The 115343-nt window shown below is 61.8% G+C and carries 100 protein-coding genes (2 of these 100 only partly in view); 45 read left to right on the top strand and 55 right to left on the bottom strand.

Annotated elements, in window-relative coordinates; genetic code table 11:
• Positions 1–986 carry the 3' portion of a divergent polysaccharide deacetylase family protein gene (locus ACU5AZ_RS10900; RefSeq protein WP_446822405.1) on the top strand. It extends 220 nt beyond the left edge of the window, so 986 of the gene's 1206 nt are visible here — the last part of the coding sequence; the start codon falls outside the window, past its left edge; it ends in the stop codon at positions 984–986.
• Between the two features lie 36 nt (positions 987–1022).
• Complete coding sequence (locus tag ACU5AZ_RS10895; protein WP_446822404.1) at positions 1023–1550, top strand: RNA pyrophosphohydrolase; 528 nt, start codon at positions 1023–1025, stop codon at positions 1548–1550.
• 77 nt (positions 1551–1627) lie between these two features.
• Here the strand turns inward: ACU5AZ_RS10895 and bfr are convergent, their stop codons facing one another.
• The 5 genes from bfr to ACU5AZ_RS10870 form a co-directional block, all read right to left on the bottom strand.
• The gene (bfr, locus tag ACU5AZ_RS10890) at positions 1628–2113 is read right to left on the bottom strand and encodes a bacterioferritin (protein WP_446822403.1); all 486 of its coding nucleotides are present in this window, start codon (positions 2111–2113) and stop codon (positions 1628–1630) included.
• Positions 2079–2390 carry a (2Fe-2S)-binding protein gene (locus ACU5AZ_RS10885; protein WP_446825985.1) on the bottom strand — a complete coding sequence of 104 codons (312 nt, stop codon included), beginning with the start codon at positions 2388–2390 and terminating at the stop codon, positions 2079–2081. Before ACU5AZ_RS10885 ends, bfr begins: the two co-directional genes overlap by 35 nt.
• Positions 2391–2535: 145 nt before the next feature.
• Positions 2536–5859 carry an error-prone DNA polymerase gene (locus ACU5AZ_RS10880; protein ID WP_446822402.1) on the bottom strand — a complete coding sequence of 1108 codons (3324 nt, stop codon included), beginning with the start codon at positions 5857–5859 and terminating at the stop codon, positions 2536–2538.
• Complete coding sequence (locus ACU5AZ_RS10875; protein ID WP_446825984.1) at positions 5856–7391, bottom strand: Y-family DNA polymerase; 1536 nt, start codon at positions 7389–7391, stop codon at positions 5856–5858. Before ACU5AZ_RS10875 ends, ACU5AZ_RS10880 begins: the two co-directional genes overlap by 4 nt.
• Positions 7315–8247, bottom strand: a complete 933-nt coding sequence (locus ACU5AZ_RS10870) for an ImuA family protein (protein ID WP_446822401.1) — start codon at positions 8245–8247, stop codon at positions 7315–7317. The genes ACU5AZ_RS10875 and ACU5AZ_RS10870 overlap by 77 nt, the downstream gene beginning before the upstream one ends.
• A 208-nt stretch (positions 8248–8455) precedes the next feature.
• Between ACU5AZ_RS10870 and ACU5AZ_RS10865 the strand changes: the two genes are divergently transcribed.
• Positions 8456–8890, top strand: a complete 435-nt coding sequence (locus tag ACU5AZ_RS10865; RefSeq protein WP_446822400.1) for a metallopeptidase family protein — start codon at positions 8456–8458, stop codon at positions 8888–8890.
• Positions 8891–8904: 14 nt separating this feature from the next.
• Here the strand turns inward: ACU5AZ_RS10865 and ACU5AZ_RS10860 are convergent, their stop codons facing one another.
• The gene (locus ACU5AZ_RS10860) at positions 8905–9111 is read right to left on the bottom strand and encodes a DUF1737 domain-containing protein (protein ID WP_446822399.1); all 207 of its coding nucleotides are present in this window, start codon (positions 9109–9111) and stop codon (positions 8905–8907) included.
• Between the two features lie 2 nt (positions 9112–9113).
• Entirely contained in the window at positions 9114–10019 is a 906-nt protein-coding gene (locus tag ACU5AZ_RS10855; RefSeq protein ID WP_446822398.1) for an HpcH/HpaI aldolase/citrate lyase family protein, read from the bottom strand.
• Between the two features lie 114 nt (positions 10020–10133).
• Here ACU5AZ_RS10855 and ACU5AZ_RS10850 point away from each other — a divergent pair, with 114 nt between their 5' ends.
• Both ACU5AZ_RS10850 and leuD read left to right on the top strand, forming a co-directional pair.
• The gene (locus ACU5AZ_RS10850; RefSeq protein ID WP_446822397.1) at positions 10134–10373 is read left to right on the top strand and encodes a hypothetical protein; all 240 of its coding nucleotides are present in this window, start codon (positions 10134–10136) and stop codon (positions 10371–10373) included.
• 117 nt (positions 10374–10490) lie between these two features.
• Positions 10491–11096 carry a 3-isopropylmalate dehydratase small subunit gene (gene leuD / locus ACU5AZ_RS10845; RefSeq protein WP_446822396.1) on the top strand — a complete coding sequence of 202 codons (606 nt, stop codon included), beginning with the start codon at positions 10491–10493 and terminating at the stop codon, positions 11094–11096.
• 53 nt (positions 11097–11149) lie between these two features.
• Here the strand turns inward: leuD and ACU5AZ_RS10840 are convergent, their stop codons facing one another.
• Entirely contained in the window at positions 11150–11890 is a 741-nt protein-coding gene (locus tag ACU5AZ_RS10840; protein ID WP_446822395.1) for an HAD-IIB family hydrolase, read from the bottom strand.
• Positions 11890–13227: a glycosyltransferase family 4 protein gene (locus tag ACU5AZ_RS10835; protein WP_446822394.1), complete on the bottom strand. Its 1338-nt coding sequence runs from the start codon at positions 13225–13227 to the stop codon at positions 11890–11892. The genes ACU5AZ_RS10840 and ACU5AZ_RS10835 overlap by 1 nt, the downstream gene beginning before the upstream one ends.
• A gap of 312 nt (positions 13228–13539) precedes the next feature.
• On the opposite strand from ACU5AZ_RS10835, the gene leuB reads away from it, so the two are divergent.
• The 4 genes from leuB to ACU5AZ_RS10815 all read left to right on the top strand — a co-directional run bounded on the left by leuB (position 13540) and on the right by ACU5AZ_RS10815 (position 17884).
• Entirely contained in the window at positions 13540–14652 is a 1113-nt protein-coding gene (gene leuB / locus ACU5AZ_RS10830; RefSeq protein WP_446822393.1) for a 3-isopropylmalate dehydrogenase, read from the top strand.
• A gap of 129 nt (positions 14653–14781) precedes the next feature.
• Positions 14782–15558: a lipid A 1-phosphatase LpxE gene (gene lpxE, locus ACU5AZ_RS10825; RefSeq protein WP_446822392.1), complete on the top strand. Its 777-nt coding sequence runs from the start codon at positions 14782–14784 to the stop codon at positions 15556–15558.
• Positions 15559–15829: 271 nt separating this feature from the next.
• Positions 15830–16864, top strand: coding sequence for an aspartate-semialdehyde dehydrogenase (locus tag ACU5AZ_RS10820; RefSeq protein ID WP_446822391.1), 1035 nt, complete (start codon positions 15830–15832; stop codon positions 16862–16864).
• A gap of 189 nt (positions 16865–17053) precedes the next feature.
• Positions 17054–17884 (top strand): lytic murein transglycosylase, encoded by an 831-nt coding sequence (locus ACU5AZ_RS10815; protein WP_446822390.1) that lies wholly within the window; start codon positions 17054–17056, stop codon positions 17882–17884.
• 54 nt (positions 17885–17938) lie between these two features.
• On the opposite strand, the gene ACU5AZ_RS10810 is transcribed toward ACU5AZ_RS10815, so the two are convergent.
• Together ACU5AZ_RS10810 and pdxY are read right to left on the bottom strand one after the other, a co-directional pair.
• Entirely contained in the window at positions 17939–18580 is a 642-nt protein-coding gene (locus ACU5AZ_RS10810) for a carbonic anhydrase (protein ID WP_446822389.1), read from the bottom strand.
• 38 nt (positions 18581–18618) lie between these two features.
• Complete coding sequence (pdxY, locus tag ACU5AZ_RS10805) at positions 18619–19485, bottom strand: pyridoxal kinase PdxY (protein WP_446822388.1); 867 nt, start codon at positions 19483–19485, stop codon at positions 18619–18621.
• Between the two features lie 245 nt (positions 19486–19730).
• Between pdxY and ACU5AZ_RS10800 the strand changes: the two genes are divergently transcribed.
• The gene (locus ACU5AZ_RS10800) at positions 19731–24518 is read left to right on the top strand and encodes an NAD-glutamate dehydrogenase (protein ID WP_446822387.1); all 4788 of its coding nucleotides are present in this window, start codon (positions 19731–19733) and stop codon (positions 24516–24518) included.
• A gap of 175 nt (positions 24519–24693) precedes the next feature.
• The gene (locus tag ACU5AZ_RS10795) at positions 24694–26028 is read left to right on the top strand and encodes an MFS transporter (protein ID WP_446825983.1); all 1335 of its coding nucleotides are present in this window, start codon (positions 24694–24696) and stop codon (positions 26026–26028) included.
• A 9-nt stretch (positions 26029–26037) separates the two neighbouring features.
• Here ACU5AZ_RS10795 and purH read toward each other — a convergent pair whose 3' ends face one another.
• The 4 genes from purH to htpX all read right to left on the bottom strand — a co-directional run bounded on the left by purH (position 26038) and on the right by htpX (position 31953).
• On the bottom strand, positions 26038–27654 hold the full coding sequence (gene purH / locus ACU5AZ_RS10790; protein WP_446822386.1) for a bifunctional phosphoribosylaminoimidazolecarboxamide formyltransferase/IMP cyclohydrolase: 1617 nt from the start codon (positions 27652–27654) through the stop codon (positions 26038–26040).
• 124 nt (positions 27655–27778) lie between these two features.
• Positions 27779–29455, bottom strand: a complete 1677-nt coding sequence (locus ACU5AZ_RS10785; RefSeq protein WP_446822385.1) for a heparinase II/III family protein — start codon at positions 29453–29455, stop codon at positions 27779–27781.
• Positions 29456–29593: 138 nt separating this feature from the next.
• Positions 29594–31000, bottom strand: coding sequence for an RsmB/NOP family class I SAM-dependent RNA methyltransferase (locus ACU5AZ_RS10780; RefSeq protein WP_446822384.1), 1407 nt, complete (start codon positions 30998–31000; stop codon positions 29594–29596).
• Positions 30991–31953, bottom strand: coding sequence for a zinc metalloprotease HtpX (gene htpX / locus ACU5AZ_RS10775; protein ID WP_446822383.1), 963 nt, complete (start codon positions 31951–31953; stop codon positions 30991–30993). The genes ACU5AZ_RS10780 and htpX overlap by 10 nt, the downstream gene beginning before the upstream one ends.
• Before the next feature lie 127 nt (positions 31954–32080).
• On the opposite strand from htpX, the gene ACU5AZ_RS10770 reads away from it, so the two are divergent.
• On the top strand, positions 32081–32302 hold the full coding sequence (locus ACU5AZ_RS10770; protein ID WP_446822382.1) for a DUF1674 domain-containing protein: 222 nt from the start codon (positions 32081–32083) through the stop codon (positions 32300–32302).
• 79 nt (positions 32303–32381) lie between these two features.
• On the opposite strand, the gene ACU5AZ_RS10765 is transcribed toward ACU5AZ_RS10770, so the two are convergent.
• On the bottom strand, positions 32382–34703 hold the full coding sequence (locus ACU5AZ_RS10765; RefSeq protein WP_446822381.1) for a methyl-accepting chemotaxis protein: 2322 nt from the start codon (positions 34701–34703) through the stop codon (positions 32382–32384).
• An 854-nt stretch (positions 34704–35557) separates the two neighbouring features.
• On the opposite strand from ACU5AZ_RS10765, the gene ACU5AZ_RS10760 reads away from it, so the two are divergent.
• Positions 35558–37072 (top strand): aldehyde dehydrogenase (NADP(+)), encoded by a 1515-nt coding sequence (locus ACU5AZ_RS10760; RefSeq protein WP_446822380.1) that lies wholly within the window; start codon positions 35558–35560, stop codon positions 37070–37072.
• Between the two features lie 87 nt (positions 37073–37159).
• On the opposite strand, the gene acs is transcribed toward ACU5AZ_RS10760, so the two are convergent.
• On the bottom strand, positions 37160–39118 hold the full coding sequence (acs, locus tag ACU5AZ_RS10755; protein ID WP_446822379.1) for an acetate--CoA ligase: 1959 nt from the start codon (positions 39116–39118) through the stop codon (positions 37160–37162).
• Positions 39119–39334: 216 nt separating this feature from the next.
• On the opposite strand from acs, the gene ACU5AZ_RS10750 reads away from it, so the two are divergent.
• Complete coding sequence (locus ACU5AZ_RS10750) at positions 39335–40036, top strand: DUF1013 domain-containing protein (RefSeq protein WP_446822378.1); 702 nt, start codon at positions 39335–39337, stop codon at positions 40034–40036.
• A gap of 57 nt (positions 40037–40093) precedes the next feature.
• Here the strand turns inward: ACU5AZ_RS10750 and ACU5AZ_RS10745 are convergent, their stop codons facing one another.
• Both ACU5AZ_RS10745 and ACU5AZ_RS10740 read right to left on the bottom strand, forming a co-directional pair.
• Positions 40094–42007, bottom strand: a complete 1914-nt coding sequence (locus ACU5AZ_RS10745) for a propionyl-CoA synthetase (protein WP_446822377.1) — start codon at positions 42005–42007, stop codon at positions 40094–40096.
• A 140-nt stretch (positions 42008–42147) separates the two neighbouring features.
• A complete protein-coding gene (locus ACU5AZ_RS10740; protein WP_446822376.1) occupies positions 42148–42807 on the bottom strand; it encodes a YggS family pyridoxal phosphate-dependent enzyme in 660 nt (219 codons plus the stop codon).
• Positions 42808–43000: 193 nt separating this feature from the next.
• Here ACU5AZ_RS10740 and leuS point away from each other — a divergent pair, with 193 nt between their 5' ends.
• Genes leuS through holA form a run of 3 tightly spaced genes read left to right on the top strand, consistent with a single transcriptional unit; the run spans position 43001 to position 47195 of the window.
• A complete protein-coding gene (gene leuS / locus ACU5AZ_RS10735) occupies positions 43001–45631 on the top strand; it encodes a leucine--tRNA ligase (protein WP_446822375.1) in 2631 nt (876 codons plus the stop codon).
• On the top strand, positions 45621–46151 hold the full coding sequence (lptE, locus tag ACU5AZ_RS10730) for an LPS assembly lipoprotein LptE (RefSeq protein ID WP_446822374.1): 531 nt from the start codon (positions 45621–45623) through the stop codon (positions 46149–46151). Before leuS ends, lptE begins: the two co-directional genes overlap by 11 nt.
• 3 nt (positions 46152–46154) lie before the next feature.
• Positions 46155–47195 carry a DNA polymerase III subunit delta gene (holA, locus tag ACU5AZ_RS10725; RefSeq protein WP_446822373.1) on the top strand — a complete coding sequence of 347 codons (1041 nt, stop codon included), beginning with the start codon at positions 46155–46157 and terminating at the stop codon, positions 47193–47195.
• Positions 47196–47208: 13 nt separating this feature from the next.
• Here the strand turns inward: holA and ACU5AZ_RS10720 are convergent, their stop codons facing one another.
• The 8 genes from ACU5AZ_RS10720 to hemE all read right to left on the bottom strand — a co-directional run bounded on the left by ACU5AZ_RS10720 (position 47209) and on the right by hemE (position 56247).
• Entirely contained in the window at positions 47209–48090 is an 882-nt protein-coding gene (locus ACU5AZ_RS10720) for a ParB/RepB/Spo0J family partition protein (protein WP_446822372.1), read from the bottom strand.
• A 32-nt stretch (positions 48091–48122) separates the two neighbouring features.
• On the bottom strand, positions 48123–48923 hold the full coding sequence (locus ACU5AZ_RS10715) for a ParA family protein (RefSeq protein WP_446822371.1): 801 nt from the start codon (positions 48921–48923) through the stop codon (positions 48123–48125).
• A 17-nt stretch (positions 48924–48940) separates the two neighbouring features.
• Positions 48941–49582 (bottom strand): 16S rRNA (guanine(527)-N(7))-methyltransferase RsmG, encoded by a 642-nt coding sequence (gene rsmG / locus ACU5AZ_RS10710; RefSeq protein ID WP_446822370.1) that lies wholly within the window; start codon positions 49580–49582, stop codon positions 48941–48943.
• Entirely contained in the window at positions 49579–51456 is a 1878-nt protein-coding gene (mnmG, locus tag ACU5AZ_RS10705; RefSeq protein WP_446822369.1) for a tRNA uridine-5-carboxymethylaminomethyl(34) synthesis enzyme MnmG, read from the bottom strand. The genes rsmG and mnmG overlap by 4 nt, the downstream gene beginning before the upstream one ends.
• Before the next feature lie 124 nt (positions 51457–51580).
• Positions 51581–52909, bottom strand: coding sequence for a tRNA uridine-5-carboxymethylaminomethyl(34) synthesis GTPase MnmE (gene mnmE, locus ACU5AZ_RS10700; protein ID WP_446822368.1), 1329 nt, complete (start codon positions 52907–52909; stop codon positions 51581–51583).
• A gap of 323 nt (positions 52910–53232) precedes the next feature.
• On the bottom strand, positions 53233–54498 hold the full coding sequence (rho, locus tag ACU5AZ_RS10695) for a transcription termination factor Rho (RefSeq protein ID WP_261928325.1): 1266 nt from the start codon (positions 54496–54498) through the stop codon (positions 53233–53235).
• Between the two features lie 191 nt (positions 54499–54689).
• A complete protein-coding gene (gene hemJ / locus ACU5AZ_RS10690) occupies positions 54690–55229 on the bottom strand; it encodes a protoporphyrinogen oxidase HemJ (protein WP_446822367.1) in 540 nt (179 codons plus the stop codon).
• 10 nt (positions 55230–55239) lie between these two features.
• The gene (hemE, locus tag ACU5AZ_RS10685) at positions 55240–56247 is read right to left on the bottom strand and encodes a uroporphyrinogen decarboxylase (protein ID WP_446825982.1); all 1008 of its coding nucleotides are present in this window, start codon (positions 56245–56247) and stop codon (positions 55240–55242) included.
• A 427-nt stretch (positions 56248–56674) separates the two neighbouring features.
• Here hemE and ACU5AZ_RS10680 point away from each other — a divergent pair, with 427 nt between their 5' ends.
• From ACU5AZ_RS10680 to dnaQ, 5 genes are read left to right on the top strand one after another with little or no spacing between them, the layout of a single operon-like run.
• Positions 56675–57496, top strand: a complete 822-nt coding sequence (locus ACU5AZ_RS10680) for a pyruvate, water dikinase regulatory protein (RefSeq protein ID WP_446825981.1) — start codon at positions 56675–56677, stop codon at positions 57494–57496.
• 28 nt (positions 57497–57524) lie between these two features.
• Positions 57525–58124: a Maf-like protein gene (locus ACU5AZ_RS10675; RefSeq protein ID WP_446822366.1), complete on the top strand. Its 600-nt coding sequence runs from the start codon at positions 57525–57527 to the stop codon at positions 58122–58124.
• Positions 58117–58980, top strand: coding sequence for a shikimate dehydrogenase (locus ACU5AZ_RS10670; RefSeq protein WP_446822365.1), 864 nt, complete (start codon positions 58117–58119; stop codon positions 58978–58980). Before ACU5AZ_RS10675 ends, ACU5AZ_RS10670 begins: the two co-directional genes overlap by 8 nt.
• Complete coding sequence (coaE, locus tag ACU5AZ_RS10665) at positions 58977–59573, top strand: dephospho-CoA kinase (RefSeq protein ID WP_446822364.1); 597 nt, start codon at positions 58977–58979, stop codon at positions 59571–59573. Before ACU5AZ_RS10670 ends, coaE begins: the two co-directional genes overlap by 4 nt.
• The gene (gene dnaQ / locus ACU5AZ_RS10660; RefSeq protein ID WP_446822363.1) at positions 59573–60280 is read left to right on the top strand and encodes a DNA polymerase III subunit epsilon; all 708 of its coding nucleotides are present in this window, start codon (positions 59573–59575) and stop codon (positions 60278–60280) included. The genes coaE and dnaQ overlap by 1 nt, the downstream gene beginning before the upstream one ends.
• Before the next feature lie 62 nt (positions 60281–60342).
• Here the strand turns inward: dnaQ and secB are convergent, their stop codons facing one another.
• Positions 60343–60825 carry a protein-export chaperone SecB gene (gene secB / locus ACU5AZ_RS10655; RefSeq protein ID WP_446822362.1) on the bottom strand — a complete coding sequence of 161 codons (483 nt, stop codon included), beginning with the start codon at positions 60823–60825 and terminating at the stop codon, positions 60343–60345.
• Positions 60826–60917: 92 nt separating this feature from the next.
• Positions 60918–61418, bottom strand: a complete 501-nt coding sequence (locus ACU5AZ_RS10650) for an FxsA family protein (protein WP_446822361.1) — start codon at positions 61416–61418, stop codon at positions 60918–60920.
• A 132-nt stretch (positions 61419–61550) separates the two neighbouring features.
• On the opposite strand from ACU5AZ_RS10650, the gene ACU5AZ_RS10645 reads away from it, so the two are divergent.
• From ACU5AZ_RS10645 to gyrB, 5 genes are all read left to right on the top strand, one after another.
• Positions 61551–62252 (top strand): Tim44/TimA family putative adaptor protein, encoded by a 702-nt coding sequence (locus ACU5AZ_RS10645; protein WP_446822360.1) that lies wholly within the window; start codon positions 61551–61553, stop codon positions 62250–62252.
• A gap of 4 nt (positions 62253–62256) precedes the next feature.
• Positions 62257–63372, top strand: a complete 1116-nt coding sequence (gene mltA / locus ACU5AZ_RS10640; RefSeq protein ID WP_446822359.1) for a murein transglycosylase A — start codon at positions 62257–62259, stop codon at positions 63370–63372.
• Positions 63372–63944, top strand: coding sequence for a Smr/MutS family protein (locus ACU5AZ_RS10635; protein ID WP_446822358.1), 573 nt, complete (start codon positions 63372–63374; stop codon positions 63942–63944). Before mltA ends, ACU5AZ_RS10635 begins: the two co-directional genes overlap by 1 nt.
• The gene (locus tag ACU5AZ_RS10630) at positions 63941–64306 is read left to right on the top strand and encodes a helix-turn-helix domain-containing protein (protein ID WP_446822357.1); all 366 of its coding nucleotides are present in this window, start codon (positions 63941–63943) and stop codon (positions 64304–64306) included. The genes ACU5AZ_RS10635 and ACU5AZ_RS10630 overlap by 4 nt, the downstream gene beginning before the upstream one ends.
• Positions 64307–64450: 144 nt before the next feature.
• The gene (gyrB, locus tag ACU5AZ_RS10625; RefSeq protein WP_446822356.1) at positions 64451–66886 is read left to right on the top strand and encodes a DNA topoisomerase (ATP-hydrolyzing) subunit B; all 2436 of its coding nucleotides are present in this window, start codon (positions 64451–64453) and stop codon (positions 66884–66886) included.
• 60 nt (positions 66887–66946) lie between these two features.
• Here the strand turns inward: gyrB and ACU5AZ_RS10620 are convergent, their stop codons facing one another.
• Entirely contained in the window at positions 66947–67612 is a 666-nt protein-coding gene (locus ACU5AZ_RS10620; protein ID WP_446822355.1) for a nitroreductase family protein, read from the bottom strand.
• Between the two features lie 422 nt (positions 67613–68034).
• Here ACU5AZ_RS10620 and ACU5AZ_RS10615 point away from each other — a divergent pair, with 422 nt between their 5' ends.
• The 8 genes from ACU5AZ_RS10615 (at position 68035) to ACU5AZ_RS10580 (ending at position 75942) form a co-directional block, all read left to right on the top strand.
• The gene (locus ACU5AZ_RS10615) at positions 68035–69309 is read left to right on the top strand and encodes a polyhydroxyalkanoate depolymerase (protein WP_446822354.1); all 1275 of its coding nucleotides are present in this window, start codon (positions 68035–68037) and stop codon (positions 69307–69309) included.
• 170 nt (positions 69310–69479) lie between these two features.
• Positions 69480–69926 (top strand): DUF2852 domain-containing protein, encoded by a 447-nt coding sequence (locus ACU5AZ_RS10610; RefSeq protein WP_446822353.1) that lies wholly within the window; start codon positions 69480–69482, stop codon positions 69924–69926.
• A 93-nt stretch (positions 69927–70019) separates the two neighbouring features.
• Positions 70020–70793, top strand: coding sequence for a M48 family metallopeptidase (locus ACU5AZ_RS10605; protein WP_446822352.1), 774 nt, complete (start codon positions 70020–70022; stop codon positions 70791–70793).
• 58 nt (positions 70794–70851) lie between these two features.
• Positions 70852–71526, top strand: coding sequence for a phosphoribosylanthranilate isomerase (locus tag ACU5AZ_RS10600; protein WP_446822351.1), 675 nt, complete (start codon positions 70852–70854; stop codon positions 71524–71526).
• Positions 71523–72743, top strand: a complete 1221-nt coding sequence (trpB, locus tag ACU5AZ_RS10595) for a tryptophan synthase subunit beta (RefSeq protein ID WP_446822350.1) — start codon at positions 71523–71525, stop codon at positions 72741–72743. Before ACU5AZ_RS10600 ends, trpB begins: the two co-directional genes overlap by 4 nt.
• A gap of 2 nt (positions 72744–72745) precedes the next feature.
• The gene (trpA, locus tag ACU5AZ_RS10590) at positions 72746–73585 is read left to right on the top strand and encodes a tryptophan synthase subunit alpha (RefSeq protein WP_446822349.1); all 840 of its coding nucleotides are present in this window, start codon (positions 72746–72748) and stop codon (positions 73583–73585) included.
• A gap of 44 nt (positions 73586–73629) precedes the next feature.
• Entirely contained in the window at positions 73630–74556 is a 927-nt protein-coding gene (gene accD / locus ACU5AZ_RS10585) for an acetyl-CoA carboxylase, carboxyltransferase subunit beta (protein ID WP_446822348.1), read from the top strand.
• 42 nt (positions 74557–74598) lie between these two features.
• The gene (locus ACU5AZ_RS10580) at positions 74599–75942 is read left to right on the top strand and encodes a bifunctional folylpolyglutamate synthase/dihydrofolate synthase (RefSeq protein ID WP_446822347.1); all 1344 of its coding nucleotides are present in this window, start codon (positions 74599–74601) and stop codon (positions 75940–75942) included.
• A 72-nt stretch (positions 75943–76014) separates the two neighbouring features.
• Here the strand turns inward: ACU5AZ_RS10580 and trxA are convergent, their stop codons facing one another.
• From trxA to ACU5AZ_RS10520, 12 genes are all read right to left on the bottom strand, one after another.
• Positions 76015–76335, bottom strand: coding sequence for a thioredoxin (gene trxA, locus ACU5AZ_RS10575; RefSeq protein WP_261928301.1), 321 nt, complete (start codon positions 76333–76335; stop codon positions 76015–76017).
• A gap of 75 nt (positions 76336–76410) precedes the next feature.
• Positions 76411–79962 carry a double-strand break repair helicase AddA gene (addA, locus tag ACU5AZ_RS10570; protein WP_446822346.1) on the bottom strand — a complete coding sequence of 1184 codons (3552 nt, stop codon included), beginning with the start codon at positions 79960–79962 and terminating at the stop codon, positions 76411–76413.
• Complete coding sequence (gene addB, locus ACU5AZ_RS10565; protein WP_446822345.1) at positions 79949–83143, bottom strand: double-strand break repair protein AddB; 3195 nt, start codon at positions 83141–83143, stop codon at positions 79949–79951. The genes addA and addB overlap by 14 nt, the downstream gene beginning before the upstream one ends.
• Before the next feature lie 4 nt (positions 83144–83147).
• Positions 83148–83891, bottom strand: a complete 744-nt coding sequence (locus ACU5AZ_RS10560) for a nucleotidyltransferase family protein (protein ID WP_446822344.1) — start codon at positions 83889–83891, stop codon at positions 83148–83150.
• Positions 83888–85396 (bottom strand): tRNA (adenosine(37)-N6)-threonylcarbamoyltransferase complex ATPase subunit type 1 TsaE, encoded by a 1509-nt coding sequence (tsaE, locus tag ACU5AZ_RS10555; protein ID WP_446822343.1) that lies wholly within the window; start codon positions 85394–85396, stop codon positions 83888–83890. Before tsaE ends, ACU5AZ_RS10560 begins: the two co-directional genes overlap by 4 nt.
• Positions 85383–88004, bottom strand: coding sequence for an ATP-binding protein (locus ACU5AZ_RS10550; protein ID WP_446822342.1), 2622 nt, complete (start codon positions 88002–88004; stop codon positions 85383–85385). Before ACU5AZ_RS10550 ends, tsaE begins: the two co-directional genes overlap by 14 nt.
• 142 nt (positions 88005–88146) lie before the next feature.
• Entirely contained in the window at positions 88147–89547 is a 1401-nt protein-coding gene (gene ahcY, locus ACU5AZ_RS10545; RefSeq protein WP_446822341.1) for an adenosylhomocysteinase, read from the bottom strand.
• A 163-nt stretch (positions 89548–89710) separates the two neighbouring features.
• On the bottom strand, positions 89711–89986 hold the full coding sequence (locus tag ACU5AZ_RS10540) for an HPr family phosphocarrier protein (protein WP_446822340.1): 276 nt from the start codon (positions 89984–89986) through the stop codon (positions 89711–89713).
• A gap of 21 nt (positions 89987–90007) precedes the next feature.
• On the bottom strand, positions 90008–90409 hold the full coding sequence (locus ACU5AZ_RS10535; protein ID WP_261928293.1) for a PTS sugar transporter subunit IIA: 402 nt from the start codon (positions 90407–90409) through the stop codon (positions 90008–90010).
• A 150-nt stretch (positions 90410–90559) separates the two neighbouring features.
• Positions 90560–91006, bottom strand: a complete 447-nt coding sequence (locus ACU5AZ_RS10530) for an HPr kinase/phosphorylase (protein WP_446822339.1) — start codon at positions 91004–91006, stop codon at positions 90560–90562.
• A complete protein-coding gene (locus ACU5AZ_RS10525; protein ID WP_446822338.1) occupies positions 90993–92861 on the bottom strand; it encodes a stimulus-sensing domain-containing protein in 1869 nt (622 codons plus the stop codon). The genes ACU5AZ_RS10530 and ACU5AZ_RS10525 overlap by 14 nt, the downstream gene beginning before the upstream one ends.
• A gap of 38 nt (positions 92862–92899) precedes the next feature.
• Positions 92900–93622 carry a response regulator transcription factor gene (locus tag ACU5AZ_RS10520; RefSeq protein WP_261931819.1) on the bottom strand — a complete coding sequence of 241 codons (723 nt, stop codon included), beginning with the start codon at positions 93620–93622 and terminating at the stop codon, positions 92900–92902.
• Positions 93623–93931: 309 nt separating this feature from the next.
• On the opposite strand from ACU5AZ_RS10520, the gene ACU5AZ_RS10515 reads away from it, so the two are divergent.
• From ACU5AZ_RS10515 to ACU5AZ_RS10500, 4 genes are all read left to right on the top strand, one after another.
• Complete coding sequence (locus ACU5AZ_RS10515) at positions 93932–95542, top strand: phosphoenolpyruvate carboxykinase (RefSeq protein ID WP_446822337.1); 1611 nt, start codon at positions 93932–93934, stop codon at positions 95540–95542.
• Positions 95543–95649: 107 nt separating this feature from the next.
• Positions 95650–96084 carry an alternative ribosome rescue aminoacyl-tRNA hydrolase ArfB gene (gene arfB, locus ACU5AZ_RS10510; RefSeq protein WP_446822336.1) on the top strand — a complete coding sequence of 145 codons (435 nt, stop codon included), beginning with the start codon at positions 95650–95652 and terminating at the stop codon, positions 96082–96084.
• Between the two features lie 72 nt (positions 96085–96156).
• Positions 96157–96609, top strand: a complete 453-nt coding sequence (lysM, locus tag ACU5AZ_RS10505) for a peptidoglycan-binding protein LysM (protein ID WP_446822335.1) — start codon at positions 96157–96159, stop codon at positions 96607–96609.
• A 29-nt stretch (positions 96610–96638) separates the two neighbouring features.
• Positions 96639–97250, top strand: coding sequence for an alpha-ketoglutarate-dependent dioxygenase AlkB family protein (locus ACU5AZ_RS10500; protein WP_446822334.1), 612 nt, complete (start codon positions 96639–96641; stop codon positions 97248–97250).
• 3 nt (positions 97251–97253) lie between these two features.
• Here ACU5AZ_RS10500 and coaA read toward each other — a convergent pair whose 3' ends face one another.
• The 7 genes from coaA to hisB are packed head-to-tail and all read right to left on the bottom strand — an operon-like array spanning position 97254 to position 101877.
• Positions 97254–98237 (bottom strand): type I pantothenate kinase, encoded by a 984-nt coding sequence (gene coaA / locus ACU5AZ_RS10495; protein ID WP_446822333.1) that lies wholly within the window; start codon positions 98235–98237, stop codon positions 97254–97256.
• Positions 98238–98250: 13 nt separating this feature from the next.
• Entirely contained in the window at positions 98251–98565 is a 315-nt protein-coding gene (locus ACU5AZ_RS10490) for a phosphoribosyl-ATP diphosphatase (RefSeq protein WP_446822332.1), read from the bottom strand.
• Between the two features lie 9 nt (positions 98566–98574).
• Complete coding sequence (gene hisF / locus ACU5AZ_RS10485) at positions 98575–99351, bottom strand: imidazole glycerol phosphate synthase subunit HisF (protein WP_446822331.1); 777 nt, start codon at positions 99349–99351, stop codon at positions 98575–98577.
• Complete coding sequence (gene hisA, locus ACU5AZ_RS10480; protein ID WP_446822330.1) at positions 99348–100091, bottom strand: 1-(5-phosphoribosyl)-5-[(5-phosphoribosylamino)methylideneamino]imidazole-4-carboxamide isomerase; 744 nt, start codon at positions 100089–100091, stop codon at positions 99348–99350. Before hisA ends, hisF begins: the two co-directional genes overlap by 4 nt.
• A gap of 17 nt (positions 100092–100108) precedes the next feature.
• Positions 100109–100759 (bottom strand): imidazole glycerol phosphate synthase subunit HisH, encoded by a 651-nt coding sequence (gene hisH, locus ACU5AZ_RS10475; protein WP_446822329.1) that lies wholly within the window; start codon positions 100757–100759, stop codon positions 100109–100111.
• Position 100760: 1 nt separating this feature from the next.
• A complete protein-coding gene (locus ACU5AZ_RS10470; protein WP_446825980.1) occupies positions 100761–101258 on the bottom strand; it encodes a DUF2628 domain-containing protein in 498 nt (165 codons plus the stop codon).
• Between the two features lie 16 nt (positions 101259–101274).
• On the bottom strand, positions 101275–101877 hold the full coding sequence (gene hisB / locus ACU5AZ_RS10465) for an imidazoleglycerol-phosphate dehydratase HisB (RefSeq protein ID WP_446822328.1): 603 nt from the start codon (positions 101875–101877) through the stop codon (positions 101275–101277).
• 214 nt (positions 101878–102091) lie between these two features.
• Here hisB and hslV point away from each other — a divergent pair, with 214 nt between their 5' ends.
• From hslV to ACU5AZ_RS10450, 3 genes are all read left to right on the top strand, one after another.
• The gene (gene hslV / locus ACU5AZ_RS10460) at positions 102092–102652 is read left to right on the top strand and encodes an ATP-dependent protease subunit HslV (RefSeq protein WP_261928279.1); all 561 of its coding nucleotides are present in this window, start codon (positions 102092–102094) and stop codon (positions 102650–102652) included.
• Positions 102653–102710: 58 nt separating this feature from the next.
• A complete protein-coding gene (hslU, locus tag ACU5AZ_RS10455; RefSeq protein WP_446822327.1) occupies positions 102711–104021 on the top strand; it encodes an ATP-dependent protease ATPase subunit HslU in 1311 nt (436 codons plus the stop codon).
• A gap of 213 nt (positions 104022–104234) precedes the next feature.
• Positions 104235–105179, top strand: a complete 945-nt coding sequence (locus ACU5AZ_RS10450) for a DUF1402 family protein (protein WP_446822326.1) — start codon at positions 104235–104237, stop codon at positions 105177–105179.
• On the opposite strand, the gene ACU5AZ_RS10445 is transcribed toward ACU5AZ_RS10450, so the two are convergent.
• Both ACU5AZ_RS10445 and ACU5AZ_RS10440 read right to left on the bottom strand, forming a co-directional pair.
• Positions 105176–105802, bottom strand: a complete 627-nt coding sequence (locus ACU5AZ_RS10445) for a TetR/AcrR family transcriptional regulator (RefSeq protein ID WP_446825979.1) — start codon at positions 105800–105802, stop codon at positions 105176–105178. The two genes, ACU5AZ_RS10450 and ACU5AZ_RS10445, sit on opposite strands and share 4 nt — an antisense overlap.
• A gap of 120 nt (positions 105803–105922) precedes the next feature.
• Positions 105923–107032 carry a serine/threonine-protein kinase gene (locus ACU5AZ_RS10440; RefSeq protein WP_446822325.1) on the bottom strand — a complete coding sequence of 370 codons (1110 nt, stop codon included), beginning with the start codon at positions 107030–107032 and terminating at the stop codon, positions 105923–105925.
• 216 nt (positions 107033–107248) lie between these two features.
• Here ACU5AZ_RS10440 and ACU5AZ_RS10435 point away from each other — a divergent pair, with 216 nt between their 5' ends.
• Together ACU5AZ_RS10435 and ACU5AZ_RS10430 are read left to right on the top strand one after the other, a co-directional pair.
• Positions 107249–108643, top strand: coding sequence for a cytochrome P450 (locus ACU5AZ_RS10435; RefSeq protein WP_446822324.1), 1395 nt, complete (start codon positions 107249–107251; stop codon positions 108641–108643).
• Positions 108644–108786: 143 nt separating this feature from the next.
• Positions 108787–110943, top strand: coding sequence for a malate synthase G (locus ACU5AZ_RS10430; RefSeq protein WP_446822323.1), 2157 nt, complete (start codon positions 108787–108789; stop codon positions 110941–110943).
• Between the two features lie 78 nt (positions 110944–111021).
• Here the strand turns inward: ACU5AZ_RS10430 and ACU5AZ_RS10425 are convergent, their stop codons facing one another.
• Positions 111022–111681 (bottom strand): L,D-transpeptidase, encoded by a 660-nt coding sequence (locus ACU5AZ_RS10425; protein WP_446822322.1) that lies wholly within the window; start codon positions 111679–111681, stop codon positions 111022–111024.
• A 194-nt stretch (positions 111682–111875) separates the two neighbouring features.
• Here ACU5AZ_RS10425 and ACU5AZ_RS10420 point away from each other — a divergent pair, with 194 nt between their 5' ends.
• Positions 111876–112364 carry an MmcB family DNA repair protein gene (locus ACU5AZ_RS10420; RefSeq protein WP_446822321.1) on the top strand — a complete coding sequence of 163 codons (489 nt, stop codon included), beginning with the start codon at positions 111876–111878 and terminating at the stop codon, positions 112362–112364.
• A gap of 2 nt (positions 112365–112366) precedes the next feature.
• Here the strand turns inward: ACU5AZ_RS10420 and ACU5AZ_RS10415 are convergent, their stop codons facing one another.
• The 3 genes from ACU5AZ_RS10415 to hrpB all read right to left on the bottom strand — a co-directional run.
• Entirely contained in the window at positions 112367–112948 is a 582-nt protein-coding gene (locus ACU5AZ_RS10415; RefSeq protein WP_446825978.1) for an ActR/PrrA/RegA family redox response regulator transcription factor, read from the bottom strand.
• 96 nt (positions 112949–113044) lie between these two features.
• Complete coding sequence (locus ACU5AZ_RS10410; RefSeq protein WP_446822320.1) at positions 113045–114376, bottom strand: ActS/PrrB/RegB family redox-sensitive histidine kinase; 1332 nt, start codon at positions 114374–114376, stop codon at positions 113045–113047.
• 6 nt (positions 114377–114382) lie between these two features.
• Positions 114383–115343, bottom strand: the end of a protein-coding gene (hrpB, locus tag ACU5AZ_RS10405) for an ATP-dependent helicase HrpB (protein ID WP_446822319.1). Its footprint extends 1505 nt past the window's final position; 961 of the gene's 2466 nt are visible here — the last part of the coding sequence; the start codon falls outside the window, past its right edge; the stop codon is at positions 114383–114385.

Here is a 115343-nt window from a genome sequence, read left to right as displayed (position 1 = left end):
CTGCGACACCGGGCGACGCCGCGAAGACGGTCACGCAGGGGCTGCCGCGTGCCGATGCGCGCTCCGGTGCACGGGTCGAGAGGACCGAGACCGACGATGGCAAGGTCGTCACCAAGTTTTCGCCCGGCTCGCGCGACGACAGCGGACCGGTGATCGTCAGCGCCCAGCAGGTCGGGCAGGACCCGCGCATGGCCGCGGTGCCGAACCCGGACCTGATCGAGGCGAGCCCCTATGGCGACCTGCCGAAGGTCGGCGACGGCGGCCTGCGGCCCGTCGACCAGTATGCGCGCCCATGGTCCGGCGCCTATGGCAACCGGATCGCGATCGTCGTCAGCGGCCTCGGCCTCAGCCAGACAGGCACGAAGCACGCCATCGACCGCCTGCCGCCGGAGGTGACCTTCGCCTTCGCCTCCAGCGGCAACAGCCTTCAGCGATGGATGCAGGAAGCCCGCCGCGGCGGCCATGAGATCCTGATCCAGGTGCCGTTCGAGCCCCTCTCCTATCCCGCCAACGACCTGTCGCGCGACATGCTGACCGTCGGCGAAAGCACCAGCGAAAACATCGAAAAGCTGCATCGCGCCATGGGGCAGATCACCAACTATACCGGCGTGATGAACTACCTCGGATCGCGCTTCCTGGCGGATTCGGACGCATTGGACCCGGTGATGCGGGACATCGCCTCGCGCGGCCTGCTGTTCCTGGACGACGGCTCTTCGGCCCGTTCGCTAACCGGAACATTCGCCAAGACGCTCGACATGCCCTATTCGGTGGGCGACGTTCTGCTCGACGGCGATCTGAACCGTGCCGCCATCATGGGCAAGCTCGACGAACTGGAGCGGATCGCCCAGCGCAAGGGGTCCGCGGTCGGCATCGCCTCGGCCTTCGACGAAAGCATTGCCGCCATTGCCCAATGGAGCAAGGACGCCGAGCGCCGCGGAATCGAGATCGTCGGAGTGTCCGCCCTGGCGACCGCCAATGATCAGTAAGCCATGAACGACATGGAATATGCACGAGGACAGTCAATGAACAAGAAGGCCGGCAAGGTGAAAGCGGAAGATCTTCCCTATCGTCCCTGTGTGGGCGTCATGGTGCTGAACGCCGGCGGCCTCGTCTGGGTCGGCCGACGGATCCCGGACGGTAACTCCGAATATGACGGCTCGCCGCAGCTCTGGCAGATGCCGCAGGGCGGGATCGACAAGGGCGAGGAGCCGCTGAAGGCGGCCTACCGGGAACTCTACGAAGAGACCGGAATGAAATCCGTCTCGCTTCTCGCCGAAAGCGACGGCTGGATCAACTACGACCTGCCGTCAGACCTCATCGGTATCGGTCTGAGAGGTAAGTATCGTGGTCAGACACAGAAATGGTACGCCTTCCGCCACGAAGGCGATGAGAGCGATATCGCCATCAATCCGCCCCCGGGTGGCCATGAGGCCGAATTCGACGCCTGGGACTGGAAGCCGATGAGCGACCTGCCGGGGCTGATCGTGCCGTTCAAGCGCAAGGTCTACGAGCAGGTGGTCGCACAGTTCGCGCATCTCGCCGGCGGCTGAGAAAGGCAGAATCTGTCGCCCAAAAGAAAACCCGGCCTTTCGAGCCGGGTTTCTGATTTTTGCAATCGCTTGTCCGTTTATTCCGCGGCGTCGGCGGAATCGGAATTGAGCTGACCGTATTTTTCTTCGCCGATCTTGCCGAGAAGCTCCAGCTGGGTTTCCAGAAAGTCGATGTGACCTTCCTCGTCCATCAGCAGCTCTTCGAAAAGTTTCATGGAGACATAGTCTCCGGCGTCATGACAGATGTCACGGGATTTCTTGTAGGCCTTGCGGGCGTCATATTCGCCGGCGAGATCGGCTTCAAGCACTTCCTTGACATTCTGGCCGATACGAAGCGGCGCGACTGTCTGCAGGTTCGGGTGGCCTTCGAGGAAGATGATGCGGTCGACCAGTCGGTCGGCGTGCTGCATCTCTTCGATCGATTCGGCGCGTTCCTTCTTGGCAAGCTTGGTGTAGCCCCAATCCTGCAGCAGCCGGTAGTGCAGCCAGTACTGATTGACAGCGCCGAGCTCCAGAAACAGGGCCTCGTTAAGCTGCTCGATGACTTTTTTGTCGCCTTTCAATGTCCGCTCTCCTTTGTTCTTCATGGAATCGTTTCAAGCGCGACATGAAATCGAACATTTCGGCTTCTGTCGAGGGGTGTTCCAGATGGTAACGCTCTGTCGTGCGAATGATGATGTCGACGACATTCGGGAAGCAGCCGCAACAGCGCCCACGCTTCGCCATCGCGTGATAGACTTTCGAAGGCACGATCAATTGCCAGCAATCCTCGTCGAGCAAGGCGACAATGGTGTCTTCGATTTCCTTGTCTGTGATGAAGTTGCAGCTACAAACGAGCATTTCCAAGCGACCCGTCAAACATGACATTTACTATCTGGTTATCTGCTAAACATGGGCTCGTTTGTCAAGAATTTTCTCCCCGCACGCTCTCCTGAAATATCGCCAAGGCGATCAGCATCAAGGCTTTTCCGACGCTGTGCGCTCGTCAGTGGAAGTTGCGCCCCTTCGGCATCAGCCCTTCCAGCGCACGTTGATCCTCGCCTTTGTCCTTGCCCAGAAGACCTGCGTAAGATTGCCGCGGCGTGCCGAATTGCCGGGACATCTGCGGCTTTCGAACCTCGTCGGCGCGGGCCAGGCAGTCGATGCCGGCCCCCTTTTCCTCCAATAGCGAAAGCAGGGGGCTCAGGTTCTCGATGCGGTTTGCCACCACGTGGATCACGCCGTCCGCCTTCTGCAACCGGCCCGTCACCTTGACCAGCCTCGAGCCCATGACCACCGGCCGATAGGTCTCGAAGACCTTCGGCCAGACAATGGTGTTGGCGACACCGGTTTCGTCTTCCAGCGTCATGAAGATGACCCCCTTGGCGGAACCCGGCCGTTGCCGCACGAGAACAAGGCCGGCGACCGACACCATGCGGCCGTTCGCTATCGTCTCAAGGTCCCGGTTGATCGTGATACGATCGGCATTGAAGACGCTGCGCAAGAAGGAGACCGGGTGCGCCTTCAATGACAGCGACAGGTAACGGTAGTCGTTCAGAACCTCTTCGCCGGGCGGCATGGTCGGCAGCCGCATCTCCGCCTCCTTCTGCAGGTCGCCGCCGCCAGCGTTTTCGAACAGCGGCAAGCGTTCGGCGGCACTCTGCCCGTCAAGCGCGCGCACGGCCCAAAGCGCCTCCCGCCGGCCGAGGCCGATGGAGCGGAAGCAATCGGCATCGGCCAGCCGCTCGATCACTGACTTCGACAATCCGGAACGCAGCCAGAGATCGCGGACGGAATCGTAACCCGTGCCGCGATTGGCAGCGAGCGCCGTCATGTCATCCTGCGAAAGCCCCTTGATCTGCCGGAAACCAAGGCGCAGCGCCTTGCGCGTGCGGATCGTCCCGCGCATCTCGGCATGCCGCCGCTCGATCCTCACCGGATCGAAAACGCCGTCTTCAAGGATCGAATCCCAGCAGGACCAGTTAATGTCCACCGGGCGGATATCCACGCCATGCTCGCGCGCATCGCGCACCAGCTGGGCCGGGGCATAGAACCCCATCGGCTGCGAATTCAGCATGGCCGCGCAGAAGACATCCGGATAATGCGCCTTCATCCAGCACGAGGCGTAGACCAGGAGCGCGAAGGAGGCCGCGTGGCTTTCGGGAAAGCCGTATTCGCCGAAGCCTTCGATCTGCTGGAAGCAGCGCTCGGCAAACTCCGCCTCGTAGCCCTTGGCGACCATTCCGTCGATCATCTTCTGGCGGAAGGTGTGAATGGTTCCGACCCGGCGGAACGTCGCCATGGCGCGGCGCAGCTTGTCGGCCTCGCCCGGCGTGAAGCCGGCCGCGACGATCGCGATCTTCATCGCCTGTTCCTGGAAGAGCGGCACGCCGAGCGTGCGGCCGAGGACCTCGCGCAGCTCCTCCTTGGGATAGGTCACCTTCTCCTTCTCTTGCCGGCGCCGAAGGTAGGGGTGCACCATGTTGCCCTGGATGGGACCCGGGCGGACGATCGCCACCTCGATCACCAGATCGTAGAAACAGCGGGGCTTGAGCCGCGGCAGCATGCTCATCTGTGCGCGGCTCTCGATCTGGAAGACGCCGAGCGTATCGGCCCGGCAGATCATGTCGTAAACCTGCTCCTCCTTTTGCGGAATGGTCGCAAGCGTCAGTTTCCGGTCGTAATGGAGTGCCAGCATGTCGAAGGCCTTGGCCATGCAGGTCAGCATGCCGAGCGCCAGGATATCGATCTTCAGGATGCCGAGCGCATCGAGATCGTCCTTGTCCCACTCGACCATGGTCCGCCCCTTCATCGCCGTGTTCATCAGCGGCACGACCTCGTCCAGCCGTGAACGGGTAATGACGAAGCCGCCGACATGCTGGGAAAGATGCCGCGGGAAGCTCATGAGGGCCGTCGCATAGCCGAGAACCCGTTGCGTGACCTTGTCCGCCATCGACAGCCCTGCGGCCTTCGCTTCCCGTTCGGTGAAATCGGACGACGACCAGCCCCATATGCTGCCGGAAAGCGCGGACTGCACATCCTCCGACAGGCCGAAGACCTTGGCGACCTCACGGCCAGCCGAGCGCATGCGGTAGCAGATCACGGTGGCCGCCAGCCCGGCCCGGTCCCGGCCGTATTTCGCGTAGATATACTGGATGACCTCCTCACGACGGGCGTGCTCGAAATCGACGTCGATATCCGGCGGCTCGCCGCGTTCCGGCGAGATGAAACGCTCGAACAGGAGATCCGTCAGGGTCGGATCGACTTCGGTGATCTTCAGGCAGAAGCAGATCGTCGAATTGGCTGCCGAGCCGCGCCCCTGGCAAAGAATGCCCTGGGAGCGGGCATAACGAACGATATCCCAAACCGTCAGGAAATAGGGCTCGTAGCGAAGCTCGCCCACCAGAGCGAGCTCATGCTCGATCTGCCGGTGCACCCGCTCCGGAAGACCATCCGGATAGCGTTCCGCCGCACCCTCATAGGTGAGGCGCCGCAAGGTCTCGGCCGGCGTTTCGCCCGCCACCGACTCATCCGGATATTCGTATTTCAATTCCTCCAGCGAGAATTGCAGCTTGCCGAAGAATTCAAGGCTGTTGGCGACCGCCTCGGGATAGTGCCGGAAAATCCGCGTCATCTCCTGCGGCCGCTTCAGATGCCGCTCGGCATTGGGCGACAGCAGGTGGCCGGCGGCGGCAACCGTCACATGCTCGCGGATTGCCGTCACCACGTCGGCAAGCGGTCGACGCTCGGGCTGGTGATAACAGGCATCATTGGTGGCGAGCAGCTTTAATCCGGCGGACTGGGCCAACCGGGCAAGGCCGGCAAAAATCTCGCGATCACGACCGTCATAATGGGGGACCAGCGCCAGATAGGCATCCATGCCGACCCGCTTGCGAAGCCGCGACAGGAAAGCCGGCAGATCGGAAAAGCCCGCATCGCGGTCCGGCAGAACGGCGAGAAGCAGGTCGTCCGCCCATTCGAAGAGATCGCTTTCATAAAGCGTACAGTCCCCCTTCCTGGAGCGCAGATTGCCCTCCGTCAGAAGACGGCAGAGATGCCCCCAACCCCTGCGGTTCTTCGGATAGGCGAGAATGTCCGGGGTCCCGTCGGAAAACGCCAGCCGAGCCCCCGGCTGGAAGGGAATGTTCTCCTCCTTCGCCATCAGATGCGCTCGAACGACACCGGCCACCGTGTTCTTGTCGGCGAGACCGAAGCCGGAAAGCTTCATTCGCGCCGCCGTCACGGCCAGTTCTTCCGGATGAGACGCGCCCTCCAGAAAGGAGAAATTGCTCTTCAGGCCAAGTTCGGCAAAGCCCTGATCGGCATTCATGCGAAAACTCCGTGCAGGAACCAGCGCGGCACGCCGGCTTCCCGCTCGTAAAGCCCTTCCCTGAAGAGCCAGAAGCGGCGCCCGGCTTCATCCTCGATCCGGAAATAGTCGCGGGTCGGATGCGCCTCGCCATCGATCCACCATTCGGCCGCCAGCCGCTCCGGCCCCTCGGCCCGCAAGACACGATGGAGCGCCCGGCGCCAGCGGAAATGGACGGGCGGCCCCTCGGGCACGTCCGCCATCGCTTCCACCGGTTCGGGGTGGCGGAAAATGCGTAAGGGTCGCTCGGCCCTGAAGGGCGGCGGGCGAGGCTCACAAGCAGCGGAAAGACAATCGGCGGCCTCGCCTGCCGGCATCAGGACGGAGGCGCGCTCCGGCCAATGGCTTTCCCGCGTCATCGGCACCCTCAGGCAATCGGCGCCCAGCCGGGCGCTCACCCGGTCGACGAAGGCGGCAAACGACCGGTCCTCATCCTCCTCGCCGGTAAAATCCGGCTGCTGTTCACGGCAGGGTGCTGCCTGCAGCACGTTGAGCCGCAGCATCTCGAAGCCGTAGCCGGCATCATAGCTTTCATGCAGGGCCGTAAAACGTTCCTTGAAAAGCGCGCCGATGCGCGGCGCCTCGCGGATCGGCAGGGAAGCGCCGGCAAGGATGCGGAACACCTTGCCGTCGACCCGGAAGAGGAGCAGCTCGAACTGCAATCCGCCCTCTCCGCGCGCCTCGAAGCCGGATTTCAGGGAGCCCGCCAGCTGTCCGGCGAGATGGAGAAGATCGTCCTCCTCGCTAACCGGTTCAGAAAGCCGCCGCTCGGCCGACAGGATGGCGACCGGACGGCGCGGCGACACCGATTCCCCCACCGATCCCAATGCCTGGTCGAGCCTGAGGAGCGGTTCGGGACCGAACCGCCGGGCAAGCGGCGCGCGCGGTGCACCGAGAATGTCGCCAACCCGCTTGAGCCCCGACTTCGAAAGCGCCAGAAGCACCTCCGCCGACAGGCGCAGGCAGGCCAGTGGCATCGGGGCAAGGATCCGGGCCTCGTCTCCCAGAAACGAAACGGCCGGCCCGCCGAAACGTGAACAGGCCCAGGCGAGACCCGGCGAAGGCGCGATCGCGCCGCGCACGTCGAGCCCCATGTGGAAAAGCCGTGTGAGAATATCCTCAAGCAGCGCCTGCTCGCCGCCGAAGAGATGGGCGCAGCCGGTGATGTCGAGGAAGAGACCGTCCGGCTGGTCCAGCGCCACCAGCGGCGTATACCGGTCGCACCAGTCGGCAATGGCCTCCAGGAAGCGCAGGTCGGCGGCCTCGTCGGCGGCAATGACATCAAGGTCGGGCGACATGGCGCGCGCCTCCGCCATGCCCTGGCCTCGCTTGAAGCCGATCCCTTCCGCCACCTCGTCGAGCGCCGTCACCCGCATGGCGTTGTTGAGCTTGGCGACGCAGACAAGCGGCGGATGATCAGGACGCCCGGTCGAACGCCAGGAGAGCCCCCAGCGCCTGCGGGCGATGCGATCCGTCGGCAGATGCGGAAACACCAGCGCCAGAATGCGCTGGTCCCGCCGGGACGGAAACGGCGGCTGCATGAGAGGCAGGGCGGAAAAACTGACGGTCATCGGGGTTCCACTCCAGTTCGAACTCGGCAAGGATCGCGTGATGGCTCTTTTCGACGGCAAGACGAAAGGCGGGATGGCCAAGGCTCGCCTCCAGCCGGCTTCCGTCGGAAAGCCCGCGCAGGCCGGACGGCGCCGGGCGGACATTGAGGCGCAGGAGCGCGCTGCTCGCCTCCTCCTCTCCGCCCTGCCGGACGAGAAGCAATGGGACGCACGCCTCCCGCGCCCGCAAATGCAGGCGGCGGCTTTCCGTCAGACCGAAATGCCTGGGATTGCCGCAGACCTCCAGGACGACGGTGGAAAACGAGCCGCTGGCGAGCGCCGTTTCCGTCAGCCAGAGGGTTTCCTCCAGTTGGCGCGACGCCGCATAAAGCAGGCTCTCCGGCCGCAGGCCGAAATCCTTGAGCCCGGCGGCATAGGGCAGGCCCGCCTCTCGTCCGGCCATGGCATCGGCAATCCAGATCAGACGCCCATGGCCGCCCTTCGCCTCCAGCCTCGCCTGCATCAGCGCGCAGACGGCAAGCGCGAAGCCACTGGCGGCCCCCGCCCCGGACAACCGCTCGGAACGCAACTCAACGAGCCCCGAGGACGGCAGGCCGCCCTGGAGTTGCTCATCGACCTCGGTGATGCCCAGAGGCACGACCGGATCCGGCGTCTCCTGGCGCTTCTGCCAGGCGGCATCGCTGCGCGCGGCGGCAACCACGGCGCCACGCCCTTCGATGCGATCGATCTCTGCCTGCAGGGCAGCAACAGTCTGCCGCGCCACGGCCAGCTCTGCCATGACGTTCACTCCTTGGAAATTTCGACGTTTACAGAACCGGCCCGGAGCGTTGCGCACTCTACGGTCCAAATGTTCCTGTTATGTTCTTATGGATTCCAGAGCGCTCGAAAAGAGTCAACCAAAATCTCAGGATTTTGGCCTGCTGCCGGACAGGGTCTCGAAATGATCTGCAGGAAACGCTATATGAGCGCCATGACAAGGAGCATACATGGCCCGCATTGACTTGAGTGAAAACTGGCGGGACAGCCACGCGCCGACGATCAGCGTCTTCGAGTCGCTGGCCATAGAGGCCTATGGCAACCTTCCCGAGGAGTTTCGCCAGCTGACCGGCAACCTCGTGATCGAAGTGACCGATTTCCCGACGGACGAGGTTTTCGAGGACATGGCGCTGGAAACACCGTTCGATCTGCTCGGCCTGTTCGAAGGCCGTGGCATTTCCGAGCGCTTCTCGCTCGAAACCGGTGAGCTGCCGAACCACATAACGCTCTACCGCCGCCCCATTCTCGACTACTGGGCCGAGAATGACGAGACGCTGGGCGACATCGTCACCCATGTGCTGATCCACGAGATCGGCCACCATTTCGGCCTGAGCGACGACGACATGCAGCGCATCGAGGAAACCGCCGATACGATCAGCCGCTGAAGCTTACCGCGCAGCTATTGCTCGGAAAGCTTCATGTCGGGCTGGTAGTCCTTGCCGTGAACATCCTTCACGACCGCCTGCCCGCACTGCATGACGCCGGCCTCTGCATTGAACGCATAGGTCGGGGAACCGGCGAGCGACCAGCCCTGGTTCAGGGCCGCCGTCACCTTGTGGCAGAAGGAAGCATCGTCCGGACCGGTCAGAAAGCGGTAGAGTTTCATCGTCAGGCCTTTTTGCGTTCGGCAATCATGCACGCCTTATGGACGAGGACTTCGGCTTCGGCAAGATGCAGCCGCTCGACCATGCGCCCGTCCATGTTGATGACGCCCATGCCCGCCGCTTCCGGCGCGGCGAACGCGGCAATGATCGCCTCGGCTTCCCGAAGCGCCAGGTCGCTGGGTCCGAACGCCGCATTGGCCGGGCCGATCTGGGCCGGATGAATGAGCATCTTGCCATCAAACCCCATGGCCCGGCCCTGCGCGCATTCGGCGGCAAAGGCGCCGAGATCCTTGAAATCGTTGGAAACGCTGTCGACAACGTCGAGGCCATAGGCCCGCGCCGCCAGCACCGTCTGCATCAGCCAGGGAACGAGATAGGAGCGGGAGGGCTCCGGCGGGACGCCGGTCGACTTGCGCAAGTCGTTGAGCCCGACGACGAGACAATCGAGCCGTGACGCCTGCGTACGGCCGGACGCCGCGAGCGCCGTCAGGTTCAGGATCGCCTTCGGGGTCTCGATCATCGCCCAGATGCGCAGGCTCTCCGGCGCATCGGCCTCGGCCAGGCGGTCGAGCACGGCGAAAATATCCTCCGGCTCCTCGACCTTCGGGATGAGGACGGCATCGGGCCGGCAGGCAAGAACGCAATCCATGTCAGCGGTATGAAACGCGGTCCCCGGCTCGTTGACGCGGATGATCGTTTCCATTGCGCCGGCCGGCCTGTCGGTCAGCGCGTCCGAGAGATTTTGCCGCGCCTCGACCTTCATCTCCGGGGCGACGGAATCCTCGAGGTCGAAGATCACGGCATCGCAGCCGAGCGAGGCGACCTTGGCGATCGCCCGCCGGTTGGCCGCGGGCACGCAAAGCACCGAGCGGCGGATACGGACGGGGTGAATGGGCGCTGAAGGCATCATGACAAAGTCATGCCAAGCTTTGCCCGACGGCGCAAGCTCCGACAAATGGCCGCATCCCTCTTGAAAGCGCCGCAATGAAATCTCACATTGCTCATCATGAAAGGATTTTTCCCGATGCAGAACATTCGCGCCATCCTCCTCACCGTTGCCGGAGCCGCCCTTGTCGGCCTGACGTTCGTTTTCGCGGCGTCGCTGACGGTTGCCTTCACCGGCATTCTCGCCCTCGTGATGATCGGCCGCGCCATCTCCCTTCGCCTGAAGCCGGCCCACGTTCACGCCCGCACCGCCAAAGGTCGCGAGGAAGAACGGATGCGCATCTGGAACGACGGTCGCGGCACCATCATCGACCTTTGAGCGAAGAGAAGTTTTTTCTTCATTTTTGCCCGATTTTGCTCTATTGCCGGGGCAACTGAAATTCCGGACGGCCATAGGGCGCCGTCCGGTTCATGTATGAGAAGGCAGGAAGGGCTTATGGACAAGTTCGTCAAACTCACCGGCGTCGCCGCACCCTACCCGGTCGTCAATATCGACACCGACATGATCATTCCGAAGGATTACCTGAAGACGATCAAGCGCACCGGCCTCGGCACGGGTCTTTTCGCGGAAGCCCGTTACCTTGACGACGGCTCGCTCAACCCCGATTTCGTGCTGAACAAGCCGGCCTACCAGAAAGCCCAGATTCTCGTCGCCGGCGACAATTTCGGCTGCGGCTCCTCGCGCGAGCATGCCCCGTGGGCGCTTCTCGACTTCGGCATCCGCTGCGTCATCTCAACGAGCTTCGCCGACATCTTCTACAACAACTGCTTCAAGAACGGCATCCTGCCGATCAAGGTGACTCCGGAAGAGCTGGAAAAGCTCCTCGACGACGCAAGCCGCGGCGCCAACGCCGTGCTGACGGTCGATCTGGAGAGCCAGGAAATCACCGGCCCGGACGGTGGCAAGATCTCCTTCGAGATCGATGAATTCAAGCGCCACTGCCTGCTGAACGGCCTCGACGATATCGGCCTGACGCTGGAAAAGGTCTCGTCGATCGACACGTTCGAAAAGAAGAACGCCGAAGTTCATCCCTGGGCCTGAAGCCCGGCGGATGTCAGGAACGGACCGGCCCCCGGAAACGGCGGGCCGGTTTTTTATTGGCCGACGCCCCAGTGTTTCAGTCCCTCGATCACGCCGTCGGCCATATGCGCCTTCGCGCGGTAATAGCGGTTGTCTTTCGACGTGAGGGCCACCAGTTCCGGCAGCGCATTGCCGACGACCACGCCGCGCACCTCCGACAGGCGGAACATGCCGGCATCATTGCCGCTGTCGCCGGCGACGACGACCTGGCCGAGGCTGATGCCGAGGCTGTCGCATAGCCAGGTCAGCGCCTCGCCCTTGTCGGCCCGGTCTGGCAGGACATCGAGATCCCGCCCGCTCGAATAGACGAGCCGTGCTGCATAGCCGGCTTCCTGCAGCCGCTGCTCGATGTCGCGGATCTCCGCCTCGTCCGCGTCGCGCAGATACCAGCTGGACTTGTGGCCGTGCTGGTAGCGTTCCGGCTGCCGTTCGATGCCGGGAATGCTCCGCATCACCTCGTCGATCGCCATCACGTCGAAATCCTCACCAAGCATCGATAGAAAACCGGCGCGGTCGACGTCCGGATGGTCGCCGGAGAGCATGGTGCCGACGCCGCCGATATAGATATCCGGAGGCGGCAGGCCTTCCTCCGCCACGACGTCCTCCATGTCGTCGATGAGCCGGCCGCTGTTATAGACCAGCAACGGCCGCGACTCCGGATCAAGGGATTGCCAGAAATCGCGAAACCGCAGGACTGCCAGCGTGTTGCCGAGCAGCGTGCCGTCGAGGTCGGAGGAAAACAGCCGTATCGTCATCAGTCGTCATCGTGCCAGGGTTCGGCCCATTCCTTGTCATGCGCCATGGCCTGGCGCATGGGACGTCCCTCGACCAGCGCGATCAGCTGCTGGGCGATGCCGGTCCAGGTAAACAGGCTGCGGGATTTGTGCGCCCCCATGCGCGAAAGCCGGCCATAGAGCCGCGCATGCTTGAAGGGTTTCATCATGGTGATTCCCAGATCCTCCTTGTCGAAAGGATCGGCAAACAGGCCATGGCGGCCGTAGCTGATCGCCCGGAAGAGCCCGCCATGCACCGTCACCACGGTCGGCGTGCCGCTGGCCATCGCTTCGATCGCGGTCATGCCGAAAGGCTCGTATCGGCTTGAAAGCACGAACATATCGGCCGCGCGATAGTAATCCGGTAGATCTTCGTCGGCGATGAATCCGGCAAACGTTACCCGGCTATCGAGACCAAGCGTGCTGACCTGCGCCTTCAGCTTGTCGAGAATCGAGCGTTCGTGTTCGTCCATGTTCTCGCCGCCGACGGCGAGATGCAGATGCGCGTCCGGGACGCGGTCGGCCAGCACGGAGAAGCCGTCGATCAGCAGGTCGTAGCCCTTGTTGGTCGCCAGCCGGCCGAGCGCCAGCACGGTCTTGCCCTCGAAACCGACCTTCTTGCGCAGCATCTGCCGCGTTGCTTCCGACACCGGGAAGAAACGGTTGTCGTCATAGCCGGGCGGAATCATGTGCACCGCCTCACGGCTGAGACTGTAGTCGTTGATCAGCATGTCGAGCTGCACGGGCGTCGTCGCCACCACCATATCGCAGCTGCGATAGATGATCAGCTCATGGCGAATGCGTTCGGAAAAGTTGAATTCCGTCTCGAACTGGTCTGCCTTGTCCGGATAATCGGTCTCCATCTGGCGCTTCTTCCACATGCCGAGCGAGTGCGGCGTGTGGATGTGCGGAATGGAGAAGGATTCGGAAAGCCGCTGGCCGGCCACGCCCGCATCCCAGTAATGGCTGTTGATGAAGAAGTACTGCAGATTGTTCTGCTTGATGTAGCGGATCGCCTTCTCGCACCACTCCATCAGGTGGCGGTGCAGGTATTCCTTGGGAATGAATTCGCGGCCGCCGCAGGGAATGCGCACGACGCGGACGTTCTTGTCGACCTCGTCGATTTCCGGCTGGTCCTCAAACCGCCGGGTGAAGATGTCGACGGCAAAGCCGAGCTGCGCCAGCTTCTTGGCAAGTTCGATCACGTAAACGACCTGCCCGCCCGTGTCTGCCGCGCCGAGCGGCGGATCGGCGGCGACGTAACCATGTGTTGAAATGAGTAGAATGCGGCTTAGGTAATCTGAATTTTCTGATGTCATGATGATTAAGGCTAGATGCTCCTCTGTTCATCATCAAGGGATAATGGCTATTTTTTAGCCTGGCGCATTTCTGTGACAATTTTAGGCAGAGCACACAGAGCGCGCCAAGACAGCAACGCGCAACCCGCATCGAGGTTCCCGCATTGCCGCGAATAAATTCAGCCGCGCGGGGACCAGCCGGTAATGACCCCTCCGGGATTGCCCCCGAAACGTACCGCGCCGTACGGCGAAGGCCGCTATCCGGCTTGAAAAGCCCCCTGACGCCGTTTATGAACCGCCAACTCCTCATTTTCAGTCAAGAAGGGTGCCCTCATGACCGTCCGCAATCTGTTTCTCCTGCCCGGCGACGGGATCGGTCCGGAAGCCATGGCCGAAGTCCGCAAGGTCATCGCCTATATGAACAGCGAGATGAACGCCGGCTTCGAAACCGACGAAGGCCTGGTCGGCGGTTGCGCCTACGACGCCCATGGCGCGGCGATCTCCGAAGGCGATATGCAGAAGGCGCTTGCCGCTGACGCCGTCCTGTTCGGCGCGGTCGGCGGACCCAAGTGGGACAGCGTGCCCTACGAGGTTCGTCCCGAAGCCGGCCTCCTGCGCCTGCGCAAGGATCTGGAGCTCTTCGCAAACCTGCGCCCAGCCATCTGCTATCCGGCGCTGGCTAATGCCTCCTCCCTGAAGCCGGAACTGGTCGAAGGCCTCGACATCCTGATCGTCCGCGAACTGACGGGCGGCGTCTATTTCGGCGAGCCGAAGACGATCACCGATCTCGGCAACGGCCAGAAGCGCGCCGTCGACACCCAGGTCTACGACACCTATGAAATCGAGCGCATCGCCTCGGTCGCCTTCGAACTGGCGCGCACCCGCAAGAATGCGGTGTGCTCGATGGAAAAGCGCAACGTCATGAAGTCCGGCGTGCTGTGGAACCAGGTGGTCACCGAAACCCACAAGGCGAAGTATTCCGACGTGAAGCTGGACCACATGCTGGCGGATGCCGGCGGCATGCAGCTCGTTCGGGCTCCGAAACAATTCGACGTCATCGTGACGGACAACCTGTTCGGCGACATGCTCTCAGACGTCGCCGCCATGCTGACCGGTTCGCTCGGCATGCTGCCGTCGGCCTCGCTCGGCGCACCGGATGCCAAGACCGGCAAGCGCAAGGCGCTCTACGAACCCGTGCACGGCTCCGCACCGGATATCGCCGGCAAGGGCATTGCCAACCCGATCGCCATGATCGCCTCGTTCGCAATGTGCCTGCGCTATTCGTTCAACATGGTCACCGAAGCCGACAATCTCGAAAAGGCGATCGCCAACGTCCTCGACAGCGGCATTCGCACCGGCGACATCATGGGCGAAGGTTGCCGCCAGGTCGGCACCACGGACATGGGCGACGCCATTCTGGCGGAATTCAAGACACTTTCCGCCTGATCCCTTGTTTTCCATGCGCGCGCTTCCCTATCTGTTGGGGGAGCGCGCCGCGGGAAACAAAAGTTTCACGTGAATCATTGCTACGCGGCCTTGACAGAACTTGATAAAAACAGGTGAGGCGAGAAATCCTTGCAGGCATCTTTCCGTGAATGGCAGAACTGGCTTGAAGGGCGCAAGCGCCGCAATTGCACGCTGTTTCCCAATCTCTATTGGCGCCAGACTCTTGCCGTCACCGCCGGTCTCGTCTTCATCGCCGCACTGACGCTGGATATCCCCCTGGGCATGTCGGCGCGGGAACTTCCCGCCTTCACCCGGGCGCTTGGCAGCGACATCACCGATGTCGGCAAATCCGGCTGGATCCTCTTCCTCAGCGCATTCATACTCATTGCCGGAACGGCGGCGTGGTGGAGAAACCGCACGCGCCAGGGCATCCGCGCCCTGATGCACGCCAATCTCGCCGCCTACCTCTTTCTCTCGGTCGCGCTCTCCGGCCTTTCGGCCAACATCATCAAGCGCATCATCGGCCGGGCTCGCCCGATCTATTTCGACGATCTGGGCCCGTTTCACTTCTCTGCCTTCAGCGGCAGCCGTTTCGAGAGCTTCCCCTCGGGCCATGCGACAACCATCGGCGCACTCTTCATGGCCTTCGCGCTGCTCGCCCCGCGCTACCGCATCGCCTTTTTCCTGATTGCGGTCTTCTTCGGCATGACCCGCGTCATCGTCGGCGCTCATTATCCGAGCGACGTGATCGCCGGCCTCGCTTATGGCGGCTGGTTCTCCTTCATGATGGCCGCCGTCTTCTCCCGCTACGGCTTGGTGTTCCTGATCGACCGACACGGCATACCGGCACCCCGACTGCCGCTCTTCAGCGGCATCCGCGCCTGGAAGGCCAAACGGACCACTTGACTCCTGCAAAAATGCTCGTATTACCTCGGCTTGAAAGGGAACCGTCCTATGCAAGACCGCTTTGACATTGCCGGCCAAGACGCGCTTCAGGCGCATGTCGCCGCATGTTCCCTTTTCGTGACCAAAACCAAGGCCAAAACGAAAACGACGAAAACCGTCTGACGTCCTTCGGCCTGCCGCTCTCTCCCCGGTAAGCCGGGGACGGAACGCCGCAACATGCGGTCGTTCACCTCCAAACCGACCGAGGAGAGGCAGAAAAGAGAGCAGGAAAATGGGTTTCAAAATTGCAGTCGCCGGCGCAACCGGCAATGTTGGACGTGAAATGCTGACGATCCTTGCCGAGCGCGGTTTCCCCGCCGACGAGGTTGTAGCGCTGGCTTCCAGCCGCTCCATCGGCACCGAAGTGTCCTTCGGCGACAAGACGCTCACGGTCAAAAACCTTGAAACCTATGACTTCTCCGACACCGACATCTGCCTCATGTCGGCCGGCGGCGACGTATCGAAGAAGTGGTCCCCGAAGATCGGCGAACAGGGCTGCGTCGTCATCGACAACTCCTCGGCCTGGCGTTACGATTCCGAGGTTCCGTTGATCGTTCCGGAAGTAAACCCGGACGCCATTGTCGGCTTCAAGAAGAAGAACATCATCGCCAACCCGAATTGCTCGACCGCCCAGCTCGTCGTCGCCCTGAAGCCGCTGCACGATGCGGCCAAGATCAAGCGCGTCGTCGTCTCGACCTACCAGTCCGTCTCGGGCGCCGGCAAGGAAGGCATGGACGAACTCTTCAACCAGACCCGCGCCGTCTTCGTCGCCGACCCGATCGAGAACAAGAAGTTCACCAAGCGCATCGCCTTCAACGTCATCCCGCACATCGACGTGTTCATGGAAGACGGCTACACGAAGGAAGAATGGAAGGTGCTTGCCGAGACCAAGAAGATGCTCGACCCGAAGATCAAGGTCACCTGCACGGCCGTGCGCGTACCGGTCTTCATCGGCCATTCGGAATCGGTCAACATCGAGTTCGAAAACGAGATCACCGCCGATCAGGCTCGTGACATCCTGCGCGAAGCGCCGGGTTGCCTCGTGATCGACAAGCATGAAAACGGCGGCTACATCACGCCTTACGAATCCGCCGGCGAAGATGCGACCTACATCTCCCGCATCCGCGAGGATGCAACTGTCGAGAACGGCCTCAACATCTGGGTCGTCTCCGACAACCTGCGCAAGGGCGCGGCACTGAATGCCATCCAGATTGCCGAGCTGCTCGTCAATCGCGGCCTGATCAGCGCCAAGAAGAAGGCCGCCTGATCCTTCGGCGAAGAAAAACGCGTTCCAAAGGCGGCCCCGGAGGCCGCCTTTTCTTTTACGTGTCAATATATCGCAACACAGGCCGGAGAATGCGCCTTTTTTTTACGCTCTCGGAGTAGGGCAGTGGTGACAGAAACCCGGTAAACTGGCATGTTTCCGCCGAATTTCCGAATCCCCCAGGAGAATTTCATGCGAGCAGTAAAAACGATACTTGCGAGCGCCGCACTGGCAGCCGCAACACTTCTGACCACCGTTTCCGGCGCATCGGCGGCAGCAAAATGCGGCAATACCTCGGCCGGATTCGACAACTGGGTTCAGGATTTCAAGCAGCAGGCGCAATCCCGCGGCATCAGCGCATCCACGCTCAACAAGGCCTTTTCGGGCGTCAAGTACAATGTCCCGACGATCCGTGCCGACCGCGGCCAGCACAGCTTCAAGCTCTCCTTCGACCAGTTCATGCGCAAGCGCGGCGGTGCGTCGATCATCTCCCGCGGCAAGCAGGTCAAGCGCGCCAACGCCTCGCTGTTTGCGGCCATCGAAAGCCGCTACGGCGTGCCGGCCGGTCCGCTGATCGCCATCTGGGGCATGGAAACCGGCTTCGGCGGCTTCCAGGGCAACCAGCACACCCTGTCCGCCGTCACGACGCTCGCTTTCGACTGCCGCCGCTCGGCCTTCTTCACCGACCAGCTTTATGCAGCACTGGAACTCGTGCAGAAGGGCTACCTCAGCCCGTCGGCACGCGGCGCCGCCCATGGTGAAATCGGCCAGACGCAGTTCCTGCCGCGCAACGTCATCCGCTACGGTGTCAGCGGCGACGGCAACCGCAGCGTCGACCTGATCGGTTCGCGCGCCGACGCTCTTGCCTCGACGGCCAACTTCCTCGTCGGCCACGGCTGGCGTCGCGGCGCCGGCTATCAGCCCGGCCAGGCCAATTTCGGCGCGATCCAGGGCTGGAACGCCGCCGGCGTCTACCAGCAGGCGATCGCCTATATCGGCCAGCAGATAGACAGCGCCCAGTAAGGGCCGCCGCCATTACAATTGAAACGAGATGATGACCGGCCCCTTGCGGGCCGGTTATGCGTTGGGACGGATGAAATCACCGGTATCGGCGTCCATCACCCAAAGCTCGCCGGTCGAAATGTCGAACCAGGCGCCGTGCAGCTGGATCTTCCCCTTGTCTTCCAGGATCTTGACACAGGGAAAGGTTCGGAGATTCGCAAGCGAGTTGCGGATCGACACCCGCTCAAGCGCGGTCTGCCGTTCGGACGTCGTCATCAGCGTATTGCCGATGATCTGCGCCGCGGTCGGCCTCAGCATTCCCATCCACTTGCCAATGAAGTCACCGGGAGAAAGCGGTTCGCCATCCGGGTTGAGCGCGGCATTGATGCCGCCGCAACGCCCGTGTCCCATCACCAGGATGTCCTTGACCCTCAGCGACTGCACGGCGAATTCCAGCGCCGCGGAGGTGGAATGGTAATTGCCGTCCGGCTCGTAGGGCGGAACCATGTTGGCGACATTCCGGATCACGAACAGTTCGCCTGGCCCGCAATTGAAGATGGTTTCCGGCGCGGCGCGGGAGTCACAACAGGCAATGACCAGCGTCTGAGGCTTTTGGCCCTGTTCGGCCAGGGCTTTGTACCGATCGCGCTCGTCATGATAACGGCCGCCCATGAAGTCGTTGTAGCCATCGAGCAGCCTCTTGGGAAAACGCAGCATGATTTTTGATCCCTGTTCTTGGTCTGTTTGGAATGGTTCTAGCGGCTTTTGGCCGGATGATGAAGCCGGCGCATCTGCACCATCGCCATCGGTGTGGAGAGGCTAGCGATATCCGTCTCCAGCATCAGCTCGTCACTGCCGCGCTTGACGGCGCGAGCGGCCACTTCGAAAACACTGGACGTCGCCATCTGCAGCGCCCGCTCCTCGTCCTCGCCCTTGACGAGGCGCGACAGCATGAGAGCGGCGAGCAGATCACCCAGCCCGTTCGGAGATCCTTCGATGGCCCGGTGCTCGGCCATCAGGGCGTGCCGGCCCGACAGGAAGAGATTGCCGGTGCTGCCCTTCATCATGGCAACCGCGGAGGTCGCCAGCACCTGCGCCGGCCCGAGCGACAGCGCGGCATCGATGACGGCGGCATTGGTTTCCAGCCAAGCGCCGGCCATCCAGCCAAGTTCGAACCGGTTGGGCGTGGCGAGCGAGGCAAGGGGGATCAACTGGTCTCGGACGGCTGCCGCGGTCGCTTCTGGGATGTAAAGGCCACCGAAATCGCCCATCACCGGATCGCAGACATAAAAGAGGTCAGGTCGCCGGGCCCGAAGCGCACGGATCAGGCGGGCGGCGGAGTGAACCTGCTGCTCATTGGCAAAATAGCCCGTCAGGACCGCCTTGATTTCCCCTGCCCGTGGCGAATTCGCCAGATCATCCAGCGCCCGCTCGAAATCGTCCGGTGCGAACGAGAGCCGCGTGGCCGGTCCATGGCCCGGATGCCAGGGCAGCACGACGGTGGGCATGGCCCATACGGGATGGCCGAGCGCCTCCAGAGCAAAGGCCGCAGCCCGGTTTCCAACGGAGCCGCGAACCACATGGCTGGATATGACGAGTACGGCCGGAGAGACGTCTGACATCGGGGGCACCACAAACACGTTAAGGCTCATCAACCCATTAGGCGGCCGATGTCAACACCTTCGTCAGCCTTACGATTATTTGCATAAGTCAAATCGATTCAATCATGGCGGAGGAGAAAAGGCGCTCGACTTTGAGGGAAAATCGACGTTATGACTGGGAAAATGCAGATTCCAGAACGCGACTGAAGCGAATTCAGCCCAAAATTTGCGGATTTTATCCGAAATCGTCACGGGAGGACGTCTAAATGGCTTCGCGGAACAGCTCCAGACACGAACGGCTTATCGAACAGGCCCGCGCCCTCGCCAAGGAAAGCGGTGCGCCGCACATCGACCCCGCCTACCTGTTCGGCCGAGCCAGCAACGACGACCTGGAGCATTACTCCGCTGACATGCTCGCCCGCTCCGCCGTGCACGCCGCCGGCGAAATCTTCAGCTGGGACGGGGAAAACACCCGGATAACGATCTCTCAGGTCGAAGGGGTGGAGCCCGGCGGACAGGCGGCGAGCGTTCTGTGCATCACCGACCGCAACATGCCGTTCCTCTACGATTCAGTGATGACCGAGGTCTCGCAGAACCACCGTGATCTCTTTCTCGCGGTTCACCCGATCCTCGAGGTATCGGCCGACGGAAGCGTCGTCCTCTCCCAGCCCGGCCAGAAGTCGCAATCGGAAACCCGCGTCAGCCATATCCAGCTGCACCTGCCGCTGCTCGCCCGGGAACAGGCCGAACAGCTGGTCACCCGACTCTATCACGTCCTCTCGCAGGTCCATCTGGCAGTCCGCGACTGGCGCCCGATGCTTTCCAAGCTCGACACCGCCATGGAGGAGCTTGCCGCCTACAATGCCAGCCGGAAGAAATCCGATCGCGACGAAGCGCTGGCCTTCCTCACCTGGCTGCGTGACGAGAACTTCACCTTCCTCGGCATGCGCGACTACGTCTATTCCGGCAGCGGTGCGAGCGCGAAGGTGGAGCGCGATCAGGGACAAGGCCTCGGTCTTCTCTCCGATCCCGACGTCCTTGTCCTGCGCCAGGGACCGGAGGCCGTAACCACGACCCCGGAAATCCTCGAATTCCTCGACGGACCGGACTTCCTGATCGTCACCAAGGCAAATGTGAAATCGGTCGTCCACCGGCGCGCATACATGGATTATGTCGGCGTCAAGCGCTTCGACAAGGACGGTAACGTCATCGGCGAGTTACGCATCGTCGGTCTCTTCACCTCCACCGCCTACACCCAGGCGACCTCGGAAATTCCTCTTCTGCGCTCCAAGGTGCAGAAGGTCGTCGATCATTTCGGCTTCGACCCGCAGAGCCATTCCGGCAAGATGCTGATGAACACGCTGGAAACCTATCCGCGCGACGATCTGTTCCAGATCGACGCGCCCTTGCTCGCCCGCTTCTGCGAGCAGATCAACGACCTGAGCGAACGGCCGCGCGTGCGGGTCCTGCCACGCATCGACCATTTCGATCGCTTCGTCTCGCTTCTCGTCTATGTGCCGAGGGACGAATACAATTCGGCCGTCCGCGAGAAGATCGGCAATTACTTCAAGACCGTCTACGACGGCCGCGTTTCCGCTTACTACCCGGCCTTCCCGGAGGGCGGCGTTGCGCGCGTGCACTTCATCATCGGCCGCTCGACCGGCAAGACGCCGCGGGTGCCGCAGGCGAAGCTGGAAGAGGCCGTCAGGGAGATCGCCAGCCGCTGGGATGTCCGCTTCGCCCAGCTCGCCGGCTCCAAGGCGCCGCGCATCGAAACCAACCAGGCCTTTCAGGAAGCCTTCACGCCGGAAGAGGCGGTTGCCGACCTTCCGCATGTGATCGCCTGCCGCAACGGCGCCGAAATCAGCATCGACTTCTACAAGAGCGCCAGTGATCACGGCGACATCCTGTCGCTGAAGATCTTCCATGCCAACTCCCATCTCGCGCTCTCGCGCCGCGTCCCCTTGCTCGAGCATCTGGGCTTCAACGTCATCAGCGAGCGCACGTTCGAACTCCACGTCTCGACCGGCGACGACAGCAACCAGGTGATCGTCCTCCACGACATGGAACTGGAACCGCAGGACGGCCGGAATGTCGACCTGGAGCGCCGGGGGACAGCGCTGAAGGAAGCCTTCATCGCCGCCTTCGCCGGCACGGTCGATGACGACATCTTCAACCGGCTGATCCTCGGCGCCGGACTTCAGGCACGCGAAGCAAATGTCCTGCGCGCCTATGCCCGCTATCTGCGCCAGACCGGGATCACCTATTCGCAGGGCTATCTCGCCGAAACCCTCAACAAATACCCCGATATCGCAGCCGACCTGTTCACCCTCTTCAAGGAGCGGATGGACCCGGCTGCCTCGGACAAGACGCGCGCACGGCGAACGGAAGCCCTGACCGAGAAGATCGAGGAAAGCCTCTCTTCCGTACCGAACCTCGACGAAGACCGCATCCTGCGGCGCTTCATGAATGCGATCATGGCGACGCTGCGCACCAACTACTTCCAGACCGACGCCGACGGAAAGCCAAAGCCCGTACTGGCCTTCAAGCTCGATCCGGCAATATTGGAAGGGCTTCCCAATCCCCGCCCGTTCCGCGAAATCTTCGTCTACGGCGTGGAGGTTGAAGGCGTCCATCTGCGCTTTGGCAAGGTGGCTCGCGGCGGCCTGCGCTGGTCAGATCGCGCGCAGGACTATCGCACGGAAGTGCTCGGCCTCGTCAAGGCACAGCAGGTCAAGAATGCCGTGATCGTCCCCGTCGGCGCCAAGGGCGGCTTCTATCCGAAGCAGCTGCCGGCAGGCGGCAGCCGCGACGAGGTCTTCAACGCCGGCCGCGAAGCCTACAAGACCTTCATCCGCACGATGCTGTCGATCACCGATAACATCGACGGCAATGATGTCGTCGGTCCGGCCGACACGATCCGCCTCGACGGCGACGATCCCTATTTCGTCGTCGCCGCCGACAAGGGAACCGCCACCTTCTCCGACACCGCCAATGCGCTGGCACAGGAAGCCGGCTTCTGGCTGGATGACGCCTTCGCCTCCGGCGGCTCCGCCGGCTACGACCACAAGAAGATGGGCATTACCGCCCGCGGCGCCTGGGAAGCCGTGAAGCGCCATTTCCGCGAAATGGGAACGGATATCCAGACGACGCCGTTTACCGTCGTCGGCGTCGGCGACATGTCGGGCGACGTGTTCGGCAACGGCATGCTTCTGTCGCCGAAGATCCGCCTGCTCGGCGCCTTCGACCATCGCGACATCTTCATCGATCCGGACCCCAATCCGGCGACCTCGCTTGCCGAGCGCAAGCGCCTGTTCAATCTCGGCCGCTCCAGCTGGCAGGACTACAACAAGGACCTGCTTTCCAAGGGCGGAATGATCATTTCCCGCGCCGAGAAATCGGTGAAGCTGACTGCGGAAGCCGCAGCCGCGATCGACCTCAACAAGACCGTCGCGACGCCGTTCGAAATCATGACGGCAATCCTGAAAGCGCCGGCCGATCTCCTCTGGTTCGGCGGCATCGGCACCTATATCAAGGCGCCGGAAGAAACCGACGCCGAAGTCGGCGACCGCGCCAACGATCCGATCCGCATCAATGGCGGCGACGTCCGCGCCCGGGTGATCGGCGAAGGCGCCAATCTCGGCGTCACGCAGAAGGGCCGCATCGTCTACGGGCTGAAGGGCGGCCGCTGCAACTCCGACGCCATCGACAACTCGGCCGGCGTGAACTCCTCCGACGTCGAGGTCAACATCAAGATCGCGCTCGCAAGCGCCATGCGAGACGAACGGCTGACGCGCGAAAAGCGCAATACACTGCTCGCCTCCATGACGCCGGAAGTCGCCGAGCTGGTGCTCAGCAACAACTACCTGCAAACGCTCGCCATTTCGCTGACCGCCGACAAGGGTGCCGCGAACGGCCAGGAACTCGGCCGCCTGATGAATGTGCTGGAAGCCGACGGCCATCTCGACCGCCATGTCGAAACCCTGCCGGACGATGCCGCAATGACCGAGCGCTACGCCAGCGGCAAGACGCTGACGCGCTCGGAAATCGGCGTGCTGCTGTCCTATGCCAAGATCGTCCTCTTCGACGAGCTGGTGGCGAGCGACCTGCCGGACGATCCCTATTTCGCCGATCTTCTTGCCGGCTATTTTCCGCAGAAGATGCAGCGCACCTACGCCCAGGACATCGCCGGGCACCGTCTGCGCCGGGAAATCATCTCCACCCTGCTTGGCAACGAGACGATCAACTGGGGCGGACCGGGCTTCATCGTGCAGATCGGTGATGCCACGGGCGCCACGTCCGCCGATATCGTCAAGGCCGCGGCGGTCGTGCGCGACGGCTTCGACCTGACCCGGCTCTGGGAGGAAACCCACAAGCTCGACGGCGCCATTGACGGCAGCCAGCAAAACGCGATCTACGCGGAAATCTGCGCCGTGCACGCCATGGCGACGCAGATCCTCGCCAAGACCGGCGTGTCGGCGAACAGCATGGCCGAGCACGTCGACGCCATCAAGGCTGCAATGAAGAAGCTCAAGTCGGTGATTCCGACGCTGATTTCCGAGGAGATCGCCACGGGAATCGGGGAGCGTGAAGCGCGCATGATCGATGCCGGTGTTCCGGAAGAACTGGCGAAGGAAATTGCCGCCCTGCGCGGCCTTCTCGTCATCCCCGACATCATCGAGATCGCCACGGATTCGGCGCAAAGCCTGCAGCGGGCGGCCATCGCCTTCTTCGAGGCCGGCAAGGCACTTCATGTCGACCAGTTGATCGTCTCCGGCAACAGGGTGGTCACCGCCGACCATTATGACACCCTCGCGCTGGTGCGCTGCCTCGATCAGATCGCATCGGCGCGCCGCCGCATCGCCGTGGCCGCCATGACCGGCAACCCGAACCACAAATCACCGGTCAGCGCCTGGATTTCCGCCGACAAGGGGGCAATCGAGCGCATGGCTGCGGAACTGCGCATTCTGGGAGACAAGGCCGATCCGACGCTCGCCAAGGTGGCCGTCGCCGCGGGCATCCTGAACGACCTTGCGCAAACCGCCTCCAGGTGAGACTGTCTGACACGCCGTCCGCAGGGAGCGCCGCCAAAGCGGACTTCCGGCAGGCGGCTGAACGTCACCCGGCCGCCAGCCCCGGCGGTCGCTCGTCCGGAGACATGCCTTGAATTCAGCATCCGATGCACTGGCTCACGCTGCGCCGGCCACGCGCAGAGGCGTATTGGGCTGGATGTTCTTCGATTGGGCCGCCCAGCCGTTCTTCACGGTGGTCACCACCTTCATATTCGGCCCCTATTTCGTCTCCCGCCTGACGACCGATCCCGTGTCGGCGCAGACGGTATGGAGCAACATGGGCACGATCGCCTCGATCGTCATTGCCATCCTCTCGCCCATCCTCGGCTCGATTGCCGACCGCAGCGGAGCGCGGAAGCCATGGATCGCCTTCTTCGCGACGATCAAGATCGCCAGCCTGTTCATGCTCTGGTTTGCCGCCCCGGGCTCGCCGCTGATCTATCCGGTCATCTTCATGATCCTGGCGTCGATTTCCGCGGAATTCTCCATCGTCTTCAACGACTCTATGATGCCGCGGCTGGTCTCCACCGAAAATGTCGGCAGGATATCCAACATCGCCTGGGGGCTCGGCTATCTCGGCGGCATGATCGTCCTGATTTTCCTGGTGCTTTTCCTCGCCGGAAGCCCCGAGACGGGGCTGACCATCCTCGGCGCCAAGCCGCTCTTCGGCCTCGACGCGGCAGCCGGCGAAGACGCCCGCGTCACCGGTCCGATTTCGGCTGTCTGGTATTTCATCTTCATCATGCCGATGTTCTTCTTCACCCCCGATGCGAAGAAGGGCGAAGCGCTCGGCGCCGCGGTCCGCCATGGCCTGTCCGATCTGAAATCGACCCTCAAGGAGTTGCGGGGCCGGCCCGCCATCCTGCGTTTTCTGGTCGCGCGGATGATCTACCAGGACGGCGTCAACGGCCTTCTCTTCCTCGGCGGGGCCTTTGCCGCGGGCATGTTCGGCTGGGCAACCATGGAAATCGGCATCTACGGCATCATCCTCAATGTCGTCGCGATCGGCGGCTGCTGGGCGGCAAGCGCCATCGACCGGATCTTCGGCTCAAAGGTGACCGTACTTTCCAGCCTTGTCTGCCTGACGGTCGCCACCGCCGGCATCATATCCACCGGACCGGGCTACACCCTGTTCGGCCTCGTTCATCTGTCGATGATGGACAATGGCGGCATCTTCGCGACGGCGGCGGAGAAGGCCTATATTCTCTACGGCGTGCTGATCGGCCTGGCCTTCGGCCCGGTGCAGGCGTCATCGCGCTCCTATCTCGCCCGCAGCATCTCGCTCGATGAGGCCGGCCGCTATTTCGGCATCTACGCGCTCTCCGGCCGCGCCACGAGCTTCATGGCGACCGCAAGCTTCTCGCTGGTCGCCTACCTGACGGGTTCGGCCCATCTTGGCATGGCGATGCTGCTCGTCTTCCTGTGCGGCGGGCTTGCAATCCTGATCGGAACGCCATATCCGGCCGGTTCGCCCGGCCGGACTGCGGTATGACGGATGTGCCTAGTGGCGAAAGTGGCGAACGCCGGTGAAGACCATCGCCACATTGTGTTCGTCGGCGGCGGCGATGACTTCCTCGTCGCGCATCGAGCCGCCCGGCTGGATGACCGCGGTGGCGCCGGCGGCAATGGCGGCCAGCAGGCCGTCCGCGAACGGATAAAAGGCCTCGGAGGCAACGGCCGCACCGCGGGTCAGGGGCGTTTCCAGGCCCATGGCCTTGGCGGCGTCCTCGGCCTTCATGGCGGCGATACGGGCTGAATCGACACGGCTCATCTGGCCGGCGCCGATACCGGCCGTCTGGCCATCCTTGGCGTAGATCACCGCATTCGACTTCACATGCTTGGCGATCTTGAAGGCGAACTTCATGTCTTCAAGCTCCTGCGCGGTCGGCGCACGCTTCGTCACCACCTTGAGCTCAAGGTCCTCGACCATGACATTGTCGCGAGTCTGCACCAGCAGGCCGCCCGAAACGGTCTTGGCAGTCAGAGCCGGCGAGCGCGGATCGGGAAGCGTTCCCGTCGTCAGCAGGCGAAGGTTCTTTTTCTGGGCAATGATCGCCTTAGCCTCGTCGGTGACTTCCGGCGCGATGATGACTTCCGTGAAGAGCTTGACGATCTCCTCGGCGGTCTCGGCATCGAGCACCTGGTTGAGAGCGATGATACCGCCGAATGCGGACACCGGATCGCAGGCGAGTGCCCGCGTGTAGGCATCCTTCAGCGTCGGCCCGGTGGCAACGCCGCACGGGTTGGCATGCTTGATGATCGCGCAGGCCGGGCCGTTCTCAGCCGGGAATTCCGCCACCAGTTCGAAGGCGGCATCCGTGTCGTTGATATTGTTGTAGGAGAGCTGCTTGCCCTGCAGCAGCGTGGCCGTCGCGACGCCCGGACGGTTCTCGCCGGTGACGTAGAAGGCGGCGCTCTGGTGCGGATTCTCGCCGTAACGCATCTCTTCCTTGAGTGCGCCACCGATTACACGGTGGCGCGGCGCCTTGATATCGAGCGCTTCAGCAAACCAGTTGGAAATCGCCGCGTCGTAGGCCGCAGTGCGGGCAAATGCCTTGGCAGCAAGGGTCTGGCGAAGCCCGTAGCCGGTCTCGAAGCCGTTCGCCTTCAGGGCGTCCGTCACCTCGGCATAATCCGCCGGATCGGTGACGATCGTCACATAGGCATGGTTCTTGGCAGAGGCGCGGATCATCGCCGGTCCGCCGATATCGATGTTCTCGACCGTGGTCGGGTAATCGCCGCCCGCCGCCCGCACACTTTCGAACGGATAGAGGTTGATGACGACGAGATCGATGGCGTCGATGCCGTGCTTGGCCATCGCAGCCTGGTGTTCCTCGTCGTCGCGGATCGCCAGCAGACCACCATGGACCTTCGGATGCAGCGTCTTGACCCGGCCGTCCATGATTTCCGGAAAGCCTGTGACTTCCGAAACGTCGGTCACCGGCAGGCCGGCTTCGGCGATCGCCTTGTGCGTGCCGCCGGTCGACAGCAGCCTCACTCCGCCTTCGCTCAGCGTCCTGGCAAGTTCCACGATGCCGCTCTTGTCGGAGACGGAAAGCAGCGCGGTCTTGATCTTGACCTTGTCGGGCGCGGGGATTTTCTTCGAGATGACGGCCATGGTGTTCGAGCTCCGGTTTGCCCCGGACGGGGGAAATCGCCCGGGAAGGGCGGCGATCAGGGATAAGTCGCAGCCGCGTTACCATAGCTTGGTGAAAGATAAAACCGGCGATCTCTGCCGAATCCTAGCGAATCCGGCTAATTTCCCAGCGGATTTCCGGCGTCTGGCCGAGATCAAAGCCGATTTCGATCTGTTCGGTGCCGCGAATGCCGGTGGTATCGGCGAAATAGATGCTCTCGGCCAGCACGATGTCATTGCCGAAGGAATAGAACCGCCAGGTCTCTCCATTCGGCGCATTCAGCAGCACCGTATCCGCCGACTTCTGCTCGGCCACGATCGCCGGGTGAATGTGGAAGCGCGCAACCGCATAATGGCCTTCCTGCGGATCGATCGGACCACCTTCCGGCGGAAAGAACCGGTCGCGTCCGCCAATGGCCGTTCCCTCGGCATTCATCATCAGCTCGCGGCCGCAGAGCAGCCCGAACGACGGCAGGTAACCGTCATGGACCGCAGCGAGGCTGTCATGGCCGGCCTTGGTCTGCTTGCGCTCGACCTCCACCGACGTGACGCCGTTCAGGAAGATCGGACCGAGATAGTCGGAATGCGAGAATTCCGCATGCGAGCTGTCGTTGAGGGTCACCGCGCTATGCGCTGCCGTCATCCTCGCCGCCTGCTGCAGGTCTTCCTGCGGCAGTTCCGGACGCCCGGCATTGACGATGTAGCGATAGCCGCCCGACGACATTTCAAACGACAGGCAGCCGGCATGCGCCTCCCTGGAAAGGTCGGGAGACTGCGGATGGCCGGTGTCGACGATCACCGTGGTCGCGCCGCCCGCCATACGATGAAACCCCATATGCGGCAGCGCCTTGAACGGCTGTCCGGCCGTTTCATCATAGCGCAGCACCGATACGAGTTCGTTGGCCGGCGTCACCGTGGCACCGTTGAAGAGCGCGAGTTCGCCGTTCTGGTGGCGGAAGAAGCGCAGCGCCGGATAGATGCGGTCGATCGCCGGGATCAGCTTCGACGGCACTTCCAGGCCGAGATTGAGATAGGTCTGGCGAAGCGGCAGGAGATCAATCAGCAGATCGAGCGTCGCCCGCGGATTACGCGAAATATGGCCTCCGTCGGCAAGAATCTGGCGTTCCAGTTCGCGGTCGAGATCCCGGCTCGCCCTTGCCACCACCCGTCCCCGAATTGGAACGCAGATCGACATCATCGCCAGCGCGATCTTTACCAGCAGGCGGTTCTCCCCGTCGGGCACCGTCTTCGATATTGCCTGGAGAAAGGTGATCTGGGCGTTCAGCGCCTTCATGAAGCGCTTGTAGAAGCCCTGCTCCGCGCCCTGAAGAATGACCGGCGAATGCGACAACCACGCCGTCACCCGGCGGGCGACGACCTCGTCGCGCCAGGCGGGGCCGGACTTGTAGCGGCCGTTGGCGGCTATCCAGTCATCGATGATGCGCCGCACGTTGGCACAGGCCTCGTCGCTGCGGTCAGCCCTGACATGCCGCAGCCAGGAAAAGGACTGCAGCTGAACGGCGAATCCTTCGGAAGGCAACGGCTGACGGAACGGCGACTTGCCGCCGGCATCGAAAAGATAGCCTGCCAAGGCGAATCGCCCGTTCAGGACCTCGTTTCCGGCAAAGGAATCGATCGCTCTCAGGTCCGTCGGTGCCACAAGCAGACGGTCGCCGGTCGGCCCGCTGCCGCCCAACATCCGTCCGAGCAAAGCCAACCGCCGACGGGCCCTGCGGAGGGTCTCGCGTCCATACAGTTGAAGCTTGTGACGTCGATCCGACATCCTACCGGTCAATTCCAAAGTCTCCGCATAGTCCTAAGCGATCGCGCCACGGAGGAGTCACGTGGCCTTGGTGGGGCTCAAAACGATTCGCGCCCCATCAATATCAGCAGAGTATTGGAAAAGAAATAACAGGTTATCTCAAGAGCGCCGCTTGAGAATACACGCAAAAAAGCCGTCCAGTCCGAAGGCGTTACCTTCGGCACTGACCTGCATATCGGGAGTAGTTCTGATCTCTCCTTTACCAGAAATCAGATATGCAAAATCGGGCCAATCTTGGGCCTGAATCGGCACGCGCTCCAAGCCGTTTATTTCACTCAATATTTTCTCGATCATCGCCTCTCCCTCGGCCTTGTCGAGCGAGCAGTTGGAAAAAACGATGGTGCCGCCGACCCGAATCAGCCCGGCGGCATGCCGTAGCAGTCGCTGCTGCACACCCGCAAGCTTCTCGATGTCGGCCTCAGTCTTCGTCCAGAAGACATCCGGATGCCGCCTTGCCGTTCCCGTCGAGGAGCAAGGCGCATCGAGGAGCACGGCATCGAAGAGCGCCTCAGGCTGGTAATCGGCTGCGTCTGCCTCGACGAGCTCGGCGCGGAGGCCAAGCCGCTCCAGATTGGAGCGAAGCCGGGCCAGCCGGCTGCGGGATTTTTCGACCGCGGTCACTTCGGCGCCGGCAAGGACCAGCTGTGCGGTCTTGCCGCCCGGCGCCGCGCAGAGATCCGCCACGCGCTGGCCACGGATGTCCCCGAACAGCCGCGCGGGAATGCTGGCCGCAGCATCCTGCACCCACCATTCTCCCTCGGCAAACCCGGGGAGATCGGGAATGAAGCCAGCTGCCGCACCCAGACGCACGCTGCCGGTCACCAGCACCCGGCCGCCAAGCCGCTCCGCCCAGCCGGCAGGGTCCGATTTTACCGTCAGGTCGATCGCAGCCGGCTGATTATGGGATTCGGCGATTTTTTGCGCCGTCTCCTTGCCGTAATCGGCAACCAGCCTGTCCATGAACCATTCCGGAATCACCGAAATGGACGCAGTCTCTCGCAGGATGTCCGGCTTCCTGCGCGACATGTTGCGCAGGACGGCATTGGCAAGCTTCGCGAAACGTCGGCTGCGAGGGTCACGGGTGGCGAGTTCGACGGCGATATCCACCGCCGAATGGTCCGGAATATCGAGATAGAGGATCTGAGCAGCCCCGACGGCCAGCAGGTGGTAGAGCGAACGCGCACCCTCGGGCAGCGGATTATCGATGAGCATGGAAAGTGCCGCGTCGATCCGCGGCAGATGGCGAAGCGCCGTCGTCAGGATAGCCCTGACCAGTGCCTGGTCGGCAGCGCTGAGCGCCTTGTAGGCGGGATTGCCGCCCTCGGCATCCAGCATGCCGTCGAGTGAGGTCTTGCGGTCGACGACCGCGCCGAGCAACTTGGCCGCGGCAGCGCGTGCTTCAAGGCCAGGCTTCTGCTCCCGCTCGATAGCCGCCTTACCGGTCTCGCCACTGGGATTGTTGCGCCTGTTCTGTTTTTTCCTGCTTACGCGTTCATTCAAGACCACGGACCTTTCGGCGGTTGATTGTCACCGCGTCCCCATCCCGCAGCAGGAACCGAGCGCGCCTTGCGGGTCGGCTTAGCAGGGGCGACAGTCTCCGTCGAGTGGTTCATCTCACCGCTCGCTGCCATCTGTTGCAGCGCCGCGATCCGGTTTTCCGTGTTCGGGTGGGTCGAGAAGAGATTGTCCATCCGCTCCCCGGAGAGCGGATTGATGATGAACATGTGCGCGGTTGCCGGGTTGCGCTCCGCGTCCATGTTCGGCGTCGTCTCGGCCGCTCCGGCGATCTTTGCCAGCGCCGAGGCGAGCCAGAGCGGATTGCCGCAGATTTCGGCGCCACGCCGGTCCGCCTCGTATTCACGCGTCCGGCTGATTGCCATCTGCACCAGCATAGCCGCCAGCGGCGCGACGATCATGGCGACGAGCACACCGACAAAACCGAAGGGATTGTTGCTGTCCCGCCGATCACCGAAGAAGAAGGCGAAGTTCCCGAGCATGGATATCGCACCGGCAAGCGTCGCGGTGATTGTCATCGTCAGGGTGTCGCGATGCTGGACGTGCGCCAGTTCATGCGCCATGACGGCCGAAACCTCCTCCGGAGACAGCCTGTTGAGCAAGCCGGTCGATGCGGCGACAGCCGCATTCTCGGGATTGCGGCCGGTGGCAAAGGCGTTCGGTTGCGGGCTTTCGTAGAGATAGACCTTCGGCATCGGAAGCCCGGCATTCTGCGACAGCCGGCGAATGATGGCATGGAACTCAGGCGCATTGGCCTCGTCGATCTCTTGCGCATGGTAGGCGGAGAGCACCATCCGGTCGGAATTCCAGTAGGAGAAGAAATTCATGCCCGCCGCAATCACCAGCGCGATCAGCATGCCGCTCTGGCCGCCGATCAGGTAGCCCACGCCCATGAACAGCGCCGTCATGAACGCCAGCAGCATTGCAGTCCTAACGAGGTTCATTGTCCTGTCTCCTGTCCTTCCATTGGCATGAGAACGCATTGGCCTATAATATGGTTCATCGATGAAGTGGCGATCGCCCCGGGCGATATCAATATGCCAGTCAATTGCGAAGCGGTAAGAAAAGACGATGGAAGAGAAAAATTCGCCAGACCTGGCAAACGACAACAGTGACGCCGGAGATCGGAAGCCTGACCTGCCCCCGGCGGCCTTGAGGGCGCTGAAGGAAGCCGAGGAACGCCGGAAGGCCGCGGAGAAAGCCGCCATGCCGCGAGAGATCGGCGGGCGCGGCGGTCCCGACCCGGCACGTTTCGGTGACTGGGAAATCAAGGGCCGGGCCATCGATTTCTGACAACGGGCCGCTTCGGGCCAGACGTGAAAAAGGCGGCGCCATCAGGCGCCGCCTTTGTTGCGTGCGGTGCTATCCTGGATCAGAATTCTTCCCAGTCGTCCTGGGAGATCGCAGTATTTCCGGAAACCGCCGGCATGCGCCGGACAGGTGCCTTCACTTCGCTGCGCGCTGGCTGGCTGACCGGCGGAGTGTAGCGTGTCGCGGCAGAATGCGCAGCGCTGCCGCCGGTGCGGAAGCGAGCGACCAGCGACTGCAGCACCTTGGCTTCATCGTTCAGCGCAGCGCTAGCCGCAGTCGTTTCTTCCACCATCGCGGCATTCTGTTGCGTGACCTGATCCATCTGGTTGACGGCAGCATTGATCTCCTTCAGGCCGACGGCCTGCTCGGAGGCGGAGCCGGAAATCTGCTGAATCAGGCCGTTGATCTGTAGAACCTGCTGGGCAATGTTTTCCAGTGCGCGGCCGGTCTTGCCGACGAGATCCACGCCTTCGCCGACCTGCGTTTCCGAGGCATTGATCAGTGCCTTGATCTCCTTGGCCGCATTGGCCGAACGCTGGGCGAGCTCGCGCACTTCCTGCGCGACCACGGCGAAGCCCTTGCCCGCCTCGCCGGCACGAGCGGCCTCGACGCCTGCGTTCAACGCCAGAAGGTTGGTCTGGAACGCGATCTCGTCGATCACGCCGATGATGCGGCTGACCTCCTGCGAGGACTGTTCGATGCCGTGCATGGCGGCAATAGCCTTCTGCACGATCTCGCCCGACTTGCCGGCATCGGCATTCGCCTTGTCGACGGAACTTGCCGCATGCCGTGCGTTCTCGGCACTGGAATTGACCTGCGAGGTCAGCTGGTCGAGCGCTGCGGCGGTTTCTTCCAGGCTGGCAGCCTGCTTTTCCGTTCGCTGCGACAGATCGTTGGCGCTTTGCGAGATCTCGTGCGTGCCGTTGCCTATGCTGCTGACAGAACCCGACAGTGTCTGGATGGTTTCCTCGAGGCTTTCGACAGTTGAATTGAAGTCCGCCTTGAGCTTCGCGTAATCCCCGGGGAAATCGCCTTGCAGGCGGTAGGTCAGGTTGCCGGCGGCGAGCTGCGACAGACCGTCAGCGAGACGGGAGACGACGTCCTGCTGGATCGCCGCCGCGGCGTTGCGCTCCTGTTCCGCCTTGGCCTTTTCGGCTTCGGTCAGCTGGCGCTGCTCGTTGGCCACGCCTTCGAGCCGCACGGCATCCGCCAGCTTGTGCCGGAAACCTTCCAGCGCACTGGCGACAGCGCCGGTTTCATCCGCCCGGTCCTGTCCGGACACCGGCGTGGTGTAGTCACCGCGGCTGAGATTGGCAACATCGCTGACCAGGCTCGCCATCGGCTTCTGCACGAAGCGGCGGACAGCGAGATAGAGGCCGCCGAGTGCGGCGAGAAGAACGACGAGACCACCGGCGATCATCAACTTGGTCTGTGCGTCGACCTGCTCGGCGACGACAGCGCTTGGAATATCGACCAGGACGACCCAACGTGCATTCACGCCAGGAAGATCGAAGGGATAGATGAGCCGGCTGTAGCTCTCGCCATCGGCGTCGGCGATGTTGTCGATCTCACCAGGCTTGGCGTCGGAAAGGGCTGCCTTCATCAGTTCCGGATTCTGCCCGTCGAACTCCTTCATCATCGCGTCCGAGGTCGGGCCGACCAGCCATTTCAGATCCTGGGACAGAAGCATGACCCGGCCCGTGCCGAACGGCTTCATGGCGCCGAGCTTCTGCGAAAGGGAGGCGAGCGAAATATCGGCGCCGGAGACGCCGATCAGCTTGCCGCCGGACATCACCGGATAGGCGATCGAGCTCATGATCGTCGGGACGTCGGTTCCTTCGGCCAGGTAGGGCTTGGTGATCGCGCCTTTGAGGCTCTTGGCCGCCGCGGCGTACCATTCCGCATTGTAGTCCACGGCAAAGGTGCCGAACTGTATGTTGCCGTTTCGATCTTTCGACCAGTAAGGCGAGAATGCTCCATCCGCATTGCCGCCGAACTCGGTCTTGCCCTTGAACTCGGCCTGCTGACCGTCAAAAGCGTTCGGCGCCTCCGCCATCCAACTGCCGAAGGCGAACGGGTTCTGCTCCAGGTTGGCTCTGAGAATATTGATCGTTCCCTTGCGGTCGAGAAGTTTGCCGGCATGCGTGTGGCCAATGACACCGGCCATTGAGCGGGCGGCGCTGGAAATCTCGCCGACATCCGCGGCAATGCTCATCGCGATCGCCTTCGCTTCGGCCTGCGCCTGGTCAAGAGCCAGATGCTGCACCCGGTCGCCGGTCTGCGAAATGAGGAAGAAGTTCGAAATGAGAAGAAGGAGAGCAATTGTCGATCCCGTCACAAGGATCAGTTTTGCGGCAATGGACCGCTGGGCAAAATTCCGCATGGAGCCTCTCGCATTGAAATCATGGCCGCGCGTGGGGAACGCGCGCCGGCATATGGCATCATTGATTGAAAGCGCCCCTTCATGGAGCTAGATGGCGGCGCGCAGGCCGGCAGATGACCCAGAGAGATCATCATCGACGCTCAGTCTTACGCATTTTCGATTAATAAAATTTGAAGCGATTCCCGGGCCTGCCGGGTGGTCCGGCATTGCGAGCGGGATTTTGCCCATGGGAAACGGTCGCCGTGTCTGGACATGGAATTAGGCAAGGACCAAATTTATAGCGCCGGCCCATGATTCGCCCCTTTTTCCCTGCCTCGATAGCTGGGCAATGCCCGGGGGCAGTCATTCGTCGGCATGCACAGGCCGAAATCCTTAAGGCAGAACGCCTCATGCCGGATCGCTGTATCCGGCGCGGACAATGAATGTCCGGGATTCCGAACCTGTCTTCGAGCCGGCTTGCCGGTTCTGCCGGACGGTTGTTCCTTGCCAGGCGACCGTCCGGTTTCTGTCCTAGACAGCATTCCTTTCGCAAAGCTGGAATGATGACGGTGGCGGTACCAGTTTCGCCACTTCCCACGAGCCGCGCGGCCATCCACGTCGGTCACAGGCAACGACCAGACAGGCTCCGGCCCTGATCGACAGCCAAAGCTCCGCATATCCGGGCCCCGACCGTCAAAATCCGGCGCTGCCTGCTTTTTTTTATGGGCGACAGAACTATTTGTGCTAGTTCATTGCCGCAAACAGCAGACCAGCTCGCTTAGACATCTTCACCCGGGCGCACCTTCGTCAGTGATGCTCGAAGATCAAACAACGACTTGTCCCAACAGCATCTCGCGCCTGAGAGGAGGGTATCCATGACTTTCAAACCACACGGCAAACACCTTATCGCCGGAGAATGGGTCGCAAGCGACACGACGTTCGACTCCTCGCCTGCCCACGGCCCCAGCCATACATTCTCGGCCGGAACACCGGCTCAGGTCGACAAGGCCGCCAAGGCCGCTGAAGAGGCATTCTGGAGCTTCGGCTATTCAAGCCGTGCCGAACGTGCAGCCTTCCTCAACAAGTTCGCCGACGAGATCGAGGCCCGTGCCGAGGCGATCACCGAGATTGGCAGCCAGGAAACGGGACTCCCCGAGGCACGCCTTCAGGGCGAGCGCGGCCGCACCACCGGCCAGCTGCGCCTGTTCGCCAGCCATATCGAAAAGGGCGACTATCTCGACCGCCGCCACGATGCGGCGCTCCCGGATCGCCAGCCCCTGCCGCGCCCGGAACTGCGGATGATGCAGCGTCCGATCGGCCCGGTCGCCGTCTTCGGCGCGTCCAACTTCCCGCTTGCCTTCTCCGTCGCGGGTGGCGACACGGCAGCGGCACTCGCCGCCGGTTGCCCGGTCGTGGTCAAGGGCCATTCCGCCCATCCCGGCACCGGCGAAATCGTCGCCGAGGCCGGTCTGGCCGCCGTCAAGGCCAGCGGCATCCATCCGGGCGTCTTCTCGGTGATCCAGGGCGGCAGCCGCGAAGTCGGCCAGTCGCTCGTCCAGCATCCCCTGATCAAGGCCGTCGGCTTCACCGGCAGCCTCGGTGGCGGTCGCGCACTCTTCGATCTCTGCGCATCGCGTCCGGAACCGATCCCCTTCTTCGGCGAACTGGGCTCGGTCAACCCGATGTTCATCCTGCCGGAAGCACTTTCGGCGCGCGGCAGCGCGATTGCCAAGGGCTGGGTCGGATCGCTGACCATGGGCGCCGGCCAGTTCTGCACCAATCCCGGCATCGCCGTTCTGGTGAAGGGGCCACAGGCAGATGCCTTCATCGCCGACGCCAAGGAAGGTCTTGCCGCGGTCGCGCCGCAGACCATGCTGACGGACGGCATCGCCGAAGCCTATCGCAGCGGCGCCCGCCGCATCGAAGGCAACACGGCTGTCCAGTCCCTTCTGACCTCCATGTGCAACAACCGCGATGCCGCACCGTATCTTTTCCAGACGGACGCCAAGTCCTGGCTGGAAAACCATGAGCTCGGCGAAGAAGTGTTCGGCCCGCTCGGCCTGATCGTCCTCGCCGACACGGCCGAAGACATGCTGCTGATTGCCCGCAAGCTCGAAGGCCAGCTGACCACGACGCTGCATCTCGACGCCGGTGACAGCGAATTCGCCCGCAAGCTGCTGCCGATCCTGGAACGCAAGGCCGGCCGTGTCCTGGCCAACGGCTTCCCAACCGGTGTCGAAGTCTGCGACTCGATGGTCCATGGCGGTCCGTACCCGGCATCGACGAACTTTGGTGCCACCTCTGTCGGCACGCTGTCGATCCGCCGCTTCCTGCGCCCGGTCTGCTACCAGAACATTCCGGCCGATATCCTGCCGGCAGACTTCGCCTGATCGCAGGTCACTTAGTAAGCCAAATCAGACAAAAGCCCTCCTGCGTTTCCGCGGGAGGGCTTTTTCACTGCGCTTGGCGCTGCAGCGTCAGGCGGCAGCGGCCTTGTTCTGCCGGTTGGCAATCAGATCGTCGACAACGCCGGGATCGGCCAGCGTCGAGGTATCTCCGAGCGCACCGAAATCGTCCTCGGCGATCTTGCGCAGGATGCGGCGCATGATCTTGCCCGAACGGGTCTTCGGCAGCCCCGGCGCGAACTGGATCTTGTCCGGAGAGGCGATCGGTCCGATTTCACTGCGGACATGCTTGATCAGGTCCGCCTTGAGTGCGTCGGACGGGTCTTCGCCGGACATCAGCGTGACATAGCAATAGATGCCCTGCCCCTTGACCGGATGCGGATAGCCGACGACGGCGGCTTCCGACACCTTGTGATGCGAAACCAGCGCCGATTCCACTTCGGCCGTGCCCAGACGGTGGCCTGAAACGTTGAGCACGTCGTCAACGCGGCCGGTGATCCAGTAATAGCCGTCCTCGTCACGGCGGCAGCCATCACCCGTGAAGTACTTGCCCTTGTAAGTCGAGAAATACGTCTGGATGAAGCGATGGTGGTCGCCGTAGACCGAACGGGCCTGTCCCGGCCAGCTGTCGGCAATGCAGAGATTGCCGTCCGTCGCACCTTCGAGCAGGTTGCCTTCATTATCGACCAGCTCCGGCTTGATGCCGAAGAAGGGACGCGTCGCGGAGCCCGGCTTGGTGTCTGTCGCGCCCGGCAGCGGCGTGATCATGATGCCGCCGGTTTCCGTCTGCCACCAGGTGTCGACGATCGGGCAGCGCTCGTCGCCAACGACGCGGTGATACCATTCCCAGGCTTCCGGATTGATCGGCTCGCCGACCGAGCCGAGCAGCCGCAGCGTCGAGCGGTCGGACCGCTTGACGAATTCGTCGCCGGCGCCCATCAGCGAGCGGATGGCAGTCGGCGCCGTGTAGAAGATATTGACCTTGTGCTTGTCGACGATTTCCCAGAAGCGGCCGGCATCCGGGAAGGTCGGCACGCCCTCGAACATCAGCGTCGTCGCACAGTTCGATAGCGGCCCGTAGACGATGTAGGAATGCCCGGTGACCCAGCCGACGTCGGCCGTACACCAGTAGATGTCCCCGTCGTGATAGTCGAAGACATATTCATGCGTCATCGAGGCGTAGACAAGGTAGCCGCCCGTGGTATGCAGCACGCCCTTCGGCTTGCCGGTCGAGCCGGATGTATAGAGAATGAAGAGCGGATCCTCCGCCTTCATCTTGGCCGGCGGGCAGTCAGCCTTAACGGTGTGGATTTCCTCGTGATACCAGATATCACGGCCAGGCGCCCAGCCGACCTTGCCGCCGGTACGGCGAACGACGAGCACCTTGTTGACGATGACATACTGCTTGGCAGCAATGTCGATCGCGGTATCGGTGTTCTCCTTGAGAGCAATCGGCTTGCGGCCACGCAGGCCCTCGTCGCAGGTGATGATAAAGGTCGACTCACAGTCGACCAGACGACCGGCAAGCGCTTCAGGAGAGAAGCCGGCGAAGACCACCGAGTGAATGGCGCCGATGCGGGCACAGGCCAGCATCGCATAGGCCGCTTCCGGAATCATCGGCATGTAGATCGTGACGCGGTCACCCTTCTTCACGCCGTGCTTCTTCAGAACGTTCGCCATGCGGCAGACGTGCTCGTAAAGCTCGTTATAGGTGATCTTCTTGTCGATGTAGGGGTTGTCGCCTTCCCAGATGATGGCGGTCCGGTCGCCATGCGTCTTCAGATGACGGTCGATGCAGTTATAGGAGACATTGGTTATGCCGTCCTCGAACCACTTGATCGGCACCTTGCCCTTGAACGACGTGTTCTTCACCTTTGTATAGGGCTTGAACCAGTCGATCCGGCGCCCGTGCTTGTCCCAGAACTTCTCGGGCTCCTCAATGCTTTCCTGGTACCATTTCTGATAGCGGTCGTTATCGATCAGCGCGCGATCCTTGACCGCCTTCGTAACCGGATAGGTTTTCACCGACATAATCTCCTCCCGTGTGCATGACAGGACGTCCTCCCGTCCCACTTGTTCTGGCAAGATAAGAACTGAAATAAACAAGGCAATCAAGCGTCAGCAATTCGCATTCGAAAGAATTGCATTTATGACACATTGCGTTTATAGAAGGCGCGAAAATCCCGGAAATTGTGGTTTGACCCACGGCCCGCGCCCCCGGAGCGGACGGACAGAAGGACTTTATCTATGGCTCAACAACTGCTGATGCCGAAGGCGACCGCCGTCTGGCTCGTTGACAACACATCCCTGTCATTCGAACAGATTGCCCAGTTCTGCAAACTGCATCCTCTGGAAGTGAAAGCCATTGCCGACGGTGAATCCGCACAGGGCATCAAGGGACTCGATCCGATCTCGACTGGCCAGCTCTCCCGCGACGAAATAGCGCGGGCGGAAAAGGACACCGCCTACAAGCTGAAGCTCGCCGAACCGAAGGTCCGGGTTCCGGAATCGAAGCGCCGCGGCCCCCGTTACACGCCGGTTTCCAAGCGCCAGGATCGCCCGAACGCCATCCTCTGGCTCGTCCGCAACCATCCGGAACTGAAGGACGCGCAGATTTCGCGCCTGGTCGGCACCACCAAGTCGACAATCGAGCAGATCCGTGACCGCTCGCACTGGAATTCCGCCAACCTGACACCGATGGACCCGGTGACGCTTGGCCTCTGCAGCCAGATCGATCTCGACATGGAAGTCGAGAAAGCATCGAAGGGCCGGCCGCTGCCGACCGCCGCCGAAATGGGTGCGACACTCGAATCCGCGCGCGAGACCGAAAACTTCTCTTCGAACTATGCCGAAGAAGAGGAAAAGGAAATCGACGCAGACGCCGTCTTCGCCAAGCTCAAGTCGCTGAAGTCGGACACGGTCGAGGACGACGAAGACGATTTCCGCTGATTTCAGCACGGACGATCATTCAGACGATAAAAGGCCCCTCGCGGGGCCTTTTTTCATTCATGCCGCATGCTGCGCCGAGTGAGACCTGATCGCTTCGGTGATTTCTTCGAGAACCGCCGGGTCCTCGATTGTCGCCGGCATGGTCCACGGCATGCCGTCGGCGATCTTCTGCATGGTGCCTCTCAGGATCTTCCCCGATCGCGTCTTGGGCAACCGCTTGACCTGGATCGCCATCTTGAAGGCGGCAACCGGGCCGATTTCCTCGCGGATGAGGGCAACGATCTCGCGCTCCAGCTCCTTGGGGTCGCGATCGACGCCATTGTTGAGCACCAGGAAGCCGCAAGGCACCTGGCCCTTGATCGGATCGGCAATGCCGATCACCGCGCATTCGGCGACATCCGCATGCATGGCGCAGACTTCCTCCATCGCCCCGGTCGACAGACGGTGCCCGGCGACATTCACGATGTCATCGGTGCGCGACATGATGAAGATGTAGCCGTCCTCGTCGAGATAACCGGCATCCGACGTCTTGTAATAGCCGGGAAACTCGTCGAGGCATGAGCTGTGGAAGCGCTCATCCGCATTCCAGAACGTTGGCAGGCAGCCAGGCGGCAGCGGCAGCTTGACCACGACATTGCCGAGCGTGCCGTTCGGCACCGGATGACCGGCATCGTCGAGCACCTGCAGATCATAGCCCGGCATGGCGACCGCCGGCGATCCGTGCTTGACTGGCAGCAGATCGAGCCCGATCGGGTTGCCGGCGATCGGCCAGCCGGTTTCCGTCTGCCACCAATGGTCGATGACGGGCACCTTGAGCTTCTCTTCCGCCCATTTGAGCGTGTCCGGATCCGCGCGTTCGCCGGCGAGGAAGAGCGCCCGCAGGCCTGGCATCGGGTTTTCGGCGATGAAGTCGCCGTTCGGATCCTCCTTGCGGATGGCCCGGAAGGCCGTCGGCGCCGTGAACAGCACCCTGACATTGTGCTTGTTGATCACCCGCCAGAAGACCCCGGCATCGGGCGTGCCGATCGGCTTGCCCTCGAACAGGATCGTGGCATTGCCGTTCAGGAGCGGCGCATAGACGATGTAGGAATGTCCGACCACCCAGCCGATGTCCGAGGCGGCCCAGTAGGCCTCACCCGGTGAAACACCGTAGATGTTTCGCATCGACCACATCAGCGCCACCATGTGCCCGCCATTGTCACGCACGACACCTTTCGGCTGTCCGGTCGTTCCCGAGGTATAGAGGACGTAAAGGGGATCCGTCGCATCGACCGGCTCGCAATCGACGCGGGCGCCCTTTTCCAGCGCGACCTCGATCAGGGCGCGGAGATCATGGTCACGGCCGTCCAGGAGATCGGCCTTCAACTCCGGTCGCTGGACAATCAGGCAATGATCGGGCTTGACCTTCGAAATTTCGATTGCGTGATCGAGGAGCGGCTTGTAGGGCACCGTCCGGTTCGGCTCCAGCCCGCAGCTCGCCGATATGACGATCCGCGCTCCGCTGTCCTCGATGCGTTTGGCCAGTTCATGGGCCGCGAACCCGCCGAACACGACGGAGTGCACGGCCCCGATCCTCGCACAGGCCAGCATGGCGAAGACGGCCTCGGGGATCATCGGCATGTAGATGATCACCCGGTCGCCCTTTGTGACGCCGAAATCCTTCAGAACGCTGGCGCAGGCGTTCACCGATTCGAACAGCTGTTGGTAAGTATAGACGCGATCCCGCCCGGTGATGGCGCTCTCATAGATCAGCGCCGCCTGCTGGCCGTTGCCGGCAATGACGTGCCTGTCGATGCAATTGTAGCAGGTGTTGGTGATGCCGCCGGGAAACCACCGTCCATAGGTGCCCATCGCCGGATCGAAGATCGTCTGCGGAAAGACCGACCAATCGATGGACTCTGCGGCATTTTTCCAAAAGCCGATCGGATCGGCCTGCCATCCGGCATAGGCCGCCTTGTAGTTGTCTGCCATGCTCTCCTCCCATTACACATGCGTTCGCATGCGCTCCTCATGGGAAAAGATAGGAAAATCCGAATCAATTCGAAAGCGCTAAAACGCAGGAACGCGGGTGCATCCGCGATAAAAATTAAAAGGTTTGACGAAAGTCAGTTTCAACGCTCGCCGAAGATCGCCGACCCCACCCGAACGCTCGTCGCGCCGAACTCGACCGCCGTCTGGTAGTCGCCGGACATGCCCATGGAAAGCTTTGAAAGGCCCGCTTCGCCAGCCAGCTTCTGCAGCAGCGCGAAGTGCGGACCGGGGTTTTCCCCGGCCGGCGGAATACACATCAGGCCCTCGATGGGAAGTTTCAGCTCGTTGCGGCAGAAGTCGACGAAGGCAACCGCGTCATCGGGCGCAATTCCCGCCTTCTGCGGCTCGAGCCCCGTATTGACCTGGACATAGAGGCGAAGCGTCCGGTCCTGGCGCTCGATTTCGGCAGCAAGCGCCCGGGCGATCTTCTCCCGGTCCACCGTCTCGATCACATCGAACAGAGCCACGGCGTCCGCCGCCTTGTTGGACTGCAGCGGCCCGATCAGGTGCAATTCGATGCCACCGGTCTCCTGCTTCAGCTCCGGCCATTTCGACTGTGCTTCCTGGACACGGTTTTCGCCGAAGACCCGCTGGCCGGCGGCAATCGCCAGCCTGATGGTGTCGGCATCAAATGTCTTCGACACCGCGACCAGTGTCACACTGTCCTCGGCCCGCCCCGCGCGCTTTGCGGTTCCGGCGACATTGTTGAGAACTTCAGCGAGACGATCTGCGAGAACCATTGTCATTGCGTCCTTTTGCACCATGTATCGCCAAGTAGCCTTCCAGACCTTCATTGCCAAGCCGACGCCGGCAAATTTTGCCCGCAGCGCGGCGCTTTTGCCTTGCGCCCGCCGCCGCCGAACTTGACGCTCCAGCGGTTTCGTGGTGAAGGTCAGCCCCAATTCTCCCTGATTTCCGGAATTCTGAAAGACCATGGCCAACGAACGATATAATCCGCGTGACGCCGAGCCCCGCTGGCAGAAAAAGTGGACCGAAGACAAGGTCTTCGAGACCGACAACGGCGATCCCCGCGAAAAATATTACGTATTGGAAATGTTCCCCTACCCGTCCGGGCGCATCCACATGGGCCATGTCCGCAACTATGCGATGGGCGACGTGGTGGCACGCTACAAGCGCGCCCGGGGCTACAACGTTCTGCACCCGATGGGCTGGGACGCCTTCGGCATGCCTGCCGAAAATGCCGCCATGAAGAACAAGGTCCATCCCAAGGAATGGACCTACGAAAACATCGCCACCATGCGCGGCCAGCTGAAATCCATGGGCCTGTCCCTCGACTGGTCGCGGGAATTCGCGACCTGCGACGTCGAATACTACCAGCGCCAGCAGCATCTGTTCCTGGACTTCCTCGAGCATGGCCTGGTCTATCGCCGCCAGTCGAAGGTCAACTGGGATCCGGAAGACCAGACGGTGCTTGCCAATGAACAGGTGATCGACGGTCGCGGCTGGCGCTCCGGCGCCCTGGTCGAGCAGCGCGAACTGACGCAGTGGTTCTTCAAGATCACCGACTTTTCGCAGGACCTGCTGGATTCGCTGGACACACTCGACCAGTGGCCGGAAAAAGTGCGCCTGATGCAGAAGAACTGGATCGGCCGCTCCGAGGGCATGACCGTCCGCTGGGAGATCGTCGGCGAGACTGCGCCCGACGGCATGAGCGAAGTGACCGTCTATACGACCAGGCCCGACACCCTGTTCGGCGCGTCCTTCCTGGCGATTGCCGCCGATCATCCGCTGGCCAAGGCCGCGGCTGAGAAAAATGCCGAGATTGCCGCATTCTGCGAGGAATGCCGCCGGGCAGGGACGTCCCTGGCGGCGTTGGAAACGGCAGAGAAGAAGGGCATCGAGACCGGCATTCGCGTCCGGCATCCACTGGACCCGAACTGGGAACTGCCGGTCTACGTGGCCAATTTCGTTTTGATGGAATACGGCACGGGCGCCATTTTCGGCTGCCCCTCCGGCGACCAGCGCGACCTGGATTTCGCCCGCAAGTACGGCCTGCCGGTCGTACCGGTCGTCATGCCGGCGGACGGCGATGCTGCAAGCTTTACGGTCGGTGACACGGCCTATGTCGACGACGGCGTCATGATCAATTCCCGTTTCCTCGACGGCATGACGACTTCGGACGCATTCCAGGCCGTTGCCGAAAAGCTCTCCAGCCAGTCTCTCGGCAACCAGCCGCAAGGCGAGCGCAAGGTCAATTTCCGCCTGCGCGACTGGGGTATCTCCCGCCAGCGCTACTGGGGTTGCCCGATCCCGGTCATCCATTGCGACGATTGCGGTGTGGTTCCGGTGCCGAAGAAGGACCTGCCGGTCAAGCTTCCCGACGATGTGAGCTTCGATTTGCCCGGCAATCCGCTGGATCGCCATCCGACCTGGCGCCATGTGGCCTGCCCGGTTTGTGGCAAGGATGCCCGCCGCGAGACCGACACGATGGATACGTTTGTCGATTCGAGCTGGTATTACACCCGCTTCACCGCCCCGTGGGAAGACGCGCCGACCGATCCGGCTGTCGCCAACCGCTGGCTGCCGGTCGACCAGTACATCGGCGGGATCGAGCACGCGATCCTACATCTTCTCTATTCGCGCTTCTTCACCCGGGCCATGAAGGCGACGGGCCATGTCGACCTGGATGAACCCTTCAAGGGTCTGTTCACGCAGGGCATGGTCGTGCACGAAACCTATAGCCGCGGCGAGGGTGCCGCCCGCGAATGGCTCTCTCCGGCCGATATTCGCATCGAGGAAACCGACGGAAACCGTCGGGCCGTCCTGATGTCCTCCGGCGAGGAGATCAAGATCGGCTCGATCGAGAAGATGTCGAAGTCGAAGAAGAACGTCGTCGATCCGGACGACATCATCGCCTCCTACGGCGCCGATACGGCCCGCTTCTTCGTCTTGTCGGATTCTCCGCCGGACCGCGACGTGATTTGGTCCGAAGCCGGCGTCGAAGGCGCGCATCGGTTTGTGCAACGCGTCTGGCGCATCATCTCGGAAACGGTCGATCTGCTGCGATCTGTTGAGGCGAATCCGGCTAAGGAAGGTGCTTTCCTTTCAGTTTCGCAAGCAGCGCACAAGACGCTTAAGGCGGTGCAGGGCGACTACGACAAGCTCGCGTTCAACAAGGCCGTCGCCCGCATCTACGAACTCGTCAACGCCATGGCAGGACCATTTGCCGCGCTGGCGAAAGGCGAGGGGAGCAACGAGGACAAGGCCGCTGCGCGCGACGCAATCGAGCTTCTCATCCACATGATCGCCCCGATGACACCGCATCTGGCCGAGGAATGCTGGTCGGCTCTCGGCAATGAGACATTGATTTCGGAAACCGGCTGGCCGGCCTATGACGAGGCTCTGGTCGCCGACAACGAAATCGTGCTGCCCATTCAGGTCAACGGCAAGAAGAGAGCGGAATTGACAATCGCGCGCGATGCCGATCAAGATGCCGTCAAGGAAGCCGTTCTGGCCCTCGACCAGGTCCAGCATCACCTGAACGGTCAGCCGCCGAAGAAGATCATCGTGGTGCCGCAAAGGATCGTCAACATTGTCGTATAAGTCGAAATCCAGCATCCTTCGCCGGCTCGTCGTTGCCGCAACGCTTGGCCTCGCTCTGACATCGGCCGGCTGCCAGGTCCAGCCGCTTTATTCCCAGCAAGGCAAGGTGCCGGCGGAACTCGCATCCGTCGGCATATCGCAAGCAGGCGATCGTGTCGGGCTCGAAGTTCGCAACCGATTGATCTTCCTCATGTCCGGTGGCGCCGGCGAGCCGGCGAATCCGGCTTACGAGTTGAATCTCAAGATCAACACGAAGAGCCAGGGCGTTCTCATTGACAGTTCTTCGGATACGGCCAACGCTGGACGCGTTGTCGTGACCGGTGACTACACCTTGACCAGACTCTCCGACGGCGAGGTCCTGCGTGCCGCAAGCCGGAAGGCGACCGCACTCGTCGATTACTCGTCGCAGCAATTTGCCAAGATCCGTGCGGGACGCGACGCCGAGAATCGCGCGGCCAAGGAACTGGCCGAAATGATCCGTGCGGATCTGCTGGTGACGCTCTCGCAGCAGCCCATGTAGCCGATGACGGAAATCAAGGCATTCGAGTTTGATCGTCTCATTCAGAGAAGTCCGCTTGAATCACGGGTCTTTCTGGTCTTTGGCCCGGACGGCGGTTTGGTAAGCGAAAGAGCCGAAGAGATCGCCCGTAGGACCGGGGTGGCCCTCGACGATCCGTTTTCGCTCGTACGCCTTGACGTTAGCGACCTGCAGGGCGACAGCGGCCGTCTTCTGGACGAGGTCAACTCCATCGGCCTGTTCGGCGGCGAGCGGCTGATCTGGATACGCGGCGGCTCCGGCGAGAAGCAATTGTCCGGACCGCTGCAGATCCTCGCCGAAACGCCACCGGAAGCCTGCTTCGTCGTCATCGAGCAGAGCGACCTGAAAAAGACGTCCTCGCTGCGCAAGACCGCGGCCGGTAGCCGGCACATTCTCTCCATTCCCTGCTACAGTGACGATGCGAGGGCCGTCAGCGGGCTCATAGACGAGGTTTTGGGAGCGCATGGACTCCGCATCGCTCCGAACGCCCGATCGCTGCTGACGACGCTCCTCGGCGGCGACAGGCGCGCATCGCGTGGCGAACTCGAGAAACTCTGCCTCTATTGCCGCCAGGACGGCATGATCGAGGAGCATCATATCCGCGAAATCATCGGCGATGCCAGCGCGATCTCCGCCGACGACGCGGTGGACGCTGTTCTTGCCGGCAATACCGAGAGCTTCTTGGCAGCCATTGAGAAGATCGCCACTTCGAAAACGCCGATGTTTCTCGTCCTGCAAAGCTGCCTCAGAACATTCCAGCTCATGGACCTGATGCGGGGAGAGATGGAAGCCGATAATGCGCCACTCGCCAAGGTCATGCAGAACCGCGGCCGTCATCTTCACTTCCGGCGCAAACCGATCATCGAACGCGCGCTTGCGGCCTGGACTTCGGCGGATATCGGCCGGGAAACGAACCGGATCAACGCCGCGATCCTGCAATCGCGCCAGCGACCAGCGCTCGAGGACAGCATCGCCCGGCAAACACTGCTTTCAACAGCCTTGCAGGCCAAACGCCGGCTCAGATAAACGTTAGAGGATACTAACGCTTCTCCAGCAGCCGGCAGATTTCCTCAAGTTGTTCCAGGCTCCTGTACGCAATGCGCACCTGGCCGCTCTCACCCTTGTGGTTGATCGTGACATCAAGGCCAAGCGTGTCGCTAAGCGTGCGTTCGAGCGCGAGCGTGTCGGAATCCTTCGGCGCCTGAACAGACGATGAGGAAGTAAGGCCGGGCCCGCGAATATCCTTCTGGGCGAGCTTTTCGGCGTCACGAACCGACATGCCCTTGGCAACGATCGCTTTCGCCAGCGTCTCAGGATCGGATGTGGAGACCAAGGCGCGGGCATGACCGGCGGAAAGACTGCCCGCGGCAACCATGTCACGCACCGGTTCGGGCAGCTTTAGCAGCCGAAGGCTGTTGGCCACGTGGCTCCGGCTCTTGCCGATGATTTCACCCAGATTGTTCTGCGTGTAGCCGTGATCGGCGATCAACTGCTCGTATCCCAGGGCTTCTTCCAGCGGATTGAGATCGGCGCGCTGGACGTTCTCGACAATAGCGATCTCCAGGGCCGTGCGATCGTCCACATCACGGATGATGACCGGAATTTCGACGAAACCGGCCAGCTGCGCTGCCCGCCAGCGCCGTTCGCCGGCGATGATCTCGTAATTGTTCTCGCCGATCGTGCGAACGACAACCGGCTGTACGATGCCATGCTGACGGATTGAGGAGGCGAGATCCTGCAACTCCTCGTCATCGAAATAGCGCCGCGGATTGCGCGGATTGCGCGCAATGAACTCGATCGGAATCATTCGGTCCGGGTTCACCGTCTTCGCCGGCTGCGCGGCTGTCAGCGGCTGGTCCATCTCTCCGATCAGGGCGGCAAGCCCGCGGCCCAGCCGGCGTTTCGATACGTCATCATTCATGTCAGTGCTCACTTACATAAAACCCTGCGACCTCAGGCGGCCGCCTTCCTTTGCCTCTCCCTCTGGATCACCTCAGACGCCAGCTGCAGATAGGCCTGGCTGCCGGCGCATTTCAGATCATAGAGAATGGCAGGCTTGCCATAGGATGGAGCCTCCGAGACCCGCACATTGCGCGGGATGAGGGTGTGATAGACCTTGTCACCCAGATGGGTTCGAACATCGTTTACCACCTGCTGCGCAAGATTATTGCGCGAATCGAACATCGTAAGCACGATTCCCTGGATATCGAGCAGCGGATTAAGGCTTTGGCGCACTTCATTGACCGTTTCGAGAAGCTGGCTCAATCCTTCCAGTGCGAAGAATTCGCACTGCAGAGGAACCAGGACCGAGTGCGCAGCCGCCATCGCATTGATCGTCAGCAGATTGAACGAGGGCGGGCAATCCACCAGGATATAGGAATATTCCAGCGCTTCCTCACCGGAAATGGCGCGCCGCAGCCGGAAAGCGCGGTCGGACGCCTGCCCGATTTCCATCTCGATGCCGAGCAGGTCCATGGTCGACGGGATGATGTAGAGGTTTGGAACAACCGTCTTCAGAACCGTCTGGGAGACGCTATGCGTGCCCATCAGCAGGTCGAAGGACGAATGCGCGCGATCTTTCCGGCCGATGCCAAGCCCGGTGCTGGCATTGCCCTGCGGGTCCAGATCGATGATCAGGACGCGCTCGCCGATTGCCGCCAGAGCCGTGGCAAGATTGATGGCCGTCGTCGTCTTGCCGACCCCACCCTTCTGGTTAGCCACTGTAATTACGCGATTTTTCTTTGTGCCAATCATGCCGCTGAACCCAATATCTACGCGCTGGTACGCCGTCTAAGGCCGCTGATCTCGAGAACAACCGAATCCGTCTCGATTTTGCTTTGATGTTGTACCAGATCGAAATCCCAGCGACCACGCGCTTTGTCGATTTCGGCCGCATAATCCCGGCCTTTGTGGAAGAACGCCTTCAGCTTGGCATTCCTCAAAGTCCAAGGCTCCGCATAGGCGAACAGAAGGTCGAGCTCCGCCAGCGCCCGGGCCGACAGGGCATCGCACCGATCAATCTCCGCCGGCGCGTCCTCGATCCGGACCGGGTGAACGGACCCCCGTCCTCCCGTCTCCCGCAAGGCGGCCCGCAGAAAAGCGCATTTTTTCTGATTGCTTTCAACCAGATGAACCCAGCCCGAACCTCGCTCAGCAAGTAGGATCGCACTGATGATGCCGGGAAATCCGCCGCCACTACCAAGATCGATCCAGGTATCGGCATCAGGGCACAAGGGCTGAATCTGCAGGCTATCCGCGATATGCCGGCGCCACAGCTCCGCCATCGTCGAAGGCGCAACCAGGTTGATGGACTTTGCCCACTTCTGGAAGAGATCTGCAAAGACGCTTAGCCGCTCATGCGTTTCACGTGAAACTTCCCGGCCGATATCCGGGATCGGAAGCAACGACGTCATGCCACTCTCTCGCTTTCATTACCAGGGCCCAACTTCCGTACCCACGCGATCAAAAGCGACACTGCCGCGGGCGTCATGCCATCCACCTTCGCAGCTTGGGCAATGTTCACAGGCCGAGCAGCCTGCAGCTTTTGCCGCAACTCAATGGAAAGACCGGGAAGCGAGGAATAATCGAAGTCCTCGGGAATCTGGCGGCTTTCCTCCCGCCGCACATCGGCAATATCGGATGCCTGCCGCTGAAGATAAACCGCATAGGCGGCCTCGATTTCGAGGGCCTCCCGCAGCTTGCCCTTAATAGCTTGCAACTCCGGCCAGACCTGGGAAAGGGATTCGACCGACTGCTCCGGATAGGAAAGCAACTCGTAGGCCGACCGCCTATGGCCGTCCTGGTTGAGCTTCAAACCCTTGGCTGCCCCCTCGGACGGAGTCACAGACAGATCCATCAGCTGCGCCCGCGCGGCATCGAGGTCCTTGATATAATTTGAAAATCTCTCGCGCCGCGCGGTGCCTACACAGCCTATATCGATACCCAGCTGCGTCAGCCGAACATCTGCATTGTCCGCACGAAGGGACAGCCGATATTCAGCGCGAGAGGTAAACATGCGATAAGGCTCAGTAATGCCGCGGCTGGTCAGGTCGTCAATCATTACGCCTATGTAACTATTGGTGCGGCTGAAAACATGAGCTTCGGCTCCCGACGCTAGCAGAGCAGCGTTTAGACCGGCCACAAGGCCTTGTGCGCCAGCCTCTTCATAACCCGTGGTACCATTGATCTGCCCCGCAAAGAAGAGACCACTGACCTTACGGACTTCCAGACTGGGCCGCAATTCCCGCGGATCAATGTGATCATATTCAATGGCATAGCCAGGCTGAAGAATTCTCACCTGCTCCAAGCCGGGAATTGAACGAATGAAGGATTCCTGCACATCAAGCGGCAATGACGTCGAGATACCGTTCGGATATACCGTCTGATCGTCGAGACCTTCCGGCTCCAGAAAGATCTGATGACCGTCCCGATCGCCAAAGCGGACGATCTTGTCCTCGATAGAAGGACAATAGCGCGGGCCGACGCCTTCGATCTGCCCGGAATACATGGCGGACCGTCCGATATTGTCGCGGATAATCCGATGAGTTTCCTCAGTCGTACGGGTCACACCACATTCGATTTGCCGATTGCTGATCGAGTCCGTCATGAAAGAAAAAGGCACCGACTCTTCATCCGCAGCCTGGCGACCAACGGACGACCAATCGATCGTATTTCCATCCAGTCTGGCTGGTGTACCGGTCTTGAGGCGTCCGAGCCGCAATCCAAAACTCTTCAACGTATCAGAAATTCCGAGGGAAGGGGCCTCGCCCATCCGCCCCGCAGGCGTCTTGCTGTCGCCGATATGAATCAGACCCCTGAGGAAGGTTCCCGTAGTCAGCACCACTGAACGGCAGCCAAAGGAGCGACCATCGGACGTGACGACGCCGGCAATTCCGGCCTCATCCAATCTCAGGTCGTAAACGTCCCCTTCGATCACTTCGAGTCCGTCGACCGCCCCGATCGCATCCTGCATCGCCAATCGGTAGAGCTTCCTGTCCGCTTGCGTCCTGGGCCCGCGTACGGCCGGTCCTTTCTTCCGGTTCAACATCCGGAACTGAATACCCGCCGCATCGGCAACCCGGCCCATCAAGCCGTCAAGTGCGTCGATTTCGCGAACGAGATGCCCCTTGCCCAGCCCGCCGATTGCCGGATTGCAGGACATCACACCGATCGTATCAAGGCGATGCGTGATCAACGCCGTGCTTGCGCCCATGCGCGCGGCAGCCGCGGCGGCCTCGCAGCCGGCATGACCTCCACCAATCACTATCACGTCGAACCGAGTCTTCATTTCATCGCCCTATCCAGCAGCGCTTCGGTTTGCCTCAGAATGCACAAATGTCAATATGTTTCACGTGAAACATTATCATGATTATAAACTCATGTCGTCTTGTCCGCCGAATGTTTCACGTGAGTCACTTGCCAACGCAGAATTCCCGAAAGATCACGTCAAGCAAGTCCTCAACATCGACACGGCCTGTAATTCGCCCCAGGGAGTTGGATGCCTGGCGCAACAGTTCCGCACGCAGTTCCAAATCCAGAGTTGACGAGCGCACCGCGGCGTCAATCGATCGCTTAGCCTCAGTAAGAAATTCCTTGTGTCTCAATCGGTTGGGTAGCGCGGCATTTAATACCGGAACCGAATCGATCACTGCATTCAGCAACAGGTCCTGTAGATCAGGCAAACCAAAACCGGAACTCGACGAAATGACGACATCAAATCCAGTTGAATCATTGTTCCCGTGGAGATCCGACTTGGTTCCAACGCACAGGAAGGGCACATTCAAGCCTTCTACCGCAGAGAGATCCGCCACTTGGCCACATTCAGAGAGCAGCAGCACCAGGTGTGCCGATTCCATCTCATGTCGGGCACGCCGAATCCCCTCGGCTTCAACTACATCGATGGATTCCCGCAAGCCCGCTGTATCGACAAGATGAACGACATAACCGCCCAGATTGAGATCCACCTTCAGAACGTCCCGCGTGGTGCCGGCCACATCGGTAACTATAGCAACATCACGTTTCGCCAATGCATTCAAAAGACTGGATTTTCCGGCATTTGGCGGTCCCGCGATGACCACCTTGAAACCGTCACGGATGATTTCTCCGCCGATAATTCCTTTCGTATGCGAATCGATATCGTCAACCAACGCCCTCATGTCCGACCAGATCTGATCCGACACCGCCCCGGGAATGTCCTCCTCATCGGAAAAGTCCAGTTCCGCCTCAATCAGTGCCCGCCCACGGGTCAGGCGATCCGCCCAACCGGCATAGACCCTGGACAGACCACCGCGCATCTGCTCGACCGCGAGTCGCCTCTGCATCTCCGTTTCTGCCGAGATAAGATCTCCAAGACCTTCAATCTCCGTCAGATCCAGCTTGCCATTCTCGAACGCCCTTCGCGAGAATTCGCCGGCTTCGGCATGCCGAATACCAGAATAACCACTTGAAATTACATCAAAAAGTCCGTTAACAACCGCACGTCCACCATGCACGTGCACTTCCAGGCAATCTTCTCCCGTAAAGGACGCAGGGCCGGGGAACCAAACCACGATCGCCTGGTCGAGGACATGATCATTCCGGTCACGAATCGCTCGGAGCGTGGCGATCCTCGGTGAAGGTAGATTGCCTGTTAAACGATGGCCAATCTCAGCGGCACGGGGACCACTGATACGCACCACGGCAACACCGGCAGGCAAGTGCCCGCTGGAAAGCGCATAGATTGTATCCAACGAGGATGCCATGTCACTGCCACTTTGTCCGATTGGGAGATCGGCGCCGTCGACGCTGCTAAAGCAGCATAAGCGCGATAGCCGACGGCCCCATGCGTTCCACGCCGCCAACGGCCAATGCTTATGGCCAATGCGACCGATGATTTCAAGTGTCGATATCCACGTCAGCCAAACCGACTGTCCCCCGCCGGTACGCCAACGGGATCAAGAGTGAACCGTTATGCGAAGGTCGGAATAAAAAGTCAGCCCGTCAACCCAATGCAGGGTAACGGGCCGGACAATCGCCATGGAATGACTGGAACGCCGGACCCGTCAGAGAATCCGGCTAATCAAAATTAGGTGTTCATCGAATCGAAGAAATCACCGTTGTTCTTTGTCTGCTTGAGTTTGTCGATGAGGAATTCGATCGCATCCGTCGTGCCCATGGGTGCGAGAATCCGGCGAAGGACAAAGATCTTCTGCAGATCCTGGCGCGGCACCAGAAGGTCTTCCTTACGCGTACCGGACTTTAAGATATCCATGGCCGGGAAGATACGCTTGTCGGCGACCTTGCGGTCCAGCACGATTTCGGAGTTACCAGTACCCTTGAACTCTTCGAAGATGACCTCATCCATGCGGCTGCCGGTGTCGATCAGGGCCGTGGCGATGATCGTCAGCGAGCCGCCTTCCTCGATGTTACGGGCAGCGCCGAAGAACCGCTTCGGCCGCTGGAGCGCATTGGCATCCACACCACCGGTCAGAACCTTGCCAGAGGACGGCACCACCGTGTTGTAGGCGCGACCGAGGCGCGTGATCGAGTCCAGCAGGATCACCACGTCGCGGCCGTGTTCGACGAGACGCTTGGCCTTCTCGATGACCATCTCCGCCACCTGCACGTGACGCACGGCCGGCTCGTCGAAGGTCGAGGACACGACCTCGCCGCGAACCGAACGCTGCATGTCGGTCACTTCTTCCGGCCGTTCGTCGATCAGCAGGACGATCAGATAACATTCCGGATGGTTGGCGGTGATGGAGTGGGCGATGTTCTGAAGAAGAACCGTCTTACCGGTTCTCGGCGGCGCCACGATCAGGCCGCGCTGGCCCTTGCCGAGCGGCGCCACGAGATCGATCACGCGGGGCGAGAGATCCTTGGTGGTCGGATTTTCCAGCTCCATCTTGAAGCGTTCGTTCGGATAGAGCGGCGTCAGATTGTCGAAATGGATCTTGTGACGGATCTTTTCCGGATTGTCGAAGTTGATCGTGTTGACCTTCAGCAGGGCGAAATAGCGCTCGCCTTCCTTCGGCCCGCGGATCGGCCCCTCGACCGTGTCGCCCGTCTTCAGCGAGAAGCGGCGGATCTGGGAGGGTGAGATATAGATATCGTCCGGACCCGGAAGATAGTTCGCATTTGCGGAACGCAGGAAGCCGAAACCGTCCTGAAGCACTTCCACCACGCCCTCGCCGATGATCTCCACATCCTGGCTCGCCAGCACCTTGAGGATCGCAAACATCAGTTCCTGCTTGCGCATCGTGCTGGCGTTTTCGACTTCCAGCGATTCTGCGAAAGCCAGCAGATCCGTCGGCGTCTTGTTCTTGAGTTCTTGAAGCTTCATTTCAGCCATGAAGGGAAACCATATCCAATTTCTGAGGAGATCGGTGCGCTTATTCTTTTTGCGGGCTGCTCCAGCATCATTTGCCGGCAGCTCGATCTTGCACGCACCACGGAGAAGAGATGGCCGGAAAATAGCGATTCACGTGAAACCCCGCAAGGAAAAACCTTTCAGGCCATCGATTTATTCGAACGGGCCGCCGGCTAAAACGGTTTAACCACGACCAGAATGACGATGAAGATCATCAGGACTGTCGGAACTTCATTGGCAAGGCGCCAATAGCGTACCGACTTTCTCGGCCCATCCGATTCGAAATTCCGAACGGCGCGACCGAGATGCTCATGAAATCCGGTCATTATGGCGACAAGAAGGATTTTCGCATGCAGCCAGCCGCCCATGAAGCCATACATGCTCCAGGCGAGATAGAGACCCAGAAGCCAGGTGATCACCATCGCCGGACGCATGATCACCTTAAAAAGCCGGCGTTCCATTACCTTGAAAGTTTCGGACAGCTCCGAGCCGGGCAGGGCATCCGTATGGTAGATGAAAAGCCGGGGCAGATAGAACAGGCCCGCCATCCATGAAATCACCGCAACGATGTGAAAGGCCTTGATCCACAGGAAGAAATTATCCGGCTGCGCCAGATAGATGAGACCCAGAATTCCGAGAAACACCGCGACCGCCAGCCCTGCACGCAGCGCAGCCTTCCGCCCGGCAATCCGGTCCACAGCCTTCCCCGTCATCGCGCGCCTCTCACCCGTTGCCCCGCACGCGATTGACGAGCGCCGTCACATGATCCGGGTTCGCCTGCGGCGTAATGCCATGGCCCAGATTGAAGATCAGCGGGCCATTCCCGAGCGCCTGCAGGATCGCATCAATCCCGTCCTCGAGCGCCTTGCCGCCTGCAACGACACGCATCGGATCGAGATTGCCCTGGACCGCTCCGTCCTTCTGCAGCTCAGCGGCAAAGGAAAGCGGTACCGACCAGTCGAGGCCGATCGCATCTGCATCCGTTCCCTGCCGGTATCCCTTGAGCATGTAGCCGGCTCCCTTGGCGAAGGCGATGATCTTCGCGTTTGGCCGGCTCGATCTCACGCGATCGACCATCCGGCGAACGGGTCCCACCGCAAAGCGCTCGAATTCCTGCTCGCCAAGAACGCCAGCCCACGAATCGAAAATCTGCACCGCATCCGCGCCGGCATCGATCTGGCGGATCAGATATTCGGCTGAGATATCGGCCAGAAGTGCCAACAGATGATCGAAGGCTTCCGGGTGCTGATATGCGAAAAGCCGCGCCGGCGCCTGGTCAGGCGTTCCATGCCCCGCGATCATGTAGGTCGCCACCGTCCAGGGCGCGCCGCAGAAGCCGAGCAGCGTGGTTTCCTGCGGCAGGGCTGAACGAATGCCTGTTACCGTTTCGAAGACCGGCGCCAGGTAATCGAGAACGCCCTCCGGTGTCAGCTTCCGGATCCCATCCTCGGTGATCGGATCCATCGACGGACCGAAGCCTTCCGTAAATTTCACGTTCCGCTTCAAGGCATCCGGAATGACGAGAATGTCCGAAAAGAGAATCGCCGCATCAAAACCGTAACGCCGGATCGGCTGCATCGTCACTTCGATGGCATGTTCCGGCGTGTAACAGAGATCGAGAAAACTGCCTGCCTTGGCCCGTGTCTCACGATATTCCGGAAGATACCGCCCTGCCTGTCTCATCAGCCAGATTGGCGGAGGAGAAACGGTTTGTCCGCTCAACACCCGCATGATCTTACGCTCTTCGCTCAGCAAAGCGCATCCTTCCCAATAAATAAGAAATGATTCTAAATAGGCTTCTATTTCTTAGAGTCGGTGAGTAGCAAGGATTAAAATCAATTCACCGAATGTTCCCCGGTTCGAGGAAATTCAACCGTTGAAGGGATGCAAATTCGCAAGGAATGGAAAATTATCGGGATTGTCTTCGCAAGATGAGGAATTTCAAAGAGATATGGCAGAATGAAATTCGCTGAGCCTTGTGGATCGATTGTTGATAAAGTTTTACAAGCGACGTCGATCCCCATAACTCACAGGCATGGCGGCAGATCATCCCGGAAAGTCGAAATGTGGATATCTGGACCGTTTTCCCACAGGCTCGGGCGCCCGATTCCAGACAGCCCGGATTGTCCCGGCTTATCAACAGGCAAAGGATCTTAGCGTGGAGAACAGAAAAAACTTCTTCCATCTCCATCTGATTTCTGACTCAACAGGCGAGACTCTCATCTCGGCGGGGCGTGCCGCTTCGGCACAGTTCAACGGGAGCCACGCCATTGAACACGTCTATCCTCTAGTGCGAAATCGTAAACAATTGGTTTCCGTCCTGGAAAAGGTCGATGCCGAACCGGGAATCGTTCTCTATACAATCGTCGATCAGGAGCTCGCCACGATCCTCGATCACACCTGCATCGAGATTGGCATTCCGTCGGTCAATGTGCTGGAGCCGGTGATCTCCGTCTTCCAGACCTATCTTGGTGCTCCCTCGCGGCGGCGAGTGGGCGCACAGCACGACATGAACGCCGATTACTTTGCCCGCATCGAGGCACTTAATTTCACGATGGATCATGACGACGGACAGATGCCCGAGGATCTGGACGAGGCGGATGTCATTCTTGTCGGCATCAGCCGAACGTCCAAGACGCCGACCAGCATCTATCTCGCCAACCGTGGCATCAAGACCATCAACATCCCGATCGTCCAGGGCGTGCCGCTGCCCGAGCAGCTCATGAAGGTAACAAGACCATTGATCGTCGGATTGATCGCCACCAGCGACCGCATCTCGCAGGTGCGCGGCAATCGCGATCTTGGTTCCACACCTGGCTTCGACAAGGGAAGTTACATCGACAGGGCAGCGATTGCCGAGGAACTGAAATACGCCAGGGCCATCTTCTCCAGAAACAACTGGCCGGTGATCGACGTGACACGCCGCTCGATCGAGGAGACGGCCGCCGCCATTGTTGCCCTGCGCCCCCGCTTGCGATAATCCGGCGACAGTCACCGAAAGGCCTTCCATGCAGCCGACATTGATTCTCGCCTCGACAAGCCCCTTCCGCCGCATGCTGATGGAGAATGCAGGTCTTCAATTCTCCTGCGTCGCCGCCGACATCAATGAGAGGGCGATCGAAGAGAGCATGACGGCAGCGGAGAGAACGGGGGAGGGCGTGGCCAGCCGTCTCGCTGCGGAAAAGGCTCTGGAGGTCAGCCGCCGGTATCCGAACGCCTATGTGATCGGATCCGACCAGACCATGTCGCTCGACGGGACGCTGTTTCACAAGCCGAAGTCGTCTGAAGAGGCGAGGCGACAGCTGGCAAAGCTTGCCAGAAACACGCATCGCCTGAACAGTGCCGTCGCGATTGCACGCGAAGGCGTTGTGATCGAACAGTTTGTCAGCCACGCGGACCTGACCATGCGGGCCTTCAGCGATCGCTTTCTGGACCGCTATATAGAGACTGTCGGAGACAAGGCATTGCTGAGTGTCGGCGGCTATCAACTCGAAGGCGAGGGGATACAGCTCTTCGAAAAGATCGAAGGCGACTACTTCACCATTCTCGGTCTGCCCCTGCTGCCGCTTCTTCAAATTCTACGTAAACTGGATGTCTTGGATGCATGATTCACGTGAAACAAAATCGCCGGCGGCATTTGTAACCGGCTATCCAGTTCGCCATTCCCGATCGCCCATGATCCACGGATACTGGCTGAAACGCTTCGGTATCGCCGGAAGCTATTCGGCTAAAGAGGTCGCGCCGGAGGCCTTCGCCGATTTCATCGAGACACTGAAGGACGGGCGCTCGGGCTTCGTCGGCGGCAACGTGACGATCCCCCACAAGGAAACGGCCTTCGCACTAGCCGATCGTCCGGATGAACTGGCGGAAGAGCTCGGGGCGGCCAACACGCTGTGGCTCAAGGATGGACGGCTCTGTGCCACCAATACCGACGGTTACGGCTTTACGGCCAATCTTGACGCCCGGGCGCCGGGCTGGGATCGCTTGGGCGGCCGTGCCGTGATCGCCGGCGCCGGCGGGGCGAGCCGTGCGGTCATCCAGTCGGTCCGCGACCGCGGCTTCTCCGAGGTCCATGTCGTCAACCGCACGGTGGCTCGCGCCAAGGAACTGGCGGACCGGTTCGGGTCCCGCATTCACGGACATGCCTGGGAGGCATTGCCGGAAGTCCTTTCCGGCGCCAGCCTGTTCGTGAACACCACATCGCTCGGCATGGACGGCGGCGAAGCCCCCGAGATCAACTTCTCCGGCATGGCGGACGATGGTGTCGTCACGGACATCGTCTATGTGCCGCTCGAGACGCCGCTCCTGAAGCTGGCCCGTCTGCAGGGTCTGAGCACGGTCGATGGGCTCGGCATGCTTCTGCACCAGGCGGTGCCGGGTTTCGAAAAATGGTTCGGCCGTCGACCGGAGGTTTCGGAAGAGCTGCGCAACCAGGTCATTGCTGACATGGAGGCGCATGCGTGATCATCATCGGGCTGACCGGATCGATCGGAATGGGGAAGTCGACAACGGCGGGAATGTTCGCTGACGAGGGCATTCCCGTAAACGATGCGGATCAGGTCGTTCATGACCTCTATGCCGGTGAGGCAGTGCCGCTGATTGCCGAAGATTTCCCGGAGGCGATAGTCGACAGGCGCGTCGATCGTCAGTTGCTTTCAAAGACTCTGGCTAAGAATCCGGATAAATTGAAAGCCGTCGAAGCGATCGTCCATCCATTGGTGCGAAACAAGGAGCGCGAATTCGTCACTGCCATGGAGCGGGAAGGCCGTGATCTGGTGGTCCTCGACATACCGCTTCTATTCGAAGTCGGACGCGCCGAGGATGTCGATGTCATTGTGGTGGCAAGTTGCGATGCCGACCAACAGCGCCAGCGGGTGCTCGCCAGGCCGAACATGTCTGTGGAGAAGTTCGAGTTCATTCTCTCGCGGCAGATGCCCGATGCAGAAAAGCGCCGGCGGGCCGACTATATTGTCGACACCGGCCATGGCATGGATGCCGCCCGAAAACAGGTCCGCGCGATCATTGCGGAGTTGAGGGCCAAACAGGGAAAGCGCTGATGCGGGAAATCATCTTCGATACCGAAACAACGGGCCTTGATAACAAGACCGATCGCGTCATCGAAATTGGCGGCATCGAACTCGAGAATCATTTCCCGACCGGCAGGACGATCCACATCTACATCAATCCGGGTGACAAGACCGTCCATCCGGACGCACTGGCCGTGCACGGTATCACCGACGAATTCCTGAAGGACAAGCCGCCCTTCGCGTCGGTGGTGGATGAAATCCGCGAATTCTTCGATGGCGCTAAGTGGATCGCCCACAACGCGTCCTTCGACATGGGCTTCATCAATGCGGAGTTCGCCCGGCTCGATATCCCGCCGGTACCGCAGGACCAGGTGATCGACACGCTGGCGATGGCCCGCCGCAAGCATCCGATGGGCCCGAACTCGCTGGATGCTCTCTGCCGGCGCTATGGCATCGACAACTCGCACCGCACCAAGCACGGCGCTCTCCTCGACTCCGAGCTTTTGGCGGAAGTCTATATCGAGATGATCGGCGGCCGGCAGACGGCCCTGGGACTGAGCGTCGAAACTGGACGCGACGGCTATTCGGAGGAGGAAGACGGTTCTGACCAGCCGATCGTGCTGGAGGCAAGGCCGCGGCCACTTTCCCCGCGTCTTAGCGAAACCGAGATTGCCGCGCATGAAAAGATGATTGCGGGGATGGGCGACAAGAGCATCTGGAAGAAATACGCCGATTGACGCAAACGGCCTTGGGGATGCCCGAAAAAAGAAGCCCGGCTCTTGGCCGGGCTTTCTGCTTATCAGTTGGTGGTTGCCTGAACCTGCTGGCGGGCCTGTTCTTCGGCCATGCGCTGCTGGAACATCCGGGCGAAATCGATCGGGTCGATCATCAGCGGCGGGAAGCCGCCGTTGCGGGTAGCGTCGGCGACGATCTGGCGGGCGAACGGGAAGAGAAGGCGCGGGCACTCGATGAAGAGGACCGGCAGCAGGTGTTCCTGCGGGAAGCCGGTGATGCGGAAGACGCCGCCATAGACCAGTTCACAGTTGAAGACGACCTTGTCGCCGTCGCGTGCTTCGGCCGTCAGGGACAGGATGACGTCGAAGTCGGAACCGGAAAGCGGGTTCGCATTGACATTGACGTTGATGTTGATTTCCGGAGCCTTGTCACGGGACTGCAGGGACCGCGGCGCGCCAGGATTTTCGAAGGAAAAATCCTTGATGTACTGGGCGAGAATATTGAGGGACGGGCTTTCAGGAGCCTGTGTGCCGTTTTCGTTGGCCATCGAATTTTTCCTCTAGGTCAAAAAGTCGATAGGCGATCTAGCACTTTGGCCATGGGCTTACAACCCGTGCCAGCCCGCGTCAAAGAGGCTGCTCAGTTGTCGATCCGGGGCTTGTCGGACCATGGCGACGAACCGTTGCCGGGCTTGCGCTCGAACTCGTCCTCGTCGAGATCGACGACCGGACTGCGATCGCGGCTTCCGCCAGGCGTCCGGAACGAAGCCGCCGACGAAGTGTAGACCGTGATGTTCTGGCGGAAATGCCGCCAGACGAAGTCGCGGACCGGCGGCAGGAACAGGAGTAGGCCAATCGCGTCGGTGATGAAACCGGGCAGGAGAAGCAGCAGTCCTGCGATGACGACCATGACGCCATGGATCATGTCGCGGGCAGGATCCTTGCCGGATCGCGTCTCGTCATTCAGGCGTCTGAGAATGCCGAAGCCCTGGACGCGAAGCAGGACGATCCCGGCAAGCGATGTCAGCAGAATGAGGGACAGCGTCGCCAGCACACCGATTTCCCTGCCGACGACGATGAATCCGGCGATTTCCAGTATCGGCAGAAGCAATATCGTCGTGGCTATGATGGGCGTACGCATTCCGTCTGTCCTTTTCATCGCGGTTCGGTTCCTGTGACCGTTTACCTTCATGTCTTCTTTGTTTGAATGATCGTCCTATCGAGACTATATGGGTATAGTAACTAGAAAGACGATATCGAAACCGGGACAAGCATGGGCACCAACGATTTTGTAACCCTCTTTTTTCTCGTGGCCGCAGTCCTGATTTTCCTGCAGCTTCGCAGCGTTCTCGGTCGACGCACCGGCAACGAGAAGCCGCCCTATGAACCCTATAACGCCCGCGACATGGCCAAGGGACCGGGAAGCGACCCGGCCGACAAGGTCGTGACCATAGCCCGGCGTGGCGAAGATGGGGCCACGGACGAAAACCGCTACGAAGCGGTCGACAGTTTCGCCAAACCCGACACCGAGATCAACCGGTCGCTGCGCGCATTCGTTGACGCGGATCCCGCCTTCGACCCGAAGGAATTCGTCAAGGGTGCGCGGATGGCTTACGAGATGATCGTGATGGCCTTTGCCGAAGGCGACCGCGCGACCCTCAAGGGTCTTCTTTCAAGAGAGGTCTATGAAGGGTTCGACAAGGCGATTGCCGATCGGGAGAGTCGTGGCGAAACGGTGAAGTCGACCTTTGTCGGTATCGACAAGATCGACATCGTCCAGGCCGAAGTCCGCGAAGCCGAGGCCATGATCAAGTTGAAGATCGTCAGCCAGATGATTTCGGCGACCTATGACAAGAGCGGCGCGATGATCGACGGAAGCGCCGAGGAAGTGGCCGAGATCAGCGATATCTGGACATTCGCTCGCGATGTCCGCTCGCGCGATCCGAACTGGAAGCTGGTCGCGACCGAATCCTGATCCCATGACCGAAGGACAGGATTTCGAACTCAGGCCGGTTTCCTTCGCTGACCTGCCTCGATGGCAGGAGGACGATCCATCGTCTCTGGCAGGCGCCATGCGCGCTTGTCTTACCCACCTGAAGTCTGCCAAACCTTACAAAACGGGATCACTCGGCCTTACCGCCAGTGATCTTGTTTTGCTTCTTGAGCAAGCCGAACGGCTGACCGACAACAACCCGCAGACCTGGCGCGCCTTCTTCGAAGCGACATGCGAACCGTTTCTCATCCGCCGCAGGGACGGCGAGCGCGGTTTCGTGACCGCCTTCTACGAACCGGAGGTAGAGGTATCCGCTGTCGCCGACGAGATGTACCGCTTCCCGTTCTACCGCAGACCCGACGACCTGGTCGATGTGTCGGACGCCAACCGGCCGGCCGACATGGACGCCTATTACGAATTCGGCCTGCTGAGCGATGGTGTCATTTCCTGTTATCCGGACCGCGGGGAAATCGAACGCGGCTATCTGGATGGACGAGGGCTGGAGATCGCCTGGGCGAACTCCAGGGCCGACGTCTTCTTCACACATGTGCAGGGTGCCGCCCGGCTTCGCTATCCCGATGGCAGCCTGAAGCGGATCACCTACGCCGCAAAGGCCGGCCATCGCTTTTCCGGCATCGGCAAGCTCCTGATCGAGAGGGGAGAGATCGCGCGCGAGGCGATTTCGATGCAGTCGATCCGAGCCTGGCTGGAGGCGAACCGGGACCGTGCGGACGAGGTCTACTGGCAGAACCGCTCCTACATATTCTTCCGGGAGGCTGCCGTTGATGACGTCGCCAAGGGGCCGATTGCGGCGGCAAAGGTCCCGCTTGTGGCGGGCCGTTCGCTCGCCGTCGACCGGCGCATCCACACCTTCGGCTTCCCTTTCTATATCGCCAGCGAAGCCATCACCCATATGAATGATGCCGGCCACTTCGCCAGGCTGATGCTGGCGCTGGATACCGGCTCCGCCATCACCGGGCCGGCTCGCGGGGACATATTCACCGGTTCCGGCGATGAGGCGGGCGAAATGGCCGGCGCCGTCGCGTGCCCGGCCGACTTCTACATCCTCGTGCCGAAGGCCGCGGCCGCGAGATACCGCTGATGGCCAGGGATCGGAAACTGAGCCGCGAGGAACGCGTTCTCTGGGGCAAGGTCGCGCGCACGACCAAACCGCTACCGGGCCGGATGGATGCCTTTGCCGAAGAGCCGGAAGAGGTTGATTTCGGGGAAATGCTGGCAGCGCCGGTTTCTCCGCCCGTCGTAAAGGCGAAGCCGGATGACTGGGATGTTCCCTCCTATCAGGCGCCGCCTCAGGAGAAGCCTAAGGGGATCCACCATCCGCTGGAACGCCCGGTCAAACGCAAGCTGCAGAAAGGGCATCTTCCGCTCGAAGGCCGTATCGATCTTCATGGCCTCGTCCAGAGCGAGGCGCACAACATGCTGCTCGATTTCATCATCCGGGCGCATCAGCGCGGGATGCGCCATGTGCTGGTGATCACCGGCAAGGGTCGCTCGATGGGCAGCGACGGCGCATTGAAGCGGGCGGTGCCGATCTGGTTCCGCAAGCCCGAATTCCGCTTCCTGATCTCGTCCTACGAAACCGCCGCTGAGCGGCACGGGGGAGAGGGTGCCATTTATGTCCGCCTGTCGCGGGCAAGGGAAGACAAGACATGACGCCATTCGGTGAAGCCATGCGGGCGCTCAGGCAGGCGAAGGGCGTCTCGCAGAAGGAAATGGCCGCCGCCATCGGCGTCTCGGCCGCCTATCTCTCGGCGCTGGAGCATGGCCGGCGCAGCCCGCCGAGCTTCGATCTTCTGCAGCGGGTGGCGGGCTATTTCAACATCATCTGGGATGAGGCCGAGGAGCTGTTCTTGATCGCCGGCATGTCCCATCCGCGGGTCGTCGTCGACACCTCCGGCCTTCCTCCCGGGCATACCGAATTTGCCAATCGGCTGGCACATGCGATAAGGGATCTGTCACCGGAAACGGTACGAGAACTGACGGCGATCCTGGAAAAGCGGACAGGCGGGAATTGAACGGCCCGTCATCCCCTGTTTTATGCCATAATGCTCCGTCATGGATTTGGAACTTGCGGCAAATTCCCTATAGTCCGACAGGGACAAAACCGGTGATTCGCAAGGGTTGCCGCCTTACTCCGTCAACAGTGAAAGACTTCTTAAATGACCGATACACCTGAGCATGAAACCGGCGCTTCCGGCGAATACGGCGCCGATTCCATCAAGGTTCTGAAAGGCCTGGATGCGGTGCGCAAGCGCCCCGGCATGTACATCGGGGATACCGACGACGGATCCGGCCTCCATCACATGGTTTATGAAGTCGTCGACAATGCGATCGACGAGGCGCTGGCAGGTCATGCCGACATCGTGACGGTGACGCTGAATGCAGATGGCTCGGTGACCGTGACCGATAACGGCCGCGGCATTCCGACGGACATTCATACGGGCGAAGGTGTTTCCGCCGCCGAAGTGATCATGACGCAGCTGCATGCCGGCGGCAAGTTCGACCAGAATTCCTACAAGGTGTCGGGCGGTCTGCACGGCGTTGGCGTGTCGGTGGTCAACGCGCTGTCGGTCACGCTGAAATTGAAGATCCGCCGCAACGGCAACGTCCATGAAATGAGCTTCACGCACGGCGTTCCGGATGCGCCGCTGAAGATCACCGGCAGCTATGAGGGACGGTCCGGGACGGAAGTCACCTTCCTGCCGAGCACGAACACGTTCACGAAGACGGAGTTCGATTTTTCGACGCTCGAGCATCGCCTTCGCGAACTGGCCTTCCTCAACTCCGGCGTCCACATTCTCCTGACCGACAAGCGCCATTCCGACATCAAGGAAGTCGAGCTCGTCTACGAAGGCGGGCTGGAAGCCTTCGTCAGCTATCTCGACAGATCCAAGAAGCCGTTGATCGAAAAGCCGGTCTACATTCGCGGCGAAAAGGACGGCATCGGTGTTGAAGTGGCGCTGTGGTGGAACGACAGCTACCACGAGAACGTCCTCTGCTTCACCAACAACATTCCGCAGCGCGACGGCGGCACGCATATGGCCGGCTTCCGCGGCGCGCTGACCCGCCAGGTCACCTCCTACGCCGATACGTCGGGCATCCTGAAGAAGGAAAAGGTCACGCTGTCGGGCGAAGATTGCCGCGAAGGCCTGACGGCGGTGCTCTCGGTCAAGGTGCCGGACCCGAAGTTCTCGTCCCAGACGAAGGACAAGCTGGTGTCGTCCGAAGTGCGGCCGGTGGTCGAAAACCTCGTCAACGAAGCGCTGTCGACCTGGCTGGAGGAACACCCGAGCGAGGCCAAGACGCTGGTCGGCAAGGTCGTCGAGGCCGCTGCCGCCCGTGAAGCCGCCCGCAAGGCCCGCGAACTGACCCGCCGCAAGGGCGCGCTCGACGTCGCGTCGCTCCCGGGCAAGCTTGCGGATTGTTCCGAAAAGGATCCGGCGAAGTCCGAACTCTTCCTCGTCGAGGGTGACTCGGCAGGTGGCTCGGCCAAGCAGGGCCGCTCGCGCGAAAGCCAGGCGATCCTGCCGCTGCGCGGCAAGATCCTCAACGTGGAACGCGCCCGCTTCGACAAGATGCTGTCGAGCCAGGAAATCGGCACGCTGATCACCGCGCTGGGTACCTCGATCGGCAAGGACGAGTTCAACCCGGACAAGCTGCGCTATCACAAGATCATCATCATGACCGATGCTGACGTCGACGGCGCCCACATCCGCACCCTGCTGCTGACCTTCTTCTTCAGGCAGATGCCTGAACTGATCGAGCGCGGGCACCTCTATATCGCCCAGCCGCCGCTCTACAAGGTGTCGCGCGGCAAGTCGGTCCAGTACCTCAAGAATGAAAAGGCTCTTGAGGATTACCTGATTGACCAGGGTCTGGAAGAGGCGACCCTGACCCTCGGCAATGGCGAAATGCGCGCCGGGCAGGACCTGCGGCTGGTCATCAACGACGCCCTGCGTCTGCGCAGCCTCGTCGAAGGGCTGCATTCCCGTTACAGCCGCGACATCGTCGAGCAGGCCGCGATCTGCGGAATTCTCAATCCCGAACTGACCGACAAGCCGGAACAGGCAAGCGCCACGGCGCAGGAAGTGGCGACCCGCCTCGACCTGATCGCCGAGGAAACCGAGCGCGGCTGGGAAGGCGAGGTGACGCCCGAGGGTGGTCTGCGCTTCCAGCGCGTGGTCCGCGGTGTGCGGGAAGTCGCGGTTCTCGACAGCGCATTGATCGGTTCGTCCGATGCCCGCTACATCGACCAGCTGACGCCACGGCTGCAGGAAGTCTACAAGCAGCAGCCGACGCTCAACCGCAAGGAAGGCAGCCTCCAGGTTTCCGGTCCGCGCATGCTGCTCAACGCGATCTTCGCCAGCGGCCGCAAGGGTCTGTCGATGCAGCGTTACAAGGGTCTCGGTGAGATGAATGCCGAGCAGCTGTGGGAAACGACGCTGGATCCGAATGCCCGTTCGCTGCTGCAGGTGCGCGTCAACGATGCCGTTGATTCTGACGAAATGTTCTCGCGACTCATGGGTGACGAAGTCGAACCCCGTCGTGACTTTATTCAGGAAAACGCGTTGAACGTGGCGAACCTGGACATCTAGTCGAGGTTATTCTGCCGATATGAAAAGACCCGCCGGATGCCGTCCGGCGGGTCTTCTGTTTCAGCTCTCCGGAAAAATCCCTTCGCCGGCGATCTTGTCGAGCGGCAGCCGGTCGCTCGGCACTTCGCGCAACCGAAGTTCTTCCGGCAGGTCTTCCGGTGCGCCGATCTTGCCGATGGCGATGGCGACCTCGGGACGGAAGTCCTTTGGCACGGAGAATATCTCCATCGCCTTGTCATGATGAATCCCGCCCATGGCATGGGCATGATAGCTAAGTTTGGACGCCTGCAAGGCGAGCGACACCCAGGCTGCGCCGGCGTCGAAGGCATGGCTGTAGAGATTTTTCGATTCACCCGTCTTGTCGTCCCGGATCGTCTGTCTGGAGTAGACCAGGATCAGGGCACCGGCATTGCGCGCCCAGCGGAAGTTCGATTCCATCAGGACCGGCCCGATCTTCTCCCAGGCCGGCGTGCCGCGCAGGCCGTAGACGAAACGCCACGGCTGGCGGTTACTGCCGGATGGTGCCCAGCGCGCCGCCTCTAGCATGGTCTTCAGATCGGACTCCGGCAAAGGATCGCTAGTGAATGACCGCGGCGACCAGCGATTTGCGAAGAGCGGATCGATATCGTGGGCAGGCTGTCTTGGATGGATGAATGACATCTGGAATTCCTTTAGAAATAAAGCCATGTCTGAATTCGTTGCGTGATTCACGTGAAACACCGGCACAGTCGAGATCTCAATGGATCACTCCTCCTTCGATCGGTGAAGGGAGAATCTGAAGAATCCGGCTAAAAATGCCGAGTTTCGCAATCCATCCAGGAACTCTCTCTGCAAGTGAGTGTTCGGAACCGCAAGATCGTAGCCGGAAATAGAGCGCGATTGCCAGCGGACAAGGAAGCTGCCCGCCCTGACTTTTGCGTTGCGACAAGCGGCCCTGTTGCGCCGCACCAGAAACCTGCTAGGGTCATGGTTAACCCGGAACCGGTCGTGCGTTGTGCGCAGTCGTCCGAGGTCGGAATGTGACGGATTATCCAGTTGCCGAGGAAGCGTGCGGGGCCAAACCGATATGGTGCCCGCGGTGGTCGCACTGCCTGACAAGCCATGGGCAAGCTGCGTGGGATATCCGGACCAGAAAGGTGGCGTTTCCCATGTTTTATCAACTCTACGAATTGAACCATGCCATGGTCGCGCCCGTCAGGGCGGGAGCCGATTTGTGGCGGATGGCCTATCGCAATCCTCTGAACCCGCTGTCCCACACGATGCTCGGACGATCGCTTGCGGCCTCGCTCGAGGTCTTCGAACGTGCCACGCGCCGTTATGGCAAGCCGGAGTTCGGTCTGAGCGAGACCGAGGTGGCCGGAGAGCGCGTTTCGGTCCACGAAAAGGTGATCTGGTCCAAGCCGTTCTGCAAACTCATTCATTTCGAGCGCGTCCTGCCTGCCAATCACGGCAAGGACCCGCGCATCCTGCTCGTGGCACCCATGTCCGGCCACTATGCGACCTTGCTGCGCGGAACGGTCGAGGCGCTGCTGCCGCATGCCGATGTCTATATCACCGATTGGGTGGATGCCCGAATGGTGCCGGTTGCGGAAGGCCGCTTCGACCTCGACGATTTCATCGATTACCTGGTCGAGATCTTTCAGTTCATGGGACCGGGCGTGAACGCCGTTGGCGTCTGCCAGCCTTCGGTCCCGCTGCTTGCCGCTGTCGGCGTCATGGAAATGGACAGCGATCCCTGCGTACCGGCGTCCATGACCCTGATGGGCGGCCCGATCGACACCCGCGTCAATCCGACGGCGGTTAACAAGCTGGCGCAGAGCAAGCCGCTCGACTGGTTCCGCGACAATGTCATCATGAACGTGCCGTGGCCGCAGCCGGGCTTCCTGCGCCCGGTCTATCCGGGCTTCCTGCAACTCTCCGGCTTCATGTCGATGAACCTCGACCGGCACATGATCGCCCAGAAGGACTTCTTCTTCCACATGGTGAAGAATGACGGTGATTCGGCCGAAAAGCATCGCGACTTCTACGACGAATATCTGGCGGTGATGGACCTGACGGCGGAGTTCTACCTGCAGACGGTCGACGAGGTTTTCATCAAGCACTCGCTTCCCAACGGCCGGTTCAAGCATCGCGGCCGGAAGGTCGATACCAAGGCGATCCATAATGTCGCCCTCCTGACCGTCGAAGGCCAGAACGACGACATCTCGGGCGTCGGCCAGACCGAGGCCGCGCATTTCATATGTCCGGGCATTCCGAACGAGAAGCGCATGCACTACGTGCAGGCTGATGTCGGTCACTACGGTGTCTTCAACGGATCGCGCTTCCGCCGCGATATCGTACCGATGATCGTCGATTTCGCGCGTACCCACAGTTCTGGCCGCAAGGCCTTGACCCCACGGGTCATTGAAGGCGGGAAGGCCTGAGGCGGCACGCAAGGCCGCTTCAACCGCCGGCGCGATCCCGATAAATCGGTTGTAAAACAGACGATTGTCCGAATTCGGGTGACATATGCTTGAACCCGAATTGGCGGGTTACCACATCAAACTCATCGGTTCGGCATCCTGCCGGTCCGAGGAAAGCGAGGTAACTCACAATGAACCAGTCAGCATTGCTTCGTCCCGACTGGACGCCGGCAACGATCGCACTGATGGTGTTGGGCTTCGTCATTTTCTGGCCTCTCGGTCTGGCTATGCTTGCCTACATCCTGTTCGGCGAACGCTTGCAGGAATTCAAGCGGGACATGAACTCGAAAGCAGACGGAATTTTCGCCGGCTGCAGGTCGAGCCGTAGCCGATACGGCCGTCCGCATTTCTCAACCGGCAACGTCGCCTTCGACGACTGGCGCCGGCAGGAACTGGAACGGCTGGAGGAAGAACGCCGCAAGCTCGATGAGATGCGTGCCGACTTCGACGAGTACATGCGCGAACTGCGCAGGGCGCGGGACCAGGAAGAGTTCGACCGTTTCATGCGCGACCGTCCGTCCAGGCGACAGGATGGCGGTAACAACGGTAACCCGGTCCCCGGTTATACCGGATCCTGAGCGCTGATACCGTTGATCTGAAAAGAGGACCGGCATCGAATGGATGCCGGTTTTTGTTTGGCGACAACAGATTCGAATCGGATAGAAGAGGGCATGTTCGGATTGATTGAGCGTGTCAGGAACAAATTGCCGAAGCCACCTGGCGTGGTCAAGACGACCATTGACGTCGATGGCAGGCCGATGCCGCTGGTGATCCGCAGCAACCCTCGCTCCACTCGCATCACGCTGAGGATAGAGCCCGGTGGCAACCTCCTGAAGATGACCGTTCCGCCCGGCGTTCCGCGCCGCGACGTCGACGATTTTTTGCGGCGCCATCAGGAATGGCTGGCCGACAGGTTGTCGCGGTTCGGCGACGACCGGACCCTTCGAGACGGCAGCGAAATCCACCTGCGCGGCGTCAGCCACCAGATCGAGCATACCGGCAAGCTGCGTGGGCTGACCCAGAGCATCGAACGCGAAGGCCGTCACATCCTGACGGTCAGCGGCATGGAAGAACACACCGGCCGCCGCGTCGCCGACTTCCTGAAGAAGGAAGCACGCGGTGATATCGAATCCTACGTGGCGATCCATTCGAAGGCGGCCGGCCGGCCGTACAAGTCGATCACCATGAAGGATACCCGCAGCCGCTGGGGATCGTGCTCGAGCGACGGCAAGCTGTCGTTCTCCTGGCGCATCGTCATGGCGCCGCCGTTCGTCATCGACTATCTCGCCGCCCACGAAGTCGCCCATCTCCGCGAGATGAACCACGGGCCGCGTTTCTGGGCGCTGTGCGAAAAGCTCTGCCCGCGAACGGACGAGGCAAAGGTGTGGCTGAAGAAGAACGGCACGCTGCTGCACGCGATCGACTTCGGACCGTCGGCTGTCTGACGGCCGCGGATGGCGATTTTTCTCGACTCTTTTACCGTTTCATGTCACTTCCGCCCAGATGAAACCGGATATCAAGATCTGCGGCCTCAAGACGCCTGAAGCGGTGTTGCGCGCTGTCGAGCGCGGAGCCACGCATATCGGCTTCATTTTCTTCGAGAAAAGCCCGCGCAACATAGAGCCGGATGTGGCCGGAAAGCTCGCCGATCTGGTCCGTGGCCGGGTCAAGGTCGTCGCCGTGACTGTCGACGCCGATGACGAGACGCTGGAGGAGATCGTTGCGCTCCTGAAGCCTGATATCCTGCAATTGCACGGCAGCGAGAGCCCGGAGCGCATCCTGTACCTGAAGGCGCTGTTCGGCCTGCCGGTCATGAAGGTGTTTTCGGTTCGCGACGCCGACGACCTGAAAAAGGTCGATGCCTATGAAGGCGTTGCCGACAGTTTCCTCTTCGACGCCAAGGCGCCGAAGGGCTCCGAACTGCCCGGCGGGAATGGCGTCAGCTTCGACTGGAGCCTGATGGACAGTCTTGACGATCACATTGATTACATGCTTTCGGGAGGCCTGGACAAGGACAACGTCAGAACGGCGGTTCTGATGACCGGGGCGAGGGGGATCGACGTATCCTCCGGTGTGGAATCCGAGCCGGGCGTCAAGGATCTCGCCTTGCTCGACCAGTTTTTTGATGCGGTGCCCGACAAGCCGATGAAGACGGCCGGCACAGGGAGAATGATGTGAACCAGACGCCTAAGCCCAATTCCTTCCGGTCCGGTCCCGACGAGGACGGACGTTTCGGCATCTATGGTGGGCGCTTCGTCGCCGAGACCCTGATGCCGCTCATCCTCGAGCTTGAGGAACAGTGGAACCGGGCAAAGACGGATGCCGAATTCCAGGCCGAGCTCGCGCATCTCGGAACGCATTACATCGGCCGTCCGAGCCCGCTCTATTTCGCCGAGCGCCTGACGGAAGAACTCGGCGGCGCTAAGATCTACTTCAAGCGCGACGAGCTCAATCACACCGGCAGCCACAAGATCAACAACTGCATCGGTCAGATCCTGCTCGCCAAGCGCATGGGCAAGACCCGCATCATCGCCGAAACCGGCGCCGGCCAGCATGGCGTCGCGTCCGCCACCGTTGCCGCCCGTTTCGGTCTTCCCTGCGTCGTCTACATGGGCGCGACCGACGTCGAGCGTCAGGCCCCGAACGTCTTCCGCATGAAGCTGCTGGGCGCCGAGGTCAGGCCGGTAACCTCCGGTCACGGCACGCTGAAGGACGCGATGAACGAGGCGCTGCGCGACTGGGTCACCAATGTCGACGACACCTATTACATCATCGGCACGGCCGCCGGCCCGCATCCCTATCCGGAAATGGTCCGCGAGTTCCAGTCGGTCATCGGCACGGAGGCCAAGGAGCAGATGATGGCCGCCGAAGGCCGCCTGCCGGACATGCTGGTCGCTGCCGTCGGCGGCGGATCGAATGCCATCGGTCTCTTCCATCCCTTCCTGGATGACGAGTCGGTCCGCATCGTCGGCGTCGAAGCCGGCGGCAAGGGTCTCGACGGCGAAGAGCATTGCGCCTCGCTGACCGCCGGCAGTCCCGGCGTTCTGCACGGCAACCGCACCTATCTGCTGCAGGACAGCGACGGGCAGATCAAGGAAGGCCATTCGATCTCCGCGGGCCTCGACTATCCGGGCATTGGCCCCGAGCATTCCTGGCTGAAGGACAGCGGCCGCGTTGAATATGTGCCGATCATGGATGACGAGGCGCTGGCCGCCTTCCAGCTCCTGACCCGCACGGAAGGCATCATTCCGGCGCTGGAGCCGAGCCATGCGCTGGCCGAGGTGGTCAAGCGCGCACCGAAGATGGGCAAGGACCAGATCATCCTGATGAACCTGTGTGGCCGCGGCGACAAGGACATCTTCACCGTTGGCAAGATTCTCGGAATGGGCCTCTGATCATGACTGCACGTATGGACAAACGCTTCGCCGACCTGAAGGCGGAAAACCGCCCGGCGCTCGTCACGTACTTCATGGCCGGCGACCCCGACTACGAGACCTCGCTCGGCATCATGAAGGCGTTGCCGGAAGCCGGCGCCGACGTCATCGAGCTCGGCATGCCGTTCTCCGACCCGATGGCCGACGGCCCCGCCATTCAGATGGCCGGTCAGCGTGCGCTGAAAGCTGGCCAGACCCTCATCAAGACGCTGCAGCTCGCCCGTGATTTCCGCAAGACGGACAACGACACTCCGATCGTGATGATGGGCTACTACAATCCGATCTACATCCACGGCGTCGAGAAGTTCGTCGACGAGGCCATTGAGGCCGGCATCGACGGCCTCATCGTTGTCGACTTGCCGCCGGAGATGGATGACGAGCTCTGCATTCCGGCCGTGGCCAAGGGCATCAACTTCATCCGCCTGACGACCCCGACCACCGACGACAAGCGCATGCCGAGGGTTCTGCAAAATTCCTCCGGTTTCGTGTATTATGTCTCGATGAACGGCATCACCGGCTCCTCCCTGCCGGATCCGTCGCTGGTCTCCGGCGCGGTGAAGCGGATCAAGAGCCACACCGATCTGCCGGTCTGCGTCGGCTTCGGCGTCAAGACCGCCGAGCATGCCAAGCTGATCGGCGCGTCCGCCGACGGCGTCGTGGTCGGCACGGCGATCGTCAACCAGATCGCGTCGAGCCTGACCAAGGACGGCAAGGCGACGGCGGATACGGTGCAGGCGGTGGCGACGCTGGTCAGCGGACTGGCCTCGGGCGCGCGGTCGGCACGCCTTGTTGCCGCCGAATAGCGGGTGTAATCCGCATTTAGTTTGAAATTTCAGGAGCAAGAGCTTTGAACTGGATAACCAACTACGTCAGGCCGCGGATCAATTCCATGCTCGGCCGCCGCGAAGTGCCGGAAAATCTCTGGATCAAATGTCCAGAAACCGGTGAAATGGTCTTTCACAAGGATCTTGAGGAAAATCTCTGGGTCATTCCGGCGTCCGGCTATCACATGAAGATGCCGGCCAAGGATCGTCTGCGGACGCTCTTCGACAATGGCCAGTACGAATCCCTGCCGCAGCCGAAGGTGGCGCAGGATCCGCTGAAGTTCCGCGATTCCAAGAAGTACTCGGACCGTCTGCGCGACAGCCGCGCCAAGACCGATGCCGAAGACACGATCAATGCCGGCGTCGGCAAGGTGAAGGGGCTGAAGCTCGTCGCCATCGTGCACGACTTCAACTTTATCGGCGGTTCGCTCGGCATTGCCGCCGGCGAGGCGATCATCAAGGCCTTCGAGCGGGCGATTGCCGAGAAATGCCCCGTCGTCATGTTCCCGGCTTCCGGCGGCGCGCGCATGCAGGAAGGCATTCTGTCGCTCATGCAGCTGCCGCGCACGACCGTTGCCGTCAACATGCTGAAGGAAGCGGGTCTGCCCTACATCGTGGTGCTGACCAATCCGACCACCGGCGGCGTCACGGCCTCCTATGCAATGCTCGGCGATATCCACCTGGCCGAACCGGGCGCCGAAATCGGCTTTGCCGGCAAGCGCGTGATCGAGCAGACACTGCGCGAAAAGCTGCCGGAAGGCTTCCAGACTTCCGAATATCTGCTGGAGCACGGCATGGTCGACATGGTCGTCCGCCGGCACGATATCCCCGATACGCTGGCACGGCTCTTGAAGATCCTGATGAAAAAGCCGGTGGATGGCGTGCGCGAGGAAATTGACCGGACGCCTGCAAGCGCAGAACCTGCTCCCAAGGCAGAAGCCGCAGAATAATCGCGCGTTCGCTTCTTTTGCCGCATCATTGGATGAGATTTCATGGACCAATCCGTGCGGAGTGAAGCCGAGAACGAAATCAACAAGCTGATGGCGCTGCATCCCAAGGGATTCGATCTGTCCCTTGATCGGATCACGCGCCTGCTGGATCGGCTCGGCAATCCCCATCTCAAGATGCCGCCGGTGATCCATGTCGCCGGCACCAACGGCAAGGGATCGGTCACGGCATTCGCGAGGGCGCTGCTGGAGGCAGCCGGCCTCAGCGTTCACGTCCATACATCACCGCACCTCGTCCACTGGCATGAGCGCTACCGCATCGGCGTGAAGGGCGGTAGCGGCCGCCTGGTCGAGGATGCGGTCTTTGCGGATGCGATCCGTCGGGTCGGCGAGGCCAATCGCGGCGAGACGATCACGGTATTCGAGATCCTGACCGCGGTGATGTTCGTGCTGTTTTCCGAAGCGCCGGCGGATGTCGCCATCGTTGAAGTCGGCCTCGGTGGGCGGTTCGACGCGACCAACGTCATTCCCGAACCGGCCGTTTCCGTCATCATGCCGATTTCGCTCGATCACCAGGCCTATCTCGGCGATCGCGTCGAACTGATCGCCGCCGAAAAGGCCGGTATCATGAAGCGGCGCTGCCCCGTCGTCATCGGCCAGCAGCAGCACGATGAAGCTCTGGATGTTCTGCTGTCGACGGCGGAGCGGCTGCATTGCCCGACAGCCGCCTATGGCCAGGACTATGTTGCCTATGAGGAATACGGCCGGCTGATCTACCAGGACGAATTCGGGCTCGTCGATCTGCCGTTGCCGCGTCTTCCGGGCCGGCATCAGTATGCCAATGCCGCCGCCGCCATAAGAGCCGTGAAAGCGGCAGGCTTTACGCTGACAGATGGCAACATTGAGCAGGCGATGCAGTCGGTCAGCTGGCCGGGCCGCCTGCAGCACCTGACCAGCGGCGCGCTTTTCGACAAGGCTCCGGCGGGTTCGGAAATCTGGGTCGACGGCGGCCATAATCCGGGCGCCGGCGAAGTTATCGCCGAAGCCGTGGCCAATTTCGAGGAACGCCAGCCGCGGCCCTTGTTCCTGATCGCCGGCATGATCAACACCAAGGATCCGGTCGGCTATTTCCGCGCCTTCGAGGATCTGGCCGAGCACGTCTTCACCGTGCCGATCTTCGGCACCGACGCGCGCATCGATCCGGTCGTGCTGGCGGATGCCGCGGGTGAGGCGGGTCTTCTGTCGAGCCCTACAGCGTCGGTTTCCGAGGCCTTGGAGATGATGAAGCAGCATCTGCGGCCTGATGCGCCGCCGCCGCGGATTCTGATCGGTGGCTCGCTCTATCTCGTCGGCGACGTGCTCGCCGAAAACGGTACTCCTCCGACCTGAACTCGCAAAAAATCGGCAAAGAAAAAGCCCGGCGAAAACCGGGCTTTTCTCATGTTTTAAAATGCGGTCGCCTTACGCGGCGCTGGAAATCCAGCTCGTAAGGGCGGTCTTCGGGGCGGCGCCAACCTTGATGTCGGCCACTTCGCCACCCTTGAACATGGCGAGCGTCGGAATGGAGCGCACGCCGAACTGGGCGGCCAGTTCCGGGTTTTCGTCGATGTTGAGCTTGGCGACCTTCACCTTGCCGGCGAATTCGACCGAAAGCTCTTCAAGGCTCGGAGCGATCATCTTGCACGGGCCGCACCATTCCGCCCAGAAATCGACGATTACGGGCTCTGCCGACTGCAGGACTTCGGCTTCGAAATTGGCGCTGTCAACTTTCACGGTAGCCATGTGGCTCTCCTTATCAAAGGGAATATGTTGGTACACATGTGACCCTGTGGGCCCGAAATTTCAATCCCCGATCTTTCACTTTGTCTTGAGCTCCGCAAGGGCGGAGGCCAGCTTCTCGCTCGGGATCACGTGGATAACTGCCTCTTCCGTGTAGACCAGCGCGCATTCGAAGCGCTTGCCCGGGTAGAGCGGCGCCAGGATTTCACGATAGATGGCGAGCTGGGCGATATAGGCGGGCGAAACCGTGTCGATCGATTCGGGTACGACCCGGTTGGTCTTGTAGTCGATGATGATCACCGTATCGCCATCGACGGCCAGGCGGTCGATGCGCCCGGAGACCGAATATTCACGGCCATTCAGCGACAGCGTGCCCATGATCGAGACTTCTACCTGGGCCGAAGCAGCAAATGCTGCGGCAATGCCGGGATGGTCGATCACGGCGAGAATTTTCTCGACCGTCCTGTCTCGCTCCTCGTCATCCCAGTGTCCGGCCGCGCGCTCGAGATAACGGATGGCCGCCGTCCGCCGTTCCGATGGCTCCAGTCCGGGAAGGACCTGCATCAGCCGGTGCTGGATGCGTCCCTTTTCCAGCGCGTGGTTTTCGGCGGGCCGGTTGCCGAAGAGCGGCGACAGCACCGGGGCGTCGCCCGTTTCGGCGTCGATGACCGAACCTGTCCCTGATGGACTGAGCGGCCGCGGGAGTGCCTTTATCGGCGGCAGGGGGCGGGAAAGCGCTGCCGGAAGGTCGCGGGTGCGTTCCGCCTTCTGCTGCTCGTCCGCCCTGTCGAAGGTCCGCTTGGGCGCGGCCGCGCGCCAGGAGTAGCCGTTCCATGTGGCACCATCCGGTCCGATGAATTCCGTTTCCCGGCATCGGCTGTCATCCGTCGACAATGCATTCGAGATCATTTCATGCCAGATGCCGGGGTTCTGGCGGATGCCGCGATAGCCGCAGACGATCAGCCGGTCGGCCGCCCGGGTCATGCCGACATAGAGCAGCCGCCGGTATTCCTCCTCGGCGGCCGCCTTGGCCCGCTCGCCGTCTTCCTCGGTCAGCGAATTGCCGACATCCTTCGTTGCGGCCCAGACCGGCACGGGTGCGGCGCTGTCCGGCGTATCGATCATCCGGAACTTGGAGAGATGGCTGTGGCTGAAGGCCGCCGAACCGCCGTCGACGAGAAAGACGATCGGTGCCTCCAGGCCCTTGGAGGCGTGCACGGTCATGATCCGCACCTCGTCGCGGCCCTTGTCCTGTTCGCGCTTGACCTCCGGCGCTTCGAGCTCGAGCGTCGACAGAAACGCCTGCAATCCGGGAAGGCCATTCTGTTCCTGGTCGAGCGCGAAGGTCAGGAACTCGTCGAGAATGTCGCTGACTTCGGTGCCGAGACGGGCAAGAAACTTTCGTCGTCCGCCATGCGCGGCGAGCACCTGCGCATAGAAATCGTGCACTGACAGCCGATTTGCGGCCGCGATATGGGTCAAGAGGCTGTCTCGAACAGTCTCCAGCCGTCCGTCACCGTCCGCCGCGCGTCGCTTCAATTCGCTCCAGGCGCTCTGGTTCTCCGCCCGCAGGCCGCAGATGTCGAAGACGTCGGCCTCGCCGAGATTGAAGAGGGGGCTCTTCAACAGGGCGGCAAGCGAAAGATCGTCCTCGGGCAGCAGTGCGAAGCGTCCGAGCGCCATCAGGTCCTGGATGGCAATGTGGCTGGTCAGCCGCAGCCGGTCGGCACCGGCGACAGGAATGTTGTAGGGGGATTTCAGAAGCCGCGTCAGCGCGTTGACGAAGCCGTCGCGCTTGCGCACCAGGATCAGGATATCCCCCGGCCTGATTCCGCGCGCCTTGCCGTCCTCTATGATCGTGCCGTCGGAAACCAGTTGTCCGATATGGTGGGCGATTCGGCGGGCCAGAATGGCGGGTGGCGCGTTCTCGGGCGTCGAATCGAACGGCGCGGTCCAGTCGTCTTCCCTGAGCATCGCCTCGGTGCCGATCATCTCCCACAGATCGACGGCGCCGGGATGGCCACTGCGGTTGGAGCGGTGAATGATGTCGTCGCCGTCGGCGGCAAGACCGCGGGCGTTCTCAGCCAGCGAAAATACCTGGTCGACTGCCGACAGCACATCTTCGGTCGAGCGGAAGGACAGGGGCAGGCGGATGCCGGAAAAGACTCCCCCGCTCGCCGTCACCCGCTTCTGGGTGAAGGTCCGCTCGGCGGCAAAGCGTTCCGGTCTTGCGCCCTGGAAGGAGTAGATCGACTGCTTTTCATCGCCCACCGCAAACAGCGTTCGCGTTCCGGGCCGGGACGTTTCGCCGGAAAAGAAATCGTCGCTCAGCGAGCGGATGACCTGCCACTGGATCGGGCTGGTGTCCTGCGCCTCGTCGACGAGAATATGGTCGATGCCCTGGTCGAGCTTGTAGTGGATCCAGGCGCTGATCTGGCTCTTGGTCAGAAGCGCCGCCGCCCGGTTGATCAGGTCCTCGAAGTCGAGAAGGCTGCGCTCCTTCTTCAGGTCCTCGTAGTCGCCGAGCAGCCGGGTCGCGAGGATGAGCGCCGCGCGCGTTGCCTGGAAAAGCCTGAAGCGTTTCAGCCGGTCGCGGCAGTCGACCAGATGGCCGATGGCCTCGGTGATTGCAGTTTCGAGATGTGGTGCAGCGGCCAGCATCTTCTTGGTGGCAAGCGTGCTCATCGCCTTCGGATCGCCGTCCTTCTTCAGGAGGGCTGCTTCCATGAGGTCTATGCGTTCGGCAGGATCGGTGGTCTTGACGGCGCTCGCCAGCAGATCGGCGATCTCGCCGGCCTTTGCCCCGCCGACTTCACGGGCGATGTCGATGTAGAGGCTGAGGCTTGCGCCCGAAAGGCCGGCAAGCGGCCAGAAACCGGCAAGGAGATCGGCTTCCGTCTCGTTCTCGGCAATTTGGAAGGCCCGGCGCAGCGCGTCCTCGGGCGTCGGTCCGGCGACAGCGACGAAATTGGCGATGGCGATCCGGTTGGCGACGATCTCGCCGAGCAGCGTGTCGAGACCGAATTCGTCACCGACCGAGAGAACATAGGCGAAGGCCTCGGCAAGCTCTGCGTCCTCTTCAGACGAAGCCGCCGTCAGCATCGCGCGCCGCGCATCGGCGAGCAGCACGCTCGCGGCCCGGTCGTCAAGGACGGAGAAATGGCCGGCGACGTTGGCTTCCAGCGGAAACTGGTGCAGCAACGCCTCGCAGAAGGCATGGATGGTCTGGATCTTCAGGCCGCCAGGCGTTTCCAGCGCGCGGGCGAAGAGCTGTCGGGCGAGCGCCAGCTTGATCCGGTCCGGCCGGGCGCCCTCGATCTTTTCGATCCGTGATGCAAGCTCCTCGTCATTCAGCGTCGCCCAGGCGCCCAGCCGCTCGAACACGCGGTTGGACATTTCTGATGCCGCCGCCTTCGTATAGGTCAGGCACAGGATGGAGGAGGGGCGTGCGCCCGCCAGCAGCAGGCGGATCACCCTTTGTGTCAGGACATGCGTCTTGCCGGAGCCCGCATTAGCCGAAACCCAGGCGGAACGGCCCGGATCGGCCGCAGCCGACTGTTGCGCGGTCGTCCAGTCGAGCCAGCCGGCCGGCGTATCGGGATGATCAGGCAGATGCTCACTCATCGCCATCCTCCCCCTGGCCCTCGGCGGTCGACCATTCCGCCACGCGGGCCAGATGGTCGTACTCGCCGCCATAGTCGTTCTGGCTGAAGGGCAGCAGCCGCGACACGAACCCGCGCTCGCCGGATCGCAGCACGGAGACGAAATTGCCGAGCTGGTGCAGGGCCTCGTCGGCCAGCTGTTCGGCGGATTTCGCCTTCGCCGGGTCGCGGGTGCTGAGCTCGTTGTTGACCTGCTGGACATCGAAGCGATCGCCGGGCCGCAGCCGCACATAGAGGAGGTTTTCGGCCGTCAGCGGCTCCACATCCCTGAACGCGCCGGCCCGAAGTGCCGCAGCCTCCAGCGCCAGCTGCGGATCGAGAAGGGCGCGCGCCTGCGAAGGGCTCGGATTGGAGCCAGTCTTGTAATCGATGATGTCGGCGTGGCCGGGGCCCTTGATGTCGATCCGGTCGGCGATGCCGGTAATGGTGATGCCGGCCGGCGCATATTGCATCGCCGCCCCGACTTCGGTGACGGTTCGGGCGATTTCGGTTTGTCGCGTAGCTTCCCATTTCAGGAAGGCGTGGGCGACCTCGCGAAACCGGGGCCGCCAGACGGCATCGATATGCGGCGGGAGTTCTTCCCAGTCGAAATGCTCGGAGATCAGCCTTTCCATCACGCTTTCCGCCTCGGCCGTTCCGGCTTTCGTACCCGATTTGGTGAAGGCGTCGATGATCGCATGGTAGAGCGTGCCGCGTTCGGCCGCACCCGGATCGGCGTTGAAGGGATCGACGGGATCGAGTTTCAGGATGCGGTGGGCATAGATCGAATAGGGATCGCGCCGGAGCCGTGAGACCTCGGAGAAGGAATAGCGCACCGGCTGCATGTCGGCGGGTGGCTTCGGCTCCGGCCGGGGTACGAGCATCTGCTTCTCGCCGGTGTCGATCGCGCCGGCCCAGTCGCGGAACCGGTCGCCGCGCTCACGCATGTCCCGGATCACGTCCGGCCCGAGAAGCGCCTTCAGGCGTTGCAGCCACCGCGACGGCACGGTCGGCGCCGAGCCCTGGCGGGCCGAGCGGGAATAGATCAGCTTGCGGGTGCCGTTCGCCATCTCGAAATCATGGGCGTGCTGGCCGAGCCGCCGTTCGGGCGGCTCCAGGCCCATCCCGGTCTTCATGGTGCGCGACAGGAACGGATTGTTGGCGCTTTCCGCCGGCCAGGACCCTTCGTTCAGACCACCGAGCACAAGCGTGTCGACGCTCTGCAGGCGAGCTTCCAGCGTGCCGAAGATGAAGACGCGCGGATGGCTCATGGCCTGCGGCTTGACAGCCGAACCGGCCGTCAGCGCGTCGGCTATATCGATCCATTGCGGCCCGCTGGCCTCCAGCTGGCCCTGCGCCTCGATCACTTCGCCGAGAAGATTGGCAAGCGCCTGTCCCGCTTCGCCGGTCCAGAGGGCCGCAAGATCGCCTGTCTCGTCGCGGCAGATATTTTCGAGCACCGACCCGGTCCGCTCCGCCCAGGCGGACAGCGTGAAGCGATCGCTCAGCCCGCGCTCCTTCCCGCGCCGCAGGAAAGCGCTCGCCAGCGGTTCGACGGCCTCGGCCAGTTTCTCCGCGGCGATCGCCGCATCTTCGATCGCCTGCCGCGGAATGGAGCGGCGCCATTGCTGACGGTGCCGGTCGGCTTTCTGTTCCTCCAGCCGCTTGGCAAGCAGCGGGCCGAGCAAGGCGATATCGCATTCTCCAAGACCGCCGCGCAGCGCGATCGCCTCGAGCGCCCTGACGGCCAGCGCCAGCCGGGCGGAAGGCATCTGCAGGCGGAGGAGCGGATGCTTGAGCAGGGAGGCGATCGCCACCGGGTCACCGGGGCGAAGCGTGGTTTCGAGGACCAGACGCAGCAATGTCCCTTGCGGGGTCTGCGAAAGCGGCGTTCCGGCCGAATCGTCCGCCGTGATGCCGAAGCGGGCGAGTTCGGAGACGACGCGGCGGGCAAGTGTGCGGTCCGGCGTGATCAGTGCCGCCTGGCTCTCGCCATGGACGCCGGGCTCCTCCAGCGCCAGCCGCAGGGAAATGGCGATTGCGGTTGCCTCCTCGCGCTCGTTCTGTGCTTCGATCAGGCTGACATCGGCAAAGGCTGCAGCCGTCTGTTCTGTTGCAATGTCCTCCTGCCAGCTTGCCCAGCGGTCAGTCGCCGATGCCGGCGTCATTGCTTGCGAGATCAGCCTCTGGCGCAGCGCAAGCGGTTCCTCGGAACCCGCAAGCGCGATGACTTCCGAACGGGCCGTTCCGAGCCGCGAGAGAAGCAGCGCGAGACCATATTGCGGATGTCCGCGCAACGTCGGATCCTGGAAACGCGGATCGTCGGCGGCCGGCGTCAGACCCTGCCAGATGTCCTCGTCCATGGAGGTATCGAGGCCGGGCAGCACGACGGCGCCCTCCGGCAACCTGGCCACCGTGGCGATCAGTTCGGCCGTCGCCGGCAGCGAGCCCGTCGATCCGGCAACGATCACCGGTCCTTCGTGTCTTGCGCTCGCCAGCCGCTCGGCTTCGCCCCGGAGGATCGCGTTGCGGTGGCGGGCAGGGGAGGACAGACTGAGTTCCTGCAGGCGCGCCGGCCAGAACGCCGAGGCGATCTTCAGGAACTCGAGCGTCAGTTGCCACCAATGGGCATAGTCTTCGGCATTGAGCTTCTTGAGGTCGTCCCAGTCCCGCTCTTCCGTTTCGACCGAATCGATCAGTTCGGCGAGATCGCGGGCGAGCCAGATGGCGTCCGCCGGGCTAGCCGGAGCGACGAGCGACGAATCGGAATGGATGTCGCGGATGACTTCCGGCAGCCGGTTGCGCCAGGACAGGATGAGCCGCGCAAGTTCCAGAAGCCGGGCGGTGCCGGGAATCGGCGGATCGAGGTCCAGCCGGTCGGGAACCGTCTCGTCAAAGAAGCCGGTGTCGTCGTCCGTTTCGCCGAGCGGACGGATGACCGGCAGGATGGCGGACTTGCCGCCGAGCAGGTCGACGAATTCGGAGCGCAGCACGCGCGCGGCGCGCCGCGTCGGCAGGAAGATGGTGACGCGCGACAGGGCCAGCGGATCGGCCGGATCGTAGCGGAAACTCTCGACCAGGGAGCCGTCGCACAAGGCTCGGGCGAGGGTTCGGAGAAACGGCAGACCGGGCGGAATCGTAAGTATGTGCTGACGATGTCGTTCGGCCATGTCTTCAGTTTCCGCCGGCGATGCGCCGGATTGCGTCCTCCGCCTCCGCAATGGCTTCGGGCGTTCCGACCGTCAGCCAGTGGCCATCGAGAATGAGGCCGTATAGCCGGCCCTTGGCGATGGCCCTGTCGAAATAGATGTTCAGGTTGAAGGCGTCTTCCGGCGCATCATCCAGCAGCGAGGGCCGCATGGCAATAGCGCCGGCATAGACGACGGGCGTCTCGCCACCCTCGCGGTGACGCGTCAGGCGCCCATCGGCGGCAAGGTCGAAATCGTTCTTGCCGTTGTGGCCGGTCGTGTCCTCGATCTTCACGCAGAGAAGCGCCATGTCCATGCGCTCCGGGTCGAAGAAACCGGCCAGCCGGACAAGATTGCGGTCGTCTGTTCCGGGCGGAACGACCCAGAAGAGGTCGGCATTCATGACGAAGACGGGTGCGGCCTTGTCGAGGAGCTGCAGGCCCTTCTTCAATCCGCCGCCGGAATTCATCAGCCGCTCGCGTTCGTCCGAAATGACGATCTCGACGTCCGTGCGGCCGCGGAGATGGCCTTCCATCTGGCCGGCGTGGTGATGGACGTTGACGACGGCCTTTTCCACGCCGGCTCCGACGAGCCTGTCCAGCACATAGTCGATCATCGGCGTGCCGGCGATCTTCACCAGCGGCTTCGGGATCGTCTCGGTGATCGGTCGCATGCGCGTGCCGAGCCCGGCCGCAAGCACCATGGCATTGCGGATCGGCGCCGCGCTCATGGTTCGAGCTCCATTCCGGCATCCAGGCACCATGCCTTCAGCCGCTGGAGCGCCGGATGCCTGAACACGGAATTGAGGTAGGAGAGCGTTCGCGGCATGTGCTTCATGTAATACGGTTTGCCGTCGCGCTGCAGGAGGCGCACCCAGATGCCGGCGAGCTTGCAGTTGCGTTGCGCCGCCATGATCGCAAAGGCAGTCCGGAAATTCGCCTCGTCGAAGGAGGTGGAGGTGCGAAGCAAGAGATAATGCTTCAGCAGGCGATCGCTCAAGTCCGGCGACATGTCGACGCGCGCGTCCTGCACCAGTGAGGCGACGTCATAGGCGGTCGGGCCGATCATGGCGTCCTGGAAGTCGATGATGCCCACCCGGTCGGTGCCGGCGCGGTCGGCAAGCCAGATGATGTTGGGCGAGTGAAAATCGCGCAAGAGCAGATGTTTTTCCGCGGCCTGCAGGATCTCGATCAGTTCGTCCCAGATGGCGAAATATTCGTCGCGGCGCGCCGCATCCAGCGGATGACCGCTCTTCCACGGCATATGCCAGTCGGGAAGCAGGCTGACCTCGATCTTCATGGCGGTCGGATCGAAATCCGGCACCCGGTAGACGGTGTCGCCCACGGCAATATCCCGCTGAAAGGCCTGGTCATGAAGGCGTGCCAGGCAGGCGGCGCTTTCCATGTAGCGCTCTTCGATAGGCGCGCCCGCCTCGTCGAGAACGCCGTCGCGCCCGAGATCTTCCATGATCAGGATGCCGCTGTTTCTGTCCGCTGCCCTGATCTCCGGCGTCGAGAACCCTGCCGCGTGCAGCGCATTGCCGATGGCGATGAAGGGCAGTGCGTCGGTGGCGAGATGCGCGACTTCGGCGTAGGGCTTGCCGTCGAGAACCGGCGGCCCGAGTGGAGGCTTCGGCCAGTCCATCAGCACCTGCGGCTCGCCATCCTCCGGATGGATGATCTCGTAGGCGCGAAAGATGGAGGCGTCGCCACTCAGGAACCGTCTTCGCGCGCTGCCGTGACCGTGCTGGCAAAGGAATTCGCGGATCTGCATGACACGGCGAATCCGGCTCATCGTCTTGTCGGAACCGGTGATGCTGACGGCGCGGCCGCTTCCCTCGTGCGAAAGCGTCAGGTGAATGGCCGTCTCCGGCAGATTGCCGCCGGCCATTTCCGGCCATTCGACAAGGGCGATGCCGTCTTCGAGCGCCTCTTCTAGGCCGAGTTCGAAGAGTTCGTCAGGATCGCCGATCCGGTAAAGGTCGAAATGGGCGATCGGAATCCGGGTTCGGTAGTTCTGGACCAGCGTGAAGGTGGGGCTCGGCACCTCAAGCGCCGGATCGTCCGCCATGGCACGGATCAGGGCGCGCGACAGTGTCGATTTACCGCTGCCGAGATCGCCGTGTAGCGCCAGGCAGTCGCCGGCCTTCAGCGCAAGCGCCAGATCCTCGCCGAAAAGGATCGTCCGACTTTCGTCGGCGAGGTGAAGTGTGAAGGGGGCCTCACTCGGCTGCAAGTGTTTCTTCCGAACGTTTTCCGGAGGGAATGCGGCAGGTCACCGTCGTTCCCTTGCCGTCCGGGCAGTCGATGGAGACCGAGCCGTGGTGCAGGTTGACGAAGCTCTCGACGATCGACAGGCCAAGTCCCGCGCCGCTGCGCTTGCCGGTGCGGGCACTCGTCTGGAAGCGGTTGAAGACCGCCTTGATCATTTCCGGCGGGATGCCGGGGCCATTGTCCTTGACGGTGAAGACCAGATCGCCGTTGTCGCGCCAGCAATGCAATGCGATCTCCGAGCCATCGGGCGCGAAGTTGGCGGCATTTGCGAGAAGCTTCAGCATGATCTGCTTCAGCCGCTGGCGGTCGGCAACGAGAGTCCCGATACCGGGTTCGGCGCTGACGGCCAGCGTTACGCCGCTCTCCTGCAGGCGCTCTGCGATGTGTTCCGACACCTCGTCCAGAAGCTGGCTGATGTCGATGTCCGCCATATGCAGTTCCATGATGCCGGCATCGACCGTGGCAAGATCGAGAATGTCGTTGACGATGGTAAGGAGCAGCGACGACGAGGTCGAGATATGGTCGATATAGCTTGCCTGCCGCTCGTTGAGGCCGCCGATCTCGGGCGTCTTCAGGAGATCCGTGAAGCCCATGATATTGGTCAGCGGCGTGCGCAGCTCGTAGGAGACGTGCTGGACGAAGTCGTTCTTCAGCTGGTCGGCCTTGCGCAGGGCTTCGTTCTTCTCGGTCAGTGCCCGCTCGGCCCTCACGCTGTCGGTGACGTTGACGAAGGTCAGCATCGTCTGCGCGTTCGGCAGCGGTATGACGGCGTAGTCGAGGACCAGCCCGGAATGCAGTTCCAGCGTGCCCTGCAGCGACGGCCGTTCGTCCTCGAAGCTGGTGATCATGTGGGAGAAGCGGCGCCAGCCGTCGACACCATCATAGGACTGCGCGCAGGCATCCTCGATGGCGCGGATATGGGTCCCGGGCGCGGCCTGCGCCTCGGTGATCGCCCAGAGCGCGCGAAAGGCCGGGTTGGACAGCCGGATCTTGCCGTCCGGCCCGAACACTGCGACGCCTTCGGCCAGATGGTCGATGGTTTCGCCCTGCACCCGGACCAGCGTGTTGTAGCGGGTTTCCAGGTTGACCTGCTCGGTCAGGTTCTCGAACACCCAGGTCGCGCCGCCCTGCGGGTGCGTCGTCGCAATCACGCGCAGCGTCTGGCCGCTCGGCAGATACCAGAGGTGCGACTGTGTATCGAGCGACTGGTAGACGGACAGAGCCGCTTCCTTCCAGGCTTTCCAGCCGAGCTGCTCCGGCAGCTTGTCGGCGGCGCGCAGGCGTTCCAGGAGGTCGCCATGGTCCGGCTTGGATTCGAGGAAGGCGATATCGAGGCCCCAGAGCTGGACGAAGGCCTGGTTGTAGAACTGCAGGCGCCGGTCGCCGTCGAAGATCGCGACCGGGGTCGCCAGCTGGTCGAGCGTCTCGGAATGCGCCTTCAGCGTCCGCTTCAGCTCTTCGCGCGCCGCTTCCTCGCCGGACACGTCTGCGGCGATGCCGGCCGTGCCGCCCTGCACCTTCACGTCGACGACGTCGAAGAAGGTCCGGTTGCCGTTGACGACGGTCGAGACGCGGCCATGGAAGGGCGAATCGATGGTTGTGCTGGAGCGGATCTTTTCGCGTGTGACGGTGCTCAGGACTTCGCGGCTTTCGTCGATCGCCTGCTGTGGCGAAGTGGCGTCGACGGCTTCGGCATAGGCGTGGTTGACCCAGACAAGGCGGCCGTCATTGTCGCGCTGCCAGGCGGGGAAATCGACCGAATCGAGCAGGCTCTGGAACGTGGTGATGGAAGCGACGAGACGTTCGCGCTCGACGGAAAGCTCGGCGAGCTCGGCGCGCAGATTGTTGAGTGCGACGAAGCGGACGAATGCCCGGCCGCCGGACACGCGGCCCTGCGTTTCCAGGACTTCGCCGCGCTGGGTTTCGACCACCAGATCGAAGCTGTGCGCCTTTTCGCGCAGGGCTTCGAGCGCGCGCTCGAACTGCAGCGCCGCGTCCGGCTTCAGCCAGCGGCCAAAGGCCAGAAATTCGCGTTCCTGCTCCGGTGCGCCGGTCTTTGCCGGCAATTGCCCGAGCACTTCCGGGCGCTCGCCGGGACCGTCCCAGATCACGATCCGCCGGTTCTTGTCGGCGATCAGCGCTTCGAAGCGCGACAGCCGCTGCTTGGCATCGGAAAGCGCCGAACGGATTTCCCGGTTCTCGGTCTCCATGTTGCCCTTCTGCCGGACGAACCAGAGCGTGGAGAGCATGGCCGCGGAGATCGCGCCGATGACGAGCGAGAAGACGACGACTTCCGGAGAGGAGAAACGCGCGGCGTGGCCGGTCGCTTCCGTGGCGCCCTGCGCAAACGCAGATCCGCCGGCAGCGAAAAGCGCCGTGCCGGAAAGCAGGGCTTTCCTGAAGAAACGAGCCTTGTGCTGTTTTGCCGGCTGCAACCGCCCTGCGTCCCCGGCGGGTGTGCTGCCGCTGTCGTCAGGCCGTTTGTCCTGGCCTGATAAGATTACGTCCATTCCTGGTCCGTCTCCGTCCTTCGCGCCGCCTGTCGACAAGACATCCCCTCGCCACACCATTTCCCTGTGCCGAAATGGGGCGAATCATTACGAAATCACAATACTGCCTCTCAGAATCGGCGGGAAGCCGAAGGTCAAAAAAAGAAGCCGCGGCCGGAAATCCGGCCGCGGCAACTAAATGTAGTGTATTCTGGTACGGTGATCAGTATCTGTAGTGATCGGACTTGAACGGACCGGCCGTGGTCACTCCGATATAGCTCGCCTGCTCGTCGGAAAGTTCGGTCAGCTTGACGCCAAGCTTGTCGAGATGGAGGCGCGCGACCTTCTCGTCGAGGTGCTTCGGCAGCACATAGACCTGGTTTTCGTAGTTGTCGCTCTTGGCGAAAAGCTCGATCTGGCCCAGCACCTGGTTGGTGAACGAGGCCGACATGACGAAGGACGGATGGCCCGTGGCGTTGCCGAGGTTCAGCAGGCGGCCTTCGGACAGAAGGATCATGCGGTTGCCGGCGGGGAACTCGATCATGTCCACCTGCGGCTTGATGTTGGTCCACTTCAGGTTCCGGAGGCCGGCGACCTGAATCTCGTTGTCGAAGTGACCGATATTGCCGACAATCGCCATGTCCTTCATCGCCCGCATGTGGTCGACGCGGATGACGTCCTTGTTGCCGGTGGTGGTGATGAAGATGTCGGCGCTGGAGACGACGTCTTCCAGCTGAACGACTTCATAACCGTCCATGGCGGCCTGCAGGGCGCAGATCGGGTCGATTTCCGTCACCTTGACGCGGGCGCCGGCACCGCGCAGCGAGGCGGCCGAACCCTTGCCGACGTCGCCGTAGCCGCAGACAACGGCAACCTTGCCGGCCATCATCACGTCGGTGGCGCGGCGGATGCCGTCAACCAGCGATTCCTTGCAGCCGTACTTGTTGTCGAACTTCGACTTGGTGACGCTGTCGTTGACGTTGATCGCCGGGAAGGGCAGGAGGCCCTTCTTCGACAGCTGGTACAGGCGGTTGACGCCGGTGGTGGTTTCTTCGGTCACGCCGCGGATCGCGTCACGCTGCTTGGTGAACCAGCCCGGCGAAGCCTGCATGCGCTTCTTGATCTGGGCGAAGAGAACTTCCTCTTCTTCCGAATGCGGGTTCGACAGCACGTCCTCGCCGGCTTCGGCGCGGGCACCGAGCAGGATGTACATGGTGGCGTCGCCGCCATCGTCGAGGATCATGTTGGAGAGACCGCCATCGGTCCACTGGAAGATCTTGTCGGTGTAGGTCCAGTATTCCTCGAGCGTCTCACCCTTGACGGCGAAGACCGGAATGCCGGTCGCGGCGATTGCGGCGGCGGCATGGTCTTGGGTCGAGAAGATGTTGCACGAGGCCCAGCGCACTTCGGCGCCAAGGGCGACCAGCGTCTCGATCAGGACGGCGGTCTGGATGGTCATGTGCAGCGAACCGGAGATCCGCGCGCCCTTCAGCGGCTTCGATACGCCGAATTCCTCGCGGCAGGCCATCAGGCCGGGCATTTCGGTTTCTGCGATGTCGAGTTCCTTGCGGCCGAAATCGGCAAGCGCGATGTCCGCGACGATATAGTCTTTTTCCGTGCTCATCTAAGTCTCCTGGTCCTGAGGCGGCACGACCGCATATGCGGCAGCGAAAGGCCGGCTCTCCAACTCACGTATCAATACGAATTTGTTCCGCATGCGGTTTACCGCACTTCGGGCATGATAGCAATAAGGATATAAAGAAGTCTTTATATGGTCTGCGGAGGCTTTACATTTCCTCGCCGAAGCGGTTGCCAACGAGCGCCTCAAGCGCCTGCATGGCCTCGTCCGCCTGGTTGCCGTCGGCGGTGACGACGACGCAACAGCCGGGGCTCGCCGCCAGCATCATCAGCCCCATGATCGAGGTGCCGCCGACCGTCATGCCGTCCTTGGAGACGGTGATCGCCGCATCGAAGGCTTCGACGGTCTGGACGAATTTCGCCGACGCTCGCGCGTGCAGACCGCGCTTGTTGATGATCTGCAGTTCCTTGGTGATCGCAGCCATGGATGTTGCGCCAGTTTCCGACTATTTGCCGCTCAAGACACGGCTGGCCACGTTGATGTATTTCCGGCCGGCATCGGACGCTTCGGCCAGAGCCTTTTCCATGTCGTTTTCGCCACGAACGCCGGCGAGCTTGATCAGCATAGGAAGGTTCACCCCGGCGATGACTTCGACGCGGCCGCTGTCCATCACGGAGATTGCCAGATTCGACGGCGTACCCCCGAACATGTCGGTGAGGATGATGACACCATTGCCTTCATTGGCCTGATGGACTGCATCCAGGATATCCTGCCGCCGCTGGTCCATGTCGTCTTCCGGACCGATCGACACTGTCTCGATGAGATTCTGTGGACCCACGACATGCTCGACTGCATGCCGAAATTCTTCTGCCAGCTTGCCATGTGTGACAAGCACAAGTCCGATCATCTACAACTGCTCCTGTGGCACTCTGCATCCGCCGCGGGCCACAAATGGCCCGTTTCCCGCCGGTGGGTGCTCATCTTGTCGATCAAAAGCCGAAGTGCAAGACAAAAAAACAAAATCGGCGTCCGTCTGCAGGTGTTTCACGCGGTCCTGCTACAAATCGCCGGTGAGAGATTGTATTCGCACCAGCGGATGGCTTGCCTGCAACGGGATGCGCAGCAGCGGCAGTGACACGCCGTCGTGCACCGTCATCCTCTCGCCGTCCTCCGGCAGCCGTTCGCAGGCCATAGCGTCGACCGGCATGATCACGAAACGCAGGATGGCGGCATCGATCGTCTCGACAGAAACGATGCCGCTTCCGCGCAATTCCATCCGGCCGGCAATGCTCTCCGGCGCCCGCGCCACGAGCCGGTCGCCAAAGCGGCGGACCATGACCTGGTCGTCGGCAATCAGCGCGGTGTAGAGGCCCAGGCCGCGGCCCTCGGCCAGGCAGGCAGATGCCATGGACGACTTTCCCAACCCGGAAGGACCGACGAAAAGCAGGCCGGTGCGACCGGCGATGATCGCCGTTGCGTGGATGTTGGTCTCAGCGCCGGTCATTCTTCTCGCCGGTCGGCATGGTCAGGATGAAGCGTGCGCCGATGATCCGGCCGCTCTTCTCTTCGGTAACGTTTTCCGCTCTCAGCGAGCCGCCATGCGCCTCGGCGATCTGCCGGCTGATCGACAGACCGAGGCCGGAGTTCTGGCCGAAACCTTCGCTTTCCGGCCTGTCGGTGTAGAAGCGTTCAAAGATCCGGTCGATGTTCTCGGCCTGGATACCGGGTCCGTTGTCCTGCACCTGGATCACGCAATCCGTCTTGCGCCGCATCAGCTTGACCGCGATATGCCCTTCCGTTTCCGGAACGAATGACCGCGCGTTTTCGATGAGGTTCGTGACGATCTGGCCGATTCTGAGGTCATGGCCCTGGATGATGAAGGCATCCTTGCCGGTCGCATGCCGCCGGTCGACCTCGAATGTCAGCCGGACGGCTTTCTTCGAGGCGCGGATCTGCCGGGAAACCTCGACGAGATCGGCGAGCAGCTGCTCGAGGTTGACGTCCTGCGCATCCGTGCGCGCCAGCTCGGCATCCAGCCGCGAGGCGTCGGAAATGTCGCTGATCAGCCGGTCGAGACGGCGAACGTCGTGCTGGATGATCTCCAGCAGGCGTTCCTTTGATTGTTCATTACGGGCGAGCGGCAGCGTCTCGACGGCGCTTCTAAGCGAGGTCAGCGGGTTCTTCAGCTCATGGCTGACATCGGCGGCAAAGCTCTCGATCGCGTCGATCCGGTCATAGAGGGCCGATGTCATTTCCCTGAGTGCGATCGAGAGGTTGCCGATTTCATCCTGGCGATAGGAGAAGTCCGGGATTTCCTCGCGCTCCTTCGCACCGCCCCGGCGCACCCGGATCGCCGCTGCCGAAAGCCGGCGGAGCGGATTGGCGATCGTCGAGGAGAGAAGCAGCGACAGCACCATCGTCACCAGCGTCGTCACGCCGAAGACGCGCAGAATCGCCATGCGCTCGGCCTGCACGATCTTGTCGATGTCGCCGGCTTGCGTGGAGAGCAGCAGCACGCCGAGAACGGCCCGAAAGCGCTGGATCGGCACGGCCACCGAGACGATCAGCTCGCCCTTTTCGGTGACGCGCACCACGGTGCCGCGAACGCCGGTCAACGCGTTCATCACTTCCGGATAGATAGATCCGTCGCCGCCGGGGGTTTCCTTGTAGAGTGGCAGGTTACTCGGCTGCAGCAGGCGGTTCACCCAGTTATAAAGCATCTCCCACCAGTCGACCTGCTCGGCCTCGACCGGCGGTAGGTCGAAGCGCAGCACCTGGCCGCGAGTGTAAAGATGGCGCGAATCGAGGATCAGGCTGGCGTCGGCATCGAAGATGCGGGCGCGGGTGCGGGTCGGCGAGATCAGCCGCCTGAGGACCGGGGCGACCCGTTCGGGATCGATCGGAAACTGCAGGTCCTCGTCGTTCGGCACCGGGGTGATGCTCTCGCCGGCCTGCAGTTCGAGCAGTTTCTTCGGATCGACGGTGATCGAATTGGTGTCGACCGAGGCCGATGCCGAGACCGCCGCGGCGATGATCTCGCCCTGCGTCAGCAGGCTTTCCACGCGGGCATCGATCAGCCCCTCGCGGAACTGGTTGAGGTACATGATGCCGCCGACGAGAACGCCGAGCGCGACGAGGTTGAAGAACAGGATGCGGCGCGTGAGGCTGGAGAAGACCGCGTTGCCGAAAATTCGCCGGGTGAGCACGAAAGGGCGCGACCAGAGGCGACCGCCGCCCCTGCCTGGGCGGCTGTCTCTCTCAAAATCATCGCCATCCGGCGTGGCTGCGGTTGTCAATTCCTCAGGCCGCTCCCGCGGCCTTTCGTCCGTGTTGCTGGCACCGGACAGTACTTCCGACATCAAAGAACCCCTTCGCCGCTCCGGCGGCCTGGTCGGGCTTACGCGGCTTCGCGGAACCGGTAGCCCACACCGTAAAGAGTTTCAATCATATCAAATTCCGTATCGACCATCTTGAATTTCTTGCGCAGCCGCTTGATGTGGCTGTCGATGGTGCGGTCGTCGACATAGACCTGTTCGTCATAGGCGGCGTCCATCAACGCATCGCGGCTTTTGACGACACCGGGGCGTTGTGCCAGCGAATGCAGGATGAGGAATTCGGTGACGGTCAGCGTCACGGCCTCGCCCTTCCAGGTGCAGGTATGGCGCTCCTGGTCCATCACCAGCTGCCCGCGCTCGAGCGACCGGGCAAGCTCGGTCTGGCCGGGTTTCGCCGTTGCCGCGGCAGCGCCGGCCTCACGGCTTGCCGTGCGCCGCAGGATCGCCTTGACGCGTTCGACCAGCAGACGCTGCGAGAAGGGCTTGGTGATGAAATCGTCCGCGCCCATTTTCAGGCCGAAGAGTTCATCGATCTCCTCGTCCTTCGAGGTGAGGAAGATCACCGGAAGGTCCGACTTCTGCCGAAGCCGTCTCAAAAGCTCCATGCCGTCCATGCGCGGCATCTTGATGTCGAAGATGGCCAGCTGCGGCGGGCGCGCCAGAAGGCCGTCCAGCGCCGATGCGCCATCCGTATAGGTTTCGACGCGATAGCCTTCAGCCTCGAGCGCAATGGACACCGAGGTCAGGATATTGCGGTCGTCATCCACGAGCGCGATCGTCTGCATGCCAATTTTCTCCGCCATATGGGTCAATCCTCCGGCTGTTTCGACTAGGACGGAGGGTATGTGGGGATAAAGGTGGAACAAATTGTGGCAAACGGGAAGGGCAGGCGTCGATCCAGGTGTGGAATAAATGTTTTAACAGCCGGAAAGGGTATCTGTTTTAACCGATTAAAATGGAATAGAAAATTTTTAAATCGATTAATATATTGATTACGTTGACTTTTTTGAGGCGTTTGGGTTGCCAGGCGAGAAAACAACGACTAATTGTCCGGAAAATTTTAATTCCGCAACTCGCAGCAAAGGAATGGAGCCATGGAGGAGAAAGGGATTCGCAACCCGGTAAGAAGCATCGCGAACATCGGCCTGGGAGATGCCGCGCATGTTTTTTATAATTATAGCGAACGCCAGCTCGTCGACGAGGCTATCAGCCGCGAGGAGGCCGTTCTGACGGCCGACGGCGCGGTTCGGGCCCTGACCGGCCAGCACACCGGCCGTTCCGCGAAGGACAAGTTCGTCGTCAAGGACGAGCACACCGCCGACAAGATCTGGTGGGACAACAACAAGCCGATGACGCCGGCCCATTTCGACCGCCTGCATCAGGACATGCTGGCCCACGTCCGCAAGAAGACCCTGTTCGTGCAGGATCTCGTTGGCGGCGCCGATCCGGAAAATGCCCTGCCGACGCGGGTCATCACGGAGCTTGCCTGGCATTCGCTGTTCATCCGCAACCTCCTGATCCGTCCGGAAACGGAAGCGCTGGAAGATTTCGTTGCCAAGCTGACGATCATCGACCTGCCGAGCTTCAAGGCCGATCCGGAACGCCACGGCTGCCGCACCGAGACGGTGATCGCCTGCGACCTGTCCAACGGACTGGTTCTGATTGGCGGCACGTCCTATGCCGGCGAGATCAAGAAGTCGGTCTTCACCGTCCTCAACTACCTCCTGCCGGAAAAGGGCGTTATGCCGATGCATTGCTCGGCCAATGAAGGCCCGAACGGCGACAGCGCGGTCTTCTTCGGTCTTTCGGGCACCGGCAAGACGACGCTTTCGGCCGATCCGTCGCGCACCCTGATCGGCGATGACGAGCATGGCTGGGGCAAGGCCGGCATCTTCAACTTCGAAGGTGGCTGCTACGCCAAGACGATCCGCCTCTCGGCCGAGGCCGAGCCGGAAATCTACGCCACGACGAAGCGCTTCGGCACCGTTCTGGAAAATGTGGTGCTCGACGAGAACGGCGTTCCGGATTTCAACGACGGATCGCTGACCGAGAACACCCGCTGCGCTTACCCGTTGCATTACATTCCGAATGCATCGGAAACCGGCCGCGCCAGCCATCCGAAGACGATCATCATGCTGACGGCGGATGCCTTCGGCGTGCTGCCGCCGATCGCCAAGCTGACGCCCGAGCAGGCCATGTACCACTTCCTGTCCGGCTACACCGCCAAGGTCGCCGGCACGGAAAAGGGCGTGACGGAACCGGAAGCGACCTTCTCGACCTGCTTCGGCGCACCCTTCATGCCGCGTCATCCGACCGAATACGGCAACCTGCTCAAGGATCTGATCGCCGAGCACGGCGTCGATTGCTGGCTGGTCAACACTGGCTGGACCGGTGGTGCCTACGGTGTCGGCAGCCGCATGCCGATCAAGGCCACCCGCGCCCTGCTGACCGCAGCCCTGTCGGGTGAACTGAAGTCGGCGGAGTTCCGCACGGATCCGAACTTCGGCTTCGCCGTTCCGGTTGCGGCCAGTGGCGTGGACACGAAGATACTTGATCCACGCTCGACCTGGGCCGACGGTGAGGCCTATGACGCTCAGGCCCGCAAGCTGGTGACGATGTTCATCGAGAACTTCGCCAAGTTCGAGGATCACGTCAGCGGTGAAGTGGCCAGCGCTGCCCCGGTCCTCGCCATCGCGGCGGAATGATCTGAACAAAAAGTCTCGGGAGGACAGGACCCGGCCGCGATCGCTCGCGGCCGGGTTTTCATTTTGCCGTTGCTGTGGAATAGATCGGCCGGAAGGACGACGATCTCATGGCAAGCGCACCGCTCCACATCAACGACCATATCGTCATCGCCGGCTGGGAGCTGAGCGAACAATTCGTGCTGGCCGGTGGGCCGGGCGGTCAGAACGTCAACAAGGTGTCGACCGCCGTCCAGCTTTTCTTTCATCTGCAGGGCTCGCCCTCGCTGCCGGAGCGGGTCAAGGCGAATGCGGTGAAGCTCGCCGGCCGCCGCATGTCCAAGGATGGCGTGCTGATGATCGAGGCCAACCGCTTTCGCAGCCAGGAGCGCAACCGCGAAGACGCGCGCGAGCGATTGAAGGAACTGATCCTCCAGGCCGCCGCGCCACCGCCGCCGCGCCGCAAGAAGACCAAGCCGACGAAGGGATCGATCGAGCGGCGGCTGAAGGCCAAGGCCGGACGGTCAGAGGTGAAGAAGCTGCGCGGCGCACCAGGGACGGATTGAGACCGGAAGGGGCTTGTAATTTGAGGCCTGCTCCATTCAACTGCAATGGCGTAAGAACCAGGGAGTGAAACGATGGGTCTGTTCAGCTTTATCAAGAGCGCCGGCAAGAAGCTTGGCATCGGCGGAGACGACGAGTCGCCTGACGCGGAAGCGGTGAAGAAGGAACTGGAGTCGCACGGCCTGGGCACCGACAAGGTGGACGTGACGGTCGTCGACGACAAGGTCGTGCTGAAGGGCGAGGTCAAGGACCAGTCCATCTTCGAGAAGGCAGTGGTCGCGGTTGGCAACACGCTTGGCATCTCGTCAGTGGAAGCCGCCGATCTCAAGGTCGGAAGCGCAGAGGCGGCAGAGCCTGTTTTCTACACGGTCAAGAAAGGCGACAATCTCTGGAAAATTGCCGAGCATCAGTATGGCAAGGGGAAGGGCGCCAAGAATACGGTCATTTTCGAAGCCAACAAGCCGATGCTGAGCCATCCGGACAAGATCTATCCAGGCCAGGTTCTGCGTATTCCGCCGCTGGACTGAGCCTATACCAGTCCGGATGAGGTCGCCTCATGCTGGTTTTGCCGAAAGGCATCCGACACATACCGAGCTATCTCGATCGGGAACGGCAGGAAGCCGTTCTCGAGGAAATCCGCGCGGTGGTGGCAGAGGCACCTCTGTTCGTGCCGACCATGCCGAAGACCGGAAAGCCGATGTCGGTGCGCATGACCAATTGCGGTCCTCTCGGCTGGGTGACCGACAAGGAGCGGGGATACCGCTACCAGCCGACGCATCCGGCGACCGGAAAGCCGTGGCCGGCCATGCCACAGGTGCTGCTTGATATATGGTCGGAGCTTTCCGGATATGCGCAGGAGCCAGAAGCCTGCCTGGTCAACTATTACACCGACGACGCGAAGATGGGGCTTCACCAGGACCGGGACGAGAAGGATTTGTCGGCGCCCGTCCTGTCGCTGTCGCTTGGCAACGCCTGCCTTTTCCGCGTTGGTGGCAAGAATCGCAACGACAGGACCGTATCCTTTCGGCTGGAAAGCGGCGACGCTGTGATCATCGGCGGCGAGGGCCGTCTGAATTTCCACGGGGTTGACCGCATTTATCCCGACACGTCGGGGCTGCTCAAGAACGGCGGACGCATCAACCTGACCATGCGGCGCGTGAACCCTTGAGGCTCAGAGCTTTCTAAGCGCCACTTTCTCAACCAGATGATCCTTGCCCTTCTGCAGGATGAGATCGGCGCGCGGCCGGGTCGGCAGGATGTTCTGGTGCAGGTTTTTGAGATTCGTGTTGGCCCACAGGCCCTCGGCGATCTTCAGCGCCTCGTCCGCACCGATCGATGCGTAGCGGTGGAAGTAGGACGTCGGATCGCGGAAGGCCGTGTCGCGCAACCGCATGAAGCGCTCCACGTACCAGGTGTGAATGAGTTCCTCGTCGGCATCGATGTAGATCGAGAAATCGAAGAAGTCGGAGACGATCGGGACCATCTTGCCATCTGCGGGCAGGTCGCGCGACTGCAGCACGTTGATGCCCTCGAAGATCAGGATGTCCGGCCTGTCGATGGTGATGAACTGGTCCGGAATGACATCGTAGACCAAGTGCGAATAGCAGGGCGCCTTGACGTTCGGCCGGCCCGCCTTGATGCCGGAGAGGAAGCGCAGGATGGCGCCGATGTCGTAGCTTTCCGGAAAACCCTTGCGATCCATCATGCCGTTGGCCTGCAGGTAGGCGTTCGGATGCAGGAAGCCGTCGGTTGTGATGAGATCCACCTTCGGGCTCGACGGCCAGCGGGCGAGCAATTCCTTCAGGATACGGGCAGTGGTCGATTTTCCGACCGCCACGGAACCGGCAATGCCGATGATGAAGGGCGTTTTGACGTCGGCCTTGAAGTTCAGGAAGCTCGAGCGCTGCTGGAAAAGCAGCTGGGACGATTCGACATGGGCGGAGAGCAGCCGTGACAGCGACAGATAGATGCGCCGCACTTCCGCGAGATCGATCGGGTCGTTGAGCGAACGCAGCCGGTTCACTTCGTCGGCGGACAGCGTCAGCGGCGTGTCGGCCCTGAACTTTGCCCATTCGTCCGAGGTGAAGAAACGGTAGGGAGAGTACTGGCTCTCCTTGAAATGGTCGAGAAACTCAACCGACTCGGCGCTGTCCATGCGCGTCCTTCCCTTATCGGCTAGCCTTTTCCTGCAAGCCCGATTGCGCAGTCCGCCGTTCGAGCTCGGCCAGAACGTCCTCAAGCGGAATGTCTGCAATCTTCAACACGACCAGCAGGTGATAAAGCAAATCAGCACTTTCATCGACCAGATTCTTGCGGTCCTGGCTGATGGCGGCGATGACGGTTTCCACGGCCTCTTCGCCGAGCTTCTTGGCCGCTTTCGTCTGGCCGGCAGCGGCGAGTTTCGCGGTCCAGGACTCGTCGGGAGAGGCGTTCGCTCGCTTGGCGACGATCGCCTCCAGATCGGCTAGCGTGAAGGTGGTCATCGAACTCTCCTAATCGAGCCGCATGGCGATGCCGCTGTCGGACATATAGCGCTTGGCTTCGGCGATGGAATACGTCCCGAAGTGGAAGATCGAGGCGGCGAGAACAGCCGTCGCATGACCGTCCTTCACCCCGGCAACGAGATCGTCGAGCGTGCCGACACCGCCCGACGCGACCACCGGAACGCGAACGCTGTCGGCGATGGTGCGTGTCAGCGCGATATCGTAGCCGCTCTTGGTGCCGTCCCGATCCATCGAGGTCACCAGCAGTTCGCCGGCGCCGCGCTCGACCATCTTGCCGGCGAACTCGACGGCATCGATGCCGGTCGGATTGCGGCCCCCATGGGTGAAGATTTCCCAGCGATCCGTTTCGCCGGTCTTGGAGACCTTCTTGGCGTCGATCGAGACGACGATGCACTGGTTGCCGAACTTGTCGGCGGCTTCGGCCACGAAATCGGGATTGTTGACCGCCGCCGAATTGATCGAGACCTTGTCGGCGCCGCAGAGCAGCAGTTTGCGGATGTCGGCAATCGCACGAACACCGCCGCCGACCGTCAGCGGCATGAAGCAATGCTCGGCGGTGCGCTGGACGACGTCGAAGATCGTATCGCGATTGTCGGAGGAAGCGGTGATGTCGAGGAAGCAGAGTTCGTCGGCGCCGGCGGCATCATAGGCGCGGGCCGATTCGACCGGATCGCCGGCATCGATCAGGTCGACGAAATTGACGCCCTTGACGACACGGCCGTCTTTCACGTCCAGGCAGGGGATCACGCGGGCTTTGAGGGTCATCGGGCCAGTTCCTTCGCGTCACGGATCAGTTTCAGCGCCTCGGCCGGATCGATGCGCCCATCATAGAGCGCCCGGCCGGAAATCGCACCTTCGAGCTTGGCGGCATCGGGCTCGATCATGCGGCGTATGTCGTCGAGCGAGGCGAGGCCGCCGGATGCGATCACCGGAATGGAGACGGCATCGGCCAGCTCCAGCGTCGAGTCCCAGTTGATGCCGGTCAGGATGCCGTCGCGGTCGATGTCGGTGTAGATGATCGCCGCGACGCCTGCGCCCTCGAATTTCTTCGCAAGCTCGATCACGCCGAGTTCGGAGGCTTCCGCCCAGCCCTCGACCGCAACCTTGCCACCCTTGGCGTCGATGCCGACGGCGACCTTGCCGGGAAACTTTTTGCAAGCCTCGATGACCAGCGCCGGATCGCGCACTGCGACGGTGCCGAGAATGACGCGCGACAGGCCGCGCGACAGCCAGTTTTCGATGTGGTTGAGCGTGCGGATGCCGCCGCCAAGCTGGACCGGGTTCTTCGTCGCCTTCAGGATCGCGTCGACCGCGGCGCCATTGACCGTCTCGCCGGCAAACGCGCCGTTGAGGTCGACCACATGCAGCCATTCAAAGCCCTGGTCCTCGAAGGCTTTCGCCTGCTGAGCCGGATCGGGATTGTAGACGGTCGCCTGGTCCATGTCGCCAAGCTTCAGGCGCACGCACTGGCCGTCCTTGAGGTCGATTGCGGGGAAAAGGATCATGGTCGGATATCCGTCTGTCAGGGCGCCCAGCGCAGGAAGTTGGTGATCAGCGCGAGGCCGAGCTTCTGGCTCTTTTCCGGGTGGAACTGAGAGCCGGCCATGTTGTCGCGGCCGACGAAGGCGGTCATCGGCCCGCCGTAGTCGGTCGTGGCGATGACGTCCTCGGCGTTCTCGGCGGCCAGGTGGTAGGAGTGCACGAAATAGGCGTGCAGTCCGTCGGGACCGGTCGGAATACCGTCAAAGAGCGGGTGCGGGCGGTTGAGGTTCAGCGTGTTCCAGCCGATCTGCGGGATCTTCAACGCCGGATCGCCGGGGGTCATCTCCACGACGTCGCCCTTGATCCAGCCGAAACCCGTGGTGATCGTCTTTTCCAGCCCTCGCGACGACATCAGCTGCATGCCGACACAGATGCCGAGGAAGGGGCGGGCCTTGTTTTCGACCACGTCGACGATCGCCTCGTGCATGCCCGGCACGGCGTCGAGCCCGGCGCGGCAGTCGGCATAGGCGCCAACACCAGGCAGCACGATCCGGTCGGCGCTCGCCACGCGATCGGCCTTGTCGGTGAGGTCTATCTCGGCGGGGATGCCGGCTTCGCGGGCGGCGCGCTCGAAGGCCTTGGTGGCCGAACGCAGATTGCCGGAGCCGTAGTCAATGATTGCGACGCGCATGTCAGTTGCGTCCTCCTTCAGGATCATAAAAGCCGAACAGGCCTGGCTCGGATGCTCGCGGGCGTGTGTTCGACGGCGGCATGGCCGGACGGGCCGCGGCCGGGGGCGGATTTCCGCCATCTTGTAAGCCGGCGAAATAGATCGCTTCCGCGTCGCCGAGATTGCGGGCCGTGACGATATCGCTGAGTTTCCAGCCATCGGCCTCAAGCAGCCGGATATAGTGCATCCGGCCCTCAAGGGCCGCGACCAGCGAGACCGTCAGCAGAAGGGCAAGACCCGCCCATCCGAAACCGCTGATGCCGAACAGCTGAAGTGCGACCACCTGCAAAACGAGGGCGATCGAGCCCGCAATCCACAGACGATGCGCGTAAAGCCAGAGTGCCGGCACCAGGAAGGCCGTGAGGCTGAAACTGTCGCGGATCACCTTCGTCAAGGCGTGATCCCTGTCCAGGCCATCCGGCGATGTCAGAACGATATAACTTGCCATTCGCTGTCCCACCCGGATTGCGGCAGGTTCAAACAAGCGTTCCCTTTGTCGAAGGAACGCGGCCCTGTTGGCGGGGGTCGATCTCCGTTGCCGTCCGCAACGTCCGTGCCACCGCCTTGAAGCAGGTCTCGGCGATATGATGGTTGTTGGCGCCGTAATGGTTCAGCACATGCAGCGTGATGCCGGCATTCTGCGCGAAAGCCTGGAAGAATTCGCGCACCAGTTCCGTGTCGAACGTGCCGATCTTCGGCGCCGAGAAGGCGACGTTCCAGACGAGGAAGGGCCGGCCGGACAGGTCGACGCCGGCCTTCGTCATCGTCTCGTCCATCACGAGGTCGAGCGAGGCGTAACGGGCAATGCCGCGTCGGTCGCCGAGCGCCTTCGAAATCGCCTGGCCAAGCGCGATGCCGGTGTCTTCGACGGTGTGGTGATCGTCGATATGCAGGTCGCCCTTGACCTCGATCTCCATGTCGATCAGCGAGTGTCGCGACAGCTGGTCGAGCATGTGGTCGAAGAAGCCGACACCCGTCGAAATCTTCGCGGATCCCGTGCCGTCGATATTGACGGATACGGAAACGGAGGTCTCGTTGGTCGTCCGCTTGACGCTGGCGATGCGGCCGGTTTCTGCCATCTCTCTGCTCCGACAAGGAAAATATCGCCGCTCAATAACAGGCGCACCGGCAAATATCCAGAAGGACCGTCGCAAAAAGCCGCAGGGGACCGCTCCCCGGCCGCATTTGACCGCGCCGCGATTGCAATCGTGGCAAGGCGGCTTACATAGGCTCTCATATTCGGAACAGCAAAACCGGTATCCATAGCGATGAACACCGGTACAAGGGTGTCATATGAGTGAACACAATCCGTTTGGAACAATGCACGCCACAACCATCATCACCGTGCGCAAGGGCGACAAGGTGGTGATGGCCGGCGACGGCCAGGTCTCGCTCGGCCAGACCGTCATGAAGGGCAATGCCCGCAAGGTGCGCCGCATCGGCAAGGGCGGCAACGTCATTGCCGGTTTTGCCGGCGCCACCGCGGATGCCTTCACCCTTCTCGAAAGGCTCGAGAAGAAGCTCGAGCAGTATCCGGGCCAGCTGATGCGCGCCGCGGTCGAGCTCGCCAAGGACTGGCGAACCGACAAGTATCTGCGCAACCTCGAGGCCATGATGCTGGTCGCGGACGAAACCATCACCCTTGCCGTGACCGGCAATGGCGATGTGCTGGAACCCGAACATGGCACGATGGCGATCGGCTCGGGCGGCAATTACGCCTATGCGGCCGCACGCGCGCTGATGGGCACCGACCTTCCGGCCGACGAGATCGCCCGCCGCGCCATGGAGATCGCCGCCGAGATCTGCGTCTACACCAACAACAACATCATCGTAGAAACGCTCGACGCCGCCTGATCGGGGCAGGCGTCAACCTTGGGTGCGGAAGCCCCGCGCCTGTCTGAAAGAGGTTTTCATGACCAATTTTTCCCCCCGCGAGATCGTTTCCGAACTCGACCGTTTCATCATCGGCCAGCACGAGGCCAAGCGGGCCGTGGCGATCGCGCTCAGAAACCGCTGGCGGCGCCAGCAGCTGGAACCCGACCTGCGTGACGAGGTCATGCCGAAGAACATCCTGATGATCGGCCCGACCGGTGTCGGCAAGACCGAGATTTCCAGGCGCCTCGCCAAGCTTGCCGGCGCGCCCTTCATCAAGGTCGAGGCGACGAAGTTCACCGAGGTCGGCTATGTCGGCCGTGACGTCGAACAGATCATCCGCGACCTCGTCGAGGTCGGCATCGGCTTGGTGCGCGAAAAGAAGCGCGCCGAGGTAGAGGCAAAGGCACACCAGAACGCGGAAGAGCGCGTGCTCGACGCGCTGGTCGGCGCGACCGCGTCTCCGGCCACCCGGGAAAGCTTCCGCAAGAAGCTGCGCGCCGGCGAACTGGACGACAAGGAAATCGACATCGAGATCGCCGAGACAGGCACCGGCGGCATGCCGGGCTTCGAGGTTCCGGGCATGCCGGGCGCCAATATCGGTGTGCTGAATCTCTCCGATCTGTTTGGCAAGGCGATGGGCGGCGCGAAGAAAAAGCTCCGCACGACGGTCAAGGCCTCCTATGGTGACCTGATCCGCGACGAATCCGACAAGCTGATCGACAACGAGGTGATCCAGCGTGAAGCGATCCGTGCCGTCGAGGACGACGGCATCGTCTTCCTCGACGAAATCGACAAGATCGCCGCCCGTGACGGCGGCATGGGCGCCGGCGTATCGCGCGAAGGCGTGCAGCGTGACCTGCTGCCGCTCGTCGAAGGCACGACCGTTTCGACCAAGTATGGCCCGGTCAAGACCGACCACGTGCTGTTCATCGCTTCGGGCGCCTTCCACGTATCCAAGCCGTCGGACCTGTTGCCGGAGCTGCAGGGCCGCCTGCCGATCCGCGTCGAGCTGAAGCCGCTGACCAAGGAGGATTTCCGCCGTATCCTGACGGAGACGGAGGCAAGCCTCATCCGCCAGTACAAGGCGCTGATGGATACCGAAGAGGTGGCGCTCGACTTCACCGAGGACGCCATCGATGCGCTGGCCGATGTCGCGGTTCATCTGAACGCGACGGTCGAGAACATCGGCGCGCGCCGCCTGCAGACCGTGATGGAGCGTGTGCTCGACGAGATCTCCTTCAACGCACCGGATCGCTCCGGTTCCGGCGTGACGATCGACCAGGCCTATGTCCGCAAGCATGTCGGCGATCTTGCCGCCGACACCGACCTGTCGCGCTACATCCTGTAGCGACAGGCAAAATAGCCGAATGTGCGCAAGGGCTTGAACCCGCGTCACGGCACTGTGACCGTTTGGCACTCGACAACGGCCTCTCCTTTTCTTTAAGGAGGGGCCGTCCCTTTTCATGCCGGACGTTTGACGGCATAGAATGTTTGCTGTGGCCTTCCGATAACGGAACCCGAGGGACCGACATCTGCTCAACGTTTACAGGACCATTCGATCGTGAAGCTTCTCCGCACGGTACTCGTGATTGCCCTGACCAGCTTTCCGCTTGCATCCCACGCAGCCGACATGGTGCCGCCGGGCAACCGCAACGCCACCCAGCCGCCGATCCCGGGCGCGTCCGTCCGCCGGACGAAGGCCGGCCGGACCAGCTTCGACGACAAGTACGACAAGATCTATGCGCTGCTGTCTTCCGACCACACGCTGATGGGCAAGATCAAGTCGACGGCCGCGGCCTACGGCATCGACCCGATGCACATGATCGGCGCCCTCGTCGGCGAGCATACCTATAATGTCGATGCCTACGACCGGCTGCAGTCCTATTACATCAAGGCGGCTTCCTACGCCGGCGAGAGCTTCCGCTTCGCCTACAACGACGAGAAGGTCGACCATTTCGTCGACCGTCCGCAGTTTGCCGGATGCACGGCGGGCATGAGCTCCTACGACCTGTGGGGCTGCCGGGAAGATGTCTGGAATTCAAAGTTCCGGGGCAAGACCGTCGATGGCGAGAGCTTTCCGAACAACCGCTTCTCCGCCGTCTTCTTCCAGCCTTTCTACGCCGGCCAGACCTTCGGTCTCGGCCAGATCAATCCGCTGACGGCGCTGATGATGAGCGACATGGTCCACCGCGTTTCCGGCTACAAGAAGCTCGACGAGAACGATGCGGCCGACGTCTACAAGGCGATCATGGATCCCGACCAGTCGCTGGCCTACATGGCCGCGACCATCCGCACCGCGATCGACGATTACCGGAAGATCGCCGGCGTCGACATTTCCGACAATCCCGGCATCACCGCCACGCTGTACAATCTCGGGGCCTCCCGCGATCGCGCGCGCCAGCTGGCGGCAAAGCGGAAATCCGGCGGCAAGGCCTGGCCGGAAGAGAATTATTACGGCTGGCTCATCAACGACAAGCTGGATCAGCTGCAGGGTCTTCTGCGTTAAGGCGCCGCCGCCGCGGGTTCCGGGTGCAGCAGGCCGCCCAGGAACAGCGCGACAGACGTGTCGGCAACCGTGTCGATTTCGGCCCGGCTGAGGGGCTCTCTCAGGCCGAGAACGATCTCCAGGTGAAGGTTCGACCGCAACATGCCGATGAATTGTGTGGCCGTGTAAAGCGGGTCGTCGACCTGAATGTCGCCGCGCGCCGCTGCGGCGGACAATATCGCGGCCAGACGCCGAGCCCCTTTTTTCGGCCCGTTTTCGTAGAAGGCTTCGGCCAGATGCGGCAGGCGATGGGCTTCGCCGACGACGCCGCGGTAAACCCCGACCATCACCGGGCTCATGAACAGGTTGAGAAAGCGCAGCGCGAACTGCCGCAGCGCGTCCTCGAGCGGCAGGTGGCTCGCGCCTTCGAATGACATCTCGCTGGACGCCTGTTCGGCACATTGGGAAATCAGGGCGATGAACAGCCCCTCCTTGTTGCCGAAGAGTGTATATATGTTGCGCTTCGAGCCGCCGACCTTCTCGATCACGGCATCGATGCTGGCTGCCGCGTAGCCCTGCTCGAGAAAGACCTCCGCAGCCGCGTTCAATATCGCCGTCCGCCGCTCGTCGCGCACGGCTGGCATTTCCTCTTCCACGTCGCTCAAGATCCTGTTCCCCGAAAACTCACCCCGGATCAGCGTAGGACAAGAGCCTGTTCCGGGTCAAACCGGGGAAGGGGGCCGGCGCTTCGCAGTCTGTGCCGGCTAGCGGAGCGTTGACTTGGCGACCAGCGCCGCAATCCGGCTGCGCGCCTCTTTTTCACTTCGAAAGGTCGAGAATGCCTGCCGTTTCCTTCCGACAGTGTGGATGAGGGCGGGAAACACGCCCGGACGCAACGCAAGAATTTCCTGAGTGTCTCCCCCGCCGCATATCCAGCGGTCGACGCCGACGCGCACCCATTGGCGCGCGAAAGACAGCTGGTCGAGGGCGCGCTTGAACTCGGTCACCGAATCAAAACGGTCGTGCGGATCGAAGCTGACCGCTTTTCTGACGATTCGCCTGATCCGCTCCGGCACGTAGTCGGCAAAACCGATCAGGTCCGCGATGTTCCTGCCCTTGTCCAGCGATTGCCGCGCGTCTGTCAGGATCTTGTGAAAGCTCGCCATGTTGTTGACGCTGCGCAGCAGCATCAGCCCGGCATCGAAAATGTCCCAGGAGGGCGACGAGGCGTCCCCGGCGGCTGTTTCGGGCGGGATATAGGGCTTGTAGACAAGATCGGAAACCATCCGGCCGGTGGGCATGTGGAAGGCGGCACCGAAATCCGTCAGCTTGGCGGTATCGCCGGACAGCATGACATTTTCGGCGCCGACATCGCGATGCACCACCCCTATGTTGTGGACTTTCGACAGTGCCGCCAGGATCTGCCGCGTATAGTCGACCGATTCCGCGACGGGAACGAAACGTCTCGCGAGCGTGTCGGCAAGCGAGCCGTCGTCCATGAATTCCATCTCGATCATGGAGTATTGATCGTGCGGATGGAAGGCCAGCGTATCCACAACATGCTCGTGGCGGCAGGCGGTCTGGGCCTTCATTTCGCGTTGCGCGGCCTCGCGGCCTTGCGTCTCTCCGCGGACGTATTTCATCGCGACGTTGCGACCAGATTGGCAATTGATCATCTGGTAGACCTCGCCGGTCCGGCCGATGCCGAGGCGCTTCACCACTTTATATGTCTCGAGAACCGTCTCTCCCTCTCGCAGAGACCGGGGAAGGCCGATGCTTGGAATTGGGGCAATTGCAGTCACGTCGCGGTCCTGTCGATGAACGATTGCGCAACGTGTCTGCCGGCTCCGTAAAGGAGATTGGCCCTCACGCAATAGCGAGGTCTGCCGGTTTGCGTCGCAAGACGTACGGATTGGTAATAAGAATTACCATCTAATGGTAATCGCCGTTACTAGTCAATCGTTTGATTAGTAATTTCGTTTCGTCAATGCGCGCAGCCCCGACCGGATCCGCATTCGCAATTGCGCCGGGATTGTTCGATTGACTGCGGGGGCACATGCCCTAACCTTGAGGCAAAGAGGAAGACATCCATGGACATGCGTCCCGACCCCTTCGAGCCACCAGCTCCCATTCCCAGGACCTCGCCGCCCGGCCGGCTGGAAATCATCAAGACGGTCTTCCGCAACCCGCTCGAACTCTGGGGCGAGCCGTCGTATACGCTGCCCTATATCGACGCGAAGTTTCCCAACCAGCGGACCCTCATCGTCAACGATCCCGGTCTGATCCGGCATATTCTCGTCGACAACGCCGCCAACTATCGCATGTCCACGGTCCGGCAGTTGATCCTGCGGCCGATCCTCCGGGACGGCCTGCTGACGGCGGAAGGTCCCGTCTGGAAACGCTCGCGCAAGGCAATGGCGCCCGCTTTCACGCCACGCCACGCGTTCGGCTTTGCCAGCCAGATGCTCGGCCAGTCGATCGCCTTCCTCGATCGCTACCGGTCCGAAGACGGCGAGGCAGTTCAGCGTGATGTTGCCGTCGACATGACCGAGCTCACCTTCGCCATCCTGTCCGACACCCTGTTTTCCGGCGAGATCGCCAGCGTCACGGATGACTTTGCCGAGGATGTGAACCAGTTGCTCGCGACGATGGGGCGTGTCGACCCGCTCGATCTGCTGCTGGCGCCGTCATGGTTGCCGCGCGTCAGCCGCTGGCGCGGTCAAAAGGTGCTCGAAAAGTTCAGGGACATCGTTCGGCAGACGATGCAGGCGAGGAGGGCGCGCATGGAGACCGACCGGCAATCCGTGCCGGAAGATTTCCTTACGCTGCTGCTGGAAGCCGGTGGTCCGGACGGCCTCTCGGACGAGGAAATCGCCGACAACATCCTGACCTTCATCGGCGCCGGCCACGAAACCACCGCCCGTGCGCTCGCATGGACGCTTTACTGCATCGGCAATGCGCCCGCCGTTCGCGAGCGGATGGAAAGCGAGATCGACGAGGTTCTCGCAAGTGGTGCCGAGCCGGTGACCTGGCTCGACCGGATGCCGAACGTCCGCGCCTCCTTTGAGGAAGCCCTTCGGCTCTATCCGCCGGCACCGTCGATCAATCGCGCGGCGATCGACGCCGACACATGGGTCGACGGCGACGGCAAGACACTGGAGATACCGGCCGGCATCACCATCCTCATCATGCCCTGGACGCTCCATCGCCATACGCTTTACTGGGAAAAGCCACGCGCCTTCATGCCCGAGCGCTTCCTGCCGGAAAATCGCGACCGCATCGGGCGCTTCCAGTTCCTGCCCTTCGGCGCCGGCCCGCGCATCTGCATCGGCGCGACCTTCGCCATGCAGGAGGCGGTTATCATCCTGGCGACGCTCATGCACCGCTTCCGTTTCGACGTGCTACCTGAGACGAATCCCTGGCCCGTACAGCGGCTGACGACCCAACCGAAGGGCGGAGTACCGATGCGGATTACCGCCCGCTGACAGCGCGAAAATCAAACTTATTCCAAAATGGAAAAAATCCTTGGAACTTTTGCAAAATTGACATCGAGTCTTTCCGGTGCAATTTGGCACTATCGCCAAGAATGCCGAAAATCGGCGCATAGCCGCTGCTGGGAGATTACCGCATGAGCCGGATTGAAAAGAACGGATTGTCGATCGATAAAGCCCTCCATGACTTTCTGGTCGACCAGGCATTGCCTGGGACCGGGGTCGATGCGGAGCATTTCTTCTCCGCCTTTTCGTCGATCGTCCATGATCTTGCGCCGAAGAACCGGGCTCTCCTGAAGAAGCGCGACGATCTGCAGGCCAGGATCGATGACTGGTACCGCCAAAACGGCGCGCCGGTCGACATGGCCGTCTACGAGGGCTTCCTGCGCGAGATCGGCTATCTGCTGCCGGAAGGTCCGGATTTCTCGGTCGAGACGAAGAATGTCGATCCCGAAATCGCCTCGATCGCCGGTCCGCAGCTTGTCGTGCCGGTCATGAACGCCCGCTATGCGCTGAACGCCGCCAATGCGCGCTGGGGTTCGCTCTATGATGCGCTCTATGGCACGGATGCGCTCGGCGACCTGCCGACGGGCAAAGGGTACGATTCGCAGCGCGGCGCGCGTGTCATCGCCTGGGCGAAAAGCCTCCTGGACGAGAGCGTGCCGCTTGCCGCCGGCAAATGGGCCGATGTCACGGGGTTCGAATTCGAGAACGGTGCGCTCATCGTCGACACCGAGGCCGGGCAGACCGGCCTTGCCGACCCGTCGCAATATGTCGGCTTCAAGCGCGAAAGCGACACGGCCTATCGTCTGTATTTCAAGACCAACAACCTGCACACGCTGGTCTTCGTCGACCCGGACAGCATGATCGGCAAGGACGATCCGGCCCATATCGCCGATGTCGGCCTCGAATCGGCGATCACCACGATCATGGATTGCGAGGATTCGGTCGCCGCCGTGGATGCCGAGGACAAGGTCACCGTCTATGCCAACTGGCTCGGCCTGATGCGTGGTGACCTGACCGAAGACGTCTCCAAGGGCGGCAAGACCTTCACCCGCAAGCTCAATGACGATCTCGACTATCTGACGCCCGACCACCAGAAGGCGACGCTGAAAGGTCGTTCACTGATGCTGGTGCGCAATGTTGGTCACCTGATGACCAATCCGGCGATCCTCGACCGGGACGGCAACGAGGTGCCGGAAGGCATCATGGACGCGGTGATCACCGCCCTGATCGCACTCTACGACATCGGGCCGAACGGCCGCCGCGCCAATTCCCGCGAAGGCTCGATGTATGTCGTCAAGCCGAAGATGCACGGGCCGGAAGAGGTTGCCTTTGCCTGCGAGATCTTCAGCCGCGTCGAAGATGCGCTCGGGATGGCCCGCGACACCATCAAGATGGGCATCATGGACGAAGAGCGCCGGACGACGGTCAACCTCAAGGAATGCATCCGCGCCGCTAGGACCCGCGTCGTCTTCATCAACACGGGCTTCCTCGACCGAACCGGCGACGAGATCCACACCTCGATGGAAGCCGGGCCGATGATCCGCAAGGGCGACATGAAGCAGGCGGCCTGGATTTCGGCCTACGAAAACTGGAACGTCGACATCGGCCTCGAATGCGGTCTGTCCGGCCATGCGCAGATCGGCAAGGGCATGTGGGCGATGCCGGATCTGATGGCGGCCATGCTCGAGCAGAAGATCGGCCATCCGAAAGCCGGCGCCAACACCGCCTGGGTGCCGTCGCCGACGGCCGCGACCCTGCACGCCACCCACTACCACAAGATCAACGTCGCCGACGTCCAGAAGAAGCTTGCCGGTCGGGACCGTGCGAAACTGTCCGACATCCTGTCCGTGCCGGTTGCTTCGCGTCCGAACTGGACGCCGGAGGAAATCCAGGCCGAACTCGACAACAATGCGCAGGGCATTCTCGGCTACGTCGTGCGCTGGGTCGACCAGGGCGTCGGTTGCTCCAAGGTGCCGGACATCAACAATGTCGGACTGATGGAAGACCGGGCGACGCTGCGCATCTCCTCCCAGCATATGGCCAACTGGCTGCATCACGGCGTCGTGACACAAGAACAGATCGTCGAGACCATGAAGCGCATGGCGGTCGTCGTCGATGGCCAGAATGCCGGCGACCCGGCCTATGTGCCGATGGCGAAGGACTATGACGCCTCGATCGCCTTCCAGGCCGCTCTCGACCTGGTTCTGAAGGGCCGCGAACAGCCGAACGGCTATACCGAGCCGGTGCTGCACCGCCGCCGCCTGGAGCTGAAGGCCCAGGCCGCCTGACGATCGCAAAAGTTCAAACGAAAAAGCCGCCGGGAGACAATCTCACCGGCGGCTTTTTAGTCTTTGCGGAAGCGGCAATTACTGCTGCACGATGACCTTGGTGTTGCGGCCGGGCGTGACGCGCGAATAGAGGTCGATGATGTCCTGGTTCATCAGGCGGATGCAGCCGGACGAAACGGCCTTGCCGATCGAGTTCCATTCAGGCGTGCCATGAAGGCGGAAGAGCGTGTCCTGGCCCTGGTCGTTGAAGAGGTAGAGCGCGCGTGCACCGAGCGGGTTGCTCAGGCCCGGGCCCATGCCGTCCTCGACATACTTGGCGACTTCCGGCTTGCGCACGGCCATTTCCTTCGGCGGATGCCAGGTCGGCCATTCCTGCTTCCAGGCGACGTAAGCGTTTCCGGACCAGGAGAAGCCCTGCTTGCCGACGCCGATGCCGTAACGAACGGCCTTGCCGCCGGGCAGCACATAGTAGAGGAAACGCGAAGGCGTATCGACAATGATCGTGCCCGGCTTTTCGCTGGTGCGATAGCTGACGATCTGGCGATGGAAGCGTTCCGGCACCTTCGAGATCGGGATCGCCGGCAGGGTGTAGCCGGAATCGGTAACCGAGCCGTAGGAATTGGTGAAGATCTGGGAGGTTTCGGTCGTCGTTCCACCTGTCTCCGAGGTGGTGGAGCACCCGGCTGCGGCAAGGGTGGCAGCCAGGGCGAATGCGGTCAGGGCGGTGCGAAAGCGCATAGGGGTCTCGTCTGGTAAGGAATCTGATTGATACGGCTTCGCCAAAATCGTCGAGTATGGTTTATTTTCTGTTAAACCGAGTTTTTCGAGCGACCGTACGCGCTAGACTTGGTAGCGCCCCCCAAATTGAAAGTGAATTGCATTTTTGCAACAATTTCAAAAGAATCAACATTACGTATATGTGAAGTGAGCGCATGGCGATACTCGACATCCACAACGACAATCCGCTTCTTGACGGTCGCCAGTCCGATCGTGCGATGCTGGTGCGCAGAGGAGTGCAGATCCTGATGCACGAAATGCGGCTGGCTGTGCTTCCGGAGCTTTCGCTCGCCGGCGGCCGGCGCGCCGATCTCATCTGCCTTTCGGACAAGGGCGACATCACCATCGTCGAGATCAAGACCTCGATCGAGGACTTTCGGGTCGACCGCAAATGGCCCGAATATCTCGACCACTGCGACACCTTCTATTTCGCCACGCACAAGGGTGTGCCGCTGGAGATCTTTCCGGAGGCCTGCGGTCTCATCCTTTCGGACGGTTATGGAGCGCACATCGTGCGCGAGGCATCCGAGAGTCGCCTTGCGGCGTCACGGCGCAAGGCGATCACCCTCAACTTCTCCCGCACGGCCGCCGAAAGGCTGATGCGGGCGGAATGGGCGGCGGCAAGGACGCCGACAGGCGAGTAGCGCTATTTCGGCGCGCGCTTGGCCAGAATCCGCTGCAGTGTGCGGCGGTGCATGTTGAGCCGGCGGGCGGTTTCCGAGACGTTGCGTTCGCACATCTCGTAGACGCGCTGGATATGCTCCCAGCGGACACGATCGGCCGACATCGGATTTTCCGGCAGTTCGGCCTTCTCGCCGGGACGTTGGGTCAGGGCGGCGTAGACGTCATCCGCATCGGCCGGCTTTGCGAGATAATCGACGGCGCCGAGCTTCACGGCATTCACCGCCGTGGCGATGTTGCCGTAGCCCGTCAGCACGATGATGCGGGTGTCGTTGCGCTCCTTGCGGATCGCCTCGATCACGTCCAGCCCGTTGCCGTCGCTCAGCCGCAGGTCGATCACCGCATATTTCGGCGCATGGGCGCGGGTCTTGGCAATGCCTTCGGAGACCGTTTCCGCCATTTCGACGGCGAAGCCCCGCGTTTCCATGGCGCGCGCAAGGCGGCGAACGAAAGGACCGTCGTCATCGACGATCAGCAGCGAGGCATCCGGTCCGATGGGATTGTCGTTTATGTCCGGATCGACGTCGGTCCCGGCGGGTAGGCTCATGTCTTTTTCACTCATGTCCTGTGGTCCTGTTCACATCGCGTGCCACAAGTAGGCAATTTCAAACGTCTATATGGTGTCTTTGCCGCACGGGTAAAGTTAAATTGCCGCTTTCGTTTCCATCAGATAGCGCGGCCAGCTGACGATGATGCGGGCGCCCGGGTCGTCTTCCGCCTTGTTTTCGAACCTGAGGCTCGCCCCCGACCGCTCCAGAAGCGTCTTGGCGATGAACAGGCCGAGACCCAGGCCGCCGGCAATGTCATCGCGGTTGCGGCTGGTGACATAGGGCTCCCCGATGCGGGCGAGGATGTCCGGCGGATAGCCTTCCCCGTCGTCTTCTATGGTGATCGAAATGCGCGCCGCATCGTGTTCGACGGTAATCGTCACCTCGGTTTGCGCATAGTCGACGGCATTCTCCACCAGATTGCCGAGCCCGTAGGTAATGGCGTCGTTGCGTATCCCCGTCGGTTCCTTGGCGCGCTCGCTCTTTTCCACGACAATGATGTCGACGCCGGCGTCGCGGTGCGGCGCTATGACCTCCTCGATCATCGACGACAGCGGCAGGTTGCGCATATGCGTGTCGCCTTCGGTCGACAGCGTCGTCAGCCGACGAAGAATGTCCCTGCAGCGCTCGCTCTGGCTTCTGAGCAACATCACGTCCTCGCGCAGCGGATCGTCCTTGGCCAGCCCCCGCTCCATTTCCTTGGCGACGACGCTGATCGTGGCGAGCGGCGTCCCGAGTTCGTGGGCGGCGGCGGCGGCAAGTCCGTCGAGCTGGGACAGGTGCTTCTGCCGCTGCAGCACCAGTTCGGTTGCAGTCAGCGCATCGGAGAGCTCGGTCGCCTCGCGCGAAACACGGTGGGTATAGAAGGCTGCGAAACCCATCATTGTGGCAATGGCGCTCCAGACGGCAAGCTGCATCACCGGATGCAGCGCGATCTCCTCGCCCGGCATCCATGGCAGGGAGAAGGGCGAAAAGGCAAGGATCGTTGTCGCCGCCAGCGCGATCACGATCAACGCCATCGAATGCCGGATCGGCTGCGAGGCGAACGAGATGACCACCGGCACGCAGATCAGCGGCGCGAAGGGGTTGGCCAATCCGCCGGTGATGAAGAGAAGCGCCGAAAGCTGGATCAGGTCGAAGCTGAGGACGATCAGCGTCGCGCGCGGCGTCAGTCGGTGCGCCGCCGGAAACCCGAAGGTCAGGTACATGTTGAGCCCGGCAAGGCTGGCGATCAGGACGGCGGCCATGACCAGCGGGATGTCAAACCCGAGGGCGAGCGACACGAGCGCGACGGTCAGACCCTGGCCGCAGATCGCCAGCCATCTCAGCCGGATGAGCGTCTGCAGGCGAAGGCGCCGGCTCGAATGATCGTCGGATTGCTTCATGCCCTTGTCGGAAAGCTCGTCCACTGTCTCAACTGCTGTCATGGGACCTCATTTAGCACGGGGTTTCGCACGTGTCGTCGGCAAAGCCTCCGCCGGATTGTCCGGCCAGACATGCTTCGGATACCGCCCGCGCATGTCCGCGCGCACGTCCCGCCACGAGCCGGCCCAGAAGCCCGGCAAGTCGCGCGTCGTCTGGATCAGCCGGTGCGCCGGCGACAAGAGCTCCAGCAGAAGAGGTATACGGCCGCCGCCGATCGTCGGATGTGTGGTCAGGCCGAAGAGCTCCTGGACGCGGATCGAAAGCACCGGCTCCTCGCCGTCATAACGGATCGGATGGCTCTGCCCCGTCGGCGCTGTGAAATGCGTTGGTACCAGCCGCTCGAGCTCGCCCTTCCTATCATAGGGCACGAGCGACAGCAGGCCTTTCGCCAGGTTGCCTGATGAAATGCCGTCGAAACTCGTGACCCCGGACTGGAAGGGGATGAACCAGTCCTCAAGCCGCGCCAGCAGTGCCTCGTCGTCCATCGCCGGAAAGCTCTCGTCACCGCTCTTTCTGAGAAAGGCGATCCTGTCCCTGATCTGGATCGCGTCCTTGCTGAAGGGCAGGGCGGTAGTGCCCAATTGCCGAACGCCGTCGGCCAGCCCCCGCGCCGCCGCCTCGCCGGTGGGCCGCGGGAGCGGCGATTCGTCCAGAATGATCGCCCCGAGCCTTGTTACCCGCCGTCCGCGCACCTGCCGGCTCGCGACATCGAAGAAGGACTGGTCCTCGCGCCGGATCAGTTCGGGAAATTCGGCCTCGATCTGCTTTCGGTCCGCCTCGGCGGCGGCCAGAATGCGCGGGCTCTGGGCCCGGCCGGTAAGGTCGGCCACAACCAGCATGGACGCCCCGGCGAGCCGGTCGGTCTCCGGCAATTCGGCGCCGCGGCCGTTGGCCAGCACGAACCGCCCGCGTCCGCCGCGCTGCAGCGCCACCCTGTCGGGGTAGGCATGCAGAAGAAGTGCGCCCGGC

It is taken from the genome of Rhizobium sp. PAMB 3182 (assembly GCF_052908355.1).
Note: the sequence above shows the minus strand (reverse complement) of the source record. Positions and strands in the feature narration are given on the sequence as shown.

Coding starts and splice junctions, on each gene's coding strand:
- ahcY (WP_446822341.1), bottom strand. CDS start 89,547: ATGAGCACGGAAAAAGACTATATCGTCGCGGACATCGCGCTTGCCGAT.
- ACU5AZ_RS10490 (WP_446822332.1), bottom strand. CDS start 98,565: ATGACCACCTTCACGCTAGCCGATCTGGAGGCGATCGTCGCCAAGCGA.
- ACU5AZ_RS10815 (WP_446822390.1), top strand. CDS start 17,054: ATGCGAGCAGTAAAAACGATACTTGCGAGCGCCGCACTGGCAGCCGCA.
- ACU5AZ_RS10520 (WP_261931819.1), bottom strand. CDS start 93,622: ATGCAGACGATCGCGCTCGTGGATGACGACCGCAATATCCTGACCTCG.
- ACU5AZ_RS10630 (WP_446822357.1), top strand. CDS start 63,941: ATGACGCCATTCGGTGAAGCCATGCGGGCGCTCAGGCAGGCGAAGGGC.
- ACU5AZ_RS10860 (WP_446822399.1), bottom strand. CDS start 9,111: ATGAAACTCTACCGCTTTCTGACCGGTCCGGACGATGCTTCCTTCTGC.
- secB (WP_446822362.1), bottom strand. CDS start 60,825: ATGGCCAACGAAAACGGCACACAGGCTCCTGAAAGCCCGTCCCTCAAT.
- coaA (WP_446822333.1), bottom strand. CDS start 98,237: ATGGACAGCGCCGAGTCGGTTGAGTTTCTCGACCATTTCAAGGAGAGC.
- purH (WP_446822386.1), bottom strand. CDS start 27,654: ATGGCCGTCATCTCGAAGAAAATCCCCGCGCCCGACAAGGTCAAGATC.
- hisB (WP_446822328.1), bottom strand. CDS start 101,877: ATGGCAGAAACCGGCCGCATCGCCAGCGTCAAGCGGACGACCAACGAG.
- ACU5AZ_RS10715 (WP_446822371.1), bottom strand. CDS start 48,923: ATGATTGGCACAAAGAAAAATCGCGTAATTACAGTGGCTAACCAGAAG.
- holA (WP_446822373.1), top strand. CDS start 46,155: ATGACGGAAATCAAGGCATTCGAGTTTGATCGTCTCATTCAGAGAAGT.
- ACU5AZ_RS10635 (WP_446822358.1), top strand. CDS start 63,372: ATGGCCAGGGATCGGAAACTGAGCCGCGAGGAACGCGTTCTCTGGGGC.
- ACU5AZ_RS10865 (WP_446822400.1), top strand. CDS start 8,456: ATGGCCCGCATTGACTTGAGTGAAAACTGGCGGGACAGCCACGCGCCG.
- ACU5AZ_RS10420 (WP_446822321.1), top strand. CDS start 111,876: ATGGCGATACTCGACATCCACAACGACAATCCGCTTCTTGACGGTCGC.
- ACU5AZ_RS10850 (WP_446822397.1), top strand. CDS start 10,134: ATGCAGAACATTCGCGCCATCCTCCTCACCGTTGCCGGAGCCGCCCTT.
- ACU5AZ_RS10500 (WP_446822334.1), top strand. CDS start 96,639: ATGCTGGTTTTGCCGAAAGGCATCCGACACATACCGAGCTATCTCGAT.
- ACU5AZ_RS10425 (WP_446822322.1), bottom strand. CDS start 111,681: ATGCGCTTTCGCACCGCCCTGACCGCATTCGCCCTGGCTGCCACCCTT.
- ACU5AZ_RS10820 (WP_446822391.1), top strand. CDS start 15,830: ATGGGTTTCAAAATTGCAGTCGCCGGCGCAACCGGCAATGTTGGACGT.
- ACU5AZ_RS10550 (WP_446822342.1), bottom strand. CDS start 88,004: ATGGTGTGGCGAGGGGATGTCTTGTCGACAGGCGGCGCGAAGGACGGA.
- arfB (WP_446822336.1), top strand. CDS start 95,650: ATGGCAAGCGCACCGCTCCACATCAACGACCATATCGTCATCGCCGGC.
- ACU5AZ_RS10445 (WP_446825979.1), bottom strand. CDS start 105,802: ATGCCAGCCGTGCGCGACGAGCGGCGGACGGCGATATTGAACGCGGCT.
- ACU5AZ_RS10580 (WP_446822347.1), top strand. CDS start 74,599: ATGGACCAATCCGTGCGGAGTGAAGCCGAGAACGAAATCAACAAGCTG.
- ACU5AZ_RS10785 (WP_446822385.1), bottom strand. CDS start 29,455: ATGTCGGATCGACGTCACAAGCTTCAACTGTATGGACGCGAGACCCTC.
- ACU5AZ_RS10720 (WP_446822372.1), bottom strand. CDS start 48,090: ATGAATGATGACGTATCGAAACGCCGGCTGGGCCGCGGGCTTGCCGCC.
- ACU5AZ_RS10760 (WP_446822380.1), top strand. CDS start 35,558: ATGACTTTCAAACCACACGGCAAACACCTTATCGCCGGAGAATGGGTC.
- ACU5AZ_RS10615 (WP_446822354.1), top strand. CDS start 68,035: ATGTTTTATCAACTCTACGAATTGAACCATGCCATGGTCGCGCCCGTC.
- addB (WP_446822345.1), bottom strand. CDS start 83,143: ATGGCCGAACGACATCGTCAGCACATACTTACGATTCCGCCCGGTCTG.
- ACU5AZ_RS10835 (WP_446822394.1), bottom strand. CDS start 13,227: ATGACATCAGAAAATTCAGATTACCTAAGCCGCATTCTACTCATTTCA.
- ACU5AZ_RS10810 (WP_446822389.1), bottom strand. CDS start 18,580: ATGCTGCGTTTTCCCAAGAGGCTGCTCGATGGCTACAACGACTTCATG.
- ACU5AZ_RS10600 (WP_446822351.1), top strand. CDS start 70,852: ATGAAACCGGATATCAAGATCTGCGGCCTCAAGACGCCTGAAGCGGTG.
- ACU5AZ_RS10895 (WP_446822404.1), top strand. CDS start 1,023: ATGAACAAGAAGGCCGGCAAGGTGAAAGCGGAAGATCTTCCCTATCGT.
- hemE (WP_446825982.1), bottom strand. CDS start 56,247: ATGCGGGTGTTGAGCGGACAAACCGTTTCTCCTCCGCCAATCTGGCTG.
- leuS (WP_446822375.1), top strand. CDS start 43,001: ATGGCCAACGAACGATATAATCCGCGTGACGCCGAGCCCCGCTGGCAG.
- mltA (WP_446822359.1), top strand. CDS start 62,257: ATGACCGAAGGACAGGATTTCGAACTCAGGCCGGTTTCCTTCGCTGAC.
- ACU5AZ_RS10535 (WP_261928293.1), bottom strand. CDS start 90,409: ATGATCGGACTTGTGCTTGTCACACATGGCAAGCTGGCAGAAGAATTT.
- trxA (WP_261928301.1), bottom strand. CDS start 76,335: ATGGCTACCGTGAAAGTTGACAGCGCCAATTTCGAAGCCGAAGTCCTG.
- ACU5AZ_RS10560 (WP_446822344.1), bottom strand. CDS start 83,891: ATGAGCGCGGCGCCGATCCGCAATGCCATGGTGCTTGCGGCCGGGCTC.
- ACU5AZ_RS10410 (WP_446822320.1), bottom strand. CDS start 114,376: ATGACAGCAGTTGAGACAGTGGACGAGCTTTCCGACAAGGGCATGAAG.
- ACU5AZ_RS10650 (WP_446822361.1), bottom strand. CDS start 61,418: ATGCGTACGCCCATCATAGCCACGACGATATTGCTTCTGCCGATACTG.
- ACU5AZ_RS10870 (WP_446822401.1), bottom strand. CDS start 8,247: ATGGCAGAGCTGGCCGTGGCGCGGCAGACTGTTGCTGCCCTGCAGGCA.
- ACU5AZ_RS10880 (WP_446822402.1), bottom strand. CDS start 5,859: ATGAATGCCGATCAGGGCTTTGCCGAACTTGGCCTGAAGAGCAATTTC.
- mnmG (WP_446822369.1), bottom strand. CDS start 51,456: ATGAAGACTCGGTTCGACGTGATAGTGATTGGTGGAGGTCATGCCGGC.
- hemJ (WP_446822367.1), bottom strand. CDS start 55,229: ATGACGGGGAAGGCTGTGGACCGGATTGCCGGGCGGAAGGCTGCGCTG.
- ACU5AZ_RS10645 (WP_446822360.1), top strand. CDS start 61,551: ATGGGCACCAACGATTTTGTAACCCTCTTTTTTCTCGTGGCCGCAGTC.
- ACU5AZ_RS10800 (WP_446822387.1), top strand. CDS start 19,731: ATGGCTTCGCGGAACAGCTCCAGACACGAACGGCTTATCGAACAGGCC.
- ACU5AZ_RS10435 (WP_446822324.1), top strand. CDS start 107,249: ATGGACATGCGTCCCGACCCCTTCGAGCCACCAGCTCCCATTCCCAGG.
- ACU5AZ_RS10525 (WP_446822338.1), bottom strand. CDS start 92,861: ATGTCGGAAGTACTGTCCGGTGCCAGCAACACGGACGAAAGGCCGCGG.
- ACU5AZ_RS10610 (WP_446822353.1), top strand. CDS start 69,480: ATGAACCAGTCAGCATTGCTTCGTCCCGACTGGACGCCGGCAACGATC.
- ACU5AZ_RS10765 (WP_446822381.1), bottom strand. CDS start 34,703: ATGCGGAATTTTGCCCAGCGGTCCATTGCCGCAAAACTGATCCTTGTG.
- ACU5AZ_RS10605 (WP_446822352.1), top strand. CDS start 70,020: ATGTTCGGATTGATTGAGCGTGTCAGGAACAAATTGCCGAAGCCACCT.
- acs (WP_446822379.1), bottom strand. CDS start 39,118: ATGTCGGTGAAAACCTATCCGGTTACGAAGGCGGTCAAGGATCGCGCG.
- ACU5AZ_RS10415 (WP_446825978.1), bottom strand. CDS start 112,948: ATGAGCCTACCCGCCGGGACCGACGTCGATCCGGACATAAACGACAAT.
- ACU5AZ_RS10740 (WP_446822376.1), bottom strand. CDS start 42,807: ATGGTTCTCGCAGATCGTCTCGCTGAAGTTCTCAACAATGTCGCCGGA.
- ACU5AZ_RS10745 (WP_446822377.1), bottom strand. CDS start 42,007: ATGGCAGACAACTACAAGGCGGCCTATGCCGGATGGCAGGCCGATCCG.
- hisH (WP_446822329.1), bottom strand. CDS start 100,759: ATGCGCGTCGCAATCATTGACTACGGCTCCGGCAATCTGCGTTCGGCC.
- hslV (WP_261928279.1), top strand. CDS start 102,092: ATGAGTGAACACAATCCGTTTGGAACAATGCACGCCACAACCATCATC.
- leuB (WP_446822393.1), top strand. CDS start 13,540: ATGACCGTCCGCAATCTGTTTCTCCTGCCCGGCGACGGGATCGGTCCG.
- ACU5AZ_RS10770 (WP_446822382.1), top strand. CDS start 32,081: ATGGAAGAGAAAAATTCGCCAGACCTGGCAAACGACAACAGTGACGCC.
- hisF (WP_446822331.1), bottom strand. CDS start 99,351: ATGACCCTCAAAGCCCGCGTGATCCCCTGCCTGGACGTGAAAGACGGC.
- trpA (WP_446822349.1), top strand. CDS start 72,746: ATGACTGCACGTATGGACAAACGCTTCGCCGACCTGAAGGCGGAAAAC.
- rsmG (WP_446822370.1), bottom strand. CDS start 49,582: ATGACGTCGTTGCTTCCGATCCCGGATATCGGCCGGGAAGTTTCACGT.
- ACU5AZ_RS10530 (WP_446822339.1), bottom strand. CDS start 91,006: ATGACCGGCGCTGAGACCAACATCCACGCAACGGCGATCATCGCCGGT.
- ACU5AZ_RS10795 (WP_446825983.1), top strand. CDS start 24,694: ATGTTCTTCGATTGGGCCGCCCAGCCGTTCTTCACGGTGGTCACCACC.
- ACU5AZ_RS10675 (WP_446822366.1), top strand. CDS start 57,525: ATGCAGCCGACATTGATTCTCGCCTCGACAAGCCCCTTCCGCCGCATG.
- ACU5AZ_RS10430 (WP_446822323.1), top strand. CDS start 108,787: ATGAGCCGGATTGAAAAGAACGGATTGTCGATCGATAAAGCCCTCCAT.
- htpX (WP_446822383.1), bottom strand. CDS start 31,953: ATGAACCTCGTTAGGACTGCAATGCTGCTGGCGTTCATGACGGCGCTG.
- rho (WP_261928325.1), bottom strand. CDS start 54,498: ATGGCTGAAATGAAGCTTCAAGAACTCAAGAACAAGACGCCGACGGAT.
- ACU5AZ_RS10855 (WP_446822398.1), bottom strand. CDS start 10,019: ATGATGCCTTCAGCGCCCATTCACCCCGTCCGTATCCGCCGCTCGGTG.
- addA (WP_446822346.1), bottom strand. CDS start 79,962: ATGGCGATGAGTGAGCATCTGCCTGATCATCCCGATACGCCGGCCGGC.
- ACU5AZ_RS10840 (WP_446822395.1), bottom strand. CDS start 11,890: ATGACGATACGGCTGTTTTCCTCCGACCTCGACGGCACGCTGCTCGGC.
- pdxY (WP_446822388.1), bottom strand. CDS start 19,485: ATGTCAGACGTCTCTCCGGCCGTACTCGTCATATCCAGCCATGTGGTT.
- ACU5AZ_RS10670 (WP_446822365.1), top strand. CDS start 58,117: ATGCATGATTCACGTGAAACAAAATCGCCGGCGGCATTTGTAACCGGC.
- lysM (WP_446822335.1), top strand. CDS start 96,157: ATGGGTCTGTTCAGCTTTATCAAGAGCGCCGGCAAGAAGCTTGGCATC.
- dnaQ (WP_446822363.1), top strand. CDS start 59,573: ATGCGGGAAATCATCTTCGATACCGAAACAACGGGCCTTGATAACAAG.
- ACU5AZ_RS10750 (WP_446822378.1), top strand. CDS start 39,335: ATGGCTCAACAACTGCTGATGCCGAAGGCGACCGCCGTCTGGCTCGTT.
- hisA (WP_446822330.1), bottom strand. CDS start 100,091: ATGATCCTTTTCCCCGCAATCGACCTCAAGGACGGCCAGTGCGTGCGC.
- ACU5AZ_RS10885 (WP_446825985.1), bottom strand. CDS start 2,390: ATGCTCGTTTGTAGCTGCAACTTCATCACAGACAAGGAAATCGAAGAC.
- ACU5AZ_RS10515 (WP_446822337.1), top strand. CDS start 93,932: ATGGAGGAGAAAGGGATTCGCAACCCGGTAAGAAGCATCGCGAACATC.
- gyrB (WP_446822356.1), top strand. CDS start 64,451: ATGACCGATACACCTGAGCATGAAACCGGCGCTTCCGGCGAATACGGC.
- leuD (WP_446822396.1), top strand. CDS start 10,491: ATGGACAAGTTCGTCAAACTCACCGGCGTCGCCGCACCCTACCCGGTC.
- ACU5AZ_RS10540 (WP_446822340.1), bottom strand. CDS start 89,986: ATGGCTGCGATCACCAAGGAACTGCAGATCATCAACAAGCGCGGTCTG.
- hslU (WP_446822327.1), top strand. CDS start 102,711: ATGACCAATTTTTCCCCCCGCGAGATCGTTTCCGAACTCGACCGTTTC.
- mnmE (WP_446822368.1), bottom strand. CDS start 52,909: ATGGCATCCTCGTTGGATACAATCTATGCGCTTTCCAGCGGGCACTTG.